The organism is Nocardiopsis sp. B62, assembly GCF_018070675.1.
GTDB classification, from domain to species: Bacteria; Actinomycetota; Actinomycetes; order Streptosporangiales; family Streptosporangiaceae; genus Nocardiopsis; species Nocardiopsis prasina.
Window position 1 is genome coordinate 172113 of sequence record NZ_JAGPXK010000006.1, and the last position, 114584, is coordinate 286696.

Sequence of the window (114584 nt, forward strand, 5' to 3'; positions counted from 1 at the left end):
GGGGTTCGAGAGCACCTCGGTGCAGGAGGTCGTGGCCGCGGCGGGCGTCACCAAGGGGGCGATGTACCACTACTTCGGCTCCAAGGACGACCTGCTCCACGAGGTCTACGCCCGTGTCCTGCGGATGCAGACCGAGCACCTCCTGGAGATCTCCTCGCGTGAGGCGCCCGTGGCCGAACGGGTCCACGCGGCCGCCGCCGACGTCATCGTCACCAGCGTCGCCAACATGGACGACACCAAGATCTTCTTCCGGTCCATGCACCAGCTCGCGCCCGAGAAGCAGCGCAGCGTGCGCGCCGAACGCCGCGGTTACCACGAGATCTTCCGCGCGATGATCGAGCAGGGCCAGAACGAGGGCGTCTTTCGCACCGACGTCCCCGCGGACCTGGTCGTGGACTACTTCTTCGGTTCCGTGCACCACCTGGGCACCTGGTACCGGCGCGACGGCGAGCTCACCGGCGACGACGTCGGCCGCCACTTCGCCGACCTGCTCGTCGCGGGCCTGCGCCCGCAGACCTGAGCGGTGGTGGGGCCCAGCGACGGCGGGTGACACGAACAAGGGCCGGGGGCAGGCGCCCCGGCCCTCTGGCGTGGCCCGCCCGCGCGGCCACCGGTGTCCTTTGTCAGGCGTACTTGCGCAGCTCCGCGCGGGCCAGCGAGCGCAGGTGCACCTCGTCCGGACCGTCGGCCAGCCGCAGTGAGCGCACTCCGGCCTGCCACCCGGCCAGCGGGGTGTCCTGGCTGACCCCGGCCGCGCCGTGCGCTTGCACGCACCGGTCCAGGATCCACTCGACCGTGCGCGGGGTGGCGATCTTGATCGCCTGGATCTCCGTGTGCGCCCCCTTGTTGCCCACGGTGTCCATCAGGTAGGCCGTCTTGAGCACCAGCAGGCGCAGCTGCTCGATCGCCACCCGGGCCTCGGCGATCCACTCACGGACCACGCCCTGCTCGGCCAGAGGGCGGCCGAACGCCACCCGCTCCAGCACCCGCTTGCAGGTCAGCTCCAGGGCGCGCTCGGCGATGCCGATCGAACGCATGCAGTGGTGGATGCGGCCGGGGCCCAGCCGCGCTTGGGCGATCGCGAACCCCTCGCCCTCGCCGCCCACCAGGTTCCCCACCGGCACGCGGACGTCCTCGAAGAACACCTCGGCGTGGCCGCCGTGGTCGCTGTCGTGGTAGCCGAACACGCTCATGCCGCGCTCGATCCGCAGCCCGGGGGTGTCCCGTGGCACCAGCACCATGCTCTGCTGCCGGTGCCGCTCCGCGTCCGGATCGGTCCGGCCCATCACGATGAGGACCTCGCAGGCCGGGTTGAGCGCCCCGGTGATGAACCACTTGTGCCCGTTCACCACGTACTCGTCGCCCTCCCGGACGATCCGGGTGGTGATGTTGGTGGCGTCGGAGGAGGCCACCTCCGGTTCCGTCATCGCGAAGGCGGAGCGGATGCGCCCGTCCAACAGGGGTTCGAGCCACCGCTCCCTCTGCGCGGGGGTGCCGAACATCGTCAGCACCTCCATGTTCCCGGTGTCCGGGGCGGCGCAGTTGAGCGCCACCGGGGCCAGCTGGGGGCTGCGCCCGGTGATCTCGGCCAGCGGAGCGTACTGGAGGTTGGGCAGGCCTCCGTGCTCGGGGTGTCCGGCCAGGAAGAGGTTCCACAGCCCCCGTCGGCGGGCCTCTGCCTTGAGCTCATCGACCACCGGCGGGACCGCCCAGGGGTCCTCGCGCTCGGCCAGCTGGGCGGCGAACACCGTCTCGGCCGGGTGGACGTGCTCGTCCATGAAGGCCAGCAGCCGCTCCCGCAGCTCCTCGGTCCGGGCGTCGAATGCGAAGTCCATCTGTCCTCAGTCCTCCTTCAGCACGGAGTGGGCGCGCCGTACCAGGGGGACGACCACGTCGCCGATCCCGTCGAAGCCCGCTCCCACGGTCAGTCCCCGCTCGTGCCGGTAGTGGATGCCCTCGGCGATCACCGCGAGCTTGAAACAGCCGAAGGCCACGTACCAGCCGAGCCGGGACACGTCCCGGCCGGTCGCGGCCGCGTACATCCGGGCCAGCTCGGGGGAGGAGGGGAACCCCTCGGCCGAGGTGGCCGGCTGCCCTTTGCCGATCACCGGCTGCTCCCGGTAGACCAGCATCAGGCCGAGGTCGACGAGGGGGTCACCGAGGGTGGCCATCTCCCAGTCGAGGACGGCGGTGAGCCGCCCGTCCTCGGTGACGAGCACGTTGTCGAGCCGGTAGTCACCGTGCACGATCGCGGGCGCGCCCTGTTCGGGGAGGGTGGCGGCGAGACGGTCCCGGAGCTCGTCGATCCCGGGGAGGTCCCGGCTGCGGGAGGCCTCCAACTGCCTGCTCCACCGGCGCACCTGGCGCTCCAGGAAGCCCGCCGGGCGGCCGAAGTCGCCCAGTCCCACGTCCTCGGGGTCCACGGCGTGCAGCTCGCCCAGCGTGGAGACGAGGGAGTCGGCCACGGCGCGGACCCCCGAGGCCCCGAGCGGCGCGATCTCGTCCAGGGTGCGCAGGGGAGTGCCCGCCACGTGCTCCATGACGTAGAACGGCGCCCCCAGCACGTCGGTGTCCTCGCAGAGCAGGTGGGTGCGCGGCACCGGCACGGCGGTCTCCCGCAGCGCCGTCATCACCCGGTACTCACGGGGCATGTCGTGGGCGGTGGCGAGCACGTGCCCCAGCGGCGGGCGGCGTACCACCCACGAACCGGTGCCGTCGGTGACCGTGTAGGTGAGGTTGGACTTGCCACCGGTGATCACCCGGCCACTGAGCGGTCCCGCGACCAGCCCGGGCAGCTCGCGGTCCAGGTGGACGCGCAGCCTCCCCAGGTCCAGGCCGGGCAGTTCCCCGCTCATGCCCGCTCCTCGGTGGTGAACACCCGCGCCTGGATGCGGCGCATCCCGGCCAGCCAGGCGTCGGTGTCGGTGGCCCGCGCGGCGAAGTAGTCGGCGACCCGGGGGTGCGGCAGGATCAGGAAGCGCCCGTCGGCCAGCCCGGCGAGCACGGCGTCGGCGACCTCCTCGGCGCTGATGGCCTCCCCGGCCAGGATGGCCCGTCCCTCCGGTCCGGATGTGTCGAGCATGTCCGTGCGCACGCCGAGGGGACACAGGCACTGGGTGGTGATGCCCCGGTCGCCGTAGGTGGCCGACATCCACTCGCCGAAGGCCAGCGCGGCGTGTTTGGTCACCGAGTAGGGGGCGCTGCCCAGCATGCTGAGCAGCCCGGCGGCGGACACGGTGGTCAGCAGGTGCCCCCGGCCGCGCTCCAGCCACCCCGGCACCAGCGCGCGGGCGGCACGCACGTGCGCCATCACGTTGACCTGCCAGGCGAGGTCCCAGTCGGCCTCCGGCGCCTCGGGTCCGCCCTTGACGGCGACCCCGGCGTTGGCCACGTACAGGTCGATGCCGCCCAGCCGTTCCTCGGCCTCGTCGATCAGGGCGGTCACACCCTCCTCGCTCGCGGCGTCACCGGGGACGGCGGTCCCACCGATCTCCCGGGCCACGGTCCGAGCGGCGTCCGCGTCCAGGTCGTTGACCACGACGCGCGCCCCCGCACCGGCCAGTCGGCGGGCGACGGCCGCCCCGATCCCGTTGCCTCCGCCGGTGACCACCGCTCCGATTCCGTTCGGATCCATGCCGTTCACACCCCTCCGGTGAGGGTGACCCCACCGTCCAGCACGAGGGTGCGGCCGGTGACCCACGCGGCGTCCTCGGAGAGCAGGAAGGCGACCGCGCCCGCGACGTCCTCGGGCACGCCGAGGCGACCGAGCGGGTACTGGGCGGCGACCTTCTCCTCCCGGCCCTCGTACAGGGCCTCGGCGAAGCGGGTCTTGACCACGGCGGGGGCGACCCCGTTCACGCGCACGCCCGGGCCGAGTTCGACCGCGAGCTCCTCGGTGACGTGGGTGAGCATGGCCTTGGTGGCGCCGTAGAAGCCGATGCCGGGGGCGGGTTTGGTCCCGGCCACGGAGGAGACGTTGACGATGGCGCCGCCGTGCTCGGCGAACCACGCCTGGTGGGCCCTTTGGACCCAGGAGATCGCGGCGAGCACGTTGACCTCGAAGATCTTGCGGGCGGCGTCGAGGTCGAGGTCGACCATACGGCCGTAGACCGGGTTGATGCCGGTGTTGTTGACGAGCAGGTCCACACTGCCGAAGGCCTCCAGGGTGGCGGCGATCGCGGCGTCCTGGTGGTCGGGGTCGTCGGCCCGACCGGGGACCCCGATGGCGTGTTCGGGGCCGCCGAGGGCCTCGACTGCCTCCCTCAGGGGTTCGGGCTTGCGCGCGGTGACGCACACGCGAGCCCCCTCGGAGACGAGCCGCTGGGCGACGGCCAGACCGATGCCGCGACTGGCACCGGTGATGATGGCGGTGCGCCCGCCGAACCGCGATGTCATGCGTACTCCCTAGACCGACTGGTCGGTATGTCACGGAGACTCTATGTCCGCGAAGGCGCGTGCCGCAAGGGGACCGCGGGCAGGCCAGGGGACAATGACTCGGACGCGGGCGCGGTCGCCCGCGTCACGCACACAGGAGGTTCCACCATGGCCACCGAGGTCACCGACGTTCCCGAGCGCCGCCGCTACGAGGTCAGAGTCGACGGCGAGGTCGCGGGGTACGCGGAGTACATCCTCACCGACGAGCTGATCACCTTCACGCACACCGAGATCGACCCCGCCTTCGAGGGGCGGGGGCTGGGCAGCGTCCTGGTGCGCGAGGCGCTGGATGACGTGCGTACCCGTGAGCTGGCCGTGCTTCCGCTGTGCCCCTTCGTCAAGGGGTGGATCGAGCGCCACCGCGAGTACGCCGACCTCGTGTACCGGTGACGGGCCCGCACGGAAGGGAGCCAGGAGCGTGAGTACCGACTACGGGCGCGCGATCGCCTTCGGGGTCTTCCCCTCACCGAACGCGGACGCGGACTCCCTGCGACGGACCTGGGAGGTGGTCGGGGCGGCCGAACGCGGCGGCCTCGACTTCGCCGGGTTCCAGGACCACCCCTACCAACGGCGCCACCTCGACACCTGGGGCCTGATGGCCACGGCGCTGGCCCGCACCGAGCGGCTGCGGGTCTTCCCCGACGTCGCCAACCTGCCCCTGCGCCCGCCCGCGGTCATGGCCAAGAACGCCGCCAGTCTGGACGTGCTCTCCGGTGGCCGGTTCGAGCTCGGCCTGGGCGCCGGGGCGTTCTGGGAGGCGATCGAGGCGATGGGTGGTGAGCGCCGGACCCCGCGCGAGGCCGCCGACTCCCTCCTGGAGGCGATGGAGGTGATCCGGCTGATGTGGTCCGAGCAGAGGTTGGTCCGCTTCGAGGGGGAGCACTACCGGCTGGCCGGGGTCAAACCGGGGCCCGCTCCCGCTCACGACATGGGGATCTGGCTGGGGGTGGCCGGTCCCCGGCTGCTCGGCGAGGTGGGGCGCCGCGCGGACGGCTGGGTGGCCTCGCACGCCTATGTCGGACCGGACCGGTTGCCGCAGGCGCACGCCCGGATCGACGCGGGCGCCGCCGAAGCCGGCCGGGACCCGGCGTCCGTGCGCCGTGTGTACAACCTGTGGGGCACGATCACCGGCCACGGGGTCCAGGGTGACCCGGGTGAGCCGCTCCACGGTCCGGTGGAGGCGTGGGTGGAGGCGATCACGGGGTTCGTGCTGGAGCACGGCATGGACACGTTCGTGCTGGGCCCGGCGGAGGACTCGGCCGCCCAGGTGGACCTGTTCGCCGCCGAGGTGGCACCGGCGGTCCGCGAGGCGGTGCGGGCGGCGCGGGGATGACGCGCCGGGGCGATTCCTCCGTTCCGGCGCGTTGCCCCGGAACGGAGGAAATCGGTCAATAGTGAATCTACTTCGTAAAGGTGGCGAGGCGGGGGATTCTCTCCTGGGGCGTCTTCTCGATGCCTCAGGCGGCCTCACCGGCGCCCTCTCGGTGTGAGCGGCCGTCTTCCCTGCTGTGCCCCGCCACGCGGACACCGCGGGCGTCCGTTGATGGTGCTGCGGGCGACGGGTGGAAGGAACGGTCCAGAGAACGCGATCTAGGCCGAGGGGTCGAGCGTCAGCTTGCCCACGGTCCCGCGGGCCCTCAGGTCCTCGTGCGCGCGCCGGGCCTCGGAGAGGGGATAGATCGTCCCGAGCACCGGCCGGAGGGCTCCTTCCGAGACCAGGCCGAAGAGCTCCCTCATCGCCTGACCGACCACGTCGCCCGGCAGCAGGAAGGCGTGCGGCAGCCACATGCCCCCCACCGAGACGGAGTGCCGCATCAGGTTGGGCAGCTTCACCGGGGAGGGCAGCTCACGCGAGGCCATGCCGTAGAAGCCCAGTCGGCCGAACGGGGCCAGCGCGTGCAGGCTCTCGTCGGTGATCCGGCCGCCCACCATGTCGAGGACGATGTCCACCCGCCTGCCCTCGTTGGCGTCGATCAGCGCGGTGGTCATGTCCGGGGCGGAGGAGTCCACGACGGCGTCCGCGCCCAGTTCCAGGGCGAGGTCGCGCTTGTCCCCGGTGCTCGCGACGGCGATCACCCGACCGGCCCCGAACCTCTTGGCCAGCTGGACGGCGAGGGTGCCCACGCCTCCGCCCGCGGCGTGCACCACGACCGACTCCCCGGGTTCGATCCGGGTGGTCCTGCGCAGCAGTACCCAGGCCGAGGCGCCCTGCACGATCAGGGCGAGCGCGGCCGCGTCGGTCACGTCGTCCGGGATGTCGTAGGCCAGGTTGGGGTCGGCGGCCGCCCGCTGTGCGTACCCCCCGCCCCCGTTGAGCAGGGCCACGACCCGGCGCCCGTCCTGGGTGCGCCCGGCGACCTCGCTGCCGGGGACCATGGGCAGCGAGGAGGGTGACAGGTAGCTGTTCTCGGCCTGGTGCGTGTCGGCGAAGTTCACCCCGCTGAGGGCGACGTCGACCAGGACCTGGCCGGGGCCCGGCTCCGGGTCCGGCAGCTCCGTGGGCACGAGGACCTCGGGTCCGCCGAACTCGGTGATCTGGATGGCGCGCATGGTGGGCCCTTCCTGATGGTGGAGCGGTCTCGGGCGCACATCATACCGACCAGGTGGTATGTGGCGTGGGTGTGCCCCTTCCATGGGCGTGTGGCGTCAGGAACATGGATCGGGCCCCGCGCCCACGGTCGGTCGCCGGGGACGAGGGGCCCGTTCACGGGTGTCGGGCGCTACCTGCGGCGAGAGGAACCGCCACTGGAGCGGCCGCCTCCGGACCGGCCCCCACTCGAACGGCTGGAACCGCCCGATCGGCCCCCGCTGGACCGGCTGGAGCGGCTGGAACCGCTCCCTCCGGAACTGCGGAATCCGCCCGAGGCGCGGCTCGCCCCGCCCCGCGAGGAGGAACCGCGGGATGAGAAGCCGCGCGACGACGAGCTGCTCCGTGACGAGGAGGACGACGAGGTCCCGCGCGACGACGAGCTGCTCCGTGACGACGAGGCGCCGCGCGAGGAGGACGATCCGCGGGAGGAACTGCTCGAGGAACGGTTGAACCCCATGGGCAGGCTCCAGGAGGAGCCGCCGGAGCTCCCGGTCGTCCCGTCCTTGGCGCGTGCGGCCGTCCTGTTCCCCGACACGTCCCGCTTGACCCTGGCGGCACGGGAGGTGCCTCCTCCGCCATGGGAGCGTCCCTGGCGTTCGCGGCGGGAGGTGGAGCCGCTCGCTGGGGCCTCCGACCGCGAGGCGAACCCCGCCCCGCCTCTGCGCTCCACCCGCGGGGTTCTGGTGGCACGGGGCGCGGGGGCCTCCGAGCGACTGGACAGCGGTCGGTAGCCGCGCCGGGAACCCCCGACGGACGCGCTGGAGGTCGCGCGGGACCGGCGGCGCACCGGCTGGAAGGTGTGGACCACGAGCGGGCGGCGCTGGCGCCGTGTGACCACGTAGCCGCGCCGGGGGTGGTGCCAGTGGTGGCGAGGCTGGTACCCGTACTCGGGGTAGCGGCCGAAGTCCGCGTAGTGCGAGTGATAGAACTCCGGTTCGCGCTCGTGCAGCAGCACGTCGATGGTGATCGCGGCGCCGATCACCAGACGGCGCAGCGGCCAGGGCAGATCGAAGGCGAACTCCAGCGCGTAGCGGTCCTCGGTGGTGAAGAACCGCCCGCCCAGCCCGGGGTGCTCCTTGCCGATCCTGGCGATCTCGATCCCGGCGTGGTCGAGGACGGTGAAGTCCCAGCCCCTCCAGTTGCCCCGGATCTCGGCGACGGTGTGGCCCCGGGGGTCGTTGAGCCGGAACCGCGAGCCGAGGAAGGAGCGGTCCTGGACGATGCTGCCGTAGGGCTCGTTGTGCGGGCCGCTCACGTGGATGTAGGGGCGGCCGCGGTCCCAGGGCTTGTCGAGGGTCAGGAGGGGGTGGCCGTCGGGGGAATAGATCGTGAACCGGTGCGGAAGCTGCGAGCTGCGCCGGTGGGAGTGCGACCACGCGGTCATGTGTTCGTTCACGTACGCGAGCGGCTGGCCGTGGTCGCTGAGGACCTCGTAGTGGCCTTCGGCGGCGAACAGGCGGCGGGGTTGTTCGACCAGCAACACGGGCGCGGTGAACAGGGGTGCGTGCATGTGGGGGCCTTTCCGGCGCGGTCGGCCCGGGGGCGACGTGGTCGGTTGGGTGCGAGGCGGTTGGGTCTGCGCAGCGGGGAGATTCGGGATAATCCAGCTGAAAACCTATCGTCGCTTCGACGACGCGGTGCCCTCGTGGGTTCCACCTGTTCGCGTGGGTCTTGCGCGCGCAAACCTAACGGTGTTAGGTGGTGGTACCGACCCCCTGGAGGCATCCGTGAACGCCGAGCACATCGTGGAGACCGCGAACGGACCGGTGCGCGGCACCTCCTCACCCCGGTCCGAGGACGGACGGGTCACCGTGCACCGGGGCATCCCCTACGCCGCCGCACCCTTCGGGGAACACCGCTTCGCCGCCCCCGCGCCCGCCCCGGCCTGGGACGGGGTCCGCGACTGCACCGAACCCGGTCCGCCCGCGCCGCAGAGCGCCAGCTTCATCGGTACCGCGCCCTGGGACGCGGGCACCTCCCTGGACTGCCTGGTCCTCAACGTCTGGTCCCCGACCGCCGGGACCGGCACCGAGGACGGCGCGGCCCCGGTCATGGTGTGGATCCACGGCGGCGCCTACATCGTGGGCTCCGGCTCCGAGGCCACCTACGACGGCACCCGTCTGGCCGAGACCGGGATGGTCGTGGTCAGCGTCAACTACCGCTTGGGCTTCGAGGGCTTCGGTCACGTCCCCGGCCGCCCCGACAACCGGTGGCTCCTCGACCAGGTCGCCGCACTGCGCTGGGTCCGTGACAACATCGCCGCGTTCGGCGGGAACCCGGCCGACGTCACCGTCGCGGGGGAGTCGGCCGGAGCAGGTTCGGTGGTCTGCCTGATGGCCTCACCCGAGGCGCGCGGGCTCTTCCACCGCGCCATCGCGCACAGCGTTCCCGGCGACATGATCACCGTGGACACCGCGCGCGAAGTCGCCGAGGGCGTGGCCGAGATCGTCGGGGTGCCGCTGGAGGCCGGGGCCCTGGCCGAGGTACCGCCGGAAAAGCTGCTGGCGGCGACCGACACGATCCTCTCCGGGGCCGGCAGGCCCGGCAAGGGAATGCGGGCCAAGGCGTTCACCTGCTACGGACCCGTGGTCGGCTGCCCCGAACTGCCCGAGCCGCCGCTGGAGGCGATCGCTCGGGGCTCCGCCGCCGACGTGGCCCTCCTGGTGGGCCACAACACCGACGAGTTCACCCTCTTCACCGGCCTGGGCCAGAAGGTGGAGGTCGAGGACGAGTCGGCGCTCGCGGTCACCGCCGACCGCCTCGGTCTGGGGGAGGACGCGGTGGAGGTCTATCGCGCGGCCCACCCCGAGGCGTCCCTCGCCGAGCTGTACGTCGCGATGCACGGTGACGCCATGTTCTGCGAGTACTCCACCCGTGTCGCCGAGGCGCACGCGGCGGCGGGCGGCAGCGCCCACCTCTTCCGGTTCGCCGCGCGCAGCCGGGTCCTGGAGGGCGCCCTGGGGGCCTGCCACGCCTTCGACCTGCCCTTCGCGTTCGGCAACATGGACTGCGAACTGGCCCAGTTCCTGTGCGACGGCACCCCGGACGCCGCCCACCTCGCGCTGTCCGACAGGATGACGGCGGCCTGGAGCGCCTTCGTGTCCGGAGGCGAACCCGGATGGGCCCCGGTCCGGCCGGGAGCGACCACGGCCCGAGTGTGGGACCTGAAGGACTCACTGAGCGAGGGGGAGCGTTCCCCGCTGCGCGCACTGTGGTCCGGGGTGACGTTCGCACCGAAGTAGCTCCCGCACCCCCCGGGCTCCGGTGGTCGATAACATTCGATTACGGGGTTTGGTACTGGTGTGACGGGGGTCGATTCGTGGTGGAAGACGTTCCGGAGGCGTTGCTGGCGGCTCGCGACGACGTCGCGCGCTTCCTCCTCTCGTACAAGTTCGCCATCGACACCGTGATGGCGAAGGTCAACATCCTCAACGAGGAGTTCCGCTACACCCACGACCACAACCCGATCGAGCACGTGAGCTCCCGGCTCAAGACCCCGTCCAGCATCATGGAGAAGGCGCGGCGGCGCGGGGTGCCCTACGACCTCAACGAGATCCGCGGGTCCATCCTCGACATCGCCGGTATCCGCGTCACGTGCAGTTTCGTCTCGGACACCTACACGATCCGCGACATGCTGGCCGGGCACGAGGACATCCGGGTGATGGAGGAGCGCGACTACATCCGCTCACCCAAGGCGAACGGCTACCGGAGCCTGCACCTGCTGGTGGAGACGCCGGTGCGGATGTCGGACCGGACCGAGGACGTGCCGGTGGAGATCCAGATCCGCACCATCGCGATGGATTTCTGGGCCAGCCTGGAACACAAGATCTACTACAAGTACGGCAAGTCGGTTCCGGTCGGTCTGCTGGACGAGATCCGCGAGGCGGCCGAGACGGCCAACCGGTTGGACGTGACGATGGAGCGCCTGCACGGCGAGGTGCGGGAACAGGGGGACCGGGTCAGGGGTTCGCTGCCCGGCCCGGAGGAACTGCGCAAGCTGCCCCTGGCCGACGAACTGCTGCGGGCGCTGGCCGAGCGGGTCAACTCCGAGCGCTCCGACTGACCGGCGGGTCGAAGAACCCGGCCGGTGCGCGGGCGACCAGCGCGGGTCGACCGCCGCTGTCGGCCGCCAGGTGTCCGAGGCCTGCGAACTCCACGCGGCTGGCGTGCGGCAGTGCCCCCTGACACCCTCTGAACAAAGGGCGCCGCGCGCACGTGGATCGCGGTCGCGTTCGGGGCATGGGAAAGGGGTCCCCGACCAGCGGGAACCCCTCACCACGCTGTGCCGCCCCGGTAGTGGGGGCGGCGCGCGTTACTTGCCCAGGCCCGCGCGGCGGAGGGCGTCGGCCATCGCGCTCGAGGTCGCCGGCGCGTTGTCCCGTCCTCCGTTGCCGCGCCCGCCGCCGTTGCCGCGCCCGCCGTTGTTCTGACGACCGCCGCCACGACGCTGCTCACCACCGCGACCGCCGCCACGGGGCTGTCCGCCGCCCTCGCCGCCACGGTTGCCGCGCTCGCCGCGACCGCCGCCCTGACCACCGGGGGCCGGGGCGTCGTCGTCCAGGCGCATCGTGAGCGAGATGCGCTTGCGCGGGATGTCGACCTCGCGCACCTTGACCTTGACGATGTCACCCGGCTTGACGACGTCGCGCGGGTCCTCCACGAACTTGTGCGACAGCGCCGACACGTGGACCAGGCCGTCCTGGTGCACGCCCACGTCCACGAAGGCGCCGAAGGCGGCCACGTTGGTGACCACCCCCTCCAGGATCATCCCCTGCTCCAGGTCGTCCAGCTTCTCCACGCCCTCCTTGAAGGTGGCGGTGGTGAAGGCGGGACGCGGGTCGCGGCCGGGCTTCTCCAGCTCGCTGAGGATGTCGGTGACGGTCGGCAGACCGAAGGTGTCGTCGACGAAGTCCTCGGGACGGACTTGCTTCAGCGCCTTCTTGTCACCGATCAGCGACGGCAGGTCGCTGCCGGTCCGGTCCAGGATGCGCCGCACCACCGGGTAGGCCTCGGGGTGCACCGCGGACGTGTCCAGCGGGTCGTCGCCGCCCGGCACCCGTAGGAAGCCCGCGCACTGCTCGAAGGCCTTGGGGCCCAGCCGGGGCACCGAGCGCAGGGCCTCGCGGCTCCGGAACGGACCGTTGGCGTCACGGTGCGAGACGATGTTGCGGGCCAGCGTCGAGGTCACGCCCGACACCCGGGTCAGCAGCGGGACGGACGCGGTGTTGACGTCCACGCCCACGCCGTTCACGCAGTCCTCGACCACGGCGTCCAGCGAGCGCGACAGCTTCGCCTCCGCGAGGTCGTGCTGGTACTGGCCCACGCCGATGGACTTGGGGTCGATCTTGACCAGCTCGGCCAGGGGGTCCTGGAGGCGCCGGGCGATCGAGGCGGCGCCACGCAGGGACACGTCCAGGTCCGGAAGCTCCTCGGAGGCGTACGCCGAGGCCGAGTACACGGAGGCGCCAGCCTCCGACACCATGACCTTGGTGAGCTCGAGCTCGGGGTGGCGCTTGATCAGGTCGCCCGCCAGCTTGTCGGTCTCACGCGAGGCGGTGCCGTTGCCGATCGCGACCAGCTCGACGTCGTGGGCGGAGCACAGCTTGGCCAGGCGGTCGATCGAGCCGTCCCAGTCGCGGCGCGGCACGTGCGGGAAGACGGTGTCGGTGGCCACGACCTTGCCAGTGGGGTCGGTGACGGCGACCTTCACACCGGTGCGAAGGCCCGGGTCCAGGCCCAGGGTGGACCTGCTTCCGGCGGGCGCGGCCAGCAGGAGGTCGCGCAGGTTGGCGGCGAACACGTTGACGCCGTCGTCCTCGGCCTGCTGCCACAGGCGCATGCGCACGTCGATGTCGAGGCGGACCAGGATCCGGGTGCGCCAGGCCCAGCGCACCGTGTCCTGGAGCCAGCGGTCAGCAGCGCGGCCCCGGTCCACGATCTCGAAGTGTGAGGCGATGGCGTTCTCGTAGGAGCTGCGGGGGACGGTGCCGTCCGCGCCCGCCTCGGGGGTCTCCTCCGGCTCCAGGTTGAGGGTGAGGACCTCCTCCTTCTCACCCCGGTACATCGCCAGGACCCGGTGGGAGGGGAGCGCGGTGAGGGGCTCGGAGAAGTCGAAGTAGTCCGCGAACTTGGCCCCGGCCTCCTCCTTGCCCTCGCGGACCGCCGAACCCAGACGGCCCTTCTCCCACAGCCGCTCACGCAGCGTGCCGGTGAGGTCCGCGTCCTCGGCGAACCGCTCCACCAGGATCGAGCGGGCCCCGTCGAGGGCGGCCTTGACGTCGGCCACTCCCTTGTCGGCGTCGACGTAGGCGGCGGCGACCTCCTGCGGGTCCTGGTTCGGGTCACCGATCAGACCCTCGGCGAGCGGTTCGAGACCGGCCTCGCGCGCGATCTGGGCCTTGGTGCGGCGCTTGGGCTTGTAGGGGAGGTAGATGTCCTCCAGACGGGCCTTGGAGTCGGCCTCGTTGATCCGGGCCTCCAGCGCGTCGTCCAACTTGCCCTGGGAACGGATCGACTCCAGGATCGCGCTCCGGCGTTCGGCCAGTTCACGAAGGTAGCGCAGGCGCTCCTCCAGGGCGCGCAGCTGGGCGTCGTCCAGCGCTCCGGTGGCCTCCTTGCGGTACCGGGCGATGAAGGGAACGGTCGACCCGGCGTCGAGCATGTCGACGGCGGCACTGACCTGGTGCGCGCCCACGCCGAGCTCCTCGGCGATGCGCTGGTCGATCGTGGGTGTCACAGGGGTCGTCACGAGTAAACGTCCACTCTCTGGCTGTTCGGTGCGCGGACATTCTCGCGGTGCGCGGGACCGTTGTCATCCCGGCGCGTCGCCGTCCGCACTCCCAGGTTCCCGCACGATCACCCCTGCCCGGACCCGGGGGCGGACGGCGAAGCCGGAGTTCGGGTGGTTCGGTGGGATTCGGGGTCAATGGGGCTCGTGGGGCGGGTGTGGAGCCGTGCCTCAGGGTCCGGTGCCGTCGAGGTAGTCGGGGGCGTAGTACTCGTCGACCGGGGTCGGGCCCCGGTAGCCCTGGCACATGCACTGTCGATAGGTCGAGTTGGCCTGGCCGGTCCAGCGGCCGGGGATGACGACCTGGGTCTGGCAGCGCTTCGTCTCGTGGTCGTGGAAGACCAGGTTGTGGCCGCAGCCGCAGACGGGCTGGGGGGTGCGCTGCCCGCGGTCCGGGATCTGCGGGGTGCCGTGGTGCTGCTGGAGTTCTCGGCGGGACTCGCGGCGGGCGGTGCGCCGCCCCGCCAGGAAACCGGCGGCCGCGATCGCCGCGCCGATGACCATGAAGAACGGCTCCATGAGCTGACACCCTCCTCGGTTCCGGGGTCCCGTCCCGCCACGGGGTTGCGCCCATTGTCGCCCATGGGCGCGCTTTTCAGGGGTGGGTGGCCCGGTAGGTCGAACCCCGCAGGCCGAAAGTTTCCCAAAGAAATCTCTGCAAAGATCTTTTTGCAAAGAAGTCTTTGGAGTACGGTTCAGTCATGTACGAGGAAGAGCACCCGGAAGCGACGGAACCCGATCACGCGTCCATGGATGTGGGGGCCGAGGCCCTGCGCGGGCTCGCCCACCCCCTGCGGGCCCGCATCCTCGACGAACTCACCCTCGAGGGATCAGCGACCGCGACCATCCTGGCCGAACGACTGGGCGAGAGCAGCGGCTCCACCAGCTACCACCTGCGCCAACTCTCCCGGTATGGGTTCGTCGAAACCGACCCCGGCCACACCGGGCGCCGCGACCGCTGGTGGCGCATCCGCCCCGGCGGCTGGCGCATGAGCGGCCTCGACCACCTGCGCAACCCGGCCACCCGGGAGGCGGCCGAGATCGTCCTGGACCGCTACTACGGCGGCCGCCGCGAACGGCTCGACCAGTGGCGGAACCGGGTCAGGACACGGCCCGACGACCCGGTGGTGCGGCGTTGGCAGACGGCCATGCAGGACTCCCTGTCGCACGCGCGGATGACCCCGGAGGAGACCGAGGAGTTCGCCGGAGCGCTCCAGGAGTTCGTCCGGTCCTGGACACGCCGCTTCGAGGGCCGTACCGCCCGGAGCCACCCCGACACCGAGTCGGTGGAACTGCACACCGACCTGTTCCCCAACCTCGGCGGGGCGCCCGACGCGGACGACGCGGACGCATCCGAGAAGGGCGGCGAGGACGACGGCACCACGTCTCCCTGACCCCGTGTTTCCCTGACCCCGCGAAGCCGTGCCACCTGAATCCACCCCCCACTCAGGAGCCCCATGACCACCGCACCTCCCACCACGCACGCGCCCCGGTCCGAACGACTCGGCGGGGACTTCCACCGCTTCTGGGGCGCCGGCGTGTTCACCAACCTGGCGGACGGCATGCTCGTCGTGGCGCTGCCGCTGATCGCGGTCTCCCTCACCCAGGACCCGCTCCTCATCGCGGGCCTCACCGCCGTGCGCTTCCTGCCCTGGCTGCTGCTGGCCCCGCTGTCGGGCGTCCTGATCGACCGGGTGCACCGCATGCGCGCCATGGTCGTGTCCAACACGGTCGCCACCCTGGTCATGGCCGGTCTGATCATGGCCATGGTCACCGGGAGCCTGTCCGTCTGGCTGCTGTACGCGGCGATGTTCGCGCTGATCTGCTGTGAGACGGTGACCGACCCGGCGAGCAGGATCGCGGTGGTCCAGCTGGTCCCGGCCCGGTTGCTGGACCGGGCCAACAGCCGGGTGGAGGGCGGCCGACTGGTCGCCCAGGAATGCCTCGGCCGCCCGGTCGCCGGGTTCCTGTTCGCGGCCGGAGCGGTCGCGCCCCTGGTGGGGATCGCGGGATCCTACGCCCTGTGCGTGGTGCTGCTGTGCGCCGTGCCGCTGGTGTGGAGCCGCTCCGTTCCCAGTGAGGGGGAGCCCGCGCGGACCGAGGGCTTCCTGCGCTCCACAGGTGAGGGCTTCCGACAGGTCCTCGGCGATCCGATCCTGCGCGGCAACATGCTCTGCAACGCCGGGATGATGGTCGGCGCGAACATGGGCGGCGCGGTGCTCGTGCTCCACGCGCAGGGCGCCCTCGGGGTTCCCGCCGTGTTCTTCGGGGCCTTCATGACCTCCTCCGCGATCGGGGGAGTCCTCGCCAGCCTGACGGCCGACCGGGTGATCACCCGCGTCGGCAGACGGACGACCGTGGTCGGCGGCTACCTGGGGATGGCCGTCTGCTTCACGGGCGTGGCCCTCGTCGGAGACCCGTACTCGGCCTTCGCGCTGCTCACGGTGTCCGGCTTCTGCATGGTCGTGTCCAACATCGCCGCGAGCCCGTACTACCAGACCGTGGTCCCCGACGCCGTGCGCGGCCGCGTCGCGGGGGTCAGCCGGATGATCGGCTGGGGCGTCACCCCGCTCGGGGCCCTGGCCGGAGGCCTGCTCGGTCGGATCGACCTCGCGCTGGCCTTCCTCCTGGGCGGTGTGATCATGGCCCTCACCGTTCTCCTGTCCCGGCAGGTGATAGCCGAGACCGCCCGCCGCGCGGACCTGGCCCTGGCCGAGGCCGCCGCGCGGCCCGGATCCGATGAGGAGAACCGATGACCACCACCCCACCCGCCTCGGGTGCCCCGGTGTCCGGCCCCCACGATGAGGCCGGACCGGGGGCGGCGGCTCAGGCCTCGGCGCGCAGCTTCTTGAGCGTACGCACGTCCTCGGCGTGCGGACCCTCCGGGCCCGGCGTCTCCAGGGTGATGGGGACACCCGCGGTCACCGGGTGGCGGAACAGCTCCGTGAACGGCTTGGCACCGATGTGGCCCAGGCCGATGTTCTCGTGCCGGTCCCTGTTGCTGCCGCAGGGCGCCTTGGAGTCGTTGCCGTGGATCAGCTTGAGCCGGTCGGAGCCGACCACCTCGCCGAAGCGGTCCATCGTCTCGCGCATGCCCTCGACGGTCGAGATGTCGTGACCGGCCGCGAACAGGTGCGCGGTGTCCAGGCACACGCCCACGTTCGAGTGCCAGTCCAGGGCCTCCATGTAGGGGACGAGGTCGTCGACCGTGGCGCACAGCACCTGGCCCTGACCGGCCATCGGCTCCAGCAGTACAGGCGGGACGTCGTCGCCGAGCCGCTCCAGCAGGGGGAGGATCCGGGAACGGACCCGCTCCAGCCCGGCCTCGCGCCCGCCCGAGACCGCCGAACCGGTGTGCATCACCACGCCGAGGGCGCCGATCTCCGCGCCGCGCCGCAGGGCGTGCTCCAGGGAGACCAGCGACTTCTCGGCGGTCTCCTCGTTGGGTGCGCCGGGGTTGATCAGGTAGGGGGAGTGCACGAACACGGGCAGGTCCGTGCGCTCCCGCATTTGCGCGTCCTGCGCCGGGTCGCCCGCGTTGGTCGCCCAGCCGCGCGGGTTGGACACGAAGACCTGGACGGTCTCCGCGCCGATCTGCTGTGCGTACGCCAGGCCCTTGGTGGCCATGCCGCCCGCCACGGGCACGTGCGCCCCGATCGGGGTCCGGGGCCGCTTCTGCTCAGTGTTGTTCATCGCGAACCAACTCTAGGGCCGACCAGCGGGTGGGCGTGGTCTGCGGTGTCCCACTCGGCGCGGCGTCGTCACGCTGCCGGGCCGGTCAGGGCCGGTCGCGCAGTTCGGTGAGCAGGTCGGGGAGTTCCCACAGCACGGTGACGTGGCCGTGCCCGGGGAGCACGCGAAGCTCGGCTCCCGGGACCAGGCCCGCAGTGTGCCGCGAGTGCGCGATCGGGACGATCGTGTCCGCGTCACCGTGCACCACGACGAACGGGGTGTGCGCGGCCGCCGGGTCGAAGGTCCAGGGGCGGCCCTGGACCCAGGAGTCCTGGGTGTAGCCGCCCACCCCCTGGGCGAACGCGTCCTTGGCCGCGGCCGCCAGGTGTGGGACGTACCGAGATGCGAACAGTCGGCTGTCGGGTTCGGGCCACTCGGTCGGAGAGGAACCGAGGTGGCGCTCGCCCCACTCCAGGGCGGCCCGCTCGTCCGGCAGGCGCATCATGGCCCGTTCGACCTCGGAATAGCCCTCCCAGCCGGGTTCCCACGCGAAGTCGGTGACCCCGCCCAGGACGACGGTGCCGCGCACACGCTCCGGCAGCAGGGCGGAGACGGCCACACCGTAGGGACCGCCCGAGGAGTGTGCCGCCACCAGGAAACGGTCGACGCCGAGGGAGTCGGCGAGCGCGGCCGCGTCGTCGACCCAGCCAGTGAGAGTGCGCCCGGGGGCGGGGGAGGAGCCGCCGTAGCCGGGCCGGTCGGCGGTGATCACCCGCAGCCCGGCGGCGGCGAACGCCTCGTCCTGGTCGCCCAGGTTGCGTCTGCTCATCGGGGCGCCGTGCGCGAACAGGACCGGGGTCCCCGCCGGGTCGCCGATGTCCGTGTAGGCGACCGTGCGCCCGTGGAGTTCGACCGTTGTGTCCCGCATGCCGCACCCGCCCCGCTTCCCTCGTCCTCACCGAACGTTAGACGCCGCGCGTCGGCGCCCACAAGGAGGAGCGGGCGACGGGTCGGCGAGAAGGGAAGCGGCGTCGAACCCCTCGGCGCCGACCGTGCCCGGTGTCCAGCGCGGAGTCCCTGGACCTGTGCCAGCGCACGGTGGGGGGTGCTCTCCCCGGGTGCGGGGTTCGGACACCGACGCGCCCGCCGAGGTCACCGACCGGGCTGCGACCCAGGGCGGCCGATCCAGCGGGACCGTCCCGTTGACCGCCGGGCTGGACGGAGCGCTAGTCTCGTGCCCGTGAGCACCTCGACCACGCAGCCCTTCAGCCTGTCCGACGTCACCGCCGCCTTCGAGGAGGTCTACCCACCCCAGTGGGCCGCCTCCTGGGACGCGGTCGGCCTGGTCTGCGGGGACCCCGCGCAGCCGGTGGAGCGCGTCCTGTTCGCGGTCGACCCCGTGGACGCGGTGGTCGACGAGGCCGTGACCTGGGGTGCGGACCTGATCATCACGCACCACCCGTTGATGCTGCGCGGCGTCACCAGTGTCGCCGCAAACACCCCCAAGGGCCGGATCGTGCACCGCCTGATCCGCTCCGGGGTGGCTCTGTACACCGCGCACACCAACGCCGACACCGCCGCGCCCGGGGTGTCCGACGCCCTGGCCCGCGCGGTCGGCCTCACGGGTTCGCTGCGACCGCTCGACCCCGACGCCACCGACCCCGAGGGGCGGCGCGGCATCGGTCGCGTCGGCGAGCTGGACGAGCCCATGGTCCTGCGGGACTTCGCGGCCCGGGTGGCCCAGGGGCTGCCCGCCACCGCTGGGGGCGTCCGCGTCGCCGGTGACCTGGACCGCGTCGTCACCACCGTCGCGGTCTCGGGCGGGGCGGGCGACTCCCTGCTCGGCGCCGCCCGCGCCGCCGAGGTGGACGCCTACGTCACCTCCGACCTGCGCCACCACCCCGCCTCGGAGTTCGTCGAGGAAGCGGGCGGCCCGGCACTCGTGGACACCGCCCACTTCGCCAGCGAGTGGCCGTGGCTGGCCGACGGCGCCGCGCAGCTGGCCGACGCCCTCCGGCGCACGGGTGGCCCGAATGGGGCTAACGTGGAGACCCGCGTGTCGACCACCGTGACGGATGCCTGGTCACGGACCTTCCCACACGCGTAGTACCCCCTCGACGACCACAACTGCACAGGGCGCGGGCGGCCTCCCCGGCCTCCCAACCGCGATTCCCAGGAGACTCCAAGTGAAAGCCGAACCCGCCGCTCAGGCCAGACTGCTCGACCTCCAGGAGCTCGACACCGAGCTCCAGCGCCTGGACCACCGTCTCCGGAGCCTGACCGAGATCGCCGAGGCGGCCCGGCTCAAGGAGCGGGTCGACGCGATCGACGCCGAGCTCATCACCGCCCAGACCCGCGCCTCCGACATCGAGCGCCACCAGCGCAAGGCCGAGAGCGACGTCGAACAGGTGCGTTCGCGCGCCGACCGCGACACCAAGCGTCTGGAGTCGGGGCAGATCACCAACGCCAAGGAGCTCCAGAACCTCCAGTCGGAGATCGCCTCGCTGGGTCGACGCCAGGCCGAGCTGGAGGAGGTCGTCCTGGAGGTCATGGAGGAGGCCGAGTCCGTCAACTCCGACATCACGCGCCTGACCGGGGAACGCGAGGAGGCGGTCGCCCGCTTCACGGAGGTCACCGCTCGCCGGGACACCGCCGCCGCCGAGATCCAGTGGGACCGCACCCGCGTCACCCAGGACCGTCAGCGGGTCAGCGAGGACATCCCCGCCGACCTGCTGAAGCTGTACGACAAGCTGCGGTCCCAGTACGACGGCGTGGCCGCCGCCCCGCTGCGGTACGGCCGCTGCAACGGCTGCAAGCTGGCGCTGAGCACCGTGGAGCTCAACGAGATCCGCGCGACCGCCGCCGACGAGGTGGTCCGCTGCGAGGACTGCCGCCGCATCCTGGTGCGCACCGAGGAGTCGGGGCTCAACGCCCCCGCCGCCGAATGAGCTGGGGCGCGCCGGACAGCGAGCCGACCCGCCTGGTCCTGCTCCGCCACGGGCAGACCCCGCTGTCCGTCGAACGGCGTTTCGCCGGACGCGGTGACGTCCCCCTCACCGAGGTGGGGCACGCCCAGGCCGAAGCGGCCGCGCGGCGCCTGGCCGGGTGGGGGATCGACGCGGTGGTCTCCTCCCCGCTGTCGCGTGCCCGGCACACCGCCGGGTACGCGGCCGAGCTCCTCGGTCTGCCGGTGGAGACCGACGAGGGGTTCGTGGAGACGGACTTCGGCGCATGGGAGGGCCTGACCTTCGCCGAGGCGCGCGAGCGCGACCCCGAGGGAGTCGACCGGTGGCTGGCCGATCCCGAGACGGGCCCGCCCGGAGGGGAGAGCTTCGCCGATGTGGCCCGCCGCGTGGGCGCGGCGCGGGACGCCCTGCTGGAACGCCACCGGGGCCGCCGGGTCCTGGTGGTCAGCCACGTCACCCCGATCAAGGTCACTGTCCAGCAGGCCGTGCTCGCGCCGATCACGGCGCTGTACCGGATGCACCTGGACACCGCCTGCCTGACCGAGGTGGACTGTTACGCGGACGGACCGCAGGTGGTGCGCTCCCTCAACGACACCGCACACCTGGACCAGTAGGGGTTTCGTGCCCCCGTGAGCCCGCTAGACTGGGCCGCAGAGGGGGAGTCGGCCAGACGGTCGCGGACCCGCGCCCGGCGCGGGTTCGAGGAAAGTCCGGACTCCACAGGGCAGGGTGGTCGGTAACGCCGACCCGGGGTGACCCGCGGGACAGTGCCACAGAAAACAGACCGCCACCGCTCGCGGTGGTAAGGGTGAAACGGTGGTGTAAGAGACCACCAGCGGCCGGAGCGATCCGGCTGGCTAGGTAAACCCCACCCGGAGCAAGGTCAAAAAGGGAACCTTCGGGTTCCCGCGCGGATGTTCGAGGGCGGCCCGCCCGAGTCCGCGGGTAGACCGCACCGAGGTCGTCGGCAACGGCGGCCCCAGATGGATGACCGTCCGGTCGCAGACCGACAGAATCCGGCTTACCGGCCGACTCCCTCTCCTCCAGCTTCTCCTGCGTCGGCTGTCCGGGTGCTCGGCCCCGGGTCCGGGCCGGGGCCGAGCGGCTCACTCAACCCACCAGGGCCCGCCAGGTGAGGGGACCGGCCTCACCGTCGACGACCAGCCGGTTGACCCGCTGGAACTCGCGAACGGCGGTGTTCACGACCGGCCCGAAGTTGCCGTCGACCACCAGTCCGGCGCTGCGCTTGTTCATCGCGCTCTGGAGCGCTCGCACGTGGGATCCGTCGCCGACACCCTGCTCGAGTTCGTACACCAGGTGGGGCCAGGTCCTCGGACCGACCTGGCCGTCGGCGACCAGCCCTTTGCCCCGTTGGAAGGCCCTGACCGCGTTCACCGAGGTCGGGCCGTAGTAGCCGTCGGCCACGAGGGACGTGCCGCGCTGGGTCATCAGGTGCTGGATGACGGTGACCGTCACCCCGTTGGCCTCGGGATCCACGCTCGGCCAGCCGCCGCCCAGCTCCACGCCCCGGTTCCGCATGAAGGGCACCGGGTTGGTGACACCGCCCAGGCGCCCGGCGTGGGTCTCGAAGTGCAGGTGGGGGCCGGTGACGTTGCCGGTGGCGCCCATGTCGGCGATCCGCTGGCCCGCGCTGACCCGGCCGTTCAGGGCGACCCGGTAGACGCTCAGGTGACCGTAGTAGGTGTACACGTTGTTGCCGTGGGAGACGACGATGGCCTCGCCGGTCCGGCCGGGGAGGCCGCCTCCCCAGGACCGGCCGACCACGGTTCCGGCGGCCGCCGCGTACACGGCGGTGCCGGTGCTGTTGGTGACGTCCTGCCCGGCGTGGGTGCTGCCACCCCGGGGCGCACCGAAGTGTCCGCCGGTGGGGAAGTGGCCCAGGGCGGGGTTGCACCAGGCGGCGTTCATCGCCGACGCGGCGTGGGCGGTGCCGCCCAGGCCGGTCACTGCCGCCGCAGCACCCAGTGCGGTGCCGAACAGCATGCGGCGTGACCAGGGGGTGGGTTCACAGGCGCGGGGGTCGCAGACGGGCGCCGTGCAGGATTCGCACATCTTCTCTCCTGTGAAGGAACCTGCCGAAGACGGGGGTTCGAACGGATGGTTTCCTTCGGTCCCCTGGAGAGTAGGGTGCGCGATCCGATTCGTACAGGGGGGTTGGCGGCACTTTCGGCCGGACTCGAAGGCCTCGGGGACACATTCCTGATCGCCATGGTGATGGCCGGATCGCCTTGTGGGGCGGTAGATTGGCCCTTGCGCTCCGTACCCCGGGAAGCCCCGGAGCGCGAACGCCCGTGGGCCGACCGGGGTCGACGGCCCGACGGGCATCCGCGTTCACGGGAATGGGTGACTCTTGTTCGACTCCACCGCCTTCTGGGTGGTCCTCTTCGGCCTGCCGATCCTGGCGATCGTGGCGATCATCCTGCTCGCCACCTACCAGGCCTCAGGTGTTCAGCAGGACGGACGGGACGACGCACCCGACGAAGACTCGTCCAGCGACTGACCCTCGGCGGCTTCCTCACGAGGGTGCGGCACGGCCTCGGGCACGTCCTGGACGCCCTGAACGGGGGAGAACTCCCCGGTCTCGGCGTCCAGCAGGTGCACCTTGGCGGTCTCCAGGTCGTAGTACATCCCGGACAGCGTGAGCTGCCCCGACTCCACCCGTTCGCGCACGACCGGGTACCCCATGAGGTTGCCGAGCTGCTCGATCACGTTGGCCTGGGCCAGTCGCCGCAGGGCCTCCGACGCGGGCAGCCCCGCCAGTTCACCGTGGTCCGCCCCTGCTCGGCGCAGGCTCCCCTGCCCGTTGGCCAGCCACCGGCGGATGTGCGAGGTCTCCTCCTCCACGGGCCCCTCGTGCGCCCCCTCGGCCAGGGCGCGCATCGCCCCGCAGTGGGAGTGCCCGCAGACCACGATCGAGGGCACCCGCAGAACGTTGACCGCGTACTCCACGGCCGCACCGGCGGAACCGTCTGCGCTGCCGTGCCGAGGCACCAGGTTGCCCATGTTGCGCAGGGTGAACAGGTCACCCGGGCCGCTCGCGGTGATCAGGTTGGGTACCACGCGCGAGTCCGCGCAGGTGATGAACAGGGCCGTCGGGTTGTGGCGGTGCGAGAGGCGGCTCATCACCGCGCGCATCCGGTCCGCGGTGCTGGCGTGGTACTCGCGGGCCCCGGCGGTGAGCAGCCCCAGCGGGTTCACCGCCAGGTCGGCGCCGGAATCACGGCGCATGTCCCATGGGGCCCACCAGCGGCCCTTGGGGATGGTCTTGGCCGCCGGGGCCGACCTCTCGGAGCTGCGCGCGTACCAGTTCTCGTGGACCTCGTCGATGTCGACGCTGCCGCCGGTGCGCTCGTGGTCCACCCGCCAGGCGTGGATGGCCTCGAAGGCGGCGTGGTCCATGAAGTCGACGTGCAGGTCCAGGTCGACGCTGGACCCCTCGGGGATGGTCCGCAGCACGTGTGCCAGCCGGGGAACCCCGAGGAAGGTGAGCGATCCGTGCACGGTCACGTGCACCCGGCCCGCGCGCTCCTCGGTGACCACGGTGAGCTTGGTCAGGCGGCGCAGCGACACGATCATCGCGAGCGCGAAGCCGATGAACACCCCCTCCAGCAGCCCGATGAACACCACACCGAACAGGGTCACCAGGTAGACGCTGGCCTCGTGGTGCTTGCGCAGGTCGCGCAGGTGGGCCAGGGACACCATCTGCACGCCGATGAAGACGAGCAGCGCGGCCAGGGCGGGCATCGGGATCAGCTCGACCACGTGCGCGAAGAACGCGACGAACAGCAGGATCCACACACCGTGCAGGATCGTGGAGAGCGGGCTGCGGGCCCCGGCCCGCACGTTGGCGGTGCTGCGCACGATGACACCGGCGATGGGCAGACCGCCCAGGGCGCCGCTGACGGTGTTGGCCGCGCCCTGCCCGCACAGTTCCCGGTTGAGCTGGACCCGGCGGCCGGTGTGCAGCCGGTCCACCGCGATGGCGGCCAGCAGCGACTCCACGCTGGCGACCATGGCGACGGCCGCCACGGCCAGGGCGATGCCGTGCCACTGGCCGGCCTCGGGCAGCATCGGTCCGTTCCAGGCGTCGGCGAGGGAGCTGGGCAGGGCCACGGTCTCGACCTCCCAGCGGCCGAGGGTGGCGATGACGGTGGCGGTGCCCACCGCGACCAGCGCTGCGGGGATCATCCCCGGCCGGACCTTCCCGATGGTGGGCAGCCGGTTCCAGCCGAACATGATCGCGATGGTGATGACGCCGACCGCGACCGCGGCGGTGTGGTTGTGCGCGATCTGCTCGGGCAGGTCGGCGATGTTGGCCAGGGCCGAGCTCTGCGGAGCCCCTCCCAGGACCACGTGGAGCTGGGCGAGGGCGATGGTGACTCCGACCCCCGCGAGCATGCCGTGCACGACGGCGGGGGAGACGGCGAGGGCGGCCCGCGCGATGCGGAACGCGCCCAGTGCGAGTTGGACCAGCCCGGCCAGCAGGGTGATCAGGCAGGTGACCCGCCATCCGTAGGTCATGATCAGGTCGGCGACGATGATGGTGAGTCCGGCGGCCGGGCCGCTGACCTGCACGACCGATCCGCCGACCAGACCGGCGACGATACCGCCCACGATGGCGGCGATGATTCCGGCGATCAGCGGGGCGCCGGAGGCGACCGCGATCCCCAGGGACAGGGGGACGGCGACCAGGAAGACCACGAGGGAGGCGCCGAAGTCGGCGGCGACCCCCTTGCGATCCGTGTGGGTCCCGGGCCGTTCGGAGGTGGTCTCCGGTCGGCCGGGTGGTGCTCCCTGGGCGTCGTTGCGCATGGTTACTCCGTTCGGGTTGGACCAGGCAAGGCGTATGCGTAGGCGCACGGGGACGGCAGAGTCCGAACGGGGGGTACGTGGCTGAACGCGTCACGACGACGAGACCGCGAAGGGTGCTTCGTCAATAACTAACTGTAGTCAACGAGAATGACTGTGTGTTACGGACTGTTGTGCTGTTGGTGACCATTTTCCCGACTTCACATGTACGCGGGGACGAACCAGGACAGAAAAAACCCGAGGCGGCGGGGGTTACCCGCCACCTCGGTGGTGTGAAGTGGTGATGGCGTCCGTCGCGCCGGGAGGGTCCGCGGTGACCTAGCGGAACCGACCGTCCTCGTAGCCGCCCTCGTAGTGCTCCTGGTCCGGGGCGGGGCGGCCGTAGGGCGCCTGCCCGTAGGGGCCCTGACCCTGTTGCTGTCCGGTTCCGCCATGGCCGTTGGTGCCCTCCGGGGGAGGCGGCTGCCACCCCTCCACCGGCGGGTACCCGTAGTCGGGTTCGGGCCGCTGCGGCGCGAACCCGCCCCTCATCGGGTCGTTGTAGTCCGGTCCTCCGAAGCCGCCCTGGCCGCCGTGGGGCTGCTGCCCGTAGGGGTCGCCCTGCTGGGTGTGTCCCGGGAACGTGGTCGGGAGTTCACCGCGCAGCTGGTCCGCCGGGTAGGCGCCGGTCGGGTAGGCGGGCCCTCCATAGGCGGGACCACCGTGGCCGCCGACCGGGCCGCCCGGTCCGGGAGGAACCGGCCCCTGTCCGAACGGGGAGGGCTGACCCGCATGGTGACCCCCGCCCGGCACCGTCGGCTGGCCGGGCTGACCCGGCTGGCCGAAGCCGCCCGAGTCGTCCTGCCCGCCCCACAGTGGCGCGTTCGAGCCGCCGGGGACACCGGGCGTGTTCTGTCCGGGCAACCCGTTCTGGCCGCCGAGTCCGCCTTGGTTGGGCATTCCGGACTGGTAGTCGCGGGAGTGCGCGCCGGTGTCGTAGGGGCTGCGCTGGTGCGTTCCGGTGTCGTACTCGGAGCGGGTGAAGGAGTCGGTGTCGTAGGTGGGGCGGTGGTGGGTTCCGGTGTCGTATTCGGGTCCGCCGAGTCCGCCTTGGTTGGGCATTCCGGACTGGTAGTCGCGGGAGTGCGCGCCGGTGTCGTAGGGGCTGCGCTGGTGCGTTCCGGTGTCGTACTCCGACCGGGAGAAGGAACCGCTGTCGTAGGACGAGCCGGGCGTGAACGAACTCGCCGCGTACCCACCGGTCAGGGGATCGGTGGAACCGGGGAGCTGGTGTCCGGGGACGGACGGGCCGCCCATCGGCTGACCCGGCGCGGGCTGCGCGCCGGTGCCGGGAGCGGAGTGGGCGCCGCTCGGCCCCCCGTGACCCGATCCAGCCCCGAAGCCGCCCAGCGAGGACAGGTCGGGGCGCTGGTGGGCCCCGGTGTCCATGCTGGACCAGATCGGTGAGCTCAGGTCGCCGCCGCTGGCCGGGGTCGGACGGAACCCGGGGTCCAGGGGGTCGGAGGAGGCGGGGACCGCCCCGCCGACACCGCCACCGGGACCCGTGCCGCCGCTCAGGGGCGGGTAGTCGGAGCGGTTCGTCGAGCCGCCGTCGTACGACGAACGACCCTCACCCAGCGGTCCGCCACTCGGGTTGCCGCCGCCCAGCGGTCCGCCGCCGAGCGGGTTGCCACCCGGGTTGCCGCCGCCGAGGGAACCGTCACCCAGTGGGTCCTGCGCGACCGGTTCACGCCGCTCCGCGGGCCGGATCGGTTCGCGGCCCTCGAAGGGGTCGCCGGTCGAGGGGGGACGCGGGCTCCAGGAACCCGTGCCCAGCGGGTCGTCGTTCAAAGAGGAGGGGGAGGGAGCCGCGGCCCGTGCTGGAGGGAGCCCCTGCGTGAGGGGCAGGCCCTGCGTGGGGGGCAGACCCTGGGACGGCGGCAGCGCCGCCGGGCCCTGTCCCAGCCCCTGCTCGGGCGGGTGCTGCTCCTGGTGGCGCGGGGCGTGCTCCGGAGGCGTGGGCGTGTTGCTCTGCCCCAGGCTGGCCAGCATCGCCAGGTCGGTGGGGCCTGTGGGGCCGCGCTCCGGCTGGGCGGGGGGCAGGGCACCCGTCCCGGCGGGCGGGGCCTGGATGATGGTGTCCTGTCGCGCCGAGACCCGGTCGTCCTCGTAGTCGTCGTAGTCGTCCGCGTAACCGTCGTCGTCACCGGGGCCGGCGCCGGGGTCGGGGGCGTCCGCGCGCCCGCCGGAGCGGGCGGGGGCCGCGTCCTCGTCGCTCAGACTCGACCAGAAGTCGTTGTCGGAGAGCCCGTCGGAGTCGTCCTCCCAGTCCACACCGCGCTGGCGCTTGCCCTTGGGACGCCGTTCCGCCCTGCCCCCGGCGTCCTGGCGCGATCTGCGGGACCTGCCCCTCGGGGCGGTCCCGTCGTCCTCGGGGTCATCGTCCCGCTCCCGCCGGTCGCGCCGGTCGTCGCGGTCGTTGTCCTCGACGTCGTCGTACTCGTACTCGTCGTCGTAGTCGTCCTCGCGCGAGCCGATGCTGAGCGCGCGCATCCCCAGGAGGAGGAGTACGAGCACGGCGAGCACGACGATGACGGCGGTGATGATGATGACGGTGACGGTCATGGTGTACGCACTACCTTGGGGAGGTCGGCCGCGCCCTGGGAGCGCCTGGGACCGGCCTGGCGAGTACCGGTCGGGGGTGGGAGGCGGCGGCCCGGTTTCGCGTGGACCCGACGTGCCGGGGCCCAGTGGCTGTCAGGGCGCGACCGCCGGTGATCCGACGCGGTCTCGGGGCAGGGCGCCGCGGGGCGGTTGGACGGGAATCGGTCAACTGAAATGGGGTGAGGGGCACGGACCCACTGTATGCGCTGTCGCGCGCTGTGTGCAGAGGGCGACGGGTGCTTCCTCAGTTGTTCCCCGTGCCGTCGGTCGGACGGGTCCGCCCGGTTCCGGGCGAGGGGAATCGCTGATTATGACCCATTTCACTCGCTGTTGGTGAGCAGGGTACCCCGGGCCACGGCCTGGTTCGCGATGGCTTCCAGGGTCAGGTCCAGCGCCGCCCCCTCGGGCAGGTCCAGGTGCCCCTCCAGGGCGTACACGGTGAACCGAAACTCGTGCACGTCGCTCTCCTCGGGGCAGGGAGCCCCGTAGGCGGCGTCCCCGGCGGTGTTCTGCCCCTGCTTCGCGTCGCCCGGGACGGTGTTCTGCCGCAGCTCGACCAGCTGGGGGTCCAGGTCGTAGACCATCCAGAACACGACGGCGGCGCTCGGGTCGTCCACCACCAGCGCGATCGAACCCACGTCGTCGGGCAGACCCGACCAGCTCAGCGGCGGCGACACCGGCTCGCCGTCGGCCTCACACGAGTACGCGGCGGGCAGGGGCTGCCCCTCCTGCATCATCGGGCTGGTCACGTTGATGTCGGTCGGCATCTCACCGCTCAGCTCCGAGGAGACCCCGCAACCGGTCGACGCGAGCAGGGCGGCGCCCACCGCCACGGCACCCGCGCGGGTACCGGGGGAGGTTCGGGGCACACCGTGCGCGGCGGTGGTCCGGAGGGAAGGCAAGACCGGGAACAATGGGGCTCCTGCTGGACTTTCGGGCCAAAAGGCGAGACTCGAGGTACGTCGGACCGGGCGCGGGGGGACCCCGGGCCGGTCACGGAGGAACCGTGCGCACGAGCACCTCGACGGTCGGCGCGACACGGTCCTGAGCGAACCCTACTGCGATCGGCCGCGACCACGGCATTGCGGACCGTTCACGGACCGGCGTCGAGAGGGTGTCCGGGCCCGCTCGCCGCGGCCCGGGCGCGACGCCCGGTCGCCCACGGGATCGGTGATGATGGGTCGGTGCGGTTCTCCATTCTGGGGCCCCTCCAGGTGCACGACACCTCCGGAGAGCCCCTCACCATCGGCGGCGCCCGCCTGCGCGCCCTCCTGACGCTCCTCCTGCTCCGCCCCGGCCAGCAGGTGTCCACCGAACAGCTCACCGACGCGATCTGGGGTGAGGACGCCCGCGTCGCCTCGGGCAACGCGCTCCAGGCCCTGGCCTCGCGCCTGCGCCGCGCCCTGGGCGGTGGCGCGCGTCTCCATGGTGACGCCTCCGGCTACCGGCTGGAGGTCGCCCCCGGCCAGGTGGACCTCCACGAGTTCGAGGAGCTCGCCAGGCACGGGCGGGAACGGCTCTTGGCTGGCCGACCCAAGGAGGCCGAGCGCGCCCTGTCGGCGGCCCTGGCCCTGTGGCGCGGACCGGCCCTGCCCGACCTCACCGCCCACGGCGTGGCCGAGGACATCGCCCTGCGCCTGTACGAGGCCCAACGCACCGCGCGCGAGGACCACCTGGAGGCCCGGCTCGGCCTCGGCCGCTTCGTGGAGGCCCTGCCCGAGGCGGAGGCTCTGGCCGCCAGGGATCCGCAGCGCGAACGCCCCGTCGAACTCCTCATGCGCGCTCTGGCGGGCAACGGACGGACCGCCGACGCGCTGGCCGCTCACGAGGCCTTCCGGGCGCGTCTGGCCGACGAACTCGGCTTGGACCCCTCCGACCACCTCCGGCGGGTCCACCTGCGGCTACTGCGCGGAGAACTCGTGCCCGACGGCTCCGCGCCGGCGCAACCGCAGCCGCCAGCGGTGGTGCGCCTGCCCCGGCCCCTGACCGGATTCGTCCCCCGCGACGCGGAGGTGCGTGCGGCGGTGGACGGCCTCTCGAACGCGCGGTTGGTCACCCTCACCGGCCCGGGTGGCTCGGGCAAGACCCGGCTGGCCGTGGAGGCCGCCGCCCACCTGGCCGAACACGCACCGGAACTCGCCTCCGGAGGTGTGTGGTTCGTCGGTCTGGCCCCGGTGCGTCAGGGCGCTGACCTACCCGACGCGCTGGCCACCGCCCTGGACCTGCGCGGGCAGGCCGTCTTCCAGACACGCGCCGCCGTGCTTGCGCTGTCCCCCCTCGAACGGGCCGTCTCCTACCTGGGGGAACGCTCAGGGCTGGTCGTGCTGGACAACTGCGAGCACGTGGTGGACGCCGCCGCCCGCCTGGTCGAGGTCCTGCTCACGCGCTGCCCTGACCTGCGCGTGCTCGTCACCTCCCGGGAACCCCTGGGAGTCGGGGGCGAGATCCTGCTGCCGGTGCCCTCGCTCGACCAACCGCCCGAGGGCGCGGAGGTGGAGGAGGTGCGGAGCTACCCGGCCGTGACCCTGTTCTCCGAACGTGCGCGGGCGGTGCTCCCCGGCTTCACCGTCGACGCCGACAACGTGGGCCACGTCGTCCGGATCATCCGCGAACTCGACGGCATGCCGCTCGCGCTGGAACTGGCTGCCGCGCGCCTGCGCGCGATGTCGCCCGCCCAGCTCGCCGACCGTCTCCGGGACCGGTTCCGCCTGCTCACCAGCGGTAGCCGCTCGGCGCTGCCCCGCCACCGCACCCTGCGGGCGGTGGTCGACTGGAGTTGGGAGCTGCTCGACGAACCCGAACGCCGCCTCCTGCGTCGCCTGGCGGTCATGCCCGGCGGCGCCACTCTGGAAGCGGTCGAACGGGTCGGCTCCGATCCGGACGGCCCGGACGGGACCGTGGCCGGGCACGACGTCTGGACGGTCCTTTTCGCCCTCGTCGACAAGTCGCTCGTGGTGGCGGAGAACCCCGAGAGAGAGGACACCCCCGCCCGCTACCGGCAGTTGGAGACCGTCCGGGCCTACGCGACCGAACGCCTCACCGCCAGCGGCGAGGAGGAGCGCGTCCGGGACACGCAGGCCCGTTACGCGCGCGACCTGTGGCGTCGGGGCGACCCCGAACTGCGCGGCCCCGGCCAGCGGCACTGGTTGGCCCGGCTCGGCGCGGAGTCCGACAACTGCGTGGCGGCCTTCCACTGGGCGGTGCGGCGCCGAGACGCATCCCTGGCCCTGGACCTGGTGGAGCACTCCCAGTGGTACTGGTCCCTGGACGAGCACTGGCAGCAGACCGCCCGGTGGTCCCGTCAGGTCCTGGAGCTGGTGGGGGACTCTCCTCCTGAGGGACACGAGGTGGCCTACGCGAGCTGCCTCTTCCACCGTTCGGGGGAGATGGACGCGGGCCGTGCCACCGTCGTCGAACGCCTCGGCCGGGTCGAGGAGGTTCTGGCGGGGGCCGGGCTCCGGGCCGAGGACCACCCCGTGCTCATCCTCTGCCTGGTGTACCGATCGATGACCGACGGGTACCCGGGCGGCCGGTCCCGCGCCCGCCTCGAGGAGAGCCTCCGGGATCAGAGGGACCCCTGGGCCCGGGCGATGACGCACCTGATGCTCTCTCTCCTGGACGGGGTCCACGGCGATGCGCGCGGGGCCGTGGAACGGGCCACCACCGCGTTGGAGTCCATGCGTGAACTCGGCGACGTGTGGGGGCAGTGCAACGCGATCGTGCACCTGGTGGACGTGGTCCGCTACACCGACCTGGAACGCTGCCGCCGCCTGCTCGACTGGGGGATCGTCCTGGCGCAGGAGGGCGGACTGGAGGGGGTCGTCGCCATGTTCCGTACCCGGCGCACCCAGATCCTGGTCGACCTCGGTGAGGTGGCGGAGGCCGAGCTGGACCTCGAGCGGCTCCTGGGGGGTTCGGCCGAGGACGAGCACCTGGTGTCCCTCCGGCTCACCCAGATCCAGTGGCTGTGCGCCGCCGGACGCGCGGTCGAGGCCAGGCGCCTCCTGGAGGAGACCGAACCCTCCGTGGCCGCTCTGGGCGGCTTCGCCCCGGCCTACGTCGAACCCGCGTGGCGGGTGCAGGCCGCCGACCTCGCCTGGGCGGAGGGCCAGACGGAGCTGGCCTGGCGGGAGGTGGGCCGAGCCTGGTGGCTGGCCCGGTTCGGGCTGGGACCGTTCGGCGCCGACGTCCTGGACACCATGGCGTCCATGGTGGCGGGGGAGGAACCGGAGTGGGCCGCGTTCATGCTCGGTTACGCCGCCCAGCTGCGGGGGGTCGCCGACACCGCCACGCCCAAGGGGCGACGGGTCCGCGAACGGCTGGAGGAGGATCTGGGCGTGCAGGGGTTCGCGCGTCGGCTCGCGGAGGGCGAGGGCAGCGATCGGGATGCCGCTCGGGACCGGGTGGCGCGGTGGCTCGCCCCGATCGTCCCGGACGATGTCGACCTCGGTGACTGGGCACCGTGAGCACCCGCCCTGCGGAGCCCCCAGCCGTTGGGTCGCGCCCCGGCGCGCTGGACGCCGCCTCACACGGCGGCGTCCAGCGGCCCGGGGATCAGGTGCGGCGGCGGTAGGCCCACACGGCCAGCGGGAAGAAGATCGCCGTGATCACCACGGTCCAGAACAGGGTCCAGGCCACGGGAGCGGCGGCGTCACCGCCGAGCATGAGCCCGCGCATGGCGTCCACCACGTGCGTGACCGGGTTGTTCGCCGCGATCGGAGCCAACCAGCCCGGCATGTTGTCCGGAGCGACGAACGCCGAACTGCCGAAGGTGAGCGGGAACAGCAGGATCATCCCGAACGACTGCACCGCCATAGGTGTGCGGACGAGCATGCCGACAAAGGCCGACATCCAGCACAGCGCGAACGCGAACAGCAGGATCAGGGCGCTGGCGGCCAGCACACCGAGGAACCCGCCCTCGGGGCGGAAGCCGATCGCCACGCCGACCAGCATGACCATGACGACGGTGATCGCGTACCGGACCAGGTCACCCAGGATCGCGCCGATCAGCGGGGCCGAACGCGCGATGGGCAGGGACCGGAACCGGTCGAAGATCCCCTTCTCCACGTCCTGGCTCAGGCTGAAGCCCGTGCCCATCGTGGCGAACACCACCGACTGCGCGACGATGCCGGGCATGAGGAAGTCGCGGTAGCTCTGCCAGTCGCCCATCATCGCCTGTCCGAAGACGAAGACGAACAGGGTCACGAACATCACCGGTTGGAGCATGAGCCCGAAGACCTCTTCGGGGTTGGCCCGGATCTTCAGGACACTGCGCCAGGTGAGCTGGAGCCCGTGCTGGACGGTTGTGAGAGGGGAGATGTGCGCGGGCGCCACCGGCGCGCCCTCCTGTGCCGACCTCGGCCGGGTCGTCACGGCACTCATGCTGGGGTTCCTTCGTTCGCGGGCTGACCTGCGGTCTCGTCTTCGGCGGGGTGGCCGGTCAGGGCGAGGAACACCTCGTCCAGGCTCGGCTTGCGCAGGGAGAGTTCGGCGACGGCCACGCCCTGCTCGTCCAGGCGGCGCACCGTCTCGGGCAGCACGCCCACGTCGGTGACCGCGACGCTGGCGAGCAGCCCGTCGGTCGTCACCGGTGAACTGGTGACGGCCTCGACGATCCGGGTGGCCAGCGGCAGCTGCGCGGGGTCCACGGTGCGCAGTTGCAGCACCTGGTTGCCGGCGTGGTTCTTCAGCTCCTCGGGAGTGCCCCGGCTGATCACCTTGCCGTGGTCCAGCACGATGATGTCGTCCGCGAGCTGGTCGGCCTCCTCCAGGTACTGGGTGGTGAGCAGGACGGTCACGCCGTCGGAGACGAGGTCGCGCACCACGTCCCACAGGCCGTTGCGGCTGTGCGGGTCCAGACCGGTGGTCGGCTCGTCCAGGTAGAGCAGCGCGGGGCGGCCCACGAGGCTCGCGGCCAGGTCCAGGCGGCGGCGCATGCCGCCCGAGTAGGTCTTGGCGGGGCGGTCGGCGGCGTCGGAGAGTCCGAACCGCTCCATCAGCTCCCTGGACCGGGCACTGGCACCGGCGCGCCCGAACCCGAGCAGGCGGGCGATGAGCACCAGGTTCTGGGTACCGGTCAGCTCGGCGTCGACCGCCGCGTACTGGCCGGTCAGGCCGATCTGGCGGCGTACCTCGTGTGGTTCGCGCACCACGTCGTGGCCGCCGACGGTGGCGTGTCCGGCGTCGGGCCTGAGCAGGGTGGAGAGGATGCGTACGGTCGTCGTCTTGCCGGACCCGTTGGGTCCCAGGACGCCCAGTACGGCCCCCGCCCTCGCCGTCAGGTCCACTCCGCCAAGGGCGGTCTTGCCCTTGAAGTGCTTGACCAGACCCTCCGCGCGGATGGCGTCAGTCATTGGTCCTCCGTTTCAACGTCTGTCCCCAAGTGTGCCGACCTGCACTGACAGAACGCTGACAGCATGGTTCGCCCCGCCCTGACATCATTGGTGCCCGCCGTGGTTCGGGTGGGACGTCCTAGACTCGTGCACGTGATGAACACCCCGCCCCACGACGCCATTCCCCCCTCGGGACAGTTCCCCGATCCGCCCGGACCGGCCGGGACCGCGCGGCTGCGACCCCCGTTGCGCATGGTGAGCGGGCGTGCGATCGGAGTGTGGACGCTCCGGCTGCTCTTCGGCGCTGTCTTCAACCTGGTCCTGTTGAGCCTGGTGGCCTGGGCCGCGAGCGCGGCCCCCTGGGGCTGGATCCCCGAGTGGGCCTCACACAACGCCTGGGCGCTGCCGGTCGCCTACTCGGTGTACGCCGTGGCCAAGATCGCGATCGTTCCGTCCTGGCGGTACCGGGTGCACCGCTGGGAGGTCGCCGACGACGTCATCTACACCCGTGAGGGGTGGATCAGCCGCGCCTGGCAGCTGGTCCCGGTCAACCGGCTCCAGACCGTGGACCACACCCAGGGATGGCTGGAACGGATCTTCGGTGTGGCCACACTGCAAGTGCAGACCGCCTCCTACGCCGGTTCCTCGACCATCGAGGGGCTGGACGCCGACGAGGCCCGCAGGCTCAGCGAGGAGCTGGCCGTGCGCGCCGGAACGCTGCGGGACGACGCGACCTGATGGACGAACAGCACGGACGCCACGAAGAGCACGCGCCGGACGGGCCTGACGAGCCGGGCACGCCGGACGGGCCCGGCTTGGACCCCGCCGGTTCCGACTCCGGCGCGGCCGGGGGGGCGAGCCCCTGGGTCGCCCCGGGCAGCACCCCCTCCCAACCCCCGACTCCACCGGCCGGGCGCGGTTGGGCAGCCCCCGGGGCGGCGCCCCGCCACGGCTCGGAGCCGTGGCCGGTGGACCGCCGACCCGGGTCGCAGTCCTGGACCGCGAATCACCCCGGGCAGGGTGCCGACCAGCCCGGGTCCCAGGCCTGGACCGCGAATCACCCCGGGCAGGGTGCCGACCAGCCCGGGTCCCAGGCCTGGAGCGGGAACCGCCCCGGGCAGGGTGCCGACCAGCCCGGGTCGCAGTCCTGGACCGCGAATCACCCCGGGCAGGGTGCCGACCAGCCTGGACACGGCTCCCACACCGGACCGCCCGGACACGGCCCCGTCCAACAGCCGGACGCCGGTCCTCACAGCTGGCCCGTTCCCGGGCCCGACCCGGGACCGAACCCCTGGACCGGCCGTGACCCGGGACCCGGGCAGGGGCCGGGCGCCGCCCCGGGGGCCTGGTCAGGCCAGGGACCCGCACCCTGGCAGGGCGGTGAGCCGGTCAACCGCCCCGGCGACGCGGGCTGGGGCACGGGCGGTCCGGATCCCGGCCAGGGCCCGGGGCCCGCGCCCTGGAACCAGCCGTACCACCAGAACCCGCCGCAACAGCAGCCACCGCAGCCGCAACAGCCTCAGCCGCAGGGCGGTGGACCGTACCCCTGGCACCCCGTGCCTCCGGGGCAGGTCACCGGCGGAGGGACTCCCGGTGGCGAGACCGCCCGTTCCTGGTGGGGAGAGGCGCAGCCGACCCCTCCTTCGACGGGGTTCGGGGCGGAGAGCGCGCAGAGGCTCAGTCCGCGCACCATGGTGGTCGGGCCGATCAACCAGCTCAGGAGCCTCCTCCTTCCTGTCCTCGTCGGACTGGTGCTCGGGGGCTTCAACCCCTGGCTGCTGGCCGCCGCGGGGATGGGCGTCGTCGTGCTCCTCGTCGGCGGGTTCGTCACCTGGCAGACCTTCCGCTACGAGGTGGGTGCGGACCGGGTCGAGATCAGCAGGGGCCTGATCCGCCGGTCACGGCGCACGATCCCCCTGGAACGGGTGCGGGGGGTGGACGTCACCAGCTCCCTGCTCCACCGCCTGCTGGGTGTGGCCGTGGTCCGGATCGAGGCGGCCGCCGGTTCGGCTGCCGGGACCGAGGACGGCAAGCTCGACGCGGTCTCCGCCGAGGAGGCCGAGCGGCTGCGCCGGGTCCTGCTGCACCGCAGGGCCGTGCTCACCGAACAGGGGAGCGGCCAGGAGCCGGCCGTGCCGGGTGAGTCCGGTGGTGGCGGGGGAGCCCCCCTCACCGACGGTTCCGCGACCACGGGTGCGCCCTCGGGAGACCAGGCCCCGGACGACACCGTCACGCACTTCACCATGCCCCGGAGGTGGTACCTGTACGGGGCGCTCAGCCTGGGCTACCTGCTGACGCCGTTCGTGGTGTTGGCGACCCTGTTCGGCATGGTGCAGCAGTCGGCCGGGCAGATGGTGACCGACTTCTTCATCGACTGGGTGACCACGGCGGACCGTGCCTTCCTCGTGTTGTTCGGGGCGGTGTTCGCGGGTGTCCTGGTGTTGCTGATGCCGGTGTTCGCGGTGGTCTCCTACGCCATCACCCACTGGGGCTTCTCCCTGAGGGATCGGGACGGGTCGCTGGTCGCCGAGCGAGGCCTGTTCACCCGGCGCAGCGTCACTCTGGAGAAACGGCGCATCAGGGGGTACGAGCTGCAGGACAACCCCCTCGAACGCACCCGCGGAGTGGTGGGGCTGCGCGCCATCGTCACCGGCCTGGGCGACGCCGCGACGCGCGCCGTGCTCCTGCCGGTCGGCCCGAGGTCGACGGTGGAGCCGGTGGTGGACCGGGCGCTGACCCTGTTCCGGGGACGACTGGTCCGCCACCCCCGCGCCGCGTTGTTCCGGCGTCTGACCCGCGCTGTCCTGCCGTTCGCGGCCGTTGCCGTGGTGGCCGTGTACTTCGACGTCACCTGGCTGGCCGTGGGCGCCGGGGCCCTGGCCCTGCTGGGCGTGCCCCTCGGGATCGACCGCTACCGCTCACTGGGGCACGGCTACGACGGCGAACGGGTGAGCGTGCGGTCGGGTTCGCTGTCCCGTTCGCAGGCCACGGTGGAGCGGTCGGCGGTGATCGGGTGGACCTGGACCCAGACGCTCTTCCAGCGCCGCTCCGCGCTGGCCAACCTCCAGGTCACCGTGGGCGCGGGCACGGGAGGCTACACCGCGCAGGACGCCGCGCTCGACGAGTCCGTGGCCTTCGCCGCGCGGATCACCCCGGAGATGGTGCGGCCCTTCCTGGCCACGGAGGAGCACCCGCCCGGTGACGCCGGGGCCGGGGAGGCACGCCGGGTCTGAGGCGTCTGACCAGTGGGAACACAGCAGTGAGGGGCGGTCGCACGATGGCGACCGCCCCTCACCGCTGTTCGCCCCGGCCCCCGGAACCACTGGTCCCCGGGGCCGGGCTGGCTCACTCGCTCTTCTTCGAGCCGAACATGATCTCGTCCCACGAGGGCACCGAGGCCCGGCGCCCCCGTCCCTTGCGCTTGGCCGCTCCGCCCGCCGGGGAACCCGTCGCTGCCGTCGGGACGGCCGGGGCCGGGGCCGGGGGCGCCTGGTCGGCGGCGCGGCGCGGCGTGCCCTTGTCGTTGAGGTCGATGCTGGCCCGGCGGCGGCGCGGACGCTGCTGCGGGTCCTCGGCGGCCGCAGTCTCGGCCGGTTCCACGTGGGGCGCGGGCGCCGGTGCGGGCCGGGTGTCGAGCCAGTCCGGTGCCGAGGGCGGCTCCGGAGGCTGACGGTACTCGTGGGGCTGGACCTCGTGCCTGAGCGGTTCGGGGCGCGCCGGGGCCTCGTGGGCGGCGGCGCTCTCCTCGAAGACCGTTCTACGGGGCTCGGGGCGCTGTGGTTCGTACCGCTGCGGCTCGTGGCGCGCGGGCGGAGAGTCGACGGGCTCGGCGTACCGCCGCGGGGCAGCCGGGTCCGGTCGCTGCGCGGCGTGCCTCGGGGCCTCGGGCCGGGGCGCGGCGGGCGGCATCTCGTTCCGCTGGCCCGCGAACCTGTCGCCGGGCGCCTCGAAGGCGCGCCGGGGTTCGGGCTCCTGACGCGGGGGCGCCTGACGGCGGCGCTCCTCGCGGATCGGAACCCCGAACTGATCGGTGCCGGACGGATGGGACACGGGGCGCAGGGGTTCGTCCAACGGCGTGTCCTGCGCGGGTGACAGGCGGCGCGGGGCGACGTGGTCGGGGCGTCGCTCCGCGGCGGACTGCGCGTCCAGGCGGGGCAGGTCGGTGGGTTCGCCGCGTCGCGGTGAGAAGGGTGTGACGTTGGTCCCGGGGGCCGGTACGGCGTCCAGGGGCTCGTTGGAGGAGAACCGGGCGGCCTCCTCGTCGGCGGGTGTCACGCTGTTGTGTCTGGGCTCGTACAGCCAGTGGGCGACCCGTTCGTCGCCGCCGTGCAGGAAGACCAGCTTGAGCTGCCAGGAGCGGTCCTCGCGCTTCCACGAGTCCCACTCGGCGTCGCCGGTCTCCAACTGGTGGGCGCCGATCCGCTTGCTGACCACCTCCTCCAGGGAGGGGCCGGGGCCGGTCTCACCGTGTGAACGCACGGTGGCCCGCTGGGCCTGCTGGGCGATGTACCCGCGCTCCTGGAGGACGGGTCCCTCGAACCAGCGCACCCGTTCGATGGGTATCCCGGAGATCTCGGAGATGGCCTCCGCGGTCTCGCCGGACCGGATGCGGGCCTGGATTTCCTTGGGGCGCAACGGATTCTCCACTTCGATCTCGTACTGGCCGAGCCGGGAGAACTGGCCGCGTACCGCGGCACGGAGGCGGTCGTCGACGGGCAGCATGAAGCGGGTGCCACGACCGGTGCTCGAGAGCACCAGGTAGGTGCCGTCCTCGCTCACGGCCACGAGGCGAAGCTCGTGCATCGCCCTCCCTTTCGCGTCCCGTCGAGGGTCGATCCGGTGGACCTTCCCCCGCGTTCTCCAAGTCTGGTCGGCCGACAACGGTTCGGCCAGTACCGCGCCCGGCATGTCCGAACTGTGCCCGCCTCCCGGCCCGTGGTGGACACCACGGTGGGAGCCGCCCCGGGGCCGGGGCTCTTATGGTCACTTCCGGTGCCAATCTTGACACGGTGAACCTTCCGTGACCGGGAGCGATCGTGGGGGAATGTCGCGGATCCCGCACGAAGGCTCCGCCGTGATGGTATCTCGGGCGCCTCGAATCCCCCCAGGCCCGGGGAAAACTCCGATCTCGGCCGAGTCCGAACATGACGCACCCCCTGGTTCGCAACTCGACACGCCGTTGGATGCCACACAGTGATCATTCCAATTTCATGGCGTTATCAGCGGCCAGTCGCCCGTAAGGTGAAGTTTCCACTTATGGGCTGTTTGCGAAGTTTGGGGTGCGCGGGTGTGTCCGTCCCCGCCACACACCCATCCCACGAACCAGGTGCCCCGCCGCGCTGACCGCGGCCGACAGAGGGGGGAGGGCGCGATGCCAAGACCCGATCACGAGGACGAGTCCGAGGCGCGAGGGGAGGACCCGGAGGAGCGCGGCAGGAGGAAACGCATCGACCTGAGCGTGGCCCAGGTCGCCGGAGCCGGGGTCGCGACGCTGACCGCCGCCACCGCCGCCTCCTACCTCAACGTCTACGGAACCGTCATCGGCACCGGCGTCATGGCCGTGCTCAGCACCAGCGCGGCGCCGATCATCCAGCACTGGATCACCCGTAGCGGCGAGCAGGCCAAGGGCCTGGCGGAGAAGAAGGCCGCCCAGCACACCGTGGCGCGCTCCCTCGTGGACACCGACGCCGAGGCACGCACCGACGAACAGCTGTCGGGGTTCGAGACGGCCGAGTCCGGTCAGGCCGGTATCGGTCAGACCGGGTTCGGGACCACGGGCGCGGCTCCCGGCACGACCGGTGTCGCGGACACCGGGTTCCCCGGGGCGTTCGACCTCCCCGAGGACGACGACGCCACCCGCACGATGGCCATGCCCACGGTCGGGCGCGACCTTCCGGGCCAGACCATCGCGCACGGCTTCGGAAACCCCGAGGACCCCACCCTGCTCAGCGGTCCCACCGAGGTGGGCGCCACCGAGTTGATCCCCTCGGTGGGCGGCCGCACCGGTCGCCTCGCTGCTGCGGCCGACGACGAGGGCGCGGACGATGAGTCCGGCGCGGACCGCCCCAAGCGCGGTTGGCGCGCGGTGGCCATCTCCGCGGCCGCGGTGTTCACCCTGGTCATGCTGGTGATCCTGACCTTCGAGCTGATGACCGGGCGCTCGCTGACCGCATGGACCCAGGGGCAGGATGAGCCCACCTCGCCCTCGCTGTTCGGCGGCCACTCCGCTCCGGCGCAGGTTGAGGAGGACACGTCCGAGACGCCCGAGACCGACGGCGGGGACCAGCCCACCGATGAGGGCGACACCGGGACCCAGCTGCCGGAGACCGAGCAGCCGGTCGGTCCCGAGACCGACACGCCCCCGGTCGAGACCGAGCCCGAGGCGCCCGGCGGTGGACAGACCGACCCGACCGGTCCCCCCGTGGACGGGGGAGAGCCGGAGGAACCGGGCGGTGGAGAGGCCCCCGACCCCGGGTCGCGGCCCCAGCCCGAGGGCGAACCGGCCCCCGAGCCCGCCACGACCCCGGTCGGTTAGGCCGCCCGCCTCAACCGGCGACCGGCCTCACCCGAACACCTTGTCGAGGTAGGCGTTGCCGAAGCGGCGGTGCGGGTCCACCCGGTCCCGCACCGCCAGCGCCTCACCCAGGCGGGGGTGGACGGCCTCCAGGTAGGCGCGGTCGCGGGTGTGCATCTTGCCCCAGTGCGGACGGCCGCCCACGGAGGTGAACACCGCCTCCATGTCGGCGAAGTACCTCTCGTAGGGCGTCCCCTGGTACATGTGCACCGCCACGTAGGCGGTCTCGCGCTCGTACGCCGTGGACAGCCACACGTCGTCGGCCGGGGCGAACCGCACCTCCACCGGGAAGCTGACACGGTGGTCGCCCCGGTCCACGATGGACCTGGCCTCCCGGAGCACGTCCACCAGGTGCTCCGCCGGGATCGCGTACTCCATCTCCACGAAGCGCACGTCGCGCACCGAGGCGAAGACTCTGTGCGAGACGTCCGTGTAGCTGCGCGCGGACAGGGCGCGCGAGCTGATCTGGTTCACCGTGCGAACGGCCGAAGGGAAGCGGCGGCACACCCGGTTGATCCGGTCGAAGACGGTGTTGGACAGGAAGTCGTCGTCCAGCCAGCCTCTGAAGGCCGACAGCGGCTCGGCCGGGCCCTCGGAGACGTTGTTGCGCTTGGTGTTGGTGTTCCCGGTGTGCGGGAACCAGAAGAACTCGAAGTGGTCGTTCTTCGTGCGCAGCTCGGGGAGCCGTTCCAGCACCTCGTCCAGGGGCATGGGTTCCTCCTGGGCGTGCAGCAGGAAGGCGGGCACCACCGCGAAGGTCAGCGCCGTCAGCACGCCGAACGCGCCCAGCCCCACCCTGGCCGCGTGGAACAGTTCGGGGTCGCGGTCGGCCGAGCACTCGACCACGGAGCCGTCGGCGAGCACCATCTCCAGCCCCACGACCTGACTGGCCAGGCCGCCCGCGTCCCGTCCCGTGCCGTGGGTGCCGGTCTGCACGGCTCCGGCGACGGTCTGCACCGCGATATCGCCCATGTTGGCCAGTGCCACACCCTCGGCGGCGAGGGCGTCGTTGAAGTCGCACAGGGGCATCCCCGCCTCGACGGTGGCGGTCCCGGCCCCGACGTCGATCGATCGGACGCGGGTCAGGGAGTGGGGGGCCAGGAGCAGGCCGTCGGTGACGGCCACGTCCGTGAAGGAGTGCCCGGTGCCGACCATGCGGACACGCAGGCCCTCCGCCGTCGCTGACGTGACGGCGGAGACGACGTCTTCGGTGCTGTTGGGGGTCGCCGTTCGGCGCGGGCGGGCCTGGTGGGTGTCGGCCCAGGTGTGCCACAACACATCAGTCATGCGGCGACATTACCCAGCGGTCACTTGCGTGACCAGACCAGGAGTGTCCCTGGTCACGGAAGGTACGAAAGTCCCGTCACTCGGGCCGGGCCGGATCGAGGAGGTCGCGCAAAGCTGGTTTCATGAGGTGCATGAGGCCTTACGACGCGTTTCTGCTGATCTCCTTCGGTGGCCCGGAGGGCGAGGACGAGGTCATCCCGTTCCTGGAGAACGTCACCCGCGGGCGCAACATCCCCCGCGAACGGTTGGCGGAGGTCGGTGAGCACTACTTCCTGTTCGGTGGAGTGAGCCCGATCAACCAGCAGTGCCGGGACCTGCTCGCCGCGGTCACCGCCGACTTCGAGACCAACGGCATCGACCTGCCGATCTACTGGGGCAACCGGTTCTGGGAGCCGATGCTCACCGACACCCTCGAGCGGATGCGCGAGGACGGCGTGCGCCGTGTGCTGGCGATGCCCACCTCCGCCTACTGCAACTGGTCGAGTCGGACCGCCTACCACGAGGACATCGAGCGCGCCCTCGCCGCGCTCGGTGAGGACGCCCCCGAGGTCGACCTGATCCGCCCCTTCTACGACCACCCCGGCTTCGTCGAGCCCCTGGCGCAGTACACCCAGGAGTGTCTGGAGCGGCTCCCCGACGACCAGCGGGAGGGGGTGCGCCTCCTGTTCTCCGCGCACTCCATCCCCACCGCGATGGCCGAGGCCAGCGGAGGCCCGGAGCAGGGCTACGGCGAGGCGGGTGCCTACGGGGCCCAGCTCGCCGAGGTCGCCCGACTGGTGGTGGAGCGCCTGGACCGCGACTACCCCTATGAGCTCGTCTACCAGAGCCGCAGCGGCCCGCCCAGCCAGCCCTGGCTGGAGCCGGACGTCAACGACCGCATGGAGGAGCTGGCCACCGAGGGGGTCCCCGCCGTGGTGGTGGTTCCGCACGGGTTCGTCTCCGACCACATGGAGGTGAAGTTCGACCTCGACGTGGAGGCCCGCGAGACCGCCGAGAAGCTGGGGATCGGCTACGAGCGGGCGCTCAGCCCCGGCACGCACCCCGCGTTCGTGTCGATGGTGACCGAGCTGGTGCGTGAGTACACCGGCCGGACCGACGAGCGACGGCTGGCCGCCCTGCCGCGCTGCGCCGAGGCCGGCGGTCAGTGCTGCAAGCAGCGCTGACCACCGCTGCCCTGTGGCCGGGGCCCGGTGGCCGCCGTACCGGCACCGGACGCCCCGGTACGCGACCGGGATCAGGTTCCGAGCGAGAGGTAGTCCGTGGTCCGGACGATCTCCTCGCGCTCGGCGAACGACGCGAGTGAGTCCGCGACGGCCGAGCTGTCACCGTCGCGGACGATCGCCCTCAGCACGTCCTCGCAGGCCCTGATCACGGCCCTCTGGAGATCGGAGGGGATGATGACGAGGCGGTACCCCAGCTCGGCCAGGTGTTCCCTGGGCACGACCGGGGTCTTCCCCCCGTGGAACATGTTGATCAGCTTGGGCTCGGGGACCTCCCGGGCGATCAGCTCGATCTGCTCCACGCTCTCCGGCGCCTCGACGAAGATGACGTCCGCACCGGCGTCCAGGTAGGCGCGCGCACGCTCCAGCGCGGAGTCCACCCCCTCCGACGCGATCGCGTCCGTGCGGGCGATCACGACCAGGTCCGGATCGGTCCGCGCGTCCAGCACCGCGCGGAGCTTGCCCACCATCTCGACGGTGGGGACCAGGGACTTGTCGTCCAGGTGGCCGCAGCGTTTGGGGAAGGTCTGGTCCTCCAGGTGCAGCCCGGCCACGCCCGCACGCTCGAACAGGCCCACAGTACGGACCGCGTTCACGGCGTTGCCGAACCCGGTGTCGGCGTCGGCGATGACCGGCAGCGACGTCACCGCCGTGATCTGGGCCAGGCGGTCGGCGACCTCCGTCACCCCCAGCAGACCGATGTCCGGCACTCCGTGGCCGCGGGCGATCGCCCCACCGCTGGCGTAGACCAGTTCGGCCCCGCTCCGCTCGGCCAGCCGGGCGGTCAGCCCGTCGAACACCCCCGGAGCGACGTGGGTTCCGCCCCCGTCGACCATCCCGCGCAGACGTGTGGTCGCCCTCATGCCCGGGCCCCTCTCCTCGTGTCCAGGGCGGCGCAATCGCTGTGCACGCCCTGGATACCGCTTGTATACAATTCGGTCAGAGCTTGGCCCGCCAGGGTGGACGATGTCAAGCGGCGCGGTCGAACGCCGCCGGACCCCTCCGGCGCGGACCCGGGAGGAGCACGGAGTGGGACAGGGCGATCTGGTGTACGAGCGGCTGCGCGAGGAGATCGTGGAGTGGGAGCTGGCCCCGGGCACGCACCTGAACGAGACCCGGCTCGCCGAGCGCCTGGGTGTGTCCAGGACACCCCTGCGTGAGGCGCTGCACCGGCTCACCCGGGACGGCCTTGTGCGGATCAGTCCGGGCCGGGGCGCCTTCGTCACCGAGATCGCGCTCCGGGACGTCGTGCACCAGTTCCAGATGCGCGAGGCGCTGGAGACCTACGCGGTCCGGCTGTGCGCCCGCGCCGAGCAGCGCACCGTGTTCTCCGACCTGGAACGGGAGTTCCTGGGATGGCGGGCCCGGTTCGAGGACGGCACCGGGGGTGACGACTCGGGCTACTACGCCCTGACCGAGCGGCTGGACACCGAGGTCTCCGAAGGGGCGGCCAACCCCTACCTGGCCGAATCCCTCACCTTCGTCCGCCAGCACCTGCGGAGGCTGCGCAGGATCGCCCGCCGCACCCCGGACCGCATGGCGCTCAGCGCCCGCGAGCACGCCCTGATCTGCGCCGCCGTCGGCGAGGGCGCCGAGGACGAGGCGGCGCGCGCGGCGTCGGCCCACGTGAACAACAGCCTGCGCCACATCCTGGGCGTCATGGGAGGGGGAGCGGCGCCGACCTCCTGAGAAACCGGCTCCCCACACGCCCCCGTGTCAACAATGTTGACCACCTCTGAGGTGGGGTGATTCAGCTCACTGGGAGAGCGATAGGGTCGGCCAGGACCACAAGTCGACCTTTTCGGGAGTAACTGTCTTGGTTCGTTCCTGGTATGAACTTCCAGAATACGTCCGCCTGCGCCGCGTCAACGGGCTCCGCCTGTCCCCGGACGGCACTCGACTCGTCGCCCCCGTGAGCGACATCGCCCCCGACGCCAAGTCCTTCCGCAGCGCACTGTGGGAGATCGACGTGGCCCCGGAGTCCGAGGGCGGGGGCGCCCCCAGACGCCTCACCCGATCCACCAAGGGCGAGTCCAACGTCGAGTTCCTTCCCGACGGATCGGTGCTCTTCACCACGGGCCGGGTCGACCCCGAGGCCAAGGCCGAGGACAAGCCGAAGTCCGCCCTCTGGCTGCTGCCCGCCAACGGTGGCGAGGCCCGCCAGGTCGCCTCCCGGCCCGGCGGGGTCGGCGCCTTCGCGGTCGCCCGCGACTCCGGGCTGGTCGCCTTCACCAGCAACCTCCTGCCCCGCTCCGAGGATGCCGACGCCGACACCGAGGCGAGGAAGGCCCGGGACGAGGCCGGAGTGACCGCGATCCTCCACGAGGCGCTCCCGGTCCGCTCCTGGGACAGCGACATCGGCCCCGACCACCCCCGCGTGTTCACGGCCACCCCGCCCGAGGACGACGAGGCCCGCCTGGGTGAGCCCCGCGACCTCACCTCCGACGCGGGTCTGTCCCTGCTCGGCTCCGCCCCCGAGCTGACTCCGGACGGCTCCACCCTGCTCATCGGCTGGGCCGTGCCCACCTCCGGCGGCTCCCGCCGCGACGAGGTCGTCGCGATCGACACCGACTCCGGTGCACGCCACACCGTCGTGGGTGGCCCCGACACCGACCACGAGTTCGGCGGACCCCTGGTCTCCCCGGACGGCACCAGGGTCCTGACGCAGGCGACCACCGAGGGCAGCTACCACGGCGAGCCCCGCGACGCCACGCTGTGGATCACCGACCTGGCCACCGGCGAGGGCCGCGACCTGCTGCCCGAGCACGAGCTGTGGCCCCGGGACTACGCGTGGTCGGCCGACTCCTGCTCGGTCTTCCTCATCGCGGACCAGAACGGCCGCCGCCCGGTCTTCCGCCTGGACGTGGCCACCGGCGAGCTGACCCGGATCACCGGTGACCACGGTGCCTACAGCGCCCTGAACCCGTCTCCGGACGGCCGCCACGTCTTCGCCCTGCGCGACGCCTGGGACGCCCCGCCCGCGCCGGTCCGCCTGGACGTCGACGCCACCGACGGCCAGCCCACGTACCTGCGCACCCCCGGCTCCGAGCTGACCATGCCGGGCACCCTCACCGAGATCGAGACCACCGCCGACGACGGCACCCGCATCCGCTCCTGGCTGGTGCTGCCCGAGGAGGCCTCCGCCGAGTCGCCCGCCCCGCTCATGCTCTGGGTGCACGGCGGCCCCTACATGAGCTTCAACGGCTGGACCTGGCGTTGGAACCCGTGGATCCTCGCGGCCCGGGGCTACGCGGTCCTGCTCCCGGACCCGGCCCTGTCCACCGGGTACGGCCAGGACATGCTGCGCCGCGCGTGGGGCCAGTGGGGTCCGCGCACGCACGCCGACGTCATGGCCATCACCGACGCCGCCGAGGCCCGCGAGGACATCGACTCCGAGCACACCGCCATGATGGGCGGCTCGTTCGGCGGGTACATGGCCAACTGGATCGCCGGGCACACCGACCGGTTCAAGGCGATCGTCTCCCACGCCTCCCTGTGGCAGCTGGACGGGTTCAGCGGCACCACCGACTACCCGCCCGTCTGGGAGAGCGAGTTCGGCACGCCCCTGGCCCAGCCGGAGCGCTACCAGCTCAACTCGCCCCACCTGCACGCGGACAAGATTCGCACGCCGATGCTGGTCATCCACGGTGACAAGGACTACCGGGTGCCGATCGGCGAGGGTCTGCGCCTGTGGCGCGACCTCCTCCTGCACGAGGTCGACGCCAAGTTCCTGTACTTCCCGGACGAGAACCACTGGATCCTCTCCCCGGGCAACGCGCAGGTCTGGTACGAGACGATCTTCGCCTTCCTGGACCACCACGTCCACGGCAAGGAGTGGATCAGGCCCGAGCTGCTCTAGTGGCTCCGCCCCACCCGCGGGCGCCTTGGGAGGGCCTCGGCACCGCACTGGTCCCCGACAGTTGGACCGGCTGAGTGGAAACCCAAGTCGCAAGGGCCTGGGCCCGGTAGTGAACCGGGCTCAGGCCCTTGAGCGTTGAATGCCCCCGCTCGGTGTCGAACCAGACGATGTGGTCGTCGCTCGCTCGTCGCTCCGGAGCCGTCCGGTTCCCCGGGCGTCGGCTGGGGGCGCCGCATAGAGTGCGGTGGCGGACGCTCCGGGCGCGACGGACCCGGAGACCACGAGCGGAAGGGCACCCGTGACCACCATCCAGTCCCCCCACGATCCGGAGAAGCTGCGGGACCTGGCCGTCGCTGTGGCGGCCGAGGCCGGCGAGTTCGCGGCCAAGGGGCAGGAGGGCATCACCGTCCTGGACACCAAGTCCAGCCCCACCGACGTCGTCACCGAGATGGACCGCGCGACCGAGGACCTGATCCGGGACCGGTTGCTCGCGGCACGACCGCGCGACGCGGTCCTCGGTGAGGAGGGCGGCGGGGTCGAGGGATCCAGCGGCGTGCGATGGGTCGTCGACCCCATCGACGGCACCGTCAACTACCTGTACGGAAGCCCTGACTGGGGCGTGGCCGTCGGCGCAGAGGTCGACGGCGTGATCGTGGCCGCCGCCGTCCACATCCCCGCGCACGGGCGGATGTTCGAGGCCGTCCTGGGTGGCGGGTCCCGGCTCGACGGCCGCGTGCTCCGCGCACCCGAGGCGGTACCGCTGGACCGGGCCCTGGTCGCCACCGGTTTCGGGTACCTCCCCGAACGCCGCCTCCAGCAGGCGAAGGTGCTCACCGGGGTGATCCCGCACATCCGTGACATCCGCAGGGTCGGCTCCGCGGCGGTCGACATCACCGGCCTGGCCACCGGTCGCTACAACGCCTACTACGAGCGCGGACTCCACCTGTGGGACTGGGCCGCTCCCGGGCTGATCGCCAGCGAGGCCGGTCTGCGCGTGGGCGGACCGCAGGCGGGGCCGCCCAGCAACGACCTGGTGATCGTCGCTCGCCCCGGACTCTACGAGGACCTCGAGGCGCTCCTGGCTCCGCTCGGCGCCGACACCGACGGCTGACGCGGACACGAGGGCGCCCCGGGTGCCGGTGGCACCCGGGGCGCGGGGGAGACGGGGTCGCGGCCCCTCACGAGGAGGTGGCGCGCCCCGCCCCGACGTAGCCTGCCCCTGAGCCCCAGGAGGCGGGGGCGGCGTCCGCCGCTCCGGTCAGGAGTGGGCGTCGACGCCGTTGCGGGCCGCGATGCGGTAGAGATCCTCCAGCTCTGACGCATGGGTGTCGGCGAGGAACTCGTCCCCGGCGTCCCTCGCCGATTCGATCGACCGGTAGGTCTCATGGATACGGACCTTGATCTCCGCCATGAACTCGCCCATTGCACCTCTTCCAGGGGTAGGCACCGGGGCATGGTGGTGCCCCGGCGCAATCCGTATGCGCACGCCTGCGCGTGCGCACGAATCGAAGACGTCACGACCCTGTGACATGCGTGCCCGTCGCGGTCCGGGTGGGTTCCCGGTGTCCACGCGTGCGTCTCCTACCTGTACCGCACTGTGATCCGGGTCAAACTCCCACCCCCCGCGTGTGACGGTTCCGTGATTCCCCGGCGGGGGAGGGATCTTTTCCGTAGGATGGAAAGGTGCGCCTCAGCGGGACGCCGGGGCCCAGCCGTGCACGGGCGCGTGAACACGGGCCAAGCGTCGGTAAAGAGTGTCGCAAGACACATTTTCCGAACAGGGCTTGTGCTTACTTGTTTCTTATTCTTGATGTGTCAGATTTGAGATGTGCGGGGTTGAGCCGTCGCCGACGGTTGGGGGATTCGCCGGCGGCGGCCACCCCGTGCACAGGGGGAGCCGCAAGGCTCCCGGCCCAGCGCCCGTGCCACACGGGGGCGAGGGGAACGAGGAAACCCACGGGTTTACCGTCTCCTTACCTCCACTGTGGGAGAACGGTTGACGCGGCCGGGACCAAGAACGCCGCTGCCGGTGTGTTGGGGGATGCGCCGGCAGCGGCCCCCTTTTTGTTTCCAGACACCGATGCTCCAGAAGGACAACCTTGCGCGTACTCGTGGTCGAAGACGAACGGGTCCTGGCCGACGCCGTGGCGGTCGGGCTGCGAAGGGAGTCCATGGCGGTCGACGTCGTCTACGACGGCGACACCGCGCTGGAGTACACCTCGGTCAACGACTACGACGTCGTCGTCCTGGACCGCGACCTGCCCGGCACGCACGGGGACGACGTCGCCCGCTCCCTGGTCAACGAGAGCTACAACGGCCGCATCCTGATGCTCACCGCCTCCGACGGTGTCGAGGACAAGGTCGAGGGACTCACCCTGGGAGCCGACGACTACCTGGCCAAGCCCTTCGCCTTCGCCGAGCTCATCGCCCGCGTGCACGCCCTGGGACGGCGCTCCGCGCCCCCGCTGCCGCCGGTGCTGGAGCGGGGCGGCATCACCCTGGACCCCGCCAACCACCAGGTGCGCCGCGACGACCGCGAGGTCTCGCTCACCCCCAAGGAGTTCGCCGTCCTCCAGGTACTCATGCGCGCCCAGGGGACCGTGGTGAGCGCCGAGGGGCTGCTGGAGAAGGCCTGGGACGAGAACGCCGACCCCTTCACCAACGTCGTCAGGGTCACTGTCATGACCCTGCGCAAGAAACTCGGTGACCCACCGGTCATCCAGACCGTTCCGGGGGCGGGGTACCGGTTGTGAGACCGGGGGAGCGCCCGGAACCGGGGCAGGTCGAACCCACGCGCCCCGGGGACACCGGGACCTGGCGCAGCCTGAACTCCGTCGCCCCGAGCGGTGACGGGGCCGAACGCTCCTCCGCGCACGCGACAGTCCACGCCACGGTCCACCGCTTCACCGACAACCTCAGCCTGCGTGCCCGCCTCACGCTCATCTACGGGATGCTGTTCTTCGCCGCGGGCTCCCTGCTGGTCCTGGTCAACTACCTGGTCGTCGCGGTCCTGCTCAACGCGCTCCTCGCCGAGGAGAGCCCGGCCGAGCTGATCGAGAACAGCCACTACATCGAGCAGGTCCTCACCCACGTCACCCGGTTCTCCCTGCTCGCCCTGTTCCTCGTGGGCCTGCTCGCGGTGGCCCTGGGATACGCCGTGGCGGGCCGCGCGCTGTCGCCCCTGCAGAAGATCACCCGCATCGCCCGAAGGCTCTCCGAGCGCTCCCTGCACGAGCGCATCGCCCTGTCCGGGCCCGACGACGAGATCCGTGAGCTCGCCGACACCTTCGACGGCATGCTCGAACGCCTCGACCGGGCCTTCGACGGGCAGCGGCGCTTCGTCGCCAACGCCTCCCACGAGCTGCGTACGCCCCTGGCGATCAACCGCACCCTCCTGGAGGTGGCCCTGAGCGCTCCGGACGTCTCACCGGACCTCAAGACCGTCGGACAGACCCTCCTGGAGACCAACGCCCGCCACGAACGCCTCATCGACGGCCTGTTGTTCCTCGCCAAGAGCGACCGCGAGCTGGAGTCCAAGGCCAGGGTCGACCTGAGCGAGGTCGCCGGAACGGTCCTGAGCCAGCTCTCCGGCGACATCGACAAGTCCGGGCTCTCGCTGCGCCAGGACCTGCGCCCGGCCCCCGTGGTCGGCGACCCCGTGCTGCTGGAACGCCTCGTGGCCAACCTGGTCGAGAACGCCCTCAAGTACAACGTCGACGAAGGCGAGATCACCGTCCGGAGCGGCATGTACGAGGGGATGCCCGCCGTCCAGGTGGAGAACTCGGGCAAGGTCATCCCCGCCTACGAGATCGAGGGTCTGTTCGAACCCTTCCGGCGCGGTTCAGGCGACCGCGTGGGCTCCGGGCGCAGCGCCGGTCTGGGTCTGTCCATCGTGCGATCCGTGGTGCGCGCCCACGCTGGCGTGGTGACCGCGTGGCCGCGCGCGGGCGGCGGTCTGGTCGTCACGGTGTGCCTGCCCGTGCCTTCGGGCAACGCGACGGAGAACGCCGAACGCCGATAGAGGTGGGGGCCGAGCTGCGTACCGCCCAGCTTCGTGGTATCTATACGTGTCCGAAGACACGCCCACCCCTGTCACGAGTGTCGACCTGCGGTGGGTATGCTTCCCCGGGCGTGGACACGGAGGGAATCCCTCCTGACGTGGGCATGTCTGGGTTTTCGCCCGTACTCGGGGGAGTGCTCCAGGCTGGTCCGGCATGTGGGCGCAAGCGTGTGTTCGGGTCTACGAGACACCTGGTGTCGGGTAGTACCGCAGGGAACGACCCGTGAGGGGCCACCCAACCTTGGCCGCCTCCGGTCACGATCCCGTGAAAGTGCTGCTGACCTGTGGACTGTGACCCGGGAGGGGGCACGGTCGGACGACACCGGGAAAACTCGTCGGCCGATTCGGGCACAACGAAGGTCTCTCAAGCGTTACACCCGCGCGACGAGGCACTAAACGAGGGGGATGGAGTTAGCAGAGATGGCGACCGACTACGACAGCCCGCGCAAGACTGACGAGGACATCAACGAGGACAGCCTCCAGGAGCTGCAGGCGCGGCGCGTGGACAAGGGCACCGGCACCATCGACGTCGACCCCGACGAGGTGGCCGAGGGCATGGAGCTTCCCGGTGCCGACCTGTCCGGCGAGGAACTCGCCGTGCGCGTGCTTCCCCGCCAGGCCGACGAGTTCACCTGCTCGCGCTGCTTCCTGGTGCACCACCGCAGTCAGCTCGCTGAGCAGCGCGCCGGTCAGCTGGTCTGCAAGGAGTGCGCCTGACACTGACGGCGACGGTTCCTAGCCTGTCTCCCCACGGTATCCGAGGACGCTGAGGGGTGCGGGACCCGGATTCGTTCGACCGTCGGACGGTGGCTCGCAGCACGACGGTGGACGGCCGACCGCACGTGGGTTCGATCCCATGTGGTGGGCCGTCCACCGTCGTCGTGAGCTGCCCGGCCCGGGCGGGGCTCAGACCTCCAGGTCCCGCCCGCCGGAGCCGACCATCTGCTTGCGGGCGGCGCGGACGGCCAGCACTCTGGCCACCTCGACGCCCACTCCCGCAACGACGGCCCAGCCGAGGGCACGGCCCAGGCTGACGTCCGGGGACTCCAGGTCCGTGGGCGGTTCCTCACCGGTGGCGCGCGTCCACGCGAAGGTCAGAGCCTTGCGTGTGACGAACTCGGCCGCGAATCCCGCGACCATGCCGATGATGACCGGCGCGACCTCACCGTCCTTCTTTGCCATGTGAATCGTTCACCGTTCCCTAGTGCGTACGATGGTGCGCGCGGACGCGGTCCGCTGGGGGAATCCTTTCACGCGCACCCCCGCCGCGCAGCGTCGGCCGCCGCCGTGGCCAGCCCCCGTTCTCCCTGCCAGAGGGGGAAAACCGGGAGCGACCAGGGCGCGCGGAGGGCTAATATTGCCCGCATGACCAACCGCTCTCATTCCTTCCGCATGCCCGACAAGCCTTCGCTGGACGGTATCGAGGCGAAGTGGGTGGACGTATGGGATGAGTCCGGCGTCTATCACTTCGACCGCACCCGCAGCCGCGAGGACGTCTACTCGATCGACACCCCGCCGCCCACGGTCTCGGGTTCGCTGCACATCGGGCACGTGTTCTCCTACACGCACACCGACACCGTCGCGCGCTTCCAGCGGATGAACGGCAAGGCCGTCTTCTACCCGATGGGCTGGGACGACAACGGCCTGCCCACCGAACGCCGCGTCCAGAACTACTACGGCGTCCGCTGCGACCCCTCGGTCCCCTACGACCCGGACTTCCAGCCGCCGCACAAGCCCGACCCCAAGCGGCAGGTCCCCATCTCCCGCCGCAACTTCATCGAGCTGTGCGACATCCTCACGGTCGAGGACGAGAAGGTCTTCGAGTCCATCTGGCGCCGTCTGGGCCTGAGCGTCGACTGGCGCCACACCTACGCCACCATCGACGGGAACTCCCGTGCGGCGGCCCAGCGCGCCTTCCTGCGCAACCTGGCGCGGGGCGAGGCCTACATGTCGGAGGCACCCACCCTGTGGGACGTCACCTTCCGCACCGCCGTCGCCCAGGCCGAGCTGGAGGACCGCGAGCGTCCCAGCGCCTACCACAAGGTCGCCTTCCACAAGGCGGACGGCACTCCGGTCCACATCGAGACCACCCGCCCCGAGCTGTTGGCCGCGTGTGTCGCTCTGGTTGCCCACCCCGACGACGAGCGGTACCAGGACCTGTTCGGCACCACGGTGACCACCCCGGTCTTCGGTGTCGAGGTCCCCGTGAAGGCGCACCGCCTCGCCGACCCCGAGAAGGGGTCCGGCATCGCGATGATCTGCACCTTCGGTGACACCACCGACGTCACCTGGTGGCGCGAGCTCCAGTTGGAGACCCGCCCCATCATCGGCTGGGACGGCCGCGTCATCGCGGACCCGCCCAAGGGCGTCGAGTCCGACACCGCCCGCGAGGCCTACGCCCGGCTGGCCGGGGCCACGGTCCACACCGCCCGGGAGCGCACCGTCGAGCTGCTCAAGGAGAGCGGCGACCTCGTCGGCGACCCCAAGCCCATCTCCCACCCGGTGAAGTTCTACGAGAAGGGCGACAAGCCCCTCGAGATCGTCACCACCCGCCAGTGGTACATCCGCAACGGCGGCCGCGACGAGGACGTGCGCGCCCAGCTCATCGAGCGCGGCCGCGAGCTCACCTGGTACCCCGAGCACATGCGTCAGCGCTACGAGAACTGGGTTGAGGGCCTCAACGGCGACTGGCTGATCAGCCGTCAGCGCTTCTTCGGCGTCCCGTTCCCGGTCTGGTATCCGCTGGACGCGGACGGCAACCCGAACTACGACGCGCCGCTGCTGCCCACCGAGGACCAGCTGCCCATCGACCCCAGCTCCCAGGTGCCCGCCGGGTACACCGAGGACCAGCGGGGCCGGGCCAACGGGTTCATGGGCGACCCTGACGTCATGGACACCTGGGCGACCTCCTCGCTGTCCCCGCAGATCGCCTCTGGCTGGGAACGCGACCAGGACCTGTTCGAGCGGGTCTTCCCGATGGACTTCCGCCCCCAGGGCCAGGACATCATCCGCACCTGGCTGTTCTCCACGGTCGTCCGCGCCCACTTCGAGAACGGCAGCCTGCCCTGGAGCACCACCGGCATCTCCGGGTGGATCCTGGACCCGGACCGCAAGAAGATGTCCAAGTCCAAGGGCAACGTCGTCACCCCGGTCGCCCTGCTGGAGAAGTACAGCTCCGACGCGGTCAGGTACTGGGCGGCCAGCGGCCGTCTGGGCACCGACACCGCCCTGGACGAGGGCCAGATGAAGGTCGGCCGCCGACTCTCCATCAAGATCCTCAACGCCAGCAAGTTCGTCATGTCGGTCGCCGGTGAGAACGCCAGCAGCGACCCGGCCCAGGTCACCGAGCCCCTGGACCGGGCGATGCTGGCCGCGCTGGCGGACGTGGTCGAGGAGGCCACGGCGGCCTTCACCGCCTACGACCACACCCGGGCCCTGGAGCGCACCGAGCGCTTCTTCTGGGACTTCTGCGACGACTACCTGGAGCTTGTCAAGACCCGGGCCTACGACACCGAGGCCGCGGAGGGCGCCTCAGCCCGCGCGGCGCTGCTCATCGCCCTGGGTGCCCTGCACAAGCTGTTCGCCCCCTTCGTCCCCTTCGTCACCGACGAGGTCTGGAGCTGGTGGCAGGACGGTTCGGTGCACGCCCAGAGCTGGCCCGACGCCGCCGAGTACCGTGCCGTGGCCGCCGGTGGCGACCCGGCCGTCCTGGCCGCCACCGCCGAGGTGCTGCGCGCGGTCCGCAAGGCCAAGTCGGAGGCCAAGCTGTCGATGCGCGCCGAGGTCGAACTCGTCCGTGTCTGCGGCAAGCAGGCCGAGTCCGCCCGCGCGGCCTCCGGCGACATCGCCGCGGCGGGTCGCGCCGCCGGGATCGACTTCGAGACCACCGACGACGGTGAGCTGAGCGTCGAGGTCACCCTGGCCGAGCCCACCGAGTAGGCGACACCGGCGAAGACACACCGGGGGCGGGTCCGAACACTTTCGGACCCGCCCCCGTCGTTTCGCACGCGGGACACCAAGGCAGCGCCCCGGGAGCGATAGGCTCGGCGAATGTGAGTACCTCATCCCTGGAAGCCGGACAGTTGACCATCACCGTCCGGCGCCTGGACCCCGGCCTCCCGCTGCCCGCGTACGCCCACCCGGGTGACGCGGGCGCGGATCTGTACGCCGCCGTCGACGTCCGGCTCGACCCCGGACAGCGCGCCACGGTCCCCACCGGTCTGGCCATCGCCCTCCCCGACGGTTTCGCCGCCTTCGTGCACCCCAGGTCCGGGCTGGCCGCCCGGCACGGGGTCACGGTCGTCAACGCCCCTGGGACCGTCGACGCCGGGTACCGGGGCGAGATCAGGGTGACCCTGCTCAACACCGACACCGACACCCCGGTCACGATCGCGCGCGGCGACCGGATCGCCCAGATGGTGATCCAGCGCGTGGAGCGGGCGGAGTTCGTCGAGGCGGACACGCTGCCCGACTCGGTGCGCGGTGCGGCTGGTTTCGGTTCGACCGGGGGCCACGCCGCGCAGCGGTGAACGTCCCCTGACTCCCCGGTGTGATCCCGGGACCTACGGAAGAAGCGGAGAGGTGAAGGCGTGTTTGGACGCCGCCGCAAGAAGCGGGACGAAGAGACCGAGAGAGCCACGGAGACGGAGGCCCGGTCGCAGCGGCAGGGCGCCGCTGGCGCGGTCTCGTTCGAGAACGAGATCGAGCCGGAGCGTGCCTCCGAGCAGCCCGCCAAGGACGCCGACCAGTACCGGCTGACCGGACCGTGGGACTCCACCGAGGACGCCCCCGAGGCCGAGCGGATGGACCTGGGCAGCATGCTCCTGCCGATGGAGCAGGGCACCGAGATCCAGGTGAACGTCGCCCAGGACAAGCAGAACAAGCAGAAGATCATCGGGGTCACCCTGGTGCGCGGCAAGACCGCGCTCCAGGTGCAGCCCTTCGCCGCGCCGAAGTCGTCAGGCCTCTGGGACGAGATGCGTGAGGAACTGCGCGAGCAGGTCACCCAGCAGGGCGGCAAGGCCGAGGACCACGACGGCACCTTCGGTCCCGAGCTCCAGGCGGTCATCCCCATCAAGGGGAAGAAGACCGAGGACGGCAGGCAGCTTGGCCAGCGGGTGCGCTTCATCGGCGTGGACGGCCCGCGGTGGGTGCTGCGCGGCGTGATCCGCGGCGAGGGCGCCAGCAAGCCCGAGGTGATGTCCGAGATCGAGCAGGTCTTCGCCAACATCGTGGTGGTGCGCGGCGAGCAGCCGGTGCCGCCCAACGAGCTCCTCCAGATCACCGTGCCCAAGAAGATCCAGGAGCAGATGGCGGCCGCCGCGCAGCAGCGCGCCGCCCAGCAGGCGGCCCAGACCGGAAACGCCGGCCGTTCGCCCAACGGTTCGGCGAGCGGACCGCCCAGCGGTTCCGCGGACGGGCCGACCGCCGGTTCCTGACTCCTCGCTGATTCGGCCTGTGGACAACCGTGTCCGGGGGTGCGCCGTTCCGTAATGTGGGCCACATGGCTCAGACAACGAAGAACAGCGCTCCCCGGCCGCTTCCCGAGGACTGGGGTCGCGCCCTGGCGGTGGTGGCCCACCCGGACGACCTGGAGTTCGGTGTCTCCTCGGCGATCCACCGGTGGACCGCACAGGGCAAGGAGGTCGTCGAACTCCTCGTGACCCAGGGCGAGGCCGGAATCGACTCCCTGGACCCGGCGGCCTGCGCGCCCCTGCGGATGGCCGAGCAGCGCGCCTCGGCGGCGGCCGTCGGCGCCTCCACAGTGGAGTTCCTGGACTTTCCCGACGGCACCCTGGAGTACGGCCTGCCGTTGCGCCGGGCCCTGGCCGGGGCGATCCGCAGACACCGGCCCGACGTGATCGTCTCCATCAACTTCCGTGAGCACTTCGCCGGGGGAAGCGGGTTCAACCACGCCGACCACCGGGTCCTGGGCCCGGCCCTGCTGGACGCGGTCCGCGACGCCGACAACCGCTGGGTGTTCACCGACCAGCTGGCCGAGGGGCTGGAGCGCTGGCGGGGCGTGCGGTTCGTGGCCTTCGGCGCGGCCCCGGACCCCACCCACTACGTCGAACTGGGTGAGGACGACCTCGCCGCCGGTGTGGCCTCACTGGACGCGCACGAGGTGTACCTGGCCAACCTGGACGGGTTCGACCAACGGACCTTCCTGCGGGAGGGCGCGGTGCGTTCGGGGGAGTGGGCCGGGGTGCCCCTGGCCACCTCCTTCGAGGTCTTCGAGACCTGACCCACCGTCTCTCGCGCGGTGGGGTTCCGGCCGGGGACCACCCGACGCGAGATGGCGCGAACAGGGCGATACGGTGCGAAAGGACGTGGAGTCGCCCGGGCCGAGGGCGCTTACGGAGTCGGTGGGTCGCGTGTTCGGTTCGTCGTGCCCGCGTGTGCCCGACCATGGTTCGCACACCGCCGGGGGCTCCGTGCAGCTCCGAGGCGCAGGCGCCCGGAACCGAGAAGAGGCGGACATGGACAGTGACGGCGCGGGCGGGGAACGGGCGCGGGGACGCCGGGGCGTACGTGCCCTGTTGTGGACCCTGGCGGCGCTCACCGCCCTGGTACTGGTGGCGGCCACGGCCTTCGTGGTCTGGGCGCTCGACCCGTACCGGGCCGAGCCCGAGCCGCTGGCGCGGGCCGAACAGGATCCGGCCGTCGTCGTGGAGCGGCTCTCCGACGGTGTGCTGATCACCCCAGCGGAGAATCCCTCCGGGACGGGGGTCGTCTTCTATCCCGGGGCCCGGGTGGAGGCCGACGCCTACGTGGCCTCCTGGGCGCCGGTGGTGGCCCGGACCGGCGCCACGGTGGTCGTGCCGGACCTGCGCCTCAACCTGGCCCTGGTGGACTCCGCGCGGGGTGAGAGCGCGGTGGACGCCGCGCCCGGGATCACCGAGTGGTACCTGGGCGGGCACTCCATGGGCGGAGCCTTCGCGGCACAGCACCTGGGCTCCGGGAACGGCGACGTCGCGTGGGCGGGCCTGATCCTGTGGGCCTCCTACGCCACCGAGAGCGCGGACCTCGCCGACCGCGACGACCTCGCGGTGCTGTCGGTGGCCGGGGGACGGGACGGAGTCCTGAACCCGGCGGAGGTCACCGAACGAAGAGCGAACCTGCCCGCCGACGCCGTCACTGAGGTGGTCGAGGGCATGAACCACGCCCAGTTCGGCGCCTACGGCGAGCAGTCCGGAGACGCCGAACCGGAGCTGACCGACGACCAGGCGCACGAGGCCCTGGCCGACGTCACCGCCGACTTCCTGCCGGGGTCCTGAGACCGGTGGCGATCACGCGGCCGGACCCGGGTCCACGGGGTCGGTGACCCGGCCGGTGAACAGGATCGCGCCCCGGCGGCGCAGCACGAAGAGGAAGGGCTGGTCCACGAGGAACTCCTTGGGGGGCGGCGGGACCGCGGCCGACATCAGCATGACGGCGGCGGTGGCGGCGGCCCCCTCGGCGCCCTTCTCGTCCACGCGCAGCACCGCTTGGTGCACGATGGCGTCGACCTTCAGGGGCTCGTCGCTGATCCCGCCGAAGTCGGCCGCGTCGGTCGCCAGGGTCCGCACGCGCGCTGGCGTGGCGGCGAGCGGGTCGAGCAGCGCGGTGTCGGTCTGGACGGTGAAGCGCGGCAGGGCCAGGGTCACCTGCTCCTTCCTGCGCGCCTGGTACAGACCGCGCAGGACACGCGGCGTGAGCGGCGGGAGCGGCGCGCGTGCGGACCCGGGGGAGTCGGGGACGATCACGTCCAGGGCCAGACCGTGCTCGCCCTCCAGGGTGACCATGCGCAACCCCGCGTGTTCCGCGTGGGTCAGGGAACCCGTACGGCGCATGGCGGGGACCCGGTGGGTGCGGTCCGGAGCGTGGAAGTCGAGGTCACGGGTCAGGGAGGGGTCGAAGGGCTGCGCCCAGACCAGCTTCACCCACAGGGCGTTGACCAGGAGCATGCGGACGTCGGGATGGACGGTGCCGGGTGCGAGCAGCTCGGGGATCAGCCCCCGGGTGACGTCCGAGACCCGGCCGTTGACCCGCGTGCGCACCCCCTCGGAGTCACCGCGGAAGTCGACCCGGTCCACCTCGGCGTCGGGCTGGGCCGCGACCCGCTCCTCGAACCGCGCGCGCAGGGGGAGGTCGGCGGGGACGTACAGGCCGTTGAGGGTGGCCAGGTCCAGGCCGTCGGCGGCCTCGACGGCGGCGTCGAGGACCTCCAGGTGCCCCCGGGGATCGCCGCTGGCCGGGGCCACGAGGTCCACCAGCTCCTTGAGTGTGTCACCGCCCGCGCCGGAGGCCAACAGTCCGAGGACGGCGCCGACGGAGTACGGGGACCACACGTGCGAGGCCCCCTCCTCGACCAGCTCGGGGTCCAGGGTGAGGGCGAAGCGGAGGTGCTCCTCGTCGGGTGCTTCCTGCCTGGTGGTCATCGGGGTGACTCCTCACGAGAGCGGGTGGGCCGCCAGCGTACGGAAGGACGCCGCCCCGAGGCCAGCGGCCGTGGTGAGAAGCGGCACGCCGCAACACCTGACAAAGGAGGGCAAGCCCGTACCAGGGTGGTCTCCGGTTGACGAGAACGCCACTCCCCGGCTGTGACAGGTCGCATAGGGTGGTGCATCATGGCTGGCGGCCGTACAGGCCGTACGGCGACACCGGAGCGGGAGCGGGATGACTGAGCAGCAGCGGGCCTCCGACGAGGCGGCCCAGGCCGAGGAGCGGGCGCAGAAGCCCGCCGTCACCGAGGGCACGGTCGAGGCGCTGGTGCGGACCAAGCTCGCCGAGGCCCTGGGCGGCAAGCGCGGCATGGTCGAGACGGCCGTCCCCACACTGACCTTCACGATCTCGTACGTCGTGGGCGAGGACCTGCGGCTGGCGATCATCCTCGGTGTGGGGGCGGCCCTGCTTCTGGGCGTGCTCCGTCTCGTGCAGCGGTCCTCGTTGCAGTACGTGTTCACCAGCCTCTTCGGCATCGGCCTGGCGGCCGTCTTCGCGATGCGCAGCGGCAACGCCGAGGACGCCTTCCTGCCCGGGATCATCTACAACGCGGTCTACGCCGTGGTGCTGAGCCTCTCGGTCCTGGTGCGCTGGCCCGTGGTCGGCCTCATGATCGGCCCGTTCATCGGCAACAAGGAGGACTTCACCTCCTGGCGGAGCAACCCTGCGGTGGTGAAGCTCGCCTCCCGGCTGACCTGGCTGTTGGTCCTGCCCTGCGTCATCCGCGTGCTGGTGCAGTACCCGCTCTGGCTCGCCGAGACCAACGACTGGGCCAACACCTTCGCCCTGCTGGGGCTGTCCAAGGTGGCCATGGGCTGGCCGCTCCAGGTGGCGGCCTTCGCGGGCATGGTGTGGGTGCTGGCGCGCGGACGCACCCCCCTGGAGCGCACCGAGGCCGACGGCACCGCCGAGGGCCGCTGAACAAGGGGAAGCGGGCGGGAGCGCCAGCCGAAGCCGGGGTTCAGGCCCCGGGCGCGGACTCCTCGGAGTCCTCGACCCGATCCAACAGCTCCTCCAGGGGGCCCAGCGCCTCCGGCTCGGCAAGGAACACCACGGTGTTGCCCACGGACAGCGTTCGCTCAGGGTCGGGCGGGCGCACTCCGCCCGGACCGAGTACCGCGACCAGGGCCACACCCTCCGGCAGTTCGGCGGTGAGGTCGCTCTCGGGCCGGTCCGCGAACGGACTGGCCGCGTGCAGCACCGACTCCGCGATCTCGGCGCCCGGCAGCGGGGGAAGGGTCCCCTCCTCCGGCTGGTCCTCCTCCTCGGACACGCCCTCGACCAGGTCGGCGATCAGACGCGGAGGGGAGACCGCCAGGTCCACCCCCCAGGAGTCGTCGAACAGCCACTCGTTGGCCGGGTCGTTGATCCGGGCGATGACCTGGTCGACCGCGAACTCGGTCTTGGCCAACAGGGAGACGACGAGGTTCACCTTGTCGTCGCTGCTGGCCGCGATGACCACGTCGAAGTCACCCAGCCGGGCGTCCTCCAGCGTGGCCAGTTCACAGGCGTCGGCGAGCAGCCACTCGACCTGGGGAAGGTCGTCCACCCCGATCGCCCGGGTGTCCCGGTCGATCAGCAGGACGTCGTGGCCGTTGCCCGCCAGCTCCGTGGCGATGGAGCGGCCCACGCTCCCGGCTCCCGCGATGGCGATCCGCATCTCACCCACGCCCCGTCTCGTCCTCGTGCCGCCCGCCCAGCCGCTGGGTCAGGTCGGCCATGTCCCGGCTGTGCCCCACCACGTGCAGCACGTCGCCCTCCGCGATGGTCTCCTCGGACCGGGCCAGCGCGATGCGCCCCTGCCGGACCAGGTAGACCACGCGCAGACGGAAGTCGTCCTCCAGTTCGGCGAGGGACCGGCCCGCCCAGCGCTCCGGTGGAGTGAGTTCGTTCATGGTGAGGCTGCCCGAGGCGTCCTGCCACTCGGGCGCGGCACCGAGCAGGTCGTCCCCGGGCACCACACGGCGCAGGATGGCGTCGGCCGTCCAGCGCACGGTCGCGACGGTGGGGATGCCCAGGCGCTGGTACACCTCCGCGCGGCGGGGGTCGTAGATCCGGGCCACCACGTTGCGGACCCCGAACGCCTCGCGGGCGACCCGGGCGGCGATGATGTTGGAGTTGTCGCCGTTGCTGACCGCCGCGAAGGCCGCCGCGCGGTCGATACCCGCGTTGAGCAGGACCTCCCGGTCATGGCCGGCGCCGCGCACCGCGTGCTTGGCCACGGCCGTGCGGAGGCGGCGAAACGCCTCGGGGTCCTGGTCGATCACCGCCACGGAGTGGCCCAGATCCACCAGGGTGTGTGCCAGCGTGGAACCCACGCGGCCACACCCCATGATCACGATGTGCACCTCGTCCGCACTCCCGTCGGATAGCCGTCCACCCCCAGGGGCACGGACAGACCCACGCGCCCCCGACGGCTCCACCTTGGCACACAACGGCCCGATCCGGGTGACCACCCCGGCCCCACCGTGTCCGTACCAGCGCGTGTGGTGTCCCGAGGCCGGTAGATTGGGGTCGGTTGGTGGCTGTGCGCGCAGGGTCACCCGTAACACGACCCGACCAGCGAAGGACACCGCCATGACCAGTGTGGGCAACGAGATCGAACTGACAGTGGACGACGTCGCCCACGGTGGATGGTGTGTGGGCCGCCTGGACGACCAGGTCGTCTTCGTCCGCCACGCCCTGCCGGGCGAGCGCGTCCGGGTGCGCGTCACCGAGAAGACCACCCGTTTCCTGCGCGGAGAGGCCGTCGAGGTCCTCACTGCCTCCCCGGACCGGGTCGAGGCCCCGTGCGTGTTCTCCGGCCCCGGCATGTGCGGCGGCTGTGACTGGCAGCACGCCACCCTGGAGTCCCAGCGCAGGATGAAGGGCAAGGTCGTCTCCGACCAGCTGAGCCGGATCGCCGGAATCGACCTCGACGTGGCCGTCGAGGAGCTGCCCGGGACACCCGACGGTCTGGGCTGGCGCACCCGCGTGCGGTTCTCCGTGGACGAGGACGGCCACGCCGGCCTGCGGCGCCACCGTTCCCACGACATCGAGCCGGTCGACCAGTGCCTGATCGCCCACCCGGGAGTCAGCGAGCTCGGCGTCACCGAGGTCAAGTGGGAGGGCGTCAAGGACGTCGAGGCGGTCGCCTCCGCCACCCGCGCGGACCGCGCGATCGTGGTCACCCCCACCACCGCCAAGCTCGGCACGCTGCCCGAACTCAAGGCCTCCAGCGCCGTGCTGCGCCGCTTCAAGGGTGGTCGCGTGCAGTCGGTGCGCGGCCGTAAGGGCGTTCGCGAGGACGTGGCCGGACGTGAGTACCGGGTGGGCGCGGGCGGTTTCTGGCAGGTCCACCCCGCCGCCGCGGAGACCCTGAGCGCCGCCGTGCTGGACGGGCTGCAGCCCCGCGAGGGCGAGACCGCCCTGGACCTGTACTGCGGCGCGGGGCTGTTCACCGGCGCGCTCGCCGACGCCGTCGGCGCCGAGGGGCGTGTGATGGGCGTGGAGAACGGCGAGCACGCCGTGCGCGACGCCCAGTACAACCTCAAGGACCTGCCGCAGGTACGGATCGAGCGGGCCGACGTGGCCAAGCAGATGCGTGAGTGGGCCGACGTGCGCGCCGACGTCGTGGCGCTGGACCCGCCGCGCGCGGGCGCCGGTGTCGAGGTGGTGCGCAAGGTGGCGGGCATGAAGCCCCGCCGGATCGCCTACGTGTCCTGCGACCCGGCGACCCTGGCCCGCGACCTCGCCGAGTTCGACCGCTCCGGTTACCGTCTGGTGGGGTTGCGCGCCTTCGACGCCTTCCCGATGACGCACCATGTCGAGTGCCTGGCCGTCCTGGAGCCGGTGAAGCTGGCCCGTCGCCACCGCGAGGCCGAGCAGGACTAGAACCGCCGGGGGCCCGGGACCGCACTGGTCCCGGGCCCCTTCGCGTCCCAGGGCCGCCCGCGCGCCGGACGGGGCGCGCGGGCGGTGGTGTCACAGGTCGGAGCACTGCCCCGCGACGGAGCCCGTGACGTCGTTGGCCGCGCCGAAGTCGGCGACGGCCCGGTCGTTGCCGGAGCAGGCGAGGGAGCCGCGCACTGTGTTACCGGCCAGGATCGGCCCGTACCCCGGTGCGTCGCCGCTCCAGGTGTCGGCGGGCACCTGGGTGTTGTTGTGCAGCGCCAGCGCTCCCGAGAAGCTGGAACCCAGGAGCGTCACCTCGGAGGTGGTGCCGGTGATCGACACCGCGCCGCTCACCTGGGTGCCGGACAGCCGCACGGTGTGCGCGCCGGAGGCGGAGAGCCCGCCCCTCAGGGAGCCGCCCTCGACCACGAGGGAGGCGTTCCCGGTCACGGTGACCGTTCCGCGTACGTCGGCGCCGTCGAGGCAGACCACGCCCTCGTCGACCCGCAGGCCGCCGTTGACCGCGCCGTTCACGGTCTCGGTGCACTCCGGTTCGGCGCCGGGGACGACCGTCGCGGTGAAGGCCTCAGGGGACCCGATGTTGCCCGCCGCGTCGATCGCCCGGTGCTCCACGGTGTGGGTGCCCCAGCCCGGCTCGTGGGAGTCGACCTCGAAGACCGCCATGGAGAGACCACCGCTGCCGAGACTTCCGTAGACGAGGTCGTCGACGTTGGTCCCGTCAGGTGTGAACCGGAACGGAGCCTCGGAGTCCTCGGGCCAGCCGTAGTAGTGGTGCCAGCCGTCGCCGTCGACCCGGAACTCACCGACCACGTGGCCGTCGCCGTCGTCCTCGGGGGACAGGCGCATGGAGAACTCGTTGAGGTACAGGTGGTGCTCGCCGCCGGAGACCGTGGCGGCGGCCTCGGAGAGCTCGCGCGGCGCGCTCGGGTCGGTGGCGTCCACGGTCCAGGTGAGGGTCTGGGACCCGGATCCCTGGGGGTCGGTCACGGTCGCTGACAGCGCGTGGTCACCGGTCGGGAGGTCGAACTCGCCGAGGTCGAGGGTGCGGCCGTCCGCCGAGGTGGACACGGCGGCCCCGTCCAGTTCCCAGGCGACCTCCATGATCCGGTTGGTGGGGCGGGTGGTCTCCGCGTAGACGACCTCGGTCGCGCTGACGGCGCGCTCGGTGTCGCGGTGGCGGGTGAACCCGGCCTCGGACTCGACGGGCTCCAGGGACTCGCCCACGGTCCACGTGAGGGTCCGGGTCATCGCCGCGGACGCGCGGATGTCGGGGTCGCGGACGAACTCGGTGGGATCCTGGACCCGGACGCTGATCTCCGCCCCGGCCTCCAGGTCGAGCCCGGCCAGCTCCAGGCCGCGCGCACCGGCGGCCTCGGTCAGTTCCTCGCCGTCCACCGTCCAGGTGTAGTCCAGCTCGTGGTGGACGGGGTGCGGGCCCTCGACCCACACGGCGTCCTCGGCGCCGACCTCGCCCTCGGGGGTGGACGAGACCGGCAGGGTCGCCCGGTCCCGCAGACCCGAGATCCGGTGGGTCATCACCTCACGCCCGACCTGGTCGAAGTAGTAGCCCAGGGTCTTGAGCATGGAGTGGTTGCTGGGGCGCCACACGCCCTCGGAGTGGTAGAGGCCGCCCTCGTGGCCGTCCGGGTCGGCGGCGCCGATGGTGCCGCCGGACTCGCTCTCCTCACCGAGCCAGCGCCACCACTTGGCCTCCTCGTCGAGCATCCGCTCTGAGGTCATCAGGGTGTGGTGGGCCGAGGTGGGTTCGGCGCCGGTGTAGCGGCCCAGGCTGGTGTCCCGGAAGTAGTACGGGTACTCGTCCTGGAGCGCACCCAGCGAGTGCGCCAGTTCATGGGGGCTGATCAGTGCGGAGAGCGCGTTGCCCGACGAGGCGGTGGCCAGGCGTCCGCCCGCGCCGCCGTAGGTCTCGCTGTTGGCCAGGGCCAGGATCTGCCGGTTGTTCGCGGACACACCGGGGACCATGTCGGCGGCTGCGTTGGCGGCCGACGAGTCCACAGTGAGCAGGCGCTCCAGGGCGGACTCGTCGCAGCCGTTGAAGAACCCCATGCCGAGCGCCGTGTCGCGCCGCTCCCACCCGTGGGCGGGGTCGCAGTCCACACCGGACTCCGCCGAGGGGGTCTCCACGAGGTAGACGTTGAAGTAGTTCCGGTAGGAGCGGAAGGGCTCGATGCTCCACTGCACGTTGAGGTGCTGGTCCACCTGCTCGCGGAAGAGGGGCAGCTCATCCTCGGTGTAGCCGTCGCCGAGCAGGACCAGGTTGAACCGTTCGGAGGGATCACCGGTGACCTGGAGGGGCACCACGGAGGCTCCGTCCAGGGGAGCGGCCTCGGCGGGGGCTTCCGTGCCGTCGAGCACGGCGGCCGTGGCCAGCAGGGACAGGGCGGCCAGGGCCGCCGCGGATCTGCGCAAGGGGTTTCCTTCGATCAGGGGATGTGGGGGGATGTTGCCGGGAAGCGTACTGACGTTCGTACGCCGTCTACCAGGGGAAGGGCCATAGGCACTTCGATAACCCCCCGCCGTACGGTGGGATCGGGAACCACCAGTGAAGGAGCGCCCTCATGGCACAGAACGGCAGAGTTCCGGGGGAGGACCACCCCATCACCGTCGAACCCACCACCGAGGCGGTGCGGGTGAGCGTCGGGGACCGGTTGATCGCGCGGAGCACCACCGCGCTGACTCTGCGCGAGGCGGGCTACCCGCCGGTGCGGTACGTTCCGCTCGCCGATGTCGACCCCGGTGTCCTGCGCCGGAGCTCGACCACCACCTACTGTCCCTACAAGGGCACCGCCGCCTACTACGACCTGGTCCTTGGCGACGAGGAACTCACCGACGCGGTGTGGGCCTACGAGCAGCCCTACGACGCCGTTTCCGACATCGCCGACCACGTCGCCTTCTACCCCGGGCCCGTCGAGGTCACCGTGGGGACCTGACCCGGACCGATGCGCCGAAACCGCCCTCACACGGGCAGGTTCGGCTGACCGGAGGCGGGTGGCGCTCCGCCCTTGCGGAGCGCCACCCGGGGTTCAGGAGCGCTGGCGCCGAGGTGCCTTCAGGACGGCCAGGCCCAGGGCGAGGACGACCAGCCCGGACCAGGAGACCAGGGGGAGGCGTTCACCCACCAAGGCCACGCCCAGCACCGCGGCCACGGCAGGTTCGGCCAGGCTCAGTGTGGTCGCGGTGGAGGCCGAGGTGCGCCGCAGCCCGTGGCCGAACAGCCAGTAGGCGAGGAACACCGTGAACAGGGCCAGGTGCAGGGCGACCAGCGCGCCGCTGACGGTGGCCAGCCACGCGGTTCCCGTGGCCAGCACCACGGGCAGCACGAGGACACCGCCCCCGGCGAACATCGTTCCCATGACCGCGCCCGAGGTGTGCCCGCGCCGGATCAGCTTCTCGGCGATGATCGCGTACAGCGCGTACGAGAACCCGGCGACCAGTGCGAGGAACACGCCCAGCGCGTTGGTGGAGCTGGCGGCGCCGGTGAGCTCGGGGCCCAGGACCAGCACCGCGCAGCCGAGCACGGCCGCGACGGTGGCCGTCACCCAGCGCGCGGTGGGCCTGACCCGGTCCACGCACCAGGCCAGCAGCCCGGAGAAGACCGGGGCGCTGCCCAGGGTGATCACGGTGCCGACGGCCACTCCGGCGTTGGCGACGGCGGGGTAGAAGGACAGCGGGTATCCCGCGACGGCGACGGCCCCGAGCAGGAGCACCCACCTGGTCCGGGCGTCGGAGCCGGTGACCAGGGCCGTGGAACCCCGGCCGGCCAGGAAGAGCAGGAGGCCGCCGAGGACCAGCCCGGCGGAGCCGATCGCGGCCGGGTGCGCGCCGTCGGGCGCGAAGGAGCTGGCGGTTCCGGTGGTGCCCCACAGGACGGCGGCGCCGAGGATGGGCAGCGCGCCACCGGTGAGCCGGTGCTGTGGCGTGGTGGTGGGGGAGGAGTGTTCTGGCACGTTCGTACTTTCCGTCTGGACGCCTGGGATGGATGCGTTGACGGGCGCACGACGGACCGGCCGCTCACCGGGACGGTGGGGCCTCGGGGTCCGGGGAGGTCAGCGGGTGCGCCCGGTCAGGCGCACAGCGGCGGAAGGACCTTGTGCCAGTAGTAGTTCACACCCCCACGCTAACGTGAACCGGACCAACCGGACACCTCGGGGTTCTCTTGACCGAGGTGGAGACCGGTCGCGGGGGCGCACACGCGTGGTGCGTGAGTACGAGTCCGCGGGCGGGGTCAGCGGCAGACGGGGTGACGCCAGTCGGAGTCGTACGGGAAGGGGTTGACACTCCACTGGGCGAACTCCCAGGCCGGGGCGGGGATCGTCCCGTCAGCGGTCAGGGGCAGCTCCAGGAGCTCCGCCAGCTCCTCGGTGGTGGTGTCCGCTGACAGCAGCGACTCCCAGTGCTCCTCCAGCACGTCCGAGACGGTGCTCGGCGGCAGGTCGAGCAGGGCGTGCGTCATCCGCAGGTCGAGTTCGGAGGGGTCGTAGTAGGAGAGGAACTCCTCCGCCGCCTCGGTGCCCTCCGGTTCGGAGAACCGCTCGTCCGCCGACACCAGCCAGGCCCCCAGCACGATCCTGGCCTGTCCCTGGCCCGAGCACGAGTGGTCCCAGTGCCTGGGGAGGCCGAGCACGTTCATGGTGACCTCGATGGCCAGGGCGTCGCGGTAGTAAGGAACCTCGGGGTCCCATTCGTCGAACACGATGACCGTCCCCGGCGGCGGGAACGGCTGGGTGGAGCGCGGGAAGACCAGCCCACCGGTCTGGAACTCGCGGACGTCCCGGCGCAGGTGCTGGGTGCCCTGCCACACCACTGGCAGACGGTCCCGGGCGTGATCGGGTATCCGCGCCACCGTGGGAGAGAGCGCGGCGTGCCAGTAGTCGATCCAGGACTCGTAGCCGGGGAGGGGACAGTAGGTCACGCCCTCCCGGACCCGGCACGGGTCGGCCTCGGCGCCGTACAGGTCCTGGTCGGTGAAGGGCGTCTCGTAGGAGTAGGTCCGCTGCGCGTACACGTTGACGAAGGCCACTCCAACGAGCAGCAGCGCCGCCGCCCCCAGCGTGACCGGCCGCAGGACCCACGAGCCCTCCCGCCGCGCGAGCGCGAACACCAGCAGGAAGGCTGCCATGAACGAGATGTGGACCAGGGACAGCACACCGAGTGCTGTCACGGCGGGTTCGTCGATGGGAAGGGGGTCCAGCACCCACCGGGCCACGCCGTTCAGCCGCCGCAGGATCTCGTCGGCCCTGGTCCCCATGGACGTCACCGTGTACAGCAGGTACGCGGGGACGAGCAGGAGCAACACCACCAGCGGGGTGTACGAACGGGTCCAGACGGCACTGGCCACCGCACCCAGTGGCCCGCACCAGGCCAGCACGAACAGGGCCAGGACCGCGGGCGGGCTGGCCGTCCCGGCGGTCGGCTGCGAGTTGACCACCAGGTAGGAGAGGACCAGTACACCCACGCACACCGACGTGACCAGCACGGACGCCAGTGAGAGGGACAACAGGCGGGCGCGCGCCGACAACGGCAGCGCGAACCCCTCCGAATGGCGCACCTCCCGGATCGCGGGGAAGGTCGTGACAGCGAACATCACCGCGGCCAGTCCCAGCGCCTGGAGCCTGACCTGGTCGATCAGGTCGGACCAGGTCGGCATCGGAGGCTGGTACGCCGAGTACACGAGCCCGACCAGGGTCACGGGCACCACGACCAGGAACACCGGGCTCACCAACAGGTGGCGCAGGTTGAACCGGGTCAGCGCCCAGAAGGTCGGGACGGCGCTCACCGGGTGCTGCTCCGTGCACCTGTGAGCAGGAGGTAGGCGTCCTCCAGCGACGGCTCCACCGGGACGCGCGCGGCGGAGTCAGGGTTCTCGACGCCCTCGGGCACGAGTACGCGGTAGCGGCCGTCCGCCAGCCGCCAGGAGGTCACGCCCTCCTCGGGGCGCGAACCCTGCTCCCACACCCGACCGCGGGCCCGGGCCACCAGCTCGCCGGGCGTGCCGTCGAAGATCACCCGGCCCTGGTCCAGGCACAGCACCCGGCGGCACAACGCGGACACGTCCTCGATCTGGTGCGTGGACAGCACCACCGTGCTGCGCACCGCGAGTTCGGAGACGAGGTCGCGGAACCGGATGCGCTGTTCGGGGTCCAGGCCGATGGTGGGCTCGTCGAGCAGCAGGAGCTCGGGATCGCCGAGCAGCGCCGAGGCCAGCCCCAGGCGCTGGCGCATCCCGCCGGACAGACGTCGCACCCGGCTGTGCCTGCGCTCGTACAGATCCACCCTGCGCATGGCGCGGCGGACCTCGTCGTGGCGTTCCCGGCGCCCGCCCAGCTCCTTGAGCACCGCCACGTAGTCCAGCAGACCGAACACGGTGAAGTGCGGGTAGAACGAGGGGAACTGCGGAAGGTAGCCCATCCGGCGGCGGATCTCGGTGCGGTCGGCGGACCGTTCCGGGTCGCGTCCCAGCACCCGCATCCGGCCGCCGGTGGCCTCCAGGTCGGTGGCCAGGCAGCGCATCAGCGTGGTCTTGCCCGCGCCGTTGCGGCCGAGCAGGCCCGTCACCCCAGGCCCCAGTTCCAGGTCGATCCCGTCCAGGGCCCGGCGCGTGCCGTAGCTGCGGATCAGCCCGCTCACGCTGACCCGGTTCGCGGTCGAGACCGCCTCGCTCCTGGCGCCGGTGTTCACGCGGCCCTCACCCGGAGCAGGACGACCCCGGCCAACAGGGCGAGCGCCGTCGCCCAGCTGGCCTGCGCGGTCGGTGTGAAGAGCAGCAGCGGGTCGAGGCCGTCGGTCGCCCCGAGCAGGACCAGGGCGAGCAGCCACGCGGCGCCGACGACCCCTCCGGCCAGGCTCAGCGCCATCCACCGGCCCAGCGCCAGGCACCCGGCCACCATGGCCAGGGCGGGCAGCAACCAGAAGACCGCCTCCGACAGTGTGGAGACCGAGGGCATCAGGAACGCCGCCGCGGTGCACAGCACCAGGGCGGGGACCAGGACCGCCGCTGTTCGCAGGAACAGGAGCCGGTACCCGGCCAGGGGGGTGACGGACGTGAGGCTGTGTGCGGGGTCGACCCCCCGCCCGTAGGCGAGGGCCACCCCGATCAGTGGCACGACCGGCGCGGTGATGGAGAACAGCAGGGAGCCGCGCGGCACCTCGTGCGCGAAGGCCAGCGCCATGGCCAGCACGAGCACGGTGGCGCCCAGCCAGGCACGGTAGAGCTGCGGGGTGGCGGCCAGGAGCTTGGCGGTGCTCTCGCGCAGGCCGATCGCGGAGAGCAGGCGTTCGGCCGCGCCGCGCCGGGGCTGGTCCACGATGTCGCGCAGGTCGGCCCAGCTGCGGTCCAGCCAGTCCTCGTCGGCGGGCAGCAGGGAACGGCAGTGGGCGCAGTGCGTCAGGTGGGCCTCGGCGGACATGGCGGTGACGTCGTCGGCGGTGTGGGCCGCGTACCGGTGGAGTTGGTCGCGGGTCAGGTGCCAGCTCATGTGGTCAGTGCCTCCCGTAGCCGCGCCTTGGCGCGCATGACCCGTGTCTTCACGGTTCCCTCGGGTATCTGGAGGATCTCCGCCGCCTCGCGCACTGTCAGGCCGTCGAGCACGGTGGCCTGGATCGCCGAGCGCAGTTCGGGGGAGAGCTCGTGCAGGGCCGCGCCCAGGGGTCCGTGCTCGATGTTGAGCAGCACGGTGTCCTCGGCGGACGCGTCGCCGATCGTCTCGTACGGTTCGGGTTCGCTCTCGGCGATCCAACGGTTGGCGCGTTTGCGCAGCTGGGAGATGAGCTGGCGGATCGCTATGGTCCACAGCCAGGCCCCGGCGTCGCTGTCCCCAGGGCGGGGGCTGAAGGAACCGGCGTTGCGCCACACAGCCAGGAAGGTCTCCTGGAGGGCGGCGTCGAGTTGGTCGTTGTCGGAGCAGCGGTAGCGCAGCCGGGCCCGCAGCCAGGGAGCGTGTCTTCGGTGCAGGATCTCCAGGGCTTCGGTCTCCCCAGCTGCGACGGCGGACAACAGCACGGGATCGGCGCTGTCGGGTCCGTAGGCGGGTGCGCGTCGTCGTGCGCGGCGGAGAAGCTTCACGTGGAGGGCTATCGCGGGTCGGGGACGGAACGGTTCGGGCGGGGGCGGCCGGGTTCTGTCGGCGCTGACCTCGGCTTTTCCACAGTACCCGCGCGGCGGTTTCCGAACGGTCGGTGCGGTGGGAGAAAATGGGGCGTATGCGCCTCAGGATCTTCCTTGAACCCCAGCAGGGGGCCACCTACGAGGACCAACTCGCCGTCGCCCGAGCCGTTGAGGACCTCGGCTTCGACGGGCTGTTTCGGTCCGATCACTATCTGTCCATGGGGGACCACGTCAGCGGGCTCCCCGGCCCGACCGACGCGTGGATCACCCTGGCCGGTCTGGCCAGGGAGACCTCCCGGATCCGCCTGGGCACCCTGATGACGGCCGCGACCTTCCGCCACCCCGGCCCGTTGGCCATCTCCGTCGCGCAGGTCGACCGCATGAGCGGAGGCCGGGTCGAGTTCGGCTTCGGCGCGGGGTGGTTCGAGGAGGAGCACGCGGTCTACGGGATCCCCTTCCCCGACTCCGCGCGGGAGCGCTTCGACCGCTACGAGGAACAGCTCGACATCATCACGGGGTTGTGGTCCACCCCGGTGGGGGACACCTTCCGGTACGAGGGCAGGCACTTCCGGCTGGCGCAGGGCCCGGCCCTGCCCAAGCCGCAGCAGGGTCCGCACCCGCCGGTGCTGATCGGCGGAACGGGCCCCAAGCGCACGCCGAGGCTGGCGGCCAAGTTCGCCGACGAGTACAACGTTCCGTTCTGCTCGCTGGAGGACACCGAGGCGGCCTTCGGGCGTACCGCGGACGCCGTGCGGGCGTCCGGGCGTACGGTGCCGATGGTGTACTCGGCGGCGCAGGTGCTGTGCGCGGGTCGTGACGAGGCGGAGGTGTCCAAGAGGGCCGCGCGGATCGGACGCGACGTGTCGGAACTGCGCCAGAACGGTCTGGCCGGGACTCCCGACGAGATCGTGGAGCGGATCGGCCGGTTCGCGGCCGCCGGTGCGGAGAGAATGTACCTGCAGGTCCTGGACCTGTCCGACCTCGACCACCTGGAGCTGGTCGCCTCGGCGGTGGCACCGCAGCTGGACTGAAGGGGACCGGGCACGGGGGGTGTCCGAGGGGGATGCGCCCCGCCCAATAACTTGATATCGAGATACAAGTTGGATACCTTGACATCAAGATAACAGCGGGGTTCCCCCCACCCGCTCCCGGCCCGGGCCTGTGAGGTCGACCGCTTTTCGGCAGCGCGTCCCGGGCCCGTGAGTGTCCGCGGCCAGTTGGCCGCGACCGGTGACGATGTGGCGTCGTCGCAGGTCAAAGCGGCCCTGATGGATTACGGAGGCGGTGGGGGTGCTCACCCGCGACCCCCGTGCCCCGGTGATCCGGTTAGGGCGGCCTCAGTAGGTCCCGCATCCACCCCATGGGGCAGGATGCTGGGGACAAAGTGGCGAGATCAGGAGGCAGACACCGTGTCCGCGAACAGCTTCGGCGCCCGTGACACGTTGCGCGTTGGCGACGAGTCGTATGAGATCTTCCGGTTGGACGCCGTCAAGGGCTACAACCGACTTCCCTACAGCCTGAAGGTGCTGCTGGAGAACCTCCTCCGCACCGAGGACGGCGCGAACGTCACCGCCGAGCACATCACGGCCCTCGGCAACTGGGACGCCAAGGCCCAGCCCAGCCAGGAGATCCAGTTCACCCCCGCGCGGGTGATCATGCAGGACTTCACCGGCGTCCCGTGCGTCGTCGACCTCGCCACCATGCGCGAGGCCGTCCGCGACATGGGCGGCGACCCGGACAAGATCAACCCGCTCGCCCCCGCCGAGCTGGTGATCGACCACTCCGTCGTCGTCGACCTCTTCGGTCGCCCCGACGCCTTCGAGCGCAACGTCGAGATCGAGTACGAGCGCAACTACGAGCGCTACAAGTTCCTGCGCTGGGGCCAGACCGCCTTCGACGAGTTCAAGGTCGTCCCGCCCGGCACCGGCATCGTGCACCAGGCCAACATCGAGCACCTCGCGCGCGTCACCATGGACCGCAAGGGCCAGGCCTACCCCGACACCTGCGTCGGCACCGACTCGCACACCACCATGCAGAACGGCCTGGGCATCCTGGGCTGGGGCGTCGGTGGCATCGAGGCCGAGGCCGCCATGCTCGGCCAGCCGATCTCCATGCTCATCCCGCGCGTGGTCGGCTTCAAGCTCACCGGTGAGCTCAAGCCCGGCACCACCGCCACGGACCTCGTGCTCACCATCACCGAGAAGCTGCGCGACCACGGCGTCGTCGGCAAGTTCGTCGAGTTCTACGGCGAGGGCGTCGGTTCCGTCCCGCTGGCCAACCGCGCCACCATCGGCAACATGAGCCCGGAGTTCGGTTCCACCGCCGCGATCTTCCCGGTCGACGACGAGACCATCCGGTACATGCGCCTGACCGGACGCTCCGAGCAGCAGGTCGCCCTGACCGAGTCCTACGCCAAGGCCAACGGCTTCTGGCACGACCCGGCCAACGAGCCCGAGTTCTCCGAGTACCTGGAGCTCGACCTCGCCGAGGTCGTCCCCTCCATCGCCGGTCCCAAGCGTCCCCAGGACCGCATCGCCCTGTCGGCGGCCAAGCAGACCTGGCGCCACGACATCAGCGACTACGTCTCCGACCAGGCCGACGAGGCGGGTGCGGAGTCCTTCCCGGCCTCCGACTCCCCGGCCCAGCCGGCCAACGGCGCGCGTCCGCACAAGGCCGTCCAGGTCACCATGGCGGACGGCACGGAGACCGAGATCGACCACGGCGCCGTCGTGATCGCCGCGATCACCTCGTGCACCAACACCTCGAACCCCTCGGTCATGCTGGGCGCCGCCCTGCTGGCCAAGAAGGCGGTCGAGAAGGGTCTGTCCCGCAAGCCGTGGGTCAAGACCTCCATGGCCCCGGGCTCCAAGGTCGTCACGGACTACTACGAGCGCTCCGGCCTGACCCCGTACCTGGACAAGCTGGGCTTCAACCTGGTCGGCTACGGCTGCACCACCTGCATCGGCAACTCGGGCCCGCTGCCCGAGGAGATCTCGCAGGCGGTCCAGGACAACGACCTCGCCGTCTCGGCGGTCCTGTCCGGCAACCGCAACTTCGAGGGCCGGATCAACCCGGACGTGAAGATGAACTACCTGGCCTCGCCGCCGCTGGTGGTCGCCTACGCGCTGGTCGGGTCGATGGACGTCGACATCACCACCGAGCCCCTGGGCACCGGCAAGGACGGCCAGCCCGTCTACCTGGCCGACATCTGGCCGACCGCCGAGGAGATCCAGGAGGTCATGGACTCCGCGATCGCCTCGGACATGTACGCCAGCGCGTACTCGGACGTGTTCGCCGGTGACGACCGCTGGCGCGAGCTGCCCACGCCCACCGGCAACACCTTCGAGTGGGAGAGCGATTCGACCTACGTCCGCAAGCCCCCGTACTTCGAGGGCATGGGCCACACCCCGGCGCCGGTCACCGACATCTCCGGTGCCCGGGTCCTGGCCAAGCTGGGCGACTCGGTCACCACCGACCACATCTCCCCGGCCGGTGCCATCAAGCCCGGCACCCCGGCGGCCGAGTACCTCAAGGCCAACGGCGTGGAGCGTCGCGACTTCAACTCCTACGGTTCCCGTCGCGGCAACCACGAGGTGATGATCCGCGGCACGTTCGCCAACATCCGCCTGCGCAACCAGATCGCGCCGGGCACCGAGGGCGGCTACACCCGCGACTTCACCAAGGCCGACGCGCCGGTGGTGTTCATCTACGACGCCGCGCAGAACTACGCCGAGCAGGAGACCCCGCTGGTGGTCCTGGGCGGCAAGGAGTACGGCTCGGGTTCCTCGCGTGACTGGGCGGCCAAGGGCACCAGCCTGCTGGGCGTCCGCGCGGTCATCACCGAGTCCTACGAGCGCATCCACCGCTCCAACCTCATCGGTATGGGCGTCCTGCCGCTCCAGTTCCCGGAGGGCCAGTCCGCGGACTCCCTCGGCCTGACCGGGGAGGAGACCTTCTCCGTCACCGGCGTGACCGAGCTGAACGAGGGCCGTGTCCCCACCACGGTGAAGGTCACCACCGACACCGGCGTCGAGTTCGACGCCGTGGTGCGGATCGACACCCCGGGTGAGGCGGACTACTACCGCAACGGCGGCATCCTCCAGTTCGTGCTGCGCCAGCTGATCGCCAAGTAGCGAGAGGCGTTCCGAGACCGCCGCCCGCGCCCACAGGCGCGATCGCGGTGCTTCGAGGGCCGTCACCGTCCGACCGACGGTGGCGGCCCTTCTCGTGTTGGGGCCCCTCGCGCGTTCTGGCCTGACCGAAAAGTCCGGATATGCTCTTGTGTATGCCCTCGCCCCCCGGACCAGGTCTCCTCCCATGGCGCACGGACCTGCTCCGACGCACCCTGGTGTCGTGCGCCGCGTCGCTCCTGGCGGTGCTCGCCACGGCGCCCGCGGCCCTGGCACAACCCTCACCCGAGGCGGTCGAGGCCCACGAGGACACCCGGACCCCGGCCGAGTACTACGCGGACGAGCTCGCCGAGCGCCCCGAGGGCGCGGCCGTGGTCGTGGACGACTCCCTCGCGGGCCAGGGTGACGTGGCGGAGCTGGAACGGGAGCTGCACGCGCTCTTCTCCACCCTCGACGTCCCCTACCACGTGATCGCCAGCCCCTTCCCCGGGCCGGGGCCGGACTGGGAAGCGGGTTCGATCCTGACTCCGGTGGTGGACCGGCTCGGGCGCGACGGCCTGTACGTGCACCTGCGGCCGGACACCTACGGGCAGGAGATCCAGGTGCGCGGCCTCGACCTCCCCGTGGAGGAGAGCGTGCGCTCCCTGGGCGACGACCCCCGACTGGAGTACGACTCCGATGTCGACGAGGTGGCCGCCGTCATCGTCGAACGCCTCCGCGGCGAGGCCTCCGCGCCCGCGCACGGCCACGAGGAGAAGACCGAACCGGGCGCGCTGGCGGTCCTCTGGACGGAGTTCCTCGACGACGTCGACCCCACCCGCTCGGTCGGCGCCGAGAACCTCGGCACCCTCTCCGGGCTCTCCTCCGGGTTCCTCCTCGGGACGGGCGTGATCTGGGTGTGGTGGCGCTCCGTGCGCGGCCGTCGACGGCGCCACGAAGTACCCCTGGTGACCGTCGTCACCCTGGTCCTGGCCGGTGCCGCCGTCGCCGGTCCCCACGCCTACATGATGAGCGTGCCCGAGGGAGGAGTGGAGACCGCCTGGGAGACCCCGGACGTCCGGTCCGCCCCGCCCTACGTCGCCAACACCGAGCGGGTCGAACGCCTGGTCTCCGAGACCGAGTCCGCGCCGCTGTACGTCGCGCCCCTGGTCACGATGGACCGCTCCGGTCTGTCCGCGACCGCCGAGCGGCTGGAGGACACCGAGATCCCGGTCCGCGCCCTGGTGATGTCCATGAGCCCGTCCGACGAGTCGGAGGGCGACCCCGAGGTGCTGGCGTACTCCCTGGCCGCGCTCACCGAGGGACCGTCCGTGTACCTGGTCGCCACCACCGGCTTCGAGGGCCGGGTCGAACTCGCGGCCGGATCCTCGGGTCTGGGCATCGACCCCTACGACCTGAGCTCGGCCGTCCGGGACGTGGCCGCCGACTCCCCGGCCGAGGCGCTCGAGGCCGCGCTGCCCGCCCTCACCGCGCTTCCCACTGACCCCGGCCAGCCCGACACCGAACCCCGCTTCGCGTACTTCCACGCCGAGGATCCCGGGCCGAGGTCCGCGCGGTTCCTCGGTGACGGCTTCCTGCCCTGTCTCCTGGTGGTCGGCCCGGTGCTCTCCGGGATCGTCTTCGGTGCGCTGCTCCTCCTGGTGGTCGCCCTGCGCGGCGTGCGCGGGGGTACGGTCGGCGGCCGGACGCGCATGAGGGCACGCGCGCTGCGCCGACTCGCGTTCTCGGAGACCCGGGCCATGGTCCGGGAGCTGGAGGCGGCCGGGGACGGCGAGGTTCCCGCGTCGGCCATGCGCGACGCCGATGCCGCCCTGGTCGTGCTCCGGCGCCCCACGGACGCCCTCGACCTCCTCGGGGTCACGGTCCTGGCCCGGCGCGCCCGGGCGGCCATCTCCGGGGACCCCGGGGTCGCACGGCGGCCGGTCTGCTCGGCCAACCCCCTGCACGGCCGGGCGGACCGCAACGGGAGGGTCGTGGTCGTCCCGGGGCGCCGCCCGCTGTGCGACGCCTGCCTGGACCTCCAGAACGGCGCCCGCGCCGCACGCGTGCTGGAACTGCGGATCGGCGGGGCCTGGGTCCCGCACCTGAGCCTGGACCGCGTCTGGGTGCACACCAACTACGGATCGACGCAGCGCGCACTCGTCGACGGGATTCTGGAGGAGAGCGATGCGTAGGTTCGAGGTCCCTTCCGTCCTGGGTGCGGCCCTGGCCCTCACCCTCTTGGCGGCGGCTCCCGCCGCCGCCTCACCGGCCGACACCATGCCGGAGAACGCCTCCGAGACGATCACCTCCTCTCTGGCCGAGTCGCCGGTCCACGTCGACCCCGCCTACTCCAGCGCCCTGCCCGAGGAGGTCCGCCAGGAGACCGTCGAACTCATCGAGGGCTCCGACCTGCCCCTGTACGTGATCGCGGTGCCCATGGTCGAGGGTGACACCTGGGACGGCGACCCCGAGAACCTGGCCGTCCTGGTCCACGACCGTATGGGCGGGGGCCGGGCCCACATCCTGGTGTTCGCCAACGACCGCATGCACGGGCGGGACTTCGGGAGCGGAACGGACCTTCCCGCCCACTACGGCGCCCTCACCTCCTCCTACGCCACGGGGTTCAGCGGCAACCTCGGTGAGCTGGTCGAGGTCTCGGTGGAGACGGCCCTGTCCGAGGACCCCGAAGCCGCCTACACCGCCGCAAGCGAGGCCTATGACGAACAACGGGAGGACGCCGCCGGCCCGATGTCCGGTCTCTGGCGGGGCGGAGGCGCGGGAGCGCCCGGCTGGCTGTGGCCGTCCGTCGCCGCCCTGGCGCTTCTCCTGGCCGTCGGCGCGGTCTGGCGCTCCCGCCGTGCCCGGGTGCCCTCGCTCCCGACCCTGGCCGTCACCCAGCACGCCGGGTTCGACAACGCCGACCGCGCCGCCCTGGACAGGCTGGTGGAGCGGGGCGCCACGGATCTCGTCGAACTGGGGGAGCGGTTGGGCCAGCTGCGTTCGCGCTCCCAGAGCGAGGAGGCCACCCGGCTCCTTCAGCACGCCCTGGACGCCCGCTCCGCCGCCGCCAAGGTCCACGACCGCATGCTCGCCACCGAACCCACGCTGCCCGACGCGGCCGGGGTCCTCGTCCTGCTCGACATGGCGGAGGACGCCATCCTGCGCAGCCGGTCCCGGTCCCGTAAGCCCCGGTCGCACTGCTATGCCAACCCGCTGCACGGCACCACCACCAGGCAGACGGAGTGGCGCGAGTTCGGCGGCACCCGCAGCGTCCGCGTCCCGCTGTGCGCGGAGTGCGCCAGGGCCGTCCGGGAGCGGCGCCGTCCCCGGGTGCTCCCCGACCACCACCGGCGGAGTGAGGTGCCCTACTACGAGGTACCGGCCGAGGAGAGCGTCTGGGCGGCCACGGGTTACGGGGCCCTGCGGGACGACCTGGTCGATCGCGTCCTGCGCGGTGACCACAGGGGCACCCGCAGGTAACGGCGGGGCATCGGATGCCCCGGGGACGGAACCGAGTCCGTGTACGCGGGGTCAGTTCACTGTGGCACCCTGACATGGCGCCCCGCTCGGGGCCGGACAACGACCTATGAGAGACGGGGCGGGCTGTGGACGACCCTCAGGGCCAGGGCATGCGAGTGGAGGAGGCCGGTGGCTTCCGACTGCTGCGCTCCCTGGGGCGGGGCGGTTTCGGCGAGGTGTTCCTCGGCGAGGCGCGGGACGGCACCCGTGCCGCGGTGAAGCTTCTGCACGCGAGCTGGTCCGGGGACGCGGACATGCGGCGCCGCTTCGCAGCCGAGGTGGAGCAGGCCCAGCGGGTGAGCGGCTTCTGCGTCGCCACGATCCTGGCCGCGGATCCCGACGCCGCCCAGCCGTGGATCGCCACCGAGTACATCGACGGCCCCACTCTCCAGGCCTCGGTCGAAACGGACGGCCCTCGCACGGGAGTGGAGCTCCAGCGCCTGGCCATCGGAACCGCGACGGCCTTGGCCGCCATCCACGCGGCGGGCGTGGTCCACCGGGACCTGAAGCCGGACAACATCATGCTCGCCCCGGACGGCCCGAGGGTGATCGACTTCGGGATCGCCCGCGCCGTCGAGTCGACCTCCGTGACGGCCAGCGGGGTGGTCGGCACCATCGGCTACATGGCCCCCGAACAGCTGGAGGGTGCCCGGCTGACCGCTGCCGTGGACGTCTTCGCCTGGGCCTCGGTCATGGTGTTCGCCGCCACCGGACGGGAGGCCTTCCCCGGCCCCACCCAGGCCGCGCGCATCGCCCGCATCCTCGGTGGACAGCCCGATCTCGAAGGACTGGACGGCGCGTTCGCCGAGACCATCCGCGTCTGCCTGGACAAGGAACCCTCGGCCCGGCCCGACGCCGAGACCCTCATGCGGTGGCTCATCTCCGCCCCGGCCGGGAACGGTCCGGCCCGCGCCGCCGGGCCCGGCGGCGACCCCGCGCCCACCACGGTCGCCCCCGGTGCCGACGGACCGGACGCCCGGACCCGGATCGGCATCGACCACACCAGGGTCGCCGGTCAGTCGCCCGGTGGTGCGAACCCCCTCAACCCCACCAGGGTGGCCGGGGACGCCAAGGCCGCCCCCACCCGTACCTACACGCGGATGGCGCCGTCCGACGCGCGGGAGGGCGCCGCACACGCCCAGCAGTCCGGCCCCTACCCCTCGCCCCCCAACGGGGCGTACACCCCGCAGGGGGGAGGCCGGTACTCCGCGGCCACGTCGGGCCCCTACCCTCCGCCCCCCAGCGGGTTCCACACCTCGAACACCGGGCACTCGGGGGCCACACCGCCGTACCACTTCGTCAGCGTCCGGTTCCACGAACCCGGCGGCCTGGCCGAGGCCATGCAGCAGAACTGGGGCGCCGCGGTCCAGGTCTTCAGCGACCCCGTCGAGCGCGCCGCCCTGGGCGCCTGGCTCATGGACGACCTCGAAGACACCATCGTCGACCGTTCCCTGTTCCGGCGCGAGGTCCGGGACGCCAACCTCGCCGTCGCCTCCTTCGTCGCGCAGACCCGCCCCGACCTGCCGCCGGTCTTTCGTGGGCGGGGCGTGTCCCTGGCCGAGCTCCGGGCTCTCTTCGCCGACCCCGGCCCCCTCCTGACCGGAGCCCCGCTCAGCAACGAGATGGTCCTGTTGGCCCGCCCCGAACTCCTGCGCGTCCTCAGCGCCCACCAGGGCCCCGAGAGCGCCGAGTACCAGCGGCTGGCCGAACACCTGGACCGCGCCGAGCGCGCCGGAACCCTCCTGCACGAACAGCTCTCCCAGCGGCTCGTGGGGTGGCGGTCGAGCCAGCCCAACGTCAATCCGGCGCTGGTGCTGGCCTTCCTCCTGAACCCGCAGCTGATGGTCCCGCCCGACGACACCGGCGACACCGGGGTCGCCGAGTGGGTGGACATCCTGTGGCAGCGCGTTTCCAACTCCGGGACGCCCGAGAACTCCGGGTACGCGGCGGCGGTCTACGGCTCGCTGGGCACCCTCCAGGCCCTGGCCAGGCAGCGCCGCTACTGGGAGACCCGCTACTCCGAGGTGTCCACCACCCACGAGGAACTCGTGAACAAGGTGGAGCTCCAGAACCGGACCGGACGGATCATCCGCTGGTGCCGGTTCTCCCTCATCGGACTGCCCCTCGGACTCGTCCTCTCCGTGACCCCCGTGTGGGACGTGTTCGCCGACCTCCTGATGTGGGTCGCGATGCTCGGGCTGGTCGGCATGGTCGGCGCCTTCGCGACCCGGCTGGTGATGTGCGGCACCGCCGACCGCCAACGGCAGCGGCTCCTGGACCTGCACAACTCCAACCACCAGCTGCCCCAGCTGACCACGGGTGTCGAGCGTATCCGCGCGGACCTGGCCCAGGCGCGCGCGATCACCTCCAGCTGAGCCCGCCGGCGGGCACGGGCCCCGCCGCTCGGGCGACACGACAAGAGAAGGAAGGACGCGCTCGTGGACGAGACCACGGACTTGACGCCCGCCCCCCGCGCGGTCGGTCCGTACACCCTGACGCGATCGCTGGGCAGAGGCGGCTTCGGGGAGGTGTTCCTCGGCGAGGCCGGGGACGGCACCCGAGCGGCCGTCAAGCTCCTGCACGCCAACTGGTCCGGCGACGCGGACATGCGACGACGCTTCGCAGCCGAGGTGGAGCAGGCCCGCCGGGTGAGCGGGTTCTGCATCGCGGAGATCCTGGCCGCGGACCCCGACGCCGCCCAGCCGTGGATCGCCACGGAGTTCATCGACGGCCCCACGCTCCACCGGGCCGTGACCGTTGAGGGACCGCGCACCGGAGCCGAGCTCCAGCGCCTGGCCATCGCCACGGCCACCGCGCTCGCGGCCATCCACGCGGCCGGCGTGGTGCACCGGGACCTGAAGCCGGACAACATCATGCTCGCCCCGGACGGCCCGAGGGTGATCGACTTCGGGATCGCCCGCGCCGTGGAGTCCACCTCCGTGACCGCGAGCGGCATCGTCGGGACGGTCGGGTACATGGCCCCCGAACAGCTGGAGGGCATGCGCCTCACCGCGGCCGTGGACGTCTTCTCCTGGGCCTCGGTGCTGGTGTTCGCCGCCACCGGCAGGGACGCCTTCCACGGCCCCACCCAGGCCGCGCGCATCGCCAGGGTGCTCTCCGGGGAACCCGACACCGGCGACCTGTCCGGGCCCCTGCTGGGCACGATCCTGGCCTGTCTGGACAAGAACCCGAAGCGGCGACCCGACGCTCCCGCCCTGCTCCACCACCTGGTCGCGGGTACGGTTCCCGCCCCCGACGCCCAGGCCGCGGACCCGCCGTCATCTCCTCATGGGGAAGGTGGGGGCGGCGCGGGACCGGCCCCGACCGCCGATCCCCCTCCCCACCACGCGGCCGCGCCTCCCTCCGGGCGGCCCGCCTACCTCACACCGCCGCCCTCGCTGGTGCGCTCGCAGAACTCCTACGGGCCTCCCGCGCCCGACCCCGAAACCGGGGAGGAGGCCCCGCCCTACCGGTTCGCCGGGGTGCGCTTCACCCGCATCGAGCCCCTGGCGGCCGCCATGCAGGAGCACTGGTCGGAGGCGGTGACGATCCTCGGAGACCCGGCGGAGCGGGCCATGCTCGGGTCCTGGGTCATGAACGACATCAACGACACCAAGGTGGACCGCTCACTGTTCCGGCGCGAGGTCCGGGACGCGAACCTGGCCGTGGCCTCCTTCGTCGCCCAGGCCTGCCCGGACCTGCCACCGCTCTTCCGGGGGCACGAGCTCACCCTCGCAGGGCTGCGCGAGCTCTTCCACGATCCGCGCCCGCTGATCACCGGCGGTCACGAGGCCAACGAACTCATGCTGCTGGCCCGGCCGCAGCTGCTACGGCAGATGTCGGAGCACCGGCACGAGGACGGCCCGGAGCTGCGCCGACTGGCCGAGGACGTCGAGGAGGCCGAGCGGACCGGGATGGCCTTCCATCGGGAACTGGCGCAGAACCTCAACGGCTGGCGCGGGTTCGAGGGTCGCATGGACCCGGCGCTGGCGCTCACCTTCCTGCTCAACCCCGACCTCATGGTGCCCCCGGACCCGGGGGACATGCCCGGCGCGGCCAACTGGACGAGCGCGCTCTGGTCGCGCGTCGAGCTGGCCTCGGGCGCCCAGCGCGCGGGGTACGCGGCGGCGGTCTACGGCTCGTTGTCGGCCGTGGTGACCCTGATCCGCCAGCGCGGGGTCTGGGCCACGCAGCGGGAGTCGCTGCGCCGGGAACACCACTCGTTGGCCGCTGAGGCCACCGAGGCGGGGCAGATCTCCAGGATCAGGTCCATGTTCGTGGCCGCCGCCGTGATCTTCCTCTTCCTGTCCCTCATTCTGGGAGTGGCCCTGAACGGGTCGGGGCTGGGGATGCTGTTCTTCCTGTCGTCGCTCGCTGCGGGGGGAGTCGCGCTGATCATGGTGTTCAGGGAGAACGGGAGCCTCGGGGGAAGGGTCGCGCGGGAGGCCCGTGACCTGCGTCTGCGTAACATCCCGCTCCAGGGACAGGCGCTGGCGGCGGGCCTGCGGAGCATGGACGCCGACATCCGCCGCGCCCGCGAGCTCTGCTCGCGACCGCCCCGCAAGGCCTACTGAGGCGGACCGGATCGGCCGCCACGGGGCCCGTGGCGGCCCCGTCCGCACCCCGGATCCGCGTCGGTGTCCGGCTCAGTCGTTGTCGATCAGCAGGTCGGCGCGCTCCCTGGGCGGATCGACGGCGTACAGGGCGTCCTCCTGGCGGGCCCACGAGGCACGGTGCGGGGAGTACAGCTCCGCGTCCTCCCGGCCGTCGAGCCTGCGGGCCCGGGTACGCGGATCGGCCTCGACCCACACCAGCAGATCGGTCAGGTCACGCACGGGGGAGGCACCCGAACCGCACCCCTCCACGACCAGGGTGCCCCCGCGTTCGACGAGGTCGGAGGGGAGGCCGACCCACTCCGCGCCGAACGCACCGTGCTCCCAGTCGTACCGGTGCCAGGCGGGCGCGCGCCCCTCGGCCAGTGGCAGCAGCACCCACTCCCCGAGCAGCGCCGCCGCCTCGGCCAGGCCCTCCCAGCCGGGGTAGAGGTCCTCCATCGTCAACAGGGCCACCTCCTCTCCCCGGTCCGCCAGGGAAAGGCACACCCGGGCGGCCACGGTGCTCTTGCCCGACCCCGAACGCCCCTCCACCGCCACGACCCGCACGCGCGGGCCCCTGCGGGCGGCGCCCAGAACCGCCCCGGCCACGTGCTCCGCCCATCCGGGACGGTCGGTGCTCACCCTCGCCATGACACCGAACCTAGGGCACGCGCACCCCGGCCCCGCCCCGACGGTGACTCCGAGGTCCGCCTCCCCGTTCAATGCTTGTAACATTCGACCGAACAAGGCCAGAGCGAGCGGACTGAAGGGGTACGTGGTGACCGAGACCGGCACGACCCCCGGATCCCAGTCCGCGCTGCGGGAGGCCAACGAGCGCCGCGTCGTGGACGTGCTGCGCCGGGACGGCACCCGCACGCAGGCCGAACTCGCCCGCGCCACGGGGCTGTCGGCGGCCAGCGTCTCCAACATCGTCCGCGGCCTGCGCGCGGCCGGGACCGTGTCGGTGCGGGACGCCTCCTCCAACGGGCGCAGGGCCCGGGCGGTCACACTGTTGCGTCCCCCGGGCACGGTCGTCGCCGTGGAGTTCGAAACCGACCGTGTACGCGTGGCGGTGGGCGACAGTGAGGGCAACCTGCTGGCACGCGAGTCCATCGCCTACGAAGTGGCCGCAGACGCCGAGCGGGCCGTCCGCCGGGCCGCCTGGCTGACAGAGACCACCCTGTTGGGCGCCCGGATCGACCTGGGCACCGTGGCCTCCGTGGTGGCCTCCGTGCCGGGGCCGATCGCCCCCGACACCGGTGAGGTCGGCGCCATCTCGTGCCTGGCCCGGTGGGCGGGCTTTCGCCCCGCCCAGGCGCTGGGAGAGCGGCTCGGCCTGCCCGTGCGGGCCGAGAACGACGCCAACCTCGCCGTGGTGGCCGAACGCGAACTGGGCGCCGCGCAGGGCGCCCACCACGTCATCCAACTGGTCCTCGGCGAGGGCGTGGGGGCGGGCATCGTCATGTCCGGCCAGCTGTTCCGGGGCGCGGGCGGCACCGCGGGGGAGATCGGGCACATCGGTCTGGACCCGCGCGGGCAGGTGTGCCGCTGCGGCAACCGGGGCTGCCTGGAGACCTTCGTGGGCACGGGGTACCTGCTGAACATGCTGCCCCGGACCTATGACCTCGCTCCCGGCACGGACCGGACCCGCCTGCGGGAGGTGGTCGCCTCCGCGCTGGGGGAGGACCCCGGCAGCCGCCGGATCATCGCGGAGGCCGGAAGCGCCCTGGGGCAGGGGGTGGCGATCATGGCCAACCTGTTCAACCCGGACCGCGTGGTGGTCGGCGGCGATCTGGCCGGTGCGGGTGACCTCCTGCTGGACCCCATGCGCCGGGCGATGGAGCTGGGGACCCTGGGCGGTGCCCTGGCCCAGCTTGAACTGGAGACCACCGCTCTGGGCGAGGACGCGGCGATCCGCGGCGCGCTGCTCACGGCCGCTCACAGCCTGCGCTGATCCCCGGGGCCCGTTCGTTCCCCTGTGAAGGTCTTTCACACGCGTGGGCCGCACGCCCCGCAGGGCGCCCGCCTCGTACACAAGCGTCCTGGCCTGCACCTTTTTTGATTTCAGCTCATGAACTCAAGACTCGTAATGTTTCGGTTATGTGTTCAACAGTTGACGGCAAGGTGGACGCGGGGTTCTACTTCACACCATCGATCGCGCATTCTCATCCGCGCTGGTTCCGCAAGAGAGGCCCCCCGCGTTGACCACAAGACGCTCCCCACTCCGTCGCCCCACCGCCACCCTGGGCGTCGCCGCCGCCGGTGCGGCCCTGGCCCTGTTCGCCACCGCCTGCGGTTCGCTCACCACGGACGACTCCGCCGGTGAGACCCAGACCCACAGCATCGAGGAGGGCTTCCACGTCGGTCTGCTGCTCCCCGAGCTCCAGACGGCCCGCTACGAGGCCTTCGACAAGCCCTACTTCGAGGAGGCGCTGGAGAACCTCTGCCCCAACTGCGAGCTCTCCTACGCCAACGCCGACCAGGACGTCGACGAACAGCAGACCCAGGCCCAGGCGATGCTCACCGCCGGTGTCGACGTCCTCGTCCTCGGTGCCGTCGACTCCGAGGCGGCCGCCGGAACCGTGAACGAGGCGCGCGGCCAGGGGGTGCCGGTCGTGGCCTACGACCGACTCGCCCAGGGCGGCGTCGACATGTACGTCTCCTTCGACAACTTCCGGGTCGGCCAGGTTCAGGCCGAGGCGCTGGTCGGCGCCCTCGAGGAGGAGGGGACCGCCGGAGACGGCCAGATCGTCATGATCAACGGCTCGCCCACCGACCCCAACGCGGGCGACTTCAAGGCTGGCGCCCACGAGATCTTCGAGGGCCAGGTCGAGATCGGGCAGGAGTTCGACACCCCCGACTGGTCGCCGGACGAGGCCAACAGCCAGATGGAGGGTGCCATCACCTCCCTCGGCCTGGACGAGATCGTCGGTGTCTACTCGGCCAACGACGGCATGGCGGCGGGCATCATCTCCGCCCTGCGCAGTGCGGGCGTCTCCGTGGAGGACCTGCCCCCCGTCACCGGTCAGGACGCCGAGCTGCACGGCATCCAGCGGATCGTCTCCGGTGAGCAGTACATGACCGTCTACAAGGCCATCCGCCCCGAGGCCGAGATCGCCGCCGCCATGGCCGTCTCCCTGGCCACCGGCGACGACCTCGAATCCGGCGAGCACACCGTCACCGAGGTCGAGGACGCCGACGGCGTGATGGTCGACTCGATCCTGCTCGACCCCGTCGCGGTCACCGTCGACGACATCGCCGACACGGTCGTCTCCGACGGCTTCTACACCATCGAGCAGATCTGCACCGACGACTACGCCGACTTCGACTTCTGCAAGGAAGCCCTCTAGCCAGGCCCCACGTCCGGGCCGCCCCATCGTCCGAGGCGGCCCGGACGCGACGCCCCGCGAGGCCGGGCCGCGCGCGGAGCAACCGGCCCCCTTCGGGGCGAGAGAGAGAAACAGGCACATGAGTACACCCGTCCTGGAACTGTCCGGGATCTCCAAGACCTTCGGGGCCGTCAAGGCCCTCTCCGAGGTCGACTTCCAGGTCGACCCCGGGGAGGTGGTCGCCCTGCTCGGGGACAACGGCGCGGGCAAGTCGACCCTCGTCAAGGTCATCGCCGGGGCCCACCCGGCCGACAGCGGCGGAACCATCCACTGGGACGGCACGCCGGTCACCATCGGGGCGCCCGCCGACGCCCAACGCCTCGGAATCGCCACCATCTACCAGGACCTCGCGCTGTGCGACAACCTGGACATCGTCGGCAACCTCTTCCTTGGCAACGAGCGGCTCCACTTCCCCGGCACCCTCGACGAGGTCGAGATGGAACGGCGGGCCGTGGAGCTCCTCGACTCCCTGTCGGTGAGCATCCCCGACCTGCGCGTGCCCGTCGCCGCCCTCTCCGGCGGTCAGCGGCAGATCATCGCCATCGCCCGGTCCCTCCTGGGCCAGCCCCGCGTGGTCATGCTCGACGAACCCACCGCCGCGCTGGGCGTGGCCCAGACCGCGCAGGTCCTCGACCTCATCGAGCGACTGCGCGATCAAGGCCTGGGCGTGGTCCTGATCAGCCACAACATGGCCGACGTCCGCGCCGTCGCCGACCGGGCCGTCGTGCTCCGCCTCGGCCGCAACGCGGGCGACTTCCCCATCGCCTCGACCAGTTACGAGGAGATCGTGGCCGCCATCACCGGCGCCTCGGACAACCCGGTGACCCGTCGATCCACCCGTACCGGCTCATCGGCCACGGCCACGAAGGACAAGGAATGAGCCAGCAGACACACGTCTCCCAGGGCGACGACACCTCCGTTCCGGCGAGCGGTCCCCGGCGCGACCCACGCCTGCTGGCCACCGTCGCCTCGCCCGGCGGATGGCTCCGGGCCCTGCGCCGCAATCTCCGGGGCGGAGAGCTGGGCGCGGCCCCGGTCATCGTCGGTCTCCTGCTGATCGCCGTCGTCTTCCAGTCGATGAACGACCGGTTCCTGTCCCCGCAGAACCTGTCCAACCTCACCGTGCAGATCGCCGCGATCGGCCTCATGACCACCGGCGTCATCATGGTCCTGCTGCTCGGTGAGATCGACCTGTCCATCGGTTCGGTCGCCGGACTGTCCGCCGGGGTGCTGGCGGTCCTCGCGGTCCGGCACGGGTGGTCCGAGTGGGCGGCCATCGGCGCGGCCGTGGGCGTGGGCCTCCTGGTGGGCCTGCTCCACGGGTTCGTCTTCGCGAAGATGGGCGTACCGGCCTTCGTGGTCACGCTCGCGGGCCTGCTCGGCTGGCAGGGCGTGCACCTGTACCTGATGGGCGGCGACGGGAGCATCAACACCAGCTCCAGCGGTCCCATCGCGATGCTCACCCAGACCTACTTCGTCCCGGTCGTGGGCTGGTTCCTGGTCCTGGTGGCCCTGGCTCTCTACCTGGTGTCCGTGCTGGTCGTGGAGGGCAGGCGCCGTTCGGCGGGGCTGCCCTACAAGCCGGTGACCGAGGTGCTGTTCCGGACCCTCCTGCTGGCCCTGCCGCTGGCGGGCGGCGTGTGGGTGCTCAACCAGTACAAGGGCGTGCCGCTGGCCTTCCTCATCTTCGTGGGCTTCGTGGTGGTGCTGGATCTGGTGTTGCGCAAGACCCGCTACGGACGCATGGTCTACGCGGTGGGAGGCAGTTCGGAGGCGGCGCGCCGGGCCGGTATCAACGTGGACCTGATCCGGATCTCCGTCTTCGGGATCGCCTCCACCCTGGCGGCCCTCGGCGGTGTCATGCTGGTGTCCCGCAACTTCGCGGCCAGCGTCTCCACGGGCGGTGGCGCCGAACTGATGATGGCCATCGCGGCGGCGGTTATCGGCGGCACCAGCCTGTTCGGCGGGCGCGGCAACGCCTACTCGGCCCTGCTCGGCGGCCTGGTGCTGGGCGCCATCACCTCGGGCCTGCTGCTGCTCCAGATGGACACCTCGGTGCGCTTCATGATCACGGCGGCCGTCCTGCTGATCGCGGTCGTTCTCGACGCGCTCTCGCGTCGGGGACGCAAGACCCACGCCAGGGGCGGTGCCTAGCCAGCCCCCACACGTTCCCCTCCCGGAGCGGCGGACCCGGGTCCGCCGAAAGGCCCGGGCCGGTTCCCACTCCCACCGGTCCGGGCCCGCCGCGTGTGCGTGCGCGGGCGGAACAGCGTCATCACGCCACCGTTCTGGCCCGAAGGCCCGCCGCGTGCGCGTGCGCGTGCACGGGCGTGTGAGGTGTGTCGCTTTGTCGGCCTCGTGCGCGAGGGTGCGTTGTGCGTGGGTTGACCGGCCACGCCGCCGCGGAGCGGGGGAGCGCTCCACGATCCCGAATTCTCCCCTGACCGTCCGGAGGCATCCGGGCTGACCTGCCCGGACACGGTCACGCTCCCGGGGCTTCGGCGCTGGGGCCCGCAGGGCCGCCGTGACGCAGGGCACTCCCATGCCCGGAGACCTTGGTCCCGGGGCCCGTGGGGCCGAAGGTCCCGAGGTCAGGGGCGGAATCGGAGCCCTCAAAAGCACTGTTAGGTTCGCCGCGTCCCTCGACCCAGCACCCGTGCGCCCGGCGTCCGCCCCCTTCGCCGAGCACGGGGTCCAGCCAGGAGAACCATGCGCAAGATCCTCGTCGTCGGTGCCGGACAGTCCGGGCTCCAGCTCGCCCTCGGACTGCTCGCGGAGGACTACGACGTCACCCTCGTCGACCCCCGGGAACCCGAGGAGGTCCGGGCGGGACGGGTGATGTCCGCCCAGTGCCTCTTCGGACCGGCTCTGCGCCGCGAACGCCGCCACGGCCTGGACTTCTGGGGAGACCGGGCACCCGACATCACCGGGGTCGGCGTACGCGTGGCCGCGGACGGCGGAACCGCGCCCGAGGTTGACTGGGTGGGGCACCTGGACGAGCCCGCGCGTTCGGTGGACCAACGCCTGAAGCTGGCGGTGTGGGCGGAGCTGTTCGCCCAGGGCGGCGGCCGCGTGCTCCGCCACCGGGTCACCCCCGACGACCTGGTGTCCCTGAGGGCGGACCACGACCTGGTCGTCATCGCGGCCGGTCGCGGCGAACTCGCCGGGCTCTTCCCCCGCGACGAACGCCGCTCACCCTTCACCGCACCCCAGCGCGTGCTGTCCCTGGCCTACGTCACCGGTGCCGACCCGCACCCCCACGGTCCCGTCATGGGCCGCACGGCCGTTCCCGGCGCGGGCGAACTCCTCACCCTGCCCACCCTCTCCGTGAGCGGCGTATGCCAGTCCCTGATGGTGGAGGCCGTGCCCGGCGGGCCGCTCGACCACCCCCTGCCGCGCGGTGCCACCAGCGAGGAGGTGCTCGACGCCCTGCTGGGGGTCCTGCGTCGCCACGCCCCCTGGGAACACGAGCGTTTCACGCACGCCCGACTGGCCGACCCCCTCGCCGCCCTCCACGGCGCCCACACCCCGGTCGTGCGCGAGCCGGTCGCCCTGCTGACCGACGGCACCCCGGTCCTGGGCATGGCCGACTCCGTGGTCAACAACGACCCCGTCACGGCGCAGGGAGCCAACATGGCCTCCCTGAGCGCCGACGTGTACCGCCGCGCCATCGTCGACCACGGGACGCGACCCTTCGACGAACGCTTCATGCGCGCTGCCTTCGCCGCCTACTGGCGCCACGCACGGCAGGTCACCGCGTGGAGCAGGGTGATGCTCACCGGACCGCACCACGTGTGGGAGCTGTACCGCCTGGCGGACCGGCACCAGCCCACCGCCGACCGGTTCGCCAACGCCTTCGGTGACCCCGCAGGGCTCATCGACTGGTTCCTGCACCCGGAGCGGGCGACTGCCTACGTGGACGACGTGCGACGGAGCGCGTCCGCGACGTCATCCCATGTCCCTATCTCCTAATCCCGATCGGGCTGAGGGGGATATAACGTCGTCCCCCTCATGTTCGCTGATCTCCTCACACCCACCGCCCACGCCCTGTTCGGGCAGATCGACGCCTGGGTCTTCCTGCTGGTGGCGGCCACCGCCGTCCTGGCCGGAGCGGCCATCCAGAGCATGGTCGGACTCGGCCTCGGGCTGGTCGCCGCCCCGGTGATCTCCTTCCTCGACCCCACGCTCATGCCCGGCTCGCTCCTGATCGCCGTGATCATCCTGCCGATGTTCACCCTCGTCCAGGAGTGGCGCCACGTGGACTGGCGCGGCCTCGCCTGGGGGCTGCCCGCCCGATTGCCCGGCACCGTCCTGGCGGTGTGGGTGGTGGCGGTCCTCGAACCCCGCGCCCTCGCCGCGGTGGTCGGCGTCATGGTGCTCGTGGCCGTCGCCCTGACCGTGCGGTCCTTCCGGGTGCGCATCACCCCGGTCTCCCTGGTCGCGGCGGGCACCCTCTCCGGGTTCGCGGGCACCGCCACCTCAGTGGGCGGACCACCCATGGCCCTGCTCTACCAGCACGAACCACCCGAGCGGGTGCGGGCCACCCTGGCCGCGTTCTTCCTGCTCGGCGGTGCCCTCTCCCTGCTCTCCCTCGGGATCGGCGGGCAGTTGGACGCTCGCACCGCCGCCGCGGGGATCGCCGCCGTTCCCTGTGTGGGCCTCGGATTCCTCGTCGGCAACGGGGTCCGTCGTTGGGTCGATCCGGGACGCATGCGGACGGCCCTGCTGTGTGTGGTGACCGTCTCCGCGATCGGCCTCCTCACACAGGCCGCGCTCGGCTAGCCTCGGCAACTCGGGTGTTCTGCGGTAAAGCCGCTCCCAAGAGGGAGTAATCTACGCCGAAACCTCCGTGGCGGGAGTCGTCCCGGCGGAGTCCGCCGGAATCGGTCACGCCCTTATGTCGGGGGTACCGTCAAAACCGTAGCCTCTGGGGCGACGCCGGGTGTGACCCGGGGGCGAAGGCCCATAAACTCGGGTATACCTGCCGGTAGCCAAGCTCGGCCCACGTCAGGGGCCGGAGCGGGCATACGTAACGTGGACACGCTGGACGAGGGGACTGACGAGACAGTGACACTGTTCGAGTCGATACACAATCCGGAAGCGCTCAAGAAGCTCCCGGCCGACCAGCTCCCTGCGCTGGCCCGGGAGATCAGGGACTTCCTGGTCGACTCCTGCTCCCAGACCGGGGGACACCTCGGTCCCAGCCTCGGCGTCGTCGAGCTGAGCATCGCGCTGCACCGGGTCTTCGACTCACCGAAGGACCCCATTCTCTTCGACACGGGGCACCAGGCCTACGCGCACAAGGTCCTCACCGGGCGCCACGACTTCAGCGATCTGAAGTCCGAGGGCGGCCTGTCCGGCTACCCCTCCCGCGCCGAGTCCGAGCACGACTTCATCGAGAACTCCCACGCCTCCACATCGCTGTCCTATGCCGACGGCATGGCCAGGGCCAACGAGGTACAGGGCCGCACCGACCGGACCGTGGTCGCCGTCATCGGAGACGGCGCCCTCACCGGAGGCATGGCCTGGGAGGCCCTCAACAACATCGCCGAGCGCAAGAACCGGCGCCTGGTCATCGTCGTCAACGACAACGGCCGCTCCTACTCGCCCACGATGGGCGGCCTGGCCGACCACCTCTCCTCGCTGCGCATGGCCCCCGGCTACGAGCAGGCCCTGGACCTGGCCAAGAACACCCTCAACCGCACCCCGGTGGTCGGGCAGCCCCTCTACGAGGCCCTGCACGGCCTCAAGAAGGGCCTCAAGGACACCATCCAGCCGCAGATGATGTTCGAGGACCTCGGCCTGAAGTACCTCGGTCCCATCGACGGACACGACGAGCCCGCCGTGGAGAAGGCCCTGCGCCGGGCCCGCGACTTCGGCGGACCGGTGATCGTCCACGTCATCACCCAGAAGGGCAAGGGCTACGCCCCGGCCGAGAACCACGACGAGGACCAGTTCCACGCCCCCGGCCCGTTCGACATCGACACCGGTGCGGCCAAGCCCGGCCCCAAGGTCGAGAAGTGGACGTCGGTCTTCGCCGAGACCATGGTGGAACTGGCCGGGGAGCGTGAGGACATCGTCGGCATCACCGCCGCGATGCTCCACCCCACAGGCCTCAACAAGTTCGCCGACGCCTACCCGGACCGCGTCTTCGACGTCGGCATCGCCGAACAGCACGCCACCACCGCCGCCACCGGCATGGCGATGAACGGCCTGCACCCGGTGGTCGCGGTCTACGCGACCTTCCTCAACCGCTGTTTCGACCAGGTGCTGATGGACGCCGCCCTGCACCGCCAGGGCGTCACCTTCTGCCTGGACCGCGCGGGCGTCACCGGCAACGACGGCGCCAGCCACAACGGCGTGTGGGACATGTCCATCCTCCAGGTCGTCCCCGGGCTCCGCCTGGCCGCACCGCGTGACGCCGTCCGGCTGCGCACCCTGCTGCGCGAGGCCGTGGCCGTCGAGGACGCCCCCACCGTCGTGCGCTACCCCAAGGGTGCGGTGGCCGAGGAGCTCACCGAGATCGGCAAGGTCGGCAGCATGGACCTTCTGCGCCGCGCCACCGACGGCGGTCACGGCAAGGACCTCCTCATCGTCGGGGTGGGCACCATGGCGCAGGTCGCCTGTGAGGTGGCCGACCGCATGGCCGACCAGGGCATCGGCGTCACGGTCATCGACCCCCGCTGGGTCAAGCCGCTGGACGAGGCGCTGGTGGCCGAGGCCGCCGAGCACTCCGTGGTGGCGGTCGTCGAGGACAACGGCCGCACCGGTGCCGTCGGCGACGCCGTGGCCCGCCTGCTGCGCGACCACGACGTGGACGTGCCCGTGCGGACCTTCGGCATCGAGCAGGAGTTCCTCGACCACGCCAAGCGCGACCGCATCCTCCAGCAGCAGGGGCTGACCCCGCAGGAACTGTCCCGCAAGCTCACGGAAACCGTCTCCCGCCACACCGAGCTGGGCGGAACCCGGCCCGAACTGGCTGACGAGAAGGCCTGACCCACACCCTCCTGGCAGCACTGGATCTGACACCGGTGCTGCCAGAATGGGTTCATGACCGACCAGCCCAGCGCCCAGGACGAGACTCCGCTCAGGGTGGCCGTGATCGGCTCCGGCCCGGCCGGTGTCTACGCCGCGGACGCCCTCACCCGCCAGCGCCGGGTACCGGTCCGGGTCGACATCGTGGACCGGCTGCCCACCCCCTACGGCCTCGTCCGCTACGGGGTGGCCCCCGACCACACCAAGATCAAGGGCGTGGCGCGGACGCTGCGCAGGGTCCTGGAGCACCCGCACGTGCGGTTCGTCGGCGGGATCGAGTTCGGCACCGACCTCACGCGCGCCGACCTGTCGCGCTCCCACCACGCCGTCGTCTACGCCACCGGGGCCAGTGTGGACCGCCGCATGGGCGTGCCAGGTGAGGACCTGCCCGGCAGTGTCGCCGCCACCGACTTCGTCAACTGGTACTGCGGTCACCCCGACAACCAGTGGGAGGACTTCGGCCTCGACACCGAGGAGGTCGCGGTGGTCGGCGCGGGCAACGTCGCCCTCGACGTGGTGCGCGTCCTGGCCAAGACCGCCGACGAGCTCCGGCACACCGACATCCCCCAGGCCGTCCTGGAGGTGCTCGCCGCCAGCCGGGTCCGTACGATCCACCTCCTGGCCCGCAGGGGCCCGCTCCAGGCCAAGTTCACCGCGCCCGAACTCCGTGACCTGATGGAGCTTCCCGGTGTGGACGTCGTGGTGCGCCCCGAACAGGTGGACATCGACCTCACCGAGATCGGCACCCGGAGCCCCGAGCTGCGTGAGGTCTCCCGGGCGGCACGCACCAACCTCAGGCTTCTGCGGGAACTGGCCGAGCGTGTCCCGGAGGGGCGTGCGCGCCGCGTCGAACTGCGCTTTTGGACGCGGCCCGAGGAGATCCTGGGTACGGACCGGGTGAACGGCCTACGCGTCGGGCACACCCGGCTCGACCCGGAGGGTCGCCTTGAGGGAACCGGTGAGCACGAGGTCCTGGACGTCGGCATGGTGCTGCGCTCGGTCGGGTACGCGGGTGTGCCCCTCGAAGGCGTGCCCTTCGATCCCGGTGCCAGGACGGTGCCGAACGAGGCGGGCCGGGTGCTGGACGCCCGGGGCGGGCCGGTGCCCGGCGACTACGTGGCGGGGTGGATCAAACGCGGCGCCACCGGGGTGATCGGCACGAACAAGTCGGATGCCGCGGGGACCGTCCGCGCACTTTTGGAGGACGCCCCGCTGCTCCGCGAGTCCGTTCCCGACCCTGTCGCCCTGGAGCGGGTCCTGGACGACCGGGGGCTGCGGCACAGCGACTACGAGGGCTGGCTGCGCATCGACACCGCCGAGGCCGACCACGCGGCAGACCTGGAGCGGGGGGAACGCGTGAAGTTCAGGGACTGGGACGCCTACCGGAGGATCCTGGGGCAGGACTGAGTCAGGTGACGTCCCCGGCGGAGGCGTCGTAGGTGTTGCAGCCGCCCACCGTCGGGCTGGTGTAGCCCGACTCCAGCCAGTACGCGCGGTTGGCCGCGCTGCCGTGGGTGTCCAGGTCGCCACCACCGTTGAAGTGCAGGTTGACCACGTCCAGGGCGTCGCCCTCGGGGTCGGTCAGGCCGCGCAGCCCCACCCCGGCCATGCACTCGGCCTGGAGTTCCGTGCGGCGCAGGGTGTCCAGTTCGTCGGCCTCGCTGCCCGCGCTGCGACGCAGGTCGTGGGAGATGCTGAGGATGCCGGTCGCGTACTGCACGTGGTGCGCGTACTCGTGGCCCATCAGCGCGAGCCACACGTCCGCCTGGTGGGTGTCGGGGATCTGCTCGCCGACCTGGCGCACGTTCGGCAGGACCACGGTGATCAGGCCCCGGTCGCTCTCGTAGTAGGCCAGGGTGAAGGAGTCCTCGCTGTCCGTCTCCAGGGACTCGTCGGTGACGGTGATCTCGGGCAGTTCGGGGTCCAGCCCGAGCTCGCCCATGACCGGCGCCCACAGTTCGTTCAGGCAGGTCCCGGCCTCGTTGGCGAACGCCTCCCAGGAGTCGTCCGAGTCGGTCCGCAGTTCCGGCAGGCCGCAGTCGACGGGTTCGGGCATGGGCACGTCGTAGAGCGGGTGGTCGACGATGTCGACCTGACCCGGGTTCGGCTGGGCGTGCAGGGTGCTGTCGTAGAACGACGTCAGGTCGGTGCCACCGGTGGACACCTCCTCCTGCGGGGTGTTCACCGCGATGACCACGCTGGCGACGAGCGAGACCAGGGCGACCGAGGCCGCCGAGAACGCACCCACCACCACCGCCCGGCCCCTGTCGCGCGGAGGCCGTGGCGGCACCCCCCACTGCGCAGGGCCCTGGTGCCACTGCGGCTGCGGGAAGTGCCCGGGATGCTGGTGGGGAGGCGCCCCTGGCGGCACGTTGCCGGGGAACTGCGCCGGGCGGGGCTGTCCCTGCCACCCGGGAGCCTGGTGCGTCGGCTGGGGCCACCACTGGTGTTGCGGAACCCGCGGCCCGTGCGGGGCCGACTGCCCCGGGGCGGCCTGTGGTCCCGGCGGCGCCCACGGCGCCTGCGGGGCGTGTGGCGGCTGGGGCCCGTACGTCGGGTTGTTCGGGTGCGCTTGGCGACCGGAGCGCGGCGGCTGTCCCTGGGGGGTTCCGGGCGCCTGGTGACCGGGGGCCACGGGCGGTCCCGGCGCCGGCCCGGGCCGCTGGTCCTGTGGCGCCTGGATGGGTCTCAGGGGCCCTTGGGTGACCTGTGGAGCGTGCGGCAGGCGGGATTCCTGGGAGGCGTCGCCCGGTGCTGTCTGGGGGCCCTGAGGCGGCTGCGGTGTCTGTGGGGCGAGCCTGGGTTCCTGGTGTCCCAGTGAATTGGGGGGCACCTGAGGAGTCTGTGGGGTGTGCGGCGTGCCCGAGGGGCCCGGAGCGTTGGGCGGCCGGGTCCTGGGCGGGGGAGGGGCGTCGTGGCCGACCCCGTCCGGTCGTTCGGGCGGTCGCTGGTGGGCGCCGGTCCGGTCCGGGTGGGGAGGGTTCTCCCCGGGCTGGTCAGCTCCGGTTCGGTTCTCCACGGGATCGTCCTCGTCTTCGCGCCTACACGGGAGCGGCGTGCCGGATTCGTACCAACGAATCCGGCAATATCCGCAGACCTCCAGTATGGGGCTTGAACGGGTGGGTCCCGGTCAGGTGCCCCCCGCCTGCTGGGGCGGGGAATAGCGAACCCCGAGGTCCTTCGCCATGTTCTGAAGCTCGGACTCGAAGAATGGTTCCATGTCCCGCACGACGAAACTCAGATGTTGGAACACTTCCATGCAGACCACCCCATAGAGGCGCACCCAGCAAGCGGTGAGTACCATGACGGCACCCTCGGAGATATCGGGTGAGGTGACCCCGACGGATTCGGCGAAGGAACGCAGTTCCGGGCGGAGCGCGTTCGGGATCTCCTCGTCGGCTGGCAGCGGGAAACGTTCCTCCGAGACCAGTCGGTCGAAGAGGGTGAAGAACGTGGAACCGAAACGACGGCCCGCCTCCAGGGCGCGGGAGATGTCGGCCTCGGGGTCCAGGCGGGTCCTCGGCCCGAACATCACCGAGAACTCCGCCTGATGGGTGATGGCCCAGTTCCGGAAGGCGCGCAGTGAGACGAGGATGCGGCCGTCGGTGTCCTCCACGGGCATGCTCGCGTCGGCGGCGGAGACCACGTCGGCCAGCTCCTCGTACATCTCAGCTGTGATCAGCACGAGCAGCGCGTCGATCCCCGGCACGTAGCGGTACAGGCCGGGCGCGGTCATGCCCATCTCACGGGCGATCGCGCGCAGGGACACCCCGACGACCCCGAACTCCACGAGGTGTCTGCGGGCGATCTCCTTGATCTCGGCGAGTGTGGCTTCGCGCACACGTTCGCGGCGGCTGAGGGTGCCCCCGGCCCGATGCTCGCTTGTGACCGGCGGTTTCGTCATGTGCTGCGGTACACCCCGTCTCACGCGCCAGGGTCGAGGCGCTCTCGTTCTCTAGGCGATATTGACATCGTAATGCCTGCACGCTTTAGTGAACACCGTTAGCAAACAGTGTTCACGAACATGACGAGCGTTCGCTTGAAAGGGCGGCCCATGCCGACACACACGGGGATCTTCGGCCGACTGGGGCTCGGCGCCCACCGGGGCCGATGGTGGATTCTGGCGCTCACGGGGCTCTTCGCGGCCTTCTCCGTGGTGTGGGGGCTCGGCGTCTTCTCGGACGTCAGCCAGAGCGGGTTCGAGGACCCCGACTCGGAGTCCTCACGGGCCATGGACGTGCTCCAGGAGGAGCTCGGGCACGACGACATCGACGTCATCGCGGTCTACCGCAGTGACGAGATGACGGTGGACAACCCGACCTTCGCCAAGGCCGTCCAGCGCATCGCCGACGACCTGCCCGAGGACGTCGTCACCGGGTACGACCTGTACCTGGACGAGGAGCTGTCGGAGGTCGAGCGCGGCATGCTCGTGTCCGAGGACATGCACTCGACCTACGTGCCGGTCACCCTCGCGGGCCAGACGCACGACGAACGTCTGCACCAGTTCGAGGCTGCGGCGCGCGCCCTGGAGTCCGGGCCGCTGGAGACCCACCTGGGCGGCCCGATCGCCGTCGAGCACGAACTCTCCGAAACAGCGGAGAGCGACATCATCCGCGCCGAGCTCATCACCCTTCCGGTCCTGCTCCTGCTGCTGGTCCTGATCTTCGGCGGTCTGGTCGCCGGGTTGGTGCCGCTCGCGGTCGGAGGCCTGGCGATCCTCGGTTCCCTCACCGTGCTGCGCGCCCTGACCTCGGTGACCGAGGTGTCGGTCTTCGCCATCAACGTCGCCACCTTGCTGGGCCTGGGGCTGGCGATCGACTACGGGCTGTTCATGGTCAGCCGTTTCCGCGAGGAGCTGGGCCGGGGACGCACCGTCCCGGACGCGGTGCGCCGCACTGTCGACACGGCCGGTAGGACGGTCGCCTTCTCCGGTGTGACGGTGGGCATCGCCTTCGCTGGCCTGTTGTTCTTCCCGCAGCCCATCCTCAAGTCCATCGGCTTCGGCGGCATCGCCGTGGTGGCCTTCGACCTGATCGCCGCCCTGGTGTTCCTGCCCGCCCTGCTGGCGGTGGTCGGCCGCCGGATCGACCGGCTCAGACTGCCCCTGCCGCGTCGGACCGTGACCGGCGTGATCGACGAGAACGCGGGGGCCTGGGCCAGGTTCGCCCGCACCGTGATGCGCGGACCCGCAGTCTCCCTGGTCGCGGTCGGCTGTGTCCTGGTGGCCTTCAGCTCCGGCCTGGCCTCCACCCAGTTCGGCTCCACCGACCAGCGCTACCTTCCGGTCGACGCCTCCAGTCGGATCGGCACCGAGTCGATGGCGGAGGACTTCCCCGCCGGGCAGGTCGGCAGGCTGCACGTGGCGGTGCGCGGTGACAGCGACGAGGCGCAGCTTGACGAGTACGTGGAGCGCCTCGACGCCCTGCCCGGCGCGGTCCGCACGAGTGTCGCCCGGACGACGGAGGGCGTCGCGCACGTGGAGGTCGCCTACCAGGGCGCCACGGACGACCCCGAGGTGCAGCAGCTGGTGCGCGACGTGCGCGCCGACCCCGGGCCCGAGGGGGCCGAGGAGACCCTCGTGGGTGGCGTGGCCGCCATGCAGCTGGACAACCTGGACGCGATTGTGCAGGAGGCTCCGAAGACGGTCGCGTTCATCATCGGTTCCACGCTGGTCCTGCTCTTCCTCGCCTTCGGTTCCGTGGTGCTGCCGGTCAAGGCGGTCCTCATGGGGGCGTTGTCGCTGGGTGCCTCGCTGGGCGTGGTGATCTGGGGTTTCCAGGAGGGGCTCTTCGCTGGGCTGCTCGGCTTCGACACGGTGGGCACCATCGACCCCACGTACCTGGTGCTCATCACGATCGTCTCCTTCGGGTTGGCGATGGACTACGAGCTGTTCCTGCTGAGCCGGGTGCGGGAGGAGTACCTGCGCAGCGGGGACAACACCCGATCGGTGGCCCTGGGCCTCCAGCGCACCGGCCGGATCATCACCAGCGCCGCCCTGTTGCTGGGTGTGGTGCTCGTGGCGATGGGTACCTCCGGTCTCCTCTTCCTGAAGATCATCGGTATCGGGCTCGCGCTCGCCGTGCTGGTGGACGCCACGCTGGTCCGGGCGGTCATGGTGCCCGCCACCATGCGTCTGCTCGGCGACTGGAACTGGTGGCTGCCGCGTCCGCTGCGGTGGTTGCACGACAGGATCGGCATCTCCGAGGGCGGTGACGACGAGGAGGCGACCGCTCCCGTCGAACAGCGGGAGAAGGTGACCGTGGGCGTCTGACCAGCCCCGATCGCATCCCCAGGACCCCGTCCGGCCCCGTGCCGGGCGGGGTCCTCGTGTTGCCGGGGGAGCGCTTCCCATAATCATAGTTAGTACATACGATATGTTCGCTTTATCAATCAGGGATCGGTGCACCTGACCCGGCGCCACACGCACTCTCCAGGAGAAGTCATGGCCGCCCCACCCGTCACCACCCCCGCCCGACCATCACCGCTTGCCAGGCTCGGGCGCACGGTCGCCCGACACTCCGGTCGCGTCCTGCTGCTGGCCACGGCCGTCGCTCTCGCCGCTCTCTTCCTGGCCGCGGGAGTCCTCGACCGCCTCCAACTCAGCCGCTTCGAGAGCCCCGGCTCCGAGTCCCACCAGGTCGAACAGTCCCTGGAGGAGGGCTTCGGCACCGGCAAGCACCACTTCCTGCTGTTGGTCACCGCCCAACGGGGCACCGTCGACTCTCCGGAGGTCGTGGAGGCCGCCACCGGACTCGAACGGGAACTGGCCGCCCGTGACGGTGTCGTCGAGACCGCCTCCTACTGGTCGCGCGACGGTTCACCCGCGATGCGCTCCGACGACGCCACCCAGGCACTGGTCACCGTGCGAATGTCGGGGTCGGTCACCGAGGCCCGCACCGCACTCGCCGACATCTCACCCGACTTCACCCGCAACGACGACGCGATCCGCGTGGAGGTCGGGGGAGGCGACGAGATCTTCCGCCAGGCGGCGGCCCAGGCCCAGAGCGACTTCGTGCGCGCCGAGATCATCATCCTGCCGCTGGTCTTCGCCCTGCTCCTGCTGCTCTACCGCAGGGTCTCCGTGGCCGCGCTCACCCTGGCCATGGGGGTGTACTCGGTGGTCACCACCCTCGCCCTGCTGCGCGGGGTGGCCGCACTCACCGAGGTGTCGACCTTCGCCGCCAACCTCACTCTGGTCATGGGGATCGGGCTCGGAGTCGACTACGGCCTGTTCGTGATCACCCGGTTCCGAGAGGAGCTCGCCCGGGGCCACGGAGTCACCGAGGCCGTGGAGCTGGCCGTGGCCCGAGCCGGGCGCACCGTGGTGTTCAGCGGCCTCACCGTGGCGATCGCGCTGTCCTGCCTGATGCTCTTCCCCTTCCCCTTCCTCCAGTCGTTCGCCTACGCCGGAGTGGGCGTGGTCCTGACCTCCGCGGTCGCCGCCCTGGTGGTTCTGCCCGCCGCGCTCGCGAGGGTGGGGCACCGGGTCCGGCCCCGCAGCGAGCCGCGCGCCGACCGGGGTTGGTGGCACGCCACCGCGCTGCGGATGACGCGCCGCCCCCTGCTCTACGGTGTGCCCGCCCTCGGCCTGGTCCTGCTGCTGGCACTGCCCGCGCTCGGTATCAACTTCGGCCTGCCCGACGCGCGCGTCCTGCCCGAGGGCCACTCCAGCCGCGACGTCCAGGAGCAGATCGAGGCGGGCTTCTCCCAGGAGGAGATGGACGCCGTGCACGTTCTGGTCGACTCCACGGACACCGCGACGGAGGAGGTCGACGCCTACGCCGCCGCCCTGTCCCGGGTGTCCGGGGTGGCCCAGGTCGACGCCCGCACCGGCACCTACCAGGACGGGCGGCTCACGATCACACCCGGGGACGCCACCGAACGCTTCGGCTCGGAGGGGGCGACGTGGTTCTCGGTGGTGCCCGCCTCAACGGCGCTGGAGGACGCCTCCGGGTTCATCGACCTCCTCCGTGACGTGCCCGCCCCGGCCGACACCGCGATCGGCGGTTACCCGGCCGACCTCACCGACTTCGGCGACGCCCTCCTGGAACGGGTGCCGCTCGTGGTGGGGATGATCCTGGCGGTCACCTTCGTACTGCTGTTCCTGATGACCGGGAGTCTGCTCCTGCCGCTGAAGGCGATCCTGCTCAACGTGCTCAGCCTGGCGGTGATGTTCGGTGTGATCGTCTGGGTGTTCCAGGAGGGCCACCTGTCCGGTGTCCTGGGGTTCACCGCCAACGGAACCCTGGAGGTGACCTTCCCGATCCTGATGTTCTGCGTGGCCTTCGGGCTGTCCATGGACTACGAGGTGTTCATGCTGGCCAGGATCAAGGAGGAGTACGACCTGACCGGCGACACGACGTCCGCTGTGGCGGCCGGGCTCCAGCGCAGCGGCCCGCTGGTGACCGCCGCTGCCGTGGTGCTGGCCGCCTCCTTCGCGGTCTACGCGACCTCCAGCGTCCTCTACCTGATCATGCTCGCGGTGGGGATGGCGGCGGTGATCCTGGTCGACGCCACCCTGATCCGGGGCGTGCTGGTCCCGGTCACCATGCGCCTGGCCGGTCGGGCCAACTGGTGGGCTCCCGCGCCCCTGCGCCGCGTGCACGCCAGGCTGGGCCTGAGCCACTGACTACTCGGTCTTGGTGACCCGGGGGTGCGCCGCCACGAGACGGCCGGACAGCTCGTGCAGGGCGGCGCGCTCGTCCTCGTTCAGTTCGGCGAAGAACGCGCCCTCCAACCGCTCGGCCTCCGCGCGGGCCCGCTCCAGTACCTCCAGGGCCCGTGCGGTGGGGGTCACGATGTAGCGCCTGCGGTCCCGGGGGTTGCGCACGCGTTCGGCCAGCCCCTGCCGTTCCAGATCGTCGACGACCCCGACCATGACGTTGGGGTCGATGCCCAGGGCGCGGCTCAGCTCCTGCTGCGAGGGGTCGGCCATGGACGCCGTCGCCGCGAGCACGTGGAACTGGCGTGGGCTGACCTCCAGTTCCTCGAAGGCCGACGCGGTGGTCGCCTGGAGGAGCTCGCCGAGCTTGATCAGTCGGAACCCGGTCAGTCGCCACAGGGGGGAGACCCACCCACTCGCCTCGTTCATGGCAGCATTCTACTTTCGGCCGACCGCTCGTCCCGGGCGGTCGGCCGAATCCGCCTCAGTCCCGCAAGACCTCGTCGACGGAGTCGACGCTCAGGGCCCGGTCGAACCAGACGTCGAGTTGTCCGAGGTCGCGGCAGGCCGCGATCCGTTCCCGCGCCGCGTCGTCGGGGGACTTCCCCCGGGCCTCGAGCACTCGCAGGACGGACTCGCTCTTTGCTTCGGCCAGCCCTTCGGCCCTTCCCTCGGCCCTGAGGCTCTCGGTCCAGGCCCTTGTGTACTCGTAGGTGTCCGTCACCATGAGCTCCTCCAAGGCCCGCTGGCCGTTGCTGCCGGTTGCTTGGAAGCATGGTCTCGCGGACCGACCGGGTCGTCCCCTGTGACACGAAAAGGACCCGGCCCCCTGGTGGGGGGACCGGGCCCTTGGCGACCGGAGAGCCTAGAAGGCCTTCGGGGCGCCCTCGTGGAACGGCTTGCCGTTCACCTCGGTGGACACACCGACCTTGTCCAGGTACGGGGTGATGCCGCCGGTGTGGAAGGGCCAGCCCGCGCCCGTGATCAGGCACAGGTCGATGTCGGCGGCCTCGGCCACGACACCCTCGTCCAGCATGATCTGGATCTCCTTGGCCATGGCGCGCAGGGCCCGGTCCAGGATCTCCTTCTCCTCGGAGGGGGAGTCCCCGCCCTTGAGGAGTTCCTTCACCTCGGGGTCGATGGTCAGGTCCGGTGCGAAGATCTCCGTCCTGCCCGCCTTGACCACGGCCTCCAGCTGCGGCGAGACCGCGAAGCGCTCCGGGAACGCCCCGTGCAGGGTCTCGGCCACGTGCAGACCGACCGCCGGGCCGACCAGCTGGAGCAGCATGAGCGGCGACATCGGCAGACCCAGCGGCGCGACCGCGCGGTCGGCCACCTCGGGCTCGGTGCCCTCGCCCACCGCGGCCAGGACCTCACCCATGAACAGGGTGAGCAGGCGGTTGACGACGAACGCCGGGGCGTCCTTGCACAGGACCGAGGTCTTCTTCAGCTTCTTGGCCGTGGCGAACGCCGTGGCCAGCGAGGCGTCGTCGGTACGGTCGCCGCGCACGATCTCCAGCAGCGGCAGGACGGCGACGGGGTTGAAGAAGTGGAAGCCCACGACCCGCTCGGGGTGCTGGAGCTTCGACGCCATCTCGGTGATGGACAGCGAGGAGGTGTTGGTCGCGAGGATCGCCTCGGGGGAGACCACGGCCTCCACCTCGGCGAACACCTGCTGCTTGACCTCCATCTTCTCGAAGACGGCCTCGATGACGAAGTCGGCGTCCGAGAAGGCGTCCTTGGTGAGCGAACCGGAGACCAGGGCCTTGAGGTGGTTGGCCTTGTCCTGGTTGACGCGCCCCTTCTTGAGGAGCTTGTCGACCTCGCCGTGGACGTAGTCCACGCCCTTGTTGAGGCGGTCCTGGTCCAGGTCGGTCATGACGACCGGCACGTCCAGGCGGCGCGCGAACAGCAGGGCCAGCTGCCCTGCCATCAGGCCGGCACCGACGACGCCGACCTTGGTGACCTTGCGGGCCAGCGACTTGTCCGGCGCCCCGGCGGGACGCTTGGCGCGCTTCTGCACGAGGTCGAAGGCGTACAGGCCGGCCTTGAGCTCGTCGCTCATGATCAGGTCGGCGAGCGCCTGGTCCTCGGCGTCGAAGCCCTCGTCGCGGGTGGCGGTCTTGGCGGCGGCGACCAGCTCGACGGCGCGGGCCGGGGCCGGGGCGGCGCCGTGCAACTTGCCCTCGACCACGAAACGGGCCATGTTGACCGCGTTGTCCCAGGCCTCGCCCTTGTCGACCTCGGGACGCTCGACCGTGAGGTCACCCTTGACGACCTTCGCGGCCCAGCGCAGGGACTCCTCGACGAAGTCGGCGGGCTCGAAGATCGCGTCGGCGATCCCCATCTCGAAGACCTGCTTGCCCTTGATCATCCTGTTCTGGGCGAGCGGGTTGTCAACGATCAGCTTCAGGGCCTTCTCGGCGCCGATCAGGTTGGGCAGCAGGTAGGTGCCGCCCCAACCGGGGACCAGGCCGAGGAAGGCCTCGGGGAGCGCGAAGGCCGGGACGCCGGAGGACACGGTGCGGTACGAGCAGTGCAGCGCCACCTCGACGCCGCCGCCCATGGCCGCGCCGTTGACCAGAGCGAAGGTGGGCACGTCCAGCTCACCGAGCTTGCGGAACACGTCGTGTCCCAGCTTGCCGATGGCCTCGGCCTGCTCGCGGTTCTGGAGCGCGGGGACACCGGTGAGGTCGGCGCCGACCGCGAAGATGAACGGCTTGCCGGTGACGGCCACGGCCACGATGTCCGTGCGCGTCCTGGCCGCCTCGATCGCCGCGTCCAGGCTCAGCAGACCGCCGGGGCCGAAGGTGTTCGGCTTGGTGTGGTCGTGCCCGTTGTCCAGGGTGATCAGGACAGCGGTGCCCGCGCCGTAGGGGAGCTCGACATCGCGGGAGATCGCGTTGGTGACGACCTCGTCCTTGAAAAGCTCGCGGGCTTCTTCGATGGCGGTGCTCACTTGCCCCCCTCGTAGTTGGTGTTCTCCCACAGGATGGTCCCGCCCATGCCCAGGCCCACGCACATGGTGGTGATGCCGTAGCGGACGTCGGGGCGCTCGGCGAACTGGCGCGCGAGCTGCATCATCAGACGGCCGCCGGAGGAGGCCAGCGGGTGGCCGACGGCGATGGCGCCGCCCCACGGGTTGACGCGGGCGTCGTCGTCGGCGATACCGAAGTGCTCGAGGAAGGCGAGCACCTGGACGGCGAAGGCCTCGTTGATCTCGATCAGGCCGACGTCGTCGATCGTGATGCCCTGGCGGGCGAACAGCTTCTCGGTGGCCGGGACCGGTCCGACACCCATGACCTCGGGCTCGACGCCCGTGAAGGAGAAGTCGACCAGACGCATCCTGGCTTCCAGGCCCAGCTCCTCGGCAACCTCCTCGGCCATGAGCAGCGTGCCGGTGGCGCCGTCGTTGAGACCGGCCGCGTTGCCGGGCGTCACGTTGCCGTGCGCGCGGAACGGGGTCTTGAGGCCCGCGAGCGACTCCATGGTGGTGCCGGGACGCGGCGGCTCGTCCTGGGTGGCCAGTCCGAAGCCCTTCTCCGCCGAGCGGACCAGGGTCTCGACCAGGTCGGGCTGGATCTTGCCGTCGGCGTAGGCCTTGGCGACCTTCTCCTGGCTGCGCACCGCGTAGGCGTCGGCGCGCTCCTTGGTGATGGTCGGGAACCGGTCGTGCAGGTTCTCGGCGGTGTTGCCCATGACCAGCGCGGACGGGTCGACCAGCTTCTCGGAGATGATGCGGGGGTTGGGGTCGACGCCCTCGCCCATGGGGTGGCGGCCCATGTGCTCGACGCCACCGGCGATCACGACGTCGTAGGCACCGAAGGAGATGCCCGCGCCCGCCGTGGTCGCGGCGGTGAGGGCGCCGGCGCACATGCGGTCGATGGAGTAACCGGGGACGCTGCGCGGCAGCCCGGCGAGGATCGCGGCGGTGCGCCCGAGGGTCAGGCCCTGGTCGCCGATCTGGGTGGTGGCGGCGATGGCGACCTCGTCGACGCGCTCCGGGGGCAGGCCCGGGTTGCGGCGCATCAGTTCGCGGATGACGCGGACGATCAGGTCGTCGGCGCGCGTCTCGGCGTAGAGGCCCTTGCCTGACTTGCCGAACGGGGTGCGGACCCCATCGACAAACACGACATCGCGGGCAGTTCGCGACACGATGGCCCCTCCTTCTCCAAGCGTTGGGTGGACTGTATGAGCCCATGCTACTCGTCGGTAACAAATAGTGCGAGCGGCGGGGCCGATCACTTCCGAAGTAGGACGATCGCCCTACCTTCGGCGCTTGTGGGCGCACACGCGATGACGGTTACCTGTGAGTGGACACCTGACGGGGACGACACGGGGACGACGATGCCACGACCTGACACCGAACACCAGGAACTGCTCAGACGGGCGCCCAGGGCACCCCTGCGGCGACTGTGGGAGTACGCCCGGCCCCACTGGCGGATGCTCCTCGTCGGCGGTGCCCTGACGTTCCTCGGCGGCGTCACCGGGCTGGTCCAGCCGCTCATGGCCAAGTACGTGATCGACGCCCTGGGCGGCGGCGCGCCCATCTCCGGGCCGATCCTCGCCCTGCTGGCCGTGGTGCTCATCGGAGCCGTCATCGGTGCCCTGGGCTCCTTCGTCCTCGAACGCACCGGTCAGAGCGTGGTGCTCGGCGTGCGGCGCACCCTCGTGGGCCGTCTCGTCCGGCTGCGCGTGGGAGAACTCGACCGGCTCAAGCCGGGTGACCTGGTCTCGCGGCTCACCGCCGACACCACCCTGCTCCGCTCGGTCGCCACCAGCGGCATCACCAACCTCTTCACCAGCTCGGTCCTGCTGGTCGGCGGCATCGTCGTCATGGGGGTGCTCAGCCCGACGCTGCTTCTGATCACCCTGGGCATGATCCTGGCGGTCGGACTCCTCATGGGGGTCGTCCTGCCCAGGATCGGCCGCGCCACCCAGGCAGCCCAGGCCTCGCTCGGGGTGATGGGATCACTCCTGGAACGGATCTTCGGCGCCTTCCGCACCGTCAAGGCATCCTCCGCCGAACGCGCCGAGATCGCCGACCTCGACGAGGCCGCCGTGGAGTCCTGGCGCAGGGGAGTCTCCGTGGCCGGATGGACCGCGCTGGCCGGCACGCTGTCCATGCTCGCGGTCAACACCAGCTTCCTCGTGGTGCTGGGCGTGGGCGGCGGCATGGTGGCAGCGGGGAGCATGAGCGTGTCCTCCCTCATCGCCTTCCTGCTGCTGCTCTTCTACCTCATGGAACCCATCAGCTCCCTGGTGCGGTCGGCCACCGAGCTCCAGACCGGACTGGCCGCCGTCCGCCGGATCGACGAGGTCGCCGACCTCGAACAGGAGGACCCAGGGGCCGCTCGCACCGAACCCGCCGCCGCACGCCCCGCCGAGGTCTGCCTCACCGACGTCACCTTCCGCTACCACCCCGAGCTGCCCCTGGTGCACCACGGTGTGAGCTTCGAGGCCTCGGGGCCGGGCCTGACCGCCCTGGTCGGCCCCTCGGGTTCGGGCAAGACCACCGTGTTCTCCCTGATCGAGCGCTTCTACGACGCCACCTCCGGCAGTGTGCGCCTGGACGGCACCGACGTCCGCGACTGGCCCCTCGAGGCTCTGCGCTCGCAGATCGGCTACGTCGAACAGGACGCGCCGGTCCTGGACGGAACCCTGCGCGCCAACCTCACCATGGCCGCCCCGCACGCCACCGAGGAGCAGCTCCGGAAGGTGATCCGCACCGCCCGCCTCACGGACCTGGTCGAACGCCTGCCCGACGGACTGGAGAGCCCGATCGGCCACCGGGGCGTGACCATCTCCGGCGGCGAACGCCAGCGCGTGGCGATCGCCCGTGCCCTGCTGCGCCGCCCCCGGCTGCTCCTCATGGACGAGGCCACCTCCCAGCTGGACGCCGCCAACGAGGGTGCCCTCAAGGCGGTGATGCTGGCGGCGGCACGCGACACCAACGTGATCGTCGTCGCGCACCGGTTGTCGACGGTCACCAGCGCGGAGCGGATCGTGGTCCTGGAGACGGGTCGGGTCCGCGCGGTGGGCACTCACGCCGAACTGGTCGAACGTGACGGCCTCTACCGGGACCTTGCCGCCGGGCAGCTCATCGCCCCGGAACCGGAGGAGGACGCGGCCCCGGCCGATTCCCCCTCTCCGTTGCCGCCCGCCCGCGAACTCACCTGATTACGGAGCCCGTGTCCCGGAGGACTCAGCCGAGGGTGAGGAAGGAGGAGGCGAAGCGGTCCACGTTGAGGTGCAGGCGCTGGATGCGCTCCTCACGGGTGATGGTCTCCGCTGGCTGGATCAGCGCGGACTCCCGCTTGCCCCGCACGTAGAGCGGGCAGGCGAGGTCCGCGCACATGTACAGGCCGACCGTGTCCCCCTGCCGACCGGCCTTGCCGGGTTTGGGCGCGCTGAACAGCCGAACCCCACCGGCGGGGTGGACCGTCACACAGAACGAGCAGGTCATCGACTTGAAGAAGTTGGCCTTGCGGTTCCCGGTCGGCAGTCGCAGGGCGATCCCAAGGGGTTCCTCGCCGGAGTCGACCACCAGGTAGGCCCGGCCCGGCGCCTTGGGGTCGGTCCAACCGAGGAAGTCCGTGTCCTCCCAGTCCAGGACCGGCAGGGTCGAGGGAAAGCTCAACCGCTTGGTCTCGCCCTTGGGGCAGTTGACGAACGAGGATCGAATCTCCTCGTGGCTCAGTTCGCGCATGGCTCTCTCCGGTGGGGCTGACGACGGACGGATCATGTCAGCGCAGGGCGGGTGGACGCGAATGGATTTCGCACGTGGCTGGCTCCTTCCCCCGCCCGCGGTGCGCACACCCGGGCACGGGAAGGGGCCGGGAACCCCCATGGAGTTCCCGGCCCCGGTGAGCGTCGGGTGTGTCGCCTGGGTCAGAGCAGCGCGTTGGCCTCGCGGTGGCGACCGGCGGCGTTGTAGGCACCCGCCAGGTCGCGGCGAAGTCTCATGGTCAACCGTCTGACCTCCGGGTCGCCCGAGGAGTTGAGCGCCACCCTGTAGGCCTCGCGCAGCACCTCGACCGCCTCGTCCGCCCGGCCCGCCTGCGTGTAGGCGCGGCCCAGCCGGTGGTGCACCGCGAGGGTGTCCAGGTGGCCCTTGCCCAGGCGACGGCGGCGCCCGGCCAGCACCATGCGCAGCTGCGAGACGGCCTCCTCGTACCGGCCGGCCATGCTCTGCGCCGCGCTCATGCCCAGCCGCAGCTCCTCACGACGTTCGGTGGAGGCGACGTCCTCGATGGCCCGCGCGTAGTGGGCCACCGCGGCGTCCACCCGGCCGCTGCGGCGGTAGCACACGGCCAGGCGCATACGCGCCTCCACCGTGTCCTCGTCGGCCGGGCCGAACTGGCTCTCCCGCTGGCCGAGCAGGATCTCCCACTGCGCGGCGGCGTCGGCGGGGCAGCCCACGTCCTCCAGCGCCCAGGCGAGGTTCTCCCGGATGATCTCGGTCCGGGGGTGCTCCTCGCCGTAGACGGCGACGGCCTCGCCCAGGGCCAGCTCGAACTGCTGCACGGCGGCCTGGCGCCGACCCATCTGGGCGTACTTGGTGGCCAGGTTGTTCCGGGCGGTGATGGTGTCCGGGTGCTCGGTGCCCAGACGCTCCACCAGGGACTGGAGGGTGCGCTCCAGCGAAGCCGCCCGCGTCCCGGCCGTGGGGGCCTTGGCCACCGTGCCGGACACGGCCGTCCGCTGGGGCAGCGGTCGCTGCCCGGCCACCCTGCCCGCCGAGGCCGGTACCTGCTGGGGTACGGCGGCGGGTTCCTCGAACTGATCGTCGGAAGCGGGCATGGCGGCCTCGGTCGACTCGACCTTGGCAGAACGCGTCAACCCCGCCTCGCGTAGCAGCGCACGCCAGAACGACAAGCAGACTCACCACATTTCCCTGATCACACGAGCCGAGAGCCTTGTGAGCCCACGATTCGGTACACACCCGTTGACGAAACGGCCCTGAGTTTTCAGAGCACGTTTCTATAACTTAATCGGACAGCGGGCTATGGAACAGGCGTGAACCACCCTCGTGTTGGGGTGAGTTCAGTCACGTCTGGGTTCAAAGCGGCTGAAGAGGGTACTGATCAGCCTTTTTCAGCACCCAGGAGCGCCGCGGCGAGGGGTCCCGCAGTGAGCCCGATCTGCCAGTTCCGGGCGCCGCGTGTGCGCAGGAACTCACCCACCGAGTCCGCGTCCACGGGCTCCGGCGGAGCCCACGCCAACCTTCGGACGGTGTCCGGCAGCAGAAGGTTCTCGGTGGGCATCACGACGTCCTCCGCGATCCCCGTCACGGTCGCCCGCGCCGCCTCCAGCCTGCGCGCCGCCTCGGGGGCGCGGTCGGCCCAGCGGTTCACCGGGGGCGGGCCGTCACCGGGCGCGTTGGGGCGCGGCAACTCCGCCTGGGGCATCTCCCGGGCCCGGTTCAACGCCTTCATCCACGTGGTCACGTACCGGCGGGCCAGCTTGATACCGAACTGGCGGATCTTCGTCAGGTCCGTCGCGGAGCGCGGCATCGCCGTGGCCGCCTCCACGATCGCCGCGTCCGGCAGCACCCGCCCCGGGGAGATGTCGCGCTCCTGCGCGATGCGGTCGCGTTCGTACCAGAGCTCGCGCACGGCGGCCAGGGCACGCTGATTGCGGACCTTGTGGATACCGGAGGTGCGTCGCCACGGATCGGCGCGAGGCTCCTTGGGGGGAGCGGCCAGCACGGAGTCGAACTCCTCGCGGGCCCACTCCAGCTTCCCGGTCTCCTCCAGCTCCGTCTCCAGGGAGTTCCGCAGCTCGATGAGGATCTCCACGTCCAGGGCCGCGTAGCGCAGCCAGTCCTCGGGCAGCGGGCGCTGTGACCAGTCCACCGCCGAGTGCTCCTTGGCCAGACGCACGTCGAGCAGACGCTCCACCATGAACCCGAGCCCGACCCGCTGGTAGCCCAGCAGCCGCCCGGCCAGCTCGGTGTCGAACAGCCGGTTCGGGCGCAGGTTGATCTCGGTCAGGCACGGCAGGTCCTGGTGCGCGGCGTGCAGCACCACCTCGGCGCCGTCGATCGCGGAGTTGAGCTCACTCAGGTCCGGGCAGGCGATCGGGTCGATCAGAGCCGACCCCGAGCCCTCCCGGCGCAGCTGCACCAGGTACGCGCGCTGCCCGTACCGGTACCCCGAGGCGCGCTCCGCGTCCACGGCGACGGGCCCCGAACCCGAGTTCAGAGCGGCTATGACTCCGGCCAGTGAGGCCGCGTCGGAGGTGACCTCGGGCAGGCCCTCGCGCGGCTCCCGCAGTAGGGGCGCCCTCTCCGCGTCGTCTTCGGGTTCGCGGGGGTCTGTCTTGGAGTTCAACGCGTTCGCCACACCACTACGGTATGCGCTGTCGCCACCGAACGCAGATACGGGCCCTTTCGGGATCGGCGGGCGATACCGGCCTCCCAGGTCCGGCGCCGGGGTCGGGGGCGCGTCCGAGGGGTGCTCAGGGGCGGGATCGCTGGCGTGCGATGTCGGTGACGTCCAGCGGCGGGAGCCCCGAAGCCGACGCCAGCAACGCCAGCCAGGCGTTCATGTGCCCGGACAGGTCCTCGGACTCGGGGGTCCACGAGGCGCGCATCTCGACCTCCGTGGTGGCTCCCTCGTGGGCCTTGGTGCCGAACCCCTCGGTGGTGGCCCGGGTCACCGTGCCACTCAGGGTGTGGTGGGTTGCGCCGTGGGCCTCCAGCGCGTCGGTGAGCCAGCTCCAGGCCACCGGGCCCAGCAGGGGGTCGGTCGCGATCTCCGACTCCAGCTCGGAGTTGGCCTGGCAGACCACCCGGAAGGGGCCGGGCCAGTCGCGGGTGCCCTCGGGGTCGTACAGGACGATCAGCCGTCCCCAGGCGATCTCCTCGCCCTGGACCGAGACCTCGGCGGACACGGCGGCGGAGTGCGGCGCCAGCCGCTGGGGCGAGGGGATCTCCCGAACGGCGATCTCGGGGCGGATGAGGGGAGAGCGCAGGGCCTCGACCGCTCGCCGGAACGTCTCTTGAGCGTTCTCGGCGCTACCGACATCGGGCATGGTGGAAACGTCAGCCTTCATTTGGTGGTGATCACGCGTCCTGGCGGGGGTCGTCGGGACGTGCCCCGCCGATGGTGTGATGGTGGGCACGAAGTCGACCGTGGCACGACAGACCCGCGCGGAGTCGCAGTTCCCCCGGCGTGTCGGTGTTTTGTGATGATCTTGGGACCGCCCGGAAGTCCGTCCGACCCGGTTCGCCCCCGCCCGGCCCGGATCGTTCCCCCGACGGTGACCACCGACTACGTCGATCCGAGTGAGACCACCGGGGCGGGCATGGCACGATTCAAGGGTGACGCTTCAAGAATCTCCCTTCCTTCGCGCCTGCCGGCGCCTCCCGGTGTCCCACACGCCGGTGTGGTTCATGCGCCAGGCAGGGCGCTCCCTGCCCGAGTACCGACGGGTCCGCGCCGACGTGCCGATGCTTGAGGCGTGTGCGCGGCCCGACCTGATCACCGAGATCACGATGCAGCCGGTCCGCCGCTACGACGTGGACGCCGCGATCTTCTTCAGCGACATCGTGGTTCCGCTCAAGGCCATCGGGATCGACCTGGACATCAAGCCGGGTGTGGGCCCGGTGGTCGACGAGCCGATCCGCGACGCCAGCGGGATCAAGCGCCTGCGCGAGCTCGAACCCGGTGACGTCCCATACGTCACCGAGGCGGTCGGCCAGCTCCTGGGTGAGCTCGGTGACAAGCCGCTCATCGGATTCGCGGGTGCGCCGTTCACCCTGGCCTCCTACCTCATCGAGGGCGGGCCGTCGAAGAACCACGAGCGCACCAAGGCGCTCATGTACGGCGAGCCCGAGCTGTGGGACGAGCTCATGCGGCGGCTGGCGACCATCACCCTGGCCTTCCTGCGGACCCAGATCGAGGCCGGGGCCAGCGCGGTCCAGCTCTTCGACTCCTGGGTGGGGGCGCTCAGCGCCGAGGACTACCGTGCCTCGGTGCTGCCCTACACCTCGTGGATCTTCGGTCAGCTGAGCGAGTACGAGGTGCCGCGCATCCACTTCGGCGTGGGCACCGGCGAGCTGCTGAGCCTGCTCAGCGAGGCCGGGGCCGACGTGGTGGGCGTGGACTGGCGGGTGCCCCTGGACAAGGCCGTCCAGCGGGTCCAGCCGGGCACGGCGCTCCAGGGCAACCTGGACCCGGCCACCCTGTTCGCTCCCTGGGAGGTCGTCGCGGACCGTACGCGCGACATCCTGGCGCGGGGCCGCGCCGCCGACGGCCACATCTTCAACCTCGGCCACGGCGTGCTGCCCAGCACGGACCCGAGCATGCTCGAACGCCTCACCGCCTTCGTGCACGAGGAGACCGCCAGCTAGTGCCCCGCTGTGCGAGACCGCGGAGCTCGCGTGCAGCGCACAGTAGGGGAGGCGGCCGCTCGCATCGGTGGCGGCTCGGCCGCTACCGGCGAGGCATCCAGAAAACACGCCGGGGCGCACCGCCACGCTCACACGCGCCGAGGCCCGGCCCCCGAG

The 114584-nt window shown here is 71.5% G+C and carries 90 protein-coding genes and 1 other RNA gene (1 of these 91 only partly in view); 49 read left to right on the top strand and 42 right to left on the bottom strand.

Going from position 1 to position 114584, the window contains the following annotated elements; translation table 11 throughout:
- Window positions 1-520 carry the 3' portion of a TetR/AcrR family transcriptional regulator gene (locus KBX21_RS09495; protein WP_049575666.1) on the top strand. 95 nt of this gene lie to the left of the window's left edge, so only the last 520 of its 615 coding nucleotides appear in the window; its start codon lies off the left edge, out of view; the stop codon is at window positions 518-520.
- A gap of 103 nt (window positions 521-623) precedes the next feature.
- Here the strand turns inward: KBX21_RS09495 and KBX21_RS09500 are convergent, their stop codons facing one another.
- Genes KBX21_RS09500 through KBX21_RS09515 form a run of 4 tightly spaced genes read right to left on the bottom strand, consistent with a single transcriptional unit; the run spans window position 624 to window position 4395 of the window.
- Complete coding sequence (locus tag KBX21_RS09500; protein WP_049575577.1) at window positions 624-1835, bottom strand: acyl-CoA dehydrogenase family protein; 1212 nt, start codon at window positions 1833-1835, stop codon at window positions 624-626.
- A 6-nt stretch (window positions 1836-1841) separates the two neighbouring features.
- Window positions 1842-2855 (bottom strand): phosphotransferase family protein, encoded by a 1014-nt coding sequence (locus KBX21_RS09505; RefSeq protein ID WP_210841665.1) that lies wholly within the window; start codon window positions 2853-2855, stop codon window positions 1842-1844.
- Window positions 2852-3634 carry an SDR family oxidoreductase gene (locus KBX21_RS09510; RefSeq protein ID WP_210841666.1) on the bottom strand — a complete coding sequence of 261 codons (783 nt, stop codon included), beginning with the start codon at window positions 3632-3634 and terminating at the stop codon, window positions 2852-2854. The genes KBX21_RS09505 and KBX21_RS09510 overlap by 4 nt, the downstream gene beginning before the upstream one ends.
- A 5-nt stretch (window positions 3635-3639) precedes the next feature.
- Window positions 3640-4395, bottom strand: coding sequence for an SDR family oxidoreductase (locus KBX21_RS09515; protein ID WP_049575585.1), 756 nt, complete (start codon window positions 4393-4395; stop codon window positions 3640-3642).
- 147 nt (window positions 4396-4542) lie between these two features.
- On the opposite strand from KBX21_RS09515, the gene KBX21_RS09520 reads away from it, so the two are divergent.
- Both KBX21_RS09520 and KBX21_RS09525 read left to right on the top strand, forming a co-directional pair.
- Window positions 4543-4824: a GNAT family N-acetyltransferase gene (locus tag KBX21_RS09520; protein ID WP_049575590.1), complete on the top strand. Its 282-nt coding sequence runs from the start codon at window positions 4543-4545 to the stop codon at window positions 4822-4824.
- 28 nt (window positions 4825-4852) lie between these two features.
- Window positions 4853-5767 (top strand): LLM class flavin-dependent oxidoreductase, encoded by a 915-nt coding sequence (locus tag KBX21_RS09525; protein ID WP_210841667.1) that lies wholly within the window; start codon window positions 4853-4855, stop codon window positions 5765-5767.
- 257 nt (window positions 5768-6024) lie between these two features.
- Here the strand turns inward: KBX21_RS09525 and KBX21_RS09530 are convergent, their stop codons facing one another.
- Both KBX21_RS09530 and KBX21_RS09535 read right to left on the bottom strand, forming a co-directional pair.
- Window positions 6025-6984, bottom strand: coding sequence for an NADPH:quinone oxidoreductase family protein (locus tag KBX21_RS09530; protein WP_049575597.1), 960 nt, complete (start codon window positions 6982-6984; stop codon window positions 6025-6027).
- A gap of 170 nt (window positions 6985-7154) precedes the next feature.
- Window positions 7155-8534 (bottom strand): LURP-one-related/scramblase family protein, encoded by a 1380-nt coding sequence (locus KBX21_RS09535; RefSeq protein WP_210841668.1) that lies wholly within the window; start codon window positions 8532-8534, stop codon window positions 7155-7157.
- A gap of 217 nt (window positions 8535-8751) precedes the next feature.
- Between KBX21_RS09535 and KBX21_RS09540 the strand changes: the two genes are divergently transcribed.
- Both KBX21_RS09540 and KBX21_RS09545 read left to right on the top strand, forming a co-directional pair.
- Window positions 8752-10266, top strand: a complete 1515-nt coding sequence (locus KBX21_RS09540) for a carboxylesterase/lipase family protein (RefSeq protein WP_210841669.1) — start codon at window positions 8752-8754, stop codon at window positions 10264-10266.
- Window positions 10267-10343: 77 nt separating this feature from the next.
- The gene (locus tag KBX21_RS09545; protein WP_049575609.1) at window positions 10344-11087 is read left to right on the top strand and encodes a GTP pyrophosphokinase family protein; all 744 of its coding nucleotides are present in this window, start codon (window positions 10344-10346) and stop codon (window positions 11085-11087) included.
- Window positions 11088-11336: 249 nt separating this feature from the next.
- Here the strand turns inward: KBX21_RS09545 and KBX21_RS09550 are convergent, their stop codons facing one another.
- Window positions 11337-13772 (bottom strand): Tex family protein, encoded by a 2436-nt coding sequence (locus KBX21_RS09550; RefSeq protein ID WP_307869182.1) that lies wholly within the window; start codon window positions 13770-13772, stop codon window positions 11337-11339.
- A gap of 210 nt (window positions 13773-13982) precedes the next feature.
- The gene (locus KBX21_RS09555) at window positions 13983-14330 is read right to left on the bottom strand and encodes a hypothetical protein (protein WP_049575615.1); all 348 of its coding nucleotides are present in this window, start codon (window positions 14328-14330) and stop codon (window positions 13983-13985) included.
- Window positions 14331-14512: 182 nt separating this feature from the next.
- Between KBX21_RS09555 and KBX21_RS09560 the strand changes: the two genes are divergently transcribed.
- Together KBX21_RS09560 and KBX21_RS09565 are read left to right on the top strand one after the other, a co-directional pair.
- A complete protein-coding gene (locus KBX21_RS09560; RefSeq protein ID WP_210841670.1) occupies window positions 14513-15205 on the top strand; it encodes a helix-turn-helix transcriptional regulator in 693 nt (230 codons plus the stop codon).
- Window positions 15206-15268: 63 nt separating this feature from the next.
- Complete coding sequence (locus KBX21_RS09565) at window positions 15269-16567, top strand: MFS transporter (RefSeq protein ID WP_210841671.1); 1299 nt, start codon at window positions 15269-15271, stop codon at window positions 16565-16567.
- A 70-nt stretch (window positions 16568-16637) separates the two neighbouring features.
- Here the strand turns inward: KBX21_RS09565 and KBX21_RS09570 are convergent, their stop codons facing one another.
- Together KBX21_RS09570 and KBX21_RS09575 are read right to left on the bottom strand one after the other, a co-directional pair.
- Window positions 16638-17504 (bottom strand): deoxyribonuclease IV, encoded by an 867-nt coding sequence (locus KBX21_RS09570; protein ID WP_210841672.1) that lies wholly within the window; start codon window positions 17502-17504, stop codon window positions 16638-16640.
- 85 nt (window positions 17505-17589) lie between these two features.
- A complete protein-coding gene (locus KBX21_RS09575) occupies window positions 17590-18411 on the bottom strand; it encodes an alpha/beta fold hydrolase (RefSeq protein ID WP_049575630.1) in 822 nt (273 codons plus the stop codon).
- Window positions 18412-18717: 306 nt separating this feature from the next.
- Here KBX21_RS09575 and KBX21_RS09580 point away from each other — a divergent pair, with 306 nt between their 5' ends.
- The 4 genes from KBX21_RS09580 (at window position 18718) to rnpB (ending at window position 21489) form a co-directional block, all read left to right on the top strand.
- A complete protein-coding gene (locus KBX21_RS09580; RefSeq protein WP_049575634.1) occupies window positions 18718-19590 on the top strand; it encodes a Nif3-like dinuclear metal center hexameric protein in 873 nt (290 codons plus the stop codon).
- Window positions 19591-19669: 79 nt separating this feature from the next.
- The gene (locus KBX21_RS09585) at window positions 19670-20431 is read left to right on the top strand and encodes a zinc ribbon domain-containing protein (protein ID WP_049575638.1); all 762 of its coding nucleotides are present in this window, start codon (window positions 19670-19672) and stop codon (window positions 20429-20431) included.
- Window positions 20428-21063, top strand: coding sequence for a histidine phosphatase family protein (locus KBX21_RS09590; RefSeq protein WP_210841673.1), 636 nt, complete (start codon window positions 20428-20430; stop codon window positions 21061-21063). Before KBX21_RS09585 ends, KBX21_RS09590 begins: the two co-directional genes overlap by 4 nt.
- A 44-nt stretch (window positions 21064-21107) precedes the next feature.
- Window positions 21108-21489, top strand: an RNA gene (gene rnpB / locus KBX21_RS09595) — RNase P RNA component class A.
- A 70-nt stretch (window positions 21490-21559) separates the two neighbouring features.
- Here the strand turns inward: rnpB and KBX21_RS09600 are convergent.
- On the bottom strand, window positions 21560-22522 hold the full coding sequence (locus tag KBX21_RS09600; RefSeq protein WP_210841674.1) for a peptidoglycan-binding protein: 963 nt from the start codon (window positions 22520-22522) through the stop codon (window positions 21560-21562).
- Between the two features lie 298 nt (window positions 22523-22820).
- On the opposite strand from KBX21_RS09600, the gene KBX21_RS09605 reads away from it, so the two are divergent.
- Window positions 22821-22970 carry a hypothetical protein gene (locus tag KBX21_RS09605; protein ID WP_210841675.1) on the top strand — a complete coding sequence of 50 codons (150 nt, stop codon included), beginning with the start codon at window positions 22821-22823 and terminating at the stop codon, window positions 22968-22970.
- On the opposite strand, the gene KBX21_RS09610 is transcribed toward KBX21_RS09605, so the two are convergent.
- The 3 genes from KBX21_RS09610 to KBX21_RS09620 all read right to left on the bottom strand — a co-directional run bounded on the left by KBX21_RS09610 (window position 22919) and on the right by KBX21_RS09620 (window position 28836).
- Window positions 22919-25282 carry a bifunctional SulP family inorganic anion transporter/carbonic anhydrase gene (locus tag KBX21_RS09610; RefSeq protein ID WP_210841676.1) on the bottom strand — a complete coding sequence of 788 codons (2364 nt, stop codon included), beginning with the start codon at window positions 25280-25282 and terminating at the stop codon, window positions 22919-22921. The two genes, KBX21_RS09605 and KBX21_RS09610, sit on opposite strands and share 52 nt — an antisense overlap.
- Window positions 25283-25597: 315 nt before the next feature.
- On the bottom strand, window positions 25598-27883 hold the full coding sequence (locus KBX21_RS09615; RefSeq protein WP_210841677.1) for a hypothetical protein: 2286 nt from the start codon (window positions 27881-27883) through the stop codon (window positions 25598-25600).
- Window positions 27884-28242: 359 nt separating this feature from the next.
- Window positions 28243-28836, bottom strand: a complete 594-nt coding sequence (locus tag KBX21_RS09620) for a YbhB/YbcL family Raf kinase inhibitor-like protein (protein WP_049566082.1) — start codon at window positions 28834-28836, stop codon at window positions 28243-28245.
- Window positions 28837-29106: 270 nt separating this feature from the next.
- Between KBX21_RS09620 and KBX21_RS09625 the strand changes: the two genes are divergently transcribed.
- On the top strand, window positions 29107-32388 hold the full coding sequence (locus KBX21_RS09625; protein ID WP_210841678.1) for a BTAD domain-containing putative transcriptional regulator: 3282 nt from the start codon (window positions 29107-29109) through the stop codon (window positions 32386-32388).
- An 88-nt stretch (window positions 32389-32476) separates the two neighbouring features.
- On the opposite strand, the gene KBX21_RS09630 is transcribed toward KBX21_RS09625, so the two are convergent.
- Window positions 32477-33304 carry an ABC transporter permease gene (locus KBX21_RS09630; protein ID WP_026129339.1) on the bottom strand — a complete coding sequence of 276 codons (828 nt, stop codon included), beginning with the start codon at window positions 33302-33304 and terminating at the stop codon, window positions 32477-32479.
- Window positions 33301-34275, bottom strand: a complete 975-nt coding sequence (locus KBX21_RS09635) for an ATP-binding cassette domain-containing protein (protein ID WP_049566089.1) — start codon at window positions 34273-34275, stop codon at window positions 33301-33303. Before KBX21_RS09635 ends, KBX21_RS09630 begins: the two co-directional genes overlap by 4 nt.
- Window positions 34276-34410: 135 nt before the next feature.
- Here KBX21_RS09635 and KBX21_RS09640 point away from each other — a divergent pair, with 135 nt between their 5' ends.
- Together KBX21_RS09640 and KBX21_RS09645 are read left to right on the top strand one after the other, a co-directional pair.
- The gene (locus tag KBX21_RS09640; protein ID WP_199776443.1) at window positions 34411-34992 is read left to right on the top strand and encodes a PH domain-containing protein; all 582 of its coding nucleotides are present in this window, start codon (window positions 34411-34413) and stop codon (window positions 34990-34992) included.
- Between the two features lie 953 nt (window positions 34993-35945).
- Window positions 35946-37487, top strand: a complete 1542-nt coding sequence (locus KBX21_RS09645) for a PH domain-containing protein (protein ID WP_210841679.1) — start codon at window positions 35946-35948, stop codon at window positions 37485-37487.
- A 112-nt stretch (window positions 37488-37599) separates the two neighbouring features.
- Here KBX21_RS09645 and sepH read toward each other — a convergent pair whose 3' ends face one another.
- Entirely contained in the window at window positions 37600-39057 is a 1458-nt protein-coding gene (gene sepH, locus KBX21_RS09650) for a septation protein SepH (protein WP_049566094.1), read from the bottom strand.
- Between the two features lie 568 nt (window positions 39058-39625).
- Between sepH and KBX21_RS09655 the strand changes: the two genes are divergently transcribed.
- Window positions 39626-40789 carry a hypothetical protein gene (locus KBX21_RS09655; protein ID WP_210841680.1) on the top strand — a complete coding sequence of 388 codons (1164 nt, stop codon included), beginning with the start codon at window positions 39626-39628 and terminating at the stop codon, window positions 40787-40789.
- A gap of 27 nt (window positions 40790-40816) precedes the next feature.
- Here the strand turns inward: KBX21_RS09655 and KBX21_RS09660 are convergent, their stop codons facing one another.
- Window positions 40817-42115: a D-arabinono-1,4-lactone oxidase gene (locus KBX21_RS09660; protein ID WP_049566099.1), complete on the bottom strand. Its 1299-nt coding sequence runs from the start codon at window positions 42113-42115 to the stop codon at window positions 40817-40819.
- A gap of 131 nt (window positions 42116-42246) precedes the next feature.
- Between KBX21_RS09660 and KBX21_RS09665 the strand changes: the two genes are divergently transcribed.
- Window positions 42247-43278 carry a ferrochelatase gene (locus tag KBX21_RS09665; RefSeq protein WP_210841681.1) on the top strand — a complete coding sequence of 344 codons (1032 nt, stop codon included), beginning with the start codon at window positions 42247-42249 and terminating at the stop codon, window positions 43276-43278.
- A 71-nt stretch (window positions 43279-43349) separates the two neighbouring features.
- Here the strand turns inward: KBX21_RS09665 and KBX21_RS09670 are convergent, their stop codons facing one another.
- Window positions 43350-44198, bottom strand: a complete 849-nt coding sequence (locus tag KBX21_RS09670; protein WP_247665470.1) for an oxaloacetate decarboxylase — start codon at window positions 44196-44198, stop codon at window positions 43350-43352.
- A gap of 166 nt (window positions 44199-44364) precedes the next feature.
- On the opposite strand from KBX21_RS09670, the gene KBX21_RS09675 reads away from it, so the two are divergent.
- Together KBX21_RS09675 and KBX21_RS09680 are read left to right on the top strand one after the other, a co-directional pair.
- Entirely contained in the window at window positions 44365-45024 is a 660-nt protein-coding gene (locus KBX21_RS09675; protein ID WP_049566103.1) for a GntR family transcriptional regulator, read from the top strand.
- A gap of 127 nt (window positions 45025-45151) precedes the next feature.
- Window positions 45152-47194, top strand: a complete 2043-nt coding sequence (locus KBX21_RS09680) for a S9 family peptidase (RefSeq protein WP_210841682.1) — start codon at window positions 45152-45154, stop codon at window positions 47192-47194.
- Here KBX21_RS09680 and KBX21_RS27205 read toward each other — a convergent pair.
- Complete coding sequence (locus KBX21_RS27205; protein WP_374225711.1) at window positions 47175-47516, bottom strand: IS3 family transposase; 342 nt, start codon at window positions 47514-47516, stop codon at window positions 47175-47177. The two genes, KBX21_RS09680 and KBX21_RS27205, sit on opposite strands and share 20 nt — an antisense overlap.
- Between KBX21_RS27205 and KBX21_RS09685 the strand changes: the two genes are divergently transcribed.
- Complete coding sequence (locus KBX21_RS09685) at window positions 47493-48305, top strand: inositol monophosphatase family protein (protein ID WP_210841683.1); 813 nt, start codon at window positions 47493-47495, stop codon at window positions 48303-48305. The two genes, KBX21_RS27205 and KBX21_RS09685, sit on opposite strands and share 24 nt — an antisense overlap.
- A 147-nt stretch (window positions 48306-48452) precedes the next feature.
- Here KBX21_RS09685 and KBX21_RS09690 read toward each other — a convergent pair whose 3' ends face one another.
- Window positions 48453-48617, bottom strand: a complete 165-nt coding sequence (locus KBX21_RS09690; RefSeq protein ID WP_017545001.1) for a hypothetical protein — start codon at window positions 48615-48617, stop codon at window positions 48453-48455.
- Window positions 48618-49293: 676 nt separating this feature from the next.
- On the opposite strand from KBX21_RS09690, the gene KBX21_RS09695 reads away from it, so the two are divergent.
- From KBX21_RS09695 to KBX21_RS09705, 3 genes are all read left to right on the top strand, one after another.
- Complete coding sequence (locus tag KBX21_RS09695; RefSeq protein ID WP_049566112.1) at window positions 49294-49947, top strand: response regulator transcription factor; 654 nt, start codon at window positions 49294-49296, stop codon at window positions 49945-49947.
- Complete coding sequence (locus KBX21_RS09700) at window positions 49944-51215, top strand: cell wall metabolism sensor histidine kinase WalK (RefSeq protein ID WP_049566115.1); 1272 nt, start codon at window positions 49944-49946, stop codon at window positions 51213-51215. The genes KBX21_RS09695 and KBX21_RS09700 overlap by 4 nt, the downstream gene beginning before the upstream one ends.
- A gap of 459 nt (window positions 51216-51674) precedes the next feature.
- The gene (locus KBX21_RS09705; RefSeq protein WP_013153901.1) at window positions 51675-51971 is read left to right on the top strand and encodes a DUF4193 domain-containing protein; all 297 of its coding nucleotides are present in this window, start codon (window positions 51675-51677) and stop codon (window positions 51969-51971) included.
- 189 nt (window positions 51972-52160) lie between these two features.
- Here the strand turns inward: KBX21_RS09705 and KBX21_RS09710 are convergent, their stop codons facing one another.
- The gene (locus KBX21_RS09710) at window positions 52161-52436 is read right to left on the bottom strand and encodes a DUF4235 domain-containing protein (protein WP_049566119.1); all 276 of its coding nucleotides are present in this window, start codon (window positions 52434-52436) and stop codon (window positions 52161-52163) included.
- Between the two features lie 183 nt (window positions 52437-52619).
- On the opposite strand from KBX21_RS09710, the gene valS reads away from it, so the two are divergent.
- From valS to KBX21_RS09735, 5 genes are all read left to right on the top strand, one after another.
- Window positions 52620-55193: a valine--tRNA ligase gene (gene valS / locus KBX21_RS09715; RefSeq protein WP_210841684.1), complete on the top strand. Its 2574-nt coding sequence runs from the start codon at window positions 52620-52622 to the stop codon at window positions 55191-55193.
- A gap of 113 nt (window positions 55194-55306) precedes the next feature.
- Window positions 55307-55783: a dUTP diphosphatase gene (dut, locus tag KBX21_RS09720; RefSeq protein ID WP_210841685.1), complete on the top strand. Its 477-nt coding sequence runs from the start codon at window positions 55307-55309 to the stop codon at window positions 55781-55783.
- Between the two features lie 60 nt (window positions 55784-55843).
- Window positions 55844-56692 carry a DUF3710 domain-containing protein gene (locus KBX21_RS09725; RefSeq protein ID WP_210841686.1) on the top strand — a complete coding sequence of 283 codons (849 nt, stop codon included), beginning with the start codon at window positions 55844-55846 and terminating at the stop codon, window positions 56690-56692.
- Window positions 56693-56757: 65 nt separating this feature from the next.
- On the top strand, window positions 56758-57498 hold the full coding sequence (locus KBX21_RS09730) for a PIG-L deacetylase family protein (protein WP_049566128.1): 741 nt from the start codon (window positions 56758-56760) through the stop codon (window positions 57496-57498).
- Window positions 57499-57733: 235 nt separating this feature from the next.
- Window positions 57734-58531, top strand: coding sequence for an alpha/beta hydrolase (locus KBX21_RS09735; RefSeq protein WP_247665471.1), 798 nt, complete (start codon window positions 57734-57736; stop codon window positions 58529-58531).
- 12 nt (window positions 58532-58543) lie between these two features.
- On the opposite strand, the gene KBX21_RS09740 is transcribed toward KBX21_RS09735, so the two are convergent.
- Window positions 58544-59674, bottom strand: a complete 1131-nt coding sequence (locus KBX21_RS09740; RefSeq protein WP_210841687.1) for a serpin family protein — start codon at window positions 59672-59674, stop codon at window positions 58544-58546.
- A gap of 238 nt (window positions 59675-59912) precedes the next feature.
- Here KBX21_RS09740 and KBX21_RS09745 point away from each other — a divergent pair, with 238 nt between their 5' ends.
- Window positions 59913-60659, top strand: a complete 747-nt coding sequence (locus tag KBX21_RS09745) for a DUF3159 domain-containing protein (protein ID WP_049566133.1) — start codon at window positions 59913-59915, stop codon at window positions 60657-60659.
- Between the two features lie 40 nt (window positions 60660-60699).
- Here the strand turns inward: KBX21_RS09745 and KBX21_RS09750 are convergent, their stop codons facing one another.
- A complete protein-coding gene (locus KBX21_RS09750) occupies window positions 60700-61407 on the bottom strand; it encodes a TrkA family potassium uptake protein (protein ID WP_049566135.1) in 708 nt (235 codons plus the stop codon).
- Window positions 61400-62086: a TrkA family potassium uptake protein gene (locus KBX21_RS09755; RefSeq protein ID WP_210841688.1), complete on the bottom strand. Its 687-nt coding sequence runs from the start codon at window positions 62084-62086 to the stop codon at window positions 61400-61402. Before KBX21_RS09755 ends, KBX21_RS09750 begins: the two co-directional genes overlap by 8 nt.
- 229 nt (window positions 62087-62315) lie before the next feature.
- On the opposite strand from KBX21_RS09755, the gene KBX21_RS09760 reads away from it, so the two are divergent.
- Window positions 62316-63611, top strand: a complete 1296-nt coding sequence (locus KBX21_RS09760; RefSeq protein WP_210841689.1) for a class I SAM-dependent RNA methyltransferase — start codon at window positions 62316-62318, stop codon at window positions 63609-63611.
- 90 nt (window positions 63612-63701) lie between these two features.
- On the opposite strand, the gene KBX21_RS09765 is transcribed toward KBX21_RS09760, so the two are convergent.
- A complete protein-coding gene (locus tag KBX21_RS09765) occupies window positions 63702-66062 on the bottom strand; it encodes a M64 family metallopeptidase (RefSeq protein WP_210841690.1) in 2361 nt (786 codons plus the stop codon).
- A gap of 149 nt (window positions 66063-66211) precedes the next feature.
- Between KBX21_RS09765 and KBX21_RS09770 the strand changes: the two genes are divergently transcribed.
- Complete coding sequence (locus KBX21_RS09770) at window positions 66212-66583, top strand: DUF427 domain-containing protein (RefSeq protein ID WP_049566144.1); 372 nt, start codon at window positions 66212-66214, stop codon at window positions 66581-66583.
- A 93-nt stretch (window positions 66584-66676) separates the two neighbouring features.
- Here KBX21_RS09770 and KBX21_RS09775 read toward each other — a convergent pair whose 3' ends face one another.
- From KBX21_RS09775 to KBX21_RS09795, 5 genes are all read right to left on the bottom strand, one after another.
- The gene (locus tag KBX21_RS09775; RefSeq protein WP_049566148.1) at window positions 66677-67600 is read right to left on the bottom strand and encodes a DMT family transporter; all 924 of its coding nucleotides are present in this window, start codon (window positions 67598-67600) and stop codon (window positions 66677-66679) included.
- A gap of 278 nt (window positions 67601-67878) precedes the next feature.
- Window positions 67879-69429 carry a hypothetical protein gene (locus tag KBX21_RS09780; RefSeq protein ID WP_210841691.1) on the bottom strand — a complete coding sequence of 517 codons (1551 nt, stop codon included), beginning with the start codon at window positions 69427-69429 and terminating at the stop codon, window positions 67879-67881.
- On the bottom strand, window positions 69426-70331 hold the full coding sequence (locus KBX21_RS09785; protein ID WP_307869183.1) for an ATP-binding cassette domain-containing protein: 906 nt from the start codon (window positions 70329-70331) through the stop codon (window positions 69426-69428). Before KBX21_RS09785 ends, KBX21_RS09780 begins: the two co-directional genes overlap by 4 nt.
- A complete protein-coding gene (locus tag KBX21_RS09790; RefSeq protein ID WP_210841692.1) occupies window positions 70328-71128 on the bottom strand; it encodes a zf-HC2 domain-containing protein in 801 nt (266 codons plus the stop codon). The genes KBX21_RS09785 and KBX21_RS09790 overlap by 4 nt, the downstream gene beginning before the upstream one ends.
- On the bottom strand, window positions 71125-71715 hold the full coding sequence (locus tag KBX21_RS09795) for an RNA polymerase sigma factor (RefSeq protein WP_049566158.1): 591 nt from the start codon (window positions 71713-71715) through the stop codon (window positions 71125-71127). Before KBX21_RS09795 ends, KBX21_RS09790 begins: the two co-directional genes overlap by 4 nt.
- A 137-nt stretch (window positions 71716-71852) precedes the next feature.
- Here KBX21_RS09795 and KBX21_RS09800 point away from each other — a divergent pair, with 137 nt between their 5' ends.
- The 6 genes from KBX21_RS09800 to KBX21_RS09825 all read left to right on the top strand — a co-directional run bounded on the left by KBX21_RS09800 (window position 71853) and on the right by KBX21_RS09825 (window position 83962).
- Window positions 71853-72788, top strand: a complete 936-nt coding sequence (locus KBX21_RS09800; protein ID WP_049566163.1) for an LLM class F420-dependent oxidoreductase — start codon at window positions 71853-71855, stop codon at window positions 72786-72788.
- 339 nt (window positions 72789-73127) lie between these two features.
- On the top strand, window positions 73128-75890 hold the full coding sequence (acnA, locus tag KBX21_RS09805) for an aconitate hydratase AcnA (RefSeq protein ID WP_199776444.1): 2763 nt from the start codon (window positions 73128-73130) through the stop codon (window positions 75888-75890).
- Between the two features lie 152 nt (window positions 75891-76042).
- Entirely contained in the window at window positions 76043-78061 is a 2019-nt protein-coding gene (locus KBX21_RS09810) for a hypothetical protein (RefSeq protein ID WP_247665472.1), read from the top strand.
- Window positions 78054-79349, top strand: coding sequence for a hypothetical protein (locus KBX21_RS09815; RefSeq protein WP_210841693.1), 1296 nt, complete (start codon window positions 78054-78056; stop codon window positions 79347-79349). The genes KBX21_RS09810 and KBX21_RS09815 overlap by 8 nt, the downstream gene beginning before the upstream one ends.
- Before the next feature lie 125 nt (window positions 79350-79474).
- On the top strand, window positions 79475-81763 hold the full coding sequence (locus KBX21_RS09820; protein WP_053107231.1) for a serine/threonine-protein kinase: 2289 nt from the start codon (window positions 79475-79477) through the stop codon (window positions 81761-81763).
- Between the two features lie 63 nt (window positions 81764-81826).
- On the top strand, window positions 81827-83962 hold the full coding sequence (locus KBX21_RS09825; protein WP_210841694.1) for a serine/threonine-protein kinase: 2136 nt from the start codon (window positions 81827-81829) through the stop codon (window positions 83960-83962).
- Window positions 83963-84034: 72 nt separating this feature from the next.
- Here KBX21_RS09825 and KBX21_RS09830 read toward each other — a convergent pair whose 3' ends face one another.
- Window positions 84035-84634 (bottom strand): uridine kinase, encoded by a 600-nt coding sequence (locus tag KBX21_RS09830; protein ID WP_210841695.1) that lies wholly within the window; start codon window positions 84632-84634, stop codon window positions 84035-84037.
- A gap of 127 nt (window positions 84635-84761) precedes the next feature.
- On the opposite strand from KBX21_RS09830, the gene KBX21_RS09835 reads away from it, so the two are divergent.
- From KBX21_RS09835 to KBX21_RS09870, 8 genes are all read left to right on the top strand, one after another.
- A complete protein-coding gene (locus tag KBX21_RS09835; RefSeq protein WP_049566184.1) occupies window positions 84762-85937 on the top strand; it encodes an ROK family transcriptional regulator in 1176 nt (391 codons plus the stop codon).
- Between the two features lie 247 nt (window positions 85938-86184).
- On the top strand, window positions 86185-87333 hold the full coding sequence (locus tag KBX21_RS09840) for a sugar ABC transporter substrate-binding protein (protein WP_210841696.1): 1149 nt from the start codon (window positions 86185-86187) through the stop codon (window positions 87331-87333).
- A 118-nt stretch (window positions 87334-87451) separates the two neighbouring features.
- On the top strand, window positions 87452-88252 hold the full coding sequence (locus KBX21_RS09845; protein ID WP_049566190.1) for an ATP-binding cassette domain-containing protein: 801 nt from the start codon (window positions 87452-87454) through the stop codon (window positions 88250-88252).
- Window positions 88249-89526 carry a sugar ABC transporter permease gene (locus KBX21_RS09850; RefSeq protein WP_049566193.1) on the top strand — a complete coding sequence of 426 codons (1278 nt, stop codon included), beginning with the start codon at window positions 88249-88251 and terminating at the stop codon, window positions 89524-89526. The genes KBX21_RS09845 and KBX21_RS09850 overlap by 4 nt, the downstream gene beginning before the upstream one ends.
- Before the next feature lie 555 nt (window positions 89527-90081).
- Complete coding sequence (locus KBX21_RS09855; RefSeq protein ID WP_210841697.1) at window positions 90082-91344, top strand: styrene monooxygenase/indole monooxygenase family protein; 1263 nt, start codon at window positions 90082-90084, stop codon at window positions 91342-91344.
- A gap of 39 nt (window positions 91345-91383) precedes the next feature.
- Window positions 91384-92154: a sulfite exporter TauE/SafE family protein gene (locus tag KBX21_RS09860; RefSeq protein WP_049566199.1), complete on the top strand. Its 771-nt coding sequence runs from the start codon at window positions 91384-91386 to the stop codon at window positions 92152-92154.
- Between the two features lie 285 nt (window positions 92155-92439).
- The gene (gene dxs / locus KBX21_RS09865) at window positions 92440-94368 is read left to right on the top strand and encodes a 1-deoxy-D-xylulose-5-phosphate synthase (protein WP_049566331.1); all 1929 of its coding nucleotides are present in this window, start codon (window positions 92440-92442) and stop codon (window positions 94366-94368) included.
- Window positions 94369-94422: 54 nt separating this feature from the next.
- Complete coding sequence (locus tag KBX21_RS09870) at window positions 94423-95814, top strand: FAD-dependent oxidoreductase (RefSeq protein WP_210841698.1); 1392 nt, start codon at window positions 94423-94425, stop codon at window positions 95812-95814.
- Window position 95815: 1 nt separating this feature from the next.
- On the opposite strand, the gene KBX21_RS09875 is transcribed toward KBX21_RS09870, so the two are convergent.
- Together KBX21_RS09875 and KBX21_RS09880 are read right to left on the bottom strand one after the other, a co-directional pair.
- On the bottom strand, window positions 95816-96661 hold the full coding sequence (locus tag KBX21_RS09875) for a neutral zinc metallopeptidase (protein WP_210841699.1): 846 nt from the start codon (window positions 96659-96661) through the stop codon (window positions 95816-95818).
- An 876-nt stretch (window positions 96662-97537) separates the two neighbouring features.
- The gene (locus KBX21_RS09880; protein WP_049566209.1) at window positions 97538-98311 is read right to left on the bottom strand and encodes a TetR/AcrR family transcriptional regulator; all 774 of its coding nucleotides are present in this window, start codon (window positions 98309-98311) and stop codon (window positions 97538-97540) included.
- Window positions 98312-98461: 150 nt separating this feature from the next.
- Here KBX21_RS09880 and KBX21_RS09885 point away from each other — a divergent pair, with 150 nt between their 5' ends.
- Together KBX21_RS09885 and KBX21_RS09890 are read left to right on the top strand one after the other, a co-directional pair.
- Window positions 98462-100678: an MMPL family transporter gene (locus tag KBX21_RS09885; RefSeq protein ID WP_210841700.1), complete on the top strand. Its 2217-nt coding sequence runs from the start codon at window positions 98462-98464 to the stop codon at window positions 100676-100678.
- Between the two features lie 171 nt (window positions 100679-100849).
- Window positions 100850-103036 (top strand): MMPL family transporter, encoded by a 2187-nt coding sequence (locus tag KBX21_RS09890; protein ID WP_210841701.1) that lies wholly within the window; start codon window positions 100850-100852, stop codon window positions 103034-103036.
- Here KBX21_RS09890 and KBX21_RS09895 read toward each other — a convergent pair whose 3' ends face one another.
- The 4 genes from KBX21_RS09895 to KBX21_RS09910 form a co-directional block, all read right to left on the bottom strand.
- Entirely contained in the window at window positions 103037-103498 is a 462-nt protein-coding gene (locus KBX21_RS09895; RefSeq protein ID WP_210841702.1) for a MarR family winged helix-turn-helix transcriptional regulator, read from the bottom strand. It abuts the gene before it with no gap.
- 55 nt (window positions 103499-103553) lie between these two features.
- On the bottom strand, window positions 103554-103796 hold the full coding sequence (locus KBX21_RS09900) for a hypothetical protein (protein ID WP_210841703.1): 243 nt from the start codon (window positions 103794-103796) through the stop codon (window positions 103554-103556).
- A 138-nt stretch (window positions 103797-103934) separates the two neighbouring features.
- Entirely contained in the window at window positions 103935-106028 is a 2094-nt protein-coding gene (locus KBX21_RS09905; RefSeq protein WP_049566226.1) for a 3-hydroxyacyl-CoA dehydrogenase NAD-binding domain-containing protein, read from the bottom strand.
- On the bottom strand, window positions 106025-107200 hold the full coding sequence (locus tag KBX21_RS09910) for an acetyl-CoA C-acyltransferase (protein WP_199776448.1): 1176 nt from the start codon (window positions 107198-107200) through the stop codon (window positions 106025-106027). The genes KBX21_RS09905 and KBX21_RS09910 overlap by 4 nt, the downstream gene beginning before the upstream one ends.
- Window positions 107201-107416: 216 nt before the next feature.
- On the opposite strand from KBX21_RS09910, the gene KBX21_RS09915 reads away from it, so the two are divergent.
- The gene (locus KBX21_RS09915; RefSeq protein ID WP_210841704.1) at window positions 107417-109249 is read left to right on the top strand and encodes an ABC transporter ATP-binding protein; all 1833 of its coding nucleotides are present in this window, start codon (window positions 107417-107419) and stop codon (window positions 109247-109249) included.
- A 25-nt stretch (window positions 109250-109274) separates the two neighbouring features.
- On the opposite strand, the gene KBX21_RS09920 is transcribed toward KBX21_RS09915, so the two are convergent.
- From KBX21_RS09920 to KBX21_RS09935, 4 genes are all read right to left on the bottom strand, one after another.
- Entirely contained in the window at window positions 109275-109778 is a 504-nt protein-coding gene (locus KBX21_RS09920) for an FBP domain-containing protein (protein ID WP_049566235.1), read from the bottom strand.
- Window positions 109779-109960: 182 nt separating this feature from the next.
- The gene (locus tag KBX21_RS09925) at window positions 109961-110947 is read right to left on the bottom strand and encodes a tetratricopeptide repeat protein (RefSeq protein WP_049566239.1); all 987 of its coding nucleotides are present in this window, start codon (window positions 110945-110947) and stop codon (window positions 109961-109963) included.
- 209 nt (window positions 110948-111156) lie between these two features.
- Window positions 111157-112404: an HRDC domain-containing protein gene (locus KBX21_RS09930; RefSeq protein ID WP_210841715.1), complete on the bottom strand. Its 1248-nt coding sequence runs from the start codon at window positions 112402-112404 to the stop codon at window positions 111157-111159.
- A 127-nt stretch (window positions 112405-112531) separates the two neighbouring features.
- Window positions 112532-113107 (bottom strand): DUF3000 domain-containing protein, encoded by a 576-nt coding sequence (locus KBX21_RS09935; RefSeq protein WP_026129726.1) that lies wholly within the window; start codon window positions 113105-113107, stop codon window positions 112532-112534.
- A 352-nt stretch (window positions 113108-113459) separates the two neighbouring features.
- On the opposite strand from KBX21_RS09935, the gene hemE reads away from it, so the two are divergent.
- Window positions 113460-114428, top strand: coding sequence for a uroporphyrinogen decarboxylase (hemE, locus tag KBX21_RS09940; protein WP_234003816.1), 969 nt, complete (start codon window positions 113460-113462; stop codon window positions 114426-114428).
- The last annotated feature ends 156 nt before the right edge of the window (window positions 114429-114584 follow it).

What these genes read in the sequence shown, in the direction of transcription:
- KBX21_RS09575 (WP_049575630.1), bottom strand. Translation starts at nt 18,411, where the DNA reads ATGCGGGACACAACGGTCGAACTCCACGGGCGCACGGTCGCCTACACG.
- KBX21_RS09800 (WP_049566163.1), top strand. Translation starts at nt 71,853, where the DNA reads ATGCGCCTCAGGATCTTCCTTGAACCCCAGCAGGGGGCCACCTACGAG.
- KBX21_RS09890 (WP_210841701.1), top strand. Translation starts at nt 100,850, where the DNA reads ATGGCCGCCCCACCCGTCACCACCCCCGCCCGACCATCACCGCTTGCC.
- KBX21_RS09590 (WP_210841673.1), top strand. Translation starts at nt 20,428, where the DNA reads ATGAGCTGGGGCGCGCCGGACAGCGAGCCGACCCGCCTGGTCCTGCTC.
- KBX21_RS09565 (WP_210841671.1), top strand. Translation starts at nt 15,269, where the DNA reads ATGACCACCGCACCTCCCACCACGCACGCGCCCCGGTCCGAACGACTC.
- KBX21_RS09690 (WP_017545001.1), bottom strand. Translation starts at nt 48,617, where the DNA reads ATGGGCGAGTTCATGGCGGAGATCAAGGTCCGTATCCATGAGACCTAC.
- KBX21_RS09935 (WP_026129726.1), bottom strand. Translation starts at nt 113,107, where the DNA reads ATGCCCGATGTCGGTAGCGCCGAGAACGCTCAAGAGACGTTCCGGCGA.
- KBX21_RS09500 (WP_049575577.1), bottom strand. Translation starts at nt 1,835, where the DNA reads ATGGACTTCGCATTCGACGCCCGGACCGAGGAGCTGCGGGAGCGGCTG.
- KBX21_RS09885 (WP_210841700.1), top strand. Translation starts at nt 98,462, where the DNA reads ATGCCGACACACACGGGGATCTTCGGCCGACTGGGGCTCGGCGCCCAC.
- KBX21_RS09735 (WP_247665471.1), top strand. Translation starts at nt 57,734, where the DNA reads ATGGACAGTGACGGCGCGGGCGGGGAACGGGCGCGGGGACGCCGGGGC.
- KBX21_RS09640 (WP_199776443.1), top strand. Translation starts at nt 34,411, where the DNA reads ATGAACACCCCGCCCCACGACGCCATTCCCCCCTCGGGACAGTTCCCC.
- KBX21_RS09770 (WP_049566144.1), top strand. Translation starts at nt 66,212, where the DNA reads ATGGCACAGAACGGCAGAGTTCCGGGGGAGGACCACCCCATCACCGTC.
- KBX21_RS09615 (WP_210841677.1), bottom strand. Translation starts at nt 27,883, where the DNA reads ATGACCGTCACCGTCATCATCATCACCGCCGTCATCGTCGTGCTCGCC.
- KBX21_RS09740 (WP_210841687.1), bottom strand. Translation starts at nt 59,674, where the DNA reads ATGACCACCAGGCAGGAAGCACCCGACGAGGAGCACCTCCGCTTCGCC.
- KBX21_RS09830 (WP_210841695.1), bottom strand. Translation starts at nt 84,634, where the DNA reads ATGGCGAGGGTGAGCACCGACCGTCCCGGATGGGCGGAGCACGTGGCC.
- KBX21_RS09645 (WP_210841679.1), top strand. Translation starts at nt 35,946, where the DNA reads ATGGTGGTCGGGCCGATCAACCAGCTCAGGAGCCTCCTCCTTCCTGTC.
- KBX21_RS09920 (WP_049566235.1), bottom strand. Translation starts at nt 109,778, where the DNA reads ATGCGCGAACTGAGCCACGAGGAGATTCGATCCTCGTTCGTCAACTGC.
- KBX21_RS09860 (WP_049566199.1), top strand. Translation starts at nt 91,384, where the DNA reads ATGTTCGCTGATCTCCTCACACCCACCGCCCACGCCCTGTTCGGGCAG.
- KBX21_RS09705 (WP_013153901.1), top strand. Translation starts at nt 51,675, where the DNA reads ATGGCGACCGACTACGACAGCCCGCGCAAGACTGACGAGGACATCAAC.
- KBX21_RS09530 (WP_049575597.1), bottom strand. Translation starts at nt 6,984, where the DNA reads ATGCGCGCCATCCAGATCACCGAGTTCGGCGGACCCGAGGTCCTCGTG.
- KBX21_RS09710 (WP_049566119.1), bottom strand. Translation starts at nt 52,436, where the DNA reads ATGGCAAAGAAGGACGGTGAGGTCGCGCCGGTCATCATCGGCATGGTC.
- KBX21_RS09665 (WP_210841681.1), top strand. Translation starts at nt 42,247, where the DNA reads ATGAGGCCTTACGACGCGTTTCTGCTGATCTCCTTCGGTGGCCCGGAG.
- KBX21_RS09670 (WP_247665470.1), bottom strand. Translation starts at nt 44,198, where the DNA reads ATGAGGGCGACCACACGTCTGCGCGGGATGGTCGACGGGGGCGGAACC.
- KBX21_RS09660 (WP_049566099.1), bottom strand. Translation starts at nt 42,115, where the DNA reads ATGACTGATGTGTTGTGGCACACCTGGGCCGACACCCACCAGGCCCGC.
- KBX21_RS09870 (WP_210841698.1), top strand. Translation starts at nt 94,423, where the DNA reads ATGACCGACCAGCCCAGCGCCCAGGACGAGACTCCGCTCAGGGTGGCC.
- KBX21_RS09810 (WP_247665472.1), top strand. Translation starts at nt 76,043, where the DNA reads ATGCCCTCGCCCCCCGGACCAGGTCTCCTCCCATGGCGCACGGACCTG.
- KBX21_RS09510 (WP_210841666.1), bottom strand. Translation starts at nt 3,634, where the DNA reads ATGGATCCGAACGGAATCGGAGCGGTGGTCACCGGCGGAGGCAACGGG.
- KBX21_RS09760 (WP_210841689.1), top strand. Translation starts at nt 62,316, where the DNA reads ATGACCAGTGTGGGCAACGAGATCGAACTGACAGTGGACGACGTCGCC.
- KBX21_RS09635 (WP_049566089.1), bottom strand. Translation starts at nt 34,275, where the DNA reads ATGACTGACGCCATCCGCGCGGAGGGTCTGGTCAAGCACTTCAAGGGC.
- KBX21_RS09505 (WP_210841665.1), bottom strand. Translation starts at nt 2,855, where the DNA reads ATGAGCGGGGAACTGCCCGGCCTGGACCTGGGGAGGCTGCGCGTCCAC.
- KBX21_RS09515 (WP_049575585.1), bottom strand. Translation starts at nt 4,395, where the DNA reads ATGACATCGCGGTTCGGCGGGCGCACCGCCATCATCACCGGTGCCAGT.
- KBX21_RS09915 (WP_210841704.1), top strand. Translation starts at nt 107,417, where the DNA reads ATGCCACGACCTGACACCGAACACCAGGAACTGCTCAGACGGGCGCCC.
- KBX21_RS09900 (WP_210841703.1), bottom strand. Translation starts at nt 103,796, where the DNA reads ATGGTGACGGACACCTACGAGTACACAAGGGCCTGGACCGAGAGCCTC.
- acnA (WP_199776444.1), top strand. Translation starts at nt 73,128, where the DNA reads ATGCTGGGGACAAAGTGGCGAGATCAGGAGGCAGACACCGTGTCCGCG.
- KBX21_RS09895 (WP_210841702.1), bottom strand. Translation starts at nt 103,498, where the DNA reads ATGAACGAGGCGAGTGGGTGGGTCTCCCCCCTGTGGCGACTGACCGGG.
- KBX21_RS09790 (WP_210841692.1), bottom strand. Translation starts at nt 71,128, where the DNA reads ATGAGCTGGCACCTGACCCGCGACCAACTCCACCGGTACGCGGCCCAC.
- KBX21_RS09560 (WP_210841670.1), top strand. Translation starts at nt 14,513, where the DNA reads ATGTACGAGGAAGAGCACCCGGAAGCGACGGAACCCGATCACGCGTCC.
- KBX21_RS09880 (WP_049566209.1), bottom strand. Translation starts at nt 98,311, where the DNA reads ATGACGAAACCGCCGGTCACAAGCGAGCATCGGGCCGGGGGCACCCTC.
- KBX21_RS09730 (WP_049566128.1), top strand. Translation starts at nt 56,758, where the DNA reads ATGGCTCAGACAACGAAGAACAGCGCTCCCCGGCCGCTTCCCGAGGAC.
- KBX21_RS09815 (WP_210841693.1), top strand. Translation starts at nt 78,054, where the DNA reads ATGCGTAGGTTCGAGGTCCCTTCCGTCCTGGGTGCGGCCCTGGCCCTC.
- KBX21_RS09745 (WP_049566133.1), top strand. Translation starts at nt 59,913, where the DNA reads ATGACTGAGCAGCAGCGGGCCTCCGACGAGGCGGCCCAGGCCGAGGAG.
- KBX21_RS09570 (WP_210841672.1), bottom strand. Translation starts at nt 17,504, where the DNA reads ATGAACAACACTGAGCAGAAGCGGCCCCGGACCCCGATCGGGGCGCAC.
- KBX21_RS09610 (WP_210841676.1), bottom strand. Translation starts at nt 25,282, where the DNA reads ATGCGCAACGACGCCCAGGGAGCACCACCCGGCCGACCGGAGACCACC.
- KBX21_RS09850 (WP_049566193.1), top strand. Translation starts at nt 88,249, where the DNA reads ATGAGCCAGCAGACACACGTCTCCCAGGGCGACGACACCTCCGTTCCG.
- KBX21_RS09630 (WP_026129339.1), bottom strand. Translation starts at nt 33,304, where the DNA reads ATGAGTGCCGTGACGACCCGGCCGAGGTCGGCACAGGAGGGCGCGCCG.
- KBX21_RS09555 (WP_049575615.1), bottom strand. Translation starts at nt 14,330, where the DNA reads ATGGAGCCGTTCTTCATGGTCATCGGCGCGGCGATCGCGGCCGCCGGT.
- KBX21_RS09655 (WP_210841680.1), top strand. Translation starts at nt 39,626, where the DNA reads ATGCCAAGACCCGATCACGAGGACGAGTCCGAGGCGCGAGGGGAGGAC.
- KBX21_RS09855 (WP_210841697.1), top strand. Translation starts at nt 90,082, where the DNA reads ATGCGCAAGATCCTCGTCGTCGGTGCCGGACAGTCCGGGCTCCAGCTC.
- sepH (WP_049566094.1), bottom strand. Translation starts at nt 39,057, where the DNA reads ATGCACGAGCTTCGCCTCGTGGCCGTGAGCGAGGACGGCACCTACCTG.
- KBX21_RS09845 (WP_049566190.1), top strand. Translation starts at nt 87,452, where the DNA reads ATGAGTACACCCGTCCTGGAACTGTCCGGGATCTCCAAGACCTTCGGG.
- KBX21_RS09520 (WP_049575590.1), top strand. Translation starts at nt 4,543, where the DNA reads ATGGCCACCGAGGTCACCGACGTTCCCGAGCGCCGCCGCTACGAGGTC.
- valS (WP_210841684.1), top strand. Translation starts at nt 52,620, where the DNA reads ATGACCAACCGCTCTCATTCCTTCCGCATGCCCGACAAGCCTTCGCTG.
- KBX21_RS09600 (WP_210841674.1), bottom strand. Translation starts at nt 22,522, where the DNA reads ATGTGCGAATCCTGCACGGCGCCCGTCTGCGACCCCCGCGCCTGTGAA.
- KBX21_RS09535 (WP_210841668.1), bottom strand. Translation starts at nt 8,534, where the DNA reads ATGCACGCACCCCTGTTCACCGCGCCCGTGTTGCTGGTCGAACAACCC.